This window comes from Microvirga pakistanensis, assembly GCF_004458765.1.
Taxonomy (GTDB): domain Bacteria; phylum Pseudomonadota; class Alphaproteobacteria; order Rhizobiales; family Beijerinckiaceae; genus Microvirga; species Microvirga pakistanensis.
On sequence record NZ_SPJX01000185.1, the window covers coordinates 55,111 to 168,202 of the forward strand.

Annotated in this window: 104 protein-coding genes and 2 tRNA genes (2 of these 106 running past the window's edge); 64 read left to right on the plus strand and 42 right to left on the minus strand. The window is 65.3% G+C overall.

The features are described 5' to 3' along the window. The 4 genes in view from E4K09_RS10285 to E4K09_RS10300 are tightly spaced (at most 33 nt apart) and all read left to right on the plus strand, a layout consistent with a single transcriptional unit that may run on beyond the window. Window positions 1-1,030 carry the 3' portion of a TRAP transporter large permease gene (locus E4K09_RS10285; RefSeq protein ID WP_134496661.1) on the plus strand. Its footprint begins 251 nt before the window's first position, so 1,030 of the gene's 1,281 nt are visible here — the last part of the coding sequence; the start codon falls outside the window, past its left edge; the stop codon is at window positions 1,028-1,030. 33 nt (window positions 1,031-1,063) lie between these two features. After that, window positions 1,064-1,900 (plus strand): 5-dehydro-4-deoxy-D-glucuronate isomerase, encoded by an 837-nt coding sequence (gene kduI / locus E4K09_RS10290; protein WP_134496662.1) that lies wholly within the window; start codon window positions 1,064-1,066, stop codon window positions 1,898-1,900. A gap of 9 nt (window positions 1,901-1,909) precedes the next feature. Further along, on the plus strand, window positions 1,910-2,668 hold the full coding sequence (kduD, locus tag E4K09_RS10295; protein ID WP_134496663.1) for a 2-dehydro-3-deoxy-D-gluconate 5-dehydrogenase KduD: 759 nt from the start codon (window positions 1,910-1,912) through the stop codon (window positions 2,666-2,668). Window positions 2,669-2,684: 16 nt separating this feature from the next. Then, window positions 2,685-3,029, plus strand: coding sequence for a cupin domain-containing protein (locus E4K09_RS10300; protein WP_134496664.1), 345 nt, complete (start codon window positions 2,685-2,687; stop codon window positions 3,027-3,029). Window positions 3,030-3,065: 36 nt separating this feature from the next. Here E4K09_RS10300 and E4K09_RS10305 read toward each other — a convergent pair whose 3' ends face one another. From E4K09_RS10305 to E4K09_RS10315, 3 genes are all read right to left on the minus strand, one after another. Further along, a complete protein-coding gene (locus tag E4K09_RS10305; protein ID WP_134496665.1) occupies window positions 3,066-3,665 on the minus strand; it encodes a DedA family protein in 600 nt (199 codons plus the stop codon). Between the two features lie 154 nt (window positions 3,666-3,819). Further along, window positions 3,820-5,472 (minus strand): ABC transporter permease, encoded by a 1,653-nt coding sequence (locus E4K09_RS10310; protein WP_134496666.1) that lies wholly within the window; start codon window positions 5,470-5,472, stop codon window positions 3,820-3,822. Beyond that, the gene (locus tag E4K09_RS10315) at window positions 5,469-6,545 is read right to left on the minus strand and encodes an ABC transporter ATP-binding protein (RefSeq protein WP_134496667.1); all 1,077 of its coding nucleotides are present in this window, start codon (window positions 6,543-6,545) and stop codon (window positions 5,469-5,471) included. The genes E4K09_RS10310 and E4K09_RS10315 overlap by 4 nt, the downstream gene beginning before the upstream one ends. A gap of 112 nt (window positions 6,546-6,657) precedes the next feature. On the opposite strand from E4K09_RS10315, the gene E4K09_RS10320 reads away from it, so the two are divergent. From E4K09_RS10320 to E4K09_RS10345, 6 genes are all read left to right on the plus strand, one after another. Next, window positions 6,658-7,629 carry an extracellular solute-binding protein gene (locus E4K09_RS10320; RefSeq protein WP_134496668.1) on the plus strand — a complete coding sequence of 324 codons (972 nt, stop codon included), beginning with the start codon at window positions 6,658-6,660 and terminating at the stop codon, window positions 7,627-7,629. Window positions 7,630-7,659: 30 nt separating this feature from the next. Then, a complete protein-coding gene (locus E4K09_RS10325) occupies window positions 7,660-8,652 on the plus strand; it encodes a hypothetical protein (RefSeq protein ID WP_134496669.1) in 993 nt (330 codons plus the stop codon). A 322-nt stretch (window positions 8,653-8,974) separates the two neighbouring features. Continuing rightward, a complete protein-coding gene (locus E4K09_RS10330) occupies window positions 8,975-10,915 on the plus strand; it encodes an autotransporter assembly complex protein TamA (protein WP_244610439.1) in 1,941 nt (646 codons plus the stop codon). Continuing rightward, window positions 10,915-15,216 (plus strand): translocation/assembly module TamB domain-containing protein, encoded by a 4,302-nt coding sequence (locus E4K09_RS10335; RefSeq protein ID WP_134496670.1) that lies wholly within the window; start codon window positions 10,915-10,917, stop codon window positions 15,214-15,216. The genes E4K09_RS10330 and E4K09_RS10335 overlap by 1 nt, the downstream gene beginning before the upstream one ends. Window positions 15,217-15,373: 157 nt before the next feature. After that, window positions 15,374-15,751, plus strand: coding sequence for a response regulator (locus tag E4K09_RS10340; protein ID WP_342211346.1), 378 nt, complete (start codon window positions 15,374-15,376; stop codon window positions 15,749-15,751). A gap of 59 nt (window positions 15,752-15,810) precedes the next feature. Then, on the plus strand, window positions 15,811-16,059 hold the full coding sequence (locus E4K09_RS10345) for a PGPGW domain-containing protein (RefSeq protein WP_166802259.1): 249 nt from the start codon (window positions 15,811-15,813) through the stop codon (window positions 16,057-16,059). Here E4K09_RS10345 and E4K09_RS10350 read toward each other — a convergent pair. Further along, entirely contained in the window at window positions 16,056-16,517 is a 462-nt protein-coding gene (locus E4K09_RS10350) for a YidB family protein (protein ID WP_134496673.1), read from the minus strand. The genes E4K09_RS10345 and E4K09_RS10350 overlap by 4 nt on opposite strands. A gap of 181 nt (window positions 16,518-16,698) precedes the next feature. On the opposite strand from E4K09_RS10350, the gene E4K09_RS10355 reads away from it, so the two are divergent. Both E4K09_RS10355 and E4K09_RS10360 read left to right on the plus strand, forming a co-directional pair. Further along, a complete protein-coding gene (locus tag E4K09_RS10355) occupies window positions 16,699-17,448 on the plus strand; it encodes a sigma-70 family RNA polymerase sigma factor (protein ID WP_244610440.1) in 750 nt (249 codons plus the stop codon). A gap of 185 nt (window positions 17,449-17,633) precedes the next feature. Next, the gene (locus E4K09_RS10360) at window positions 17,634-18,056 is read left to right on the plus strand and encodes a hypothetical protein (protein WP_134496674.1); all 423 of its coding nucleotides are present in this window, start codon (window positions 17,634-17,636) and stop codon (window positions 18,054-18,056) included. A gap of 21 nt (window positions 18,057-18,077) precedes the next feature. Here the strand turns inward: E4K09_RS10360 and E4K09_RS10365 are convergent, their stop codons facing one another. After that, entirely contained in the window at window positions 18,078-19,241 is a 1,164-nt protein-coding gene (locus tag E4K09_RS10365) for an RtcB family protein (RefSeq protein WP_134496675.1), read from the minus strand. 281 nt (window positions 19,242-19,522) lie between these two features. Between E4K09_RS10365 and E4K09_RS10370 the strand changes: the two genes are divergently transcribed. The 4 genes from E4K09_RS10370 (at window position 19,523) to E4K09_RS10385 (ending at window position 23,867) form a co-directional block, all read left to right on the plus strand. Further along, the gene (locus tag E4K09_RS10370; protein ID WP_134496676.1) at window positions 19,523-20,902 is read left to right on the plus strand and encodes a M10 family metallopeptidase; all 1,380 of its coding nucleotides are present in this window, start codon (window positions 19,523-19,525) and stop codon (window positions 20,900-20,902) included. Window positions 20,903-21,035: 133 nt separating this feature from the next. Beyond that, complete coding sequence (locus E4K09_RS10375; protein ID WP_134496677.1) at window positions 21,036-22,754, plus strand: ArnT family glycosyltransferase; 1,719 nt, start codon at window positions 21,036-21,038, stop codon at window positions 22,752-22,754. A gap of 40 nt (window positions 22,755-22,794) precedes the next feature. Then, the gene (locus tag E4K09_RS10380) at window positions 22,795-23,526 is read left to right on the plus strand and encodes a glycosyltransferase family 2 protein (protein WP_134496678.1); all 732 of its coding nucleotides are present in this window, start codon (window positions 22,795-22,797) and stop codon (window positions 23,524-23,526) included. Next, entirely contained in the window at window positions 23,526-23,867 is a 342-nt protein-coding gene (locus tag E4K09_RS10385; RefSeq protein ID WP_134496679.1) for a lipid-A-disaccharide synthase N-terminal domain-containing protein, read from the plus strand. Before E4K09_RS10380 ends, E4K09_RS10385 begins: the two co-directional genes overlap by 1 nt. Before the next feature lie 105 nt (window positions 23,868-23,972). Here the strand turns inward: E4K09_RS10385 and metC are convergent, their stop codons facing one another. Beyond that, the gene (gene metC / locus E4K09_RS10390) at window positions 23,973-25,157 is read right to left on the minus strand and encodes a cystathionine beta-lyase (RefSeq protein ID WP_134496680.1); all 1,185 of its coding nucleotides are present in this window, start codon (window positions 25,155-25,157) and stop codon (window positions 23,973-23,975) included. A gap of 226 nt (window positions 25,158-25,383) precedes the next feature. On the opposite strand from metC, the gene E4K09_RS10395 reads away from it, so the two are divergent. The 4 genes from E4K09_RS10395 (at window position 25,384) to E4K09_RS10410 (ending at window position 29,865) form a co-directional block, all read left to right on the plus strand. After that, a complete protein-coding gene (locus E4K09_RS10395) occupies window positions 25,384-26,403 on the plus strand; it encodes an amino acid ABC transporter substrate-binding protein (protein WP_134496681.1) in 1,020 nt (339 codons plus the stop codon). Between the two features lie 139 nt (window positions 26,404-26,542). Then, complete coding sequence (locus E4K09_RS10400; protein ID WP_134496682.1) at window positions 26,543-27,745, plus strand: amino acid ABC transporter permease; 1,203 nt, start codon at window positions 26,543-26,545, stop codon at window positions 27,743-27,745. A gap of 8 nt (window positions 27,746-27,753) precedes the next feature. Continuing rightward, window positions 27,754-29,073: an amino acid ABC transporter permease gene (locus tag E4K09_RS10405; RefSeq protein ID WP_134496683.1), complete on the plus strand. Its 1,320-nt coding sequence runs from the start codon at window positions 27,754-27,756 to the stop codon at window positions 29,071-29,073. A 6-nt stretch (window positions 29,074-29,079) separates the two neighbouring features. Beyond that, window positions 29,080-29,865 (plus strand): amino acid ABC transporter ATP-binding protein, encoded by a 786-nt coding sequence (locus tag E4K09_RS10410; RefSeq protein ID WP_166802260.1) that lies wholly within the window; start codon window positions 29,080-29,082, stop codon window positions 29,863-29,865. A gap of 82 nt (window positions 29,866-29,947) precedes the next feature. On the opposite strand, the gene sseA is transcribed toward E4K09_RS10410, so the two are convergent. Continuing rightward, window positions 29,948-30,802, minus strand: coding sequence for a 3-mercaptopyruvate sulfurtransferase (gene sseA / locus E4K09_RS10415; RefSeq protein ID WP_134496684.1), 855 nt, complete (start codon window positions 30,800-30,802; stop codon window positions 29,948-29,950). A gap of 39 nt (window positions 30,803-30,841) precedes the next feature. Next, the gene (locus E4K09_RS10420) at window positions 30,842-31,564 is read right to left on the minus strand and encodes an alanyl-tRNA editing protein (RefSeq protein ID WP_134496685.1); all 723 of its coding nucleotides are present in this window, start codon (window positions 31,562-31,564) and stop codon (window positions 30,842-30,844) included. A gap of 274 nt (window positions 31,565-31,838) precedes the next feature. Here E4K09_RS10420 and E4K09_RS10425 point away from each other — a divergent pair, with 274 nt between their 5' ends. Beyond that, entirely contained in the window at window positions 31,839-35,486 is a 3,648-nt protein-coding gene (locus E4K09_RS10425; RefSeq protein WP_134496686.1) for a PAS domain S-box protein, read from the plus strand. Window positions 35,487-35,641: 155 nt separating this feature from the next. On the opposite strand, the gene E4K09_RS10430 is transcribed toward E4K09_RS10425, so the two are convergent. Continuing rightward, a tRNA-Asn gene (locus E4K09_RS10430) sits at window positions 35,642-35,716 on the minus strand. A 197-nt stretch (window positions 35,717-35,913) separates the two neighbouring features. Between E4K09_RS10430 and E4K09_RS10435 the strand changes: the two genes are divergently transcribed. The 5 genes from E4K09_RS10435 to E4K09_RS10455 all read left to right on the plus strand — a co-directional run bounded on the left by E4K09_RS10435 (window position 35,914) and on the right by E4K09_RS10455 (window position 41,968). Continuing rightward, window positions 35,914-35,987: transfer RNA gene (locus E4K09_RS10435), tRNA-Cys, on the plus strand. A 24-nt stretch (window positions 35,988-36,011) separates the two neighbouring features. Next, window positions 36,012-36,674: a protein-L-isoaspartate O-methyltransferase family protein gene (locus E4K09_RS10440; protein WP_134496816.1), complete on the plus strand. Its 663-nt coding sequence runs from the start codon at window positions 36,012-36,014 to the stop codon at window positions 36,672-36,674. 241 nt (window positions 36,675-36,915) lie between these two features. Next, on the plus strand, window positions 36,916-38,241 hold the full coding sequence (locus E4K09_RS10445; protein WP_134496818.1) for a TolC family outer membrane protein: 1,326 nt from the start codon (window positions 36,916-36,918) through the stop codon (window positions 38,239-38,241). A gap of 156 nt (window positions 38,242-38,397) precedes the next feature. Further along, the gene (locus E4K09_RS10450) at window positions 38,398-38,922 is read left to right on the plus strand and encodes a PopZ family protein (protein WP_166802261.1); all 525 of its coding nucleotides are present in this window, start codon (window positions 38,398-38,400) and stop codon (window positions 38,920-38,922) included. 337 nt (window positions 38,923-39,259) lie between these two features. After that, on the plus strand, window positions 39,260-41,968 hold the full coding sequence (locus tag E4K09_RS10455) for a valine--tRNA ligase (protein WP_134496688.1): 2,709 nt from the start codon (window positions 39,260-39,262) through the stop codon (window positions 41,966-41,968). Between the two features lie 43 nt (window positions 41,969-42,011). Here E4K09_RS10455 and E4K09_RS10460 read toward each other — a convergent pair whose 3' ends face one another. Both E4K09_RS10460 and E4K09_RS10465 read right to left on the minus strand, forming a co-directional pair. Next, window positions 42,012-42,449, minus strand: coding sequence for an acetyltransferase (locus E4K09_RS10460; protein ID WP_134496689.1), 438 nt, complete (start codon window positions 42,447-42,449; stop codon window positions 42,012-42,014). A 62-nt stretch (window positions 42,450-42,511) separates the two neighbouring features. Further along, a complete protein-coding gene (locus E4K09_RS10465; protein ID WP_134496690.1) occupies window positions 42,512-43,858 on the minus strand; it encodes an Nramp family divalent metal transporter in 1,347 nt (448 codons plus the stop codon). 259 nt (window positions 43,859-44,117) lie between these two features. Between E4K09_RS10465 and E4K09_RS10470 the strand changes: the two genes are divergently transcribed. The 5 genes from E4K09_RS10470 to E4K09_RS10490 all read left to right on the plus strand — a co-directional run bounded on the left by E4K09_RS10470 (window position 44,118) and on the right by E4K09_RS10490 (window position 48,156). Then, window positions 44,118-46,097, plus strand: a complete 1,980-nt coding sequence (locus tag E4K09_RS10470) for an acetyl/propionyl/methylcrotonyl-CoA carboxylase subunit alpha (RefSeq protein WP_134496691.1) — start codon at window positions 44,118-44,120, stop codon at window positions 46,095-46,097. A 55-nt stretch (window positions 46,098-46,152) separates the two neighbouring features. After that, window positions 46,153-46,590, plus strand: coding sequence for a DUF1489 family protein (locus E4K09_RS10475; protein ID WP_134496692.1), 438 nt, complete (start codon window positions 46,153-46,155; stop codon window positions 46,588-46,590). Between the two features lie 24 nt (window positions 46,591-46,614). Further along, window positions 46,615-46,866, plus strand: a complete 252-nt coding sequence (locus E4K09_RS10480) for a hypothetical protein (RefSeq protein ID WP_134496693.1) — start codon at window positions 46,615-46,617, stop codon at window positions 46,864-46,866. A gap of 85 nt (window positions 46,867-46,951) precedes the next feature. After that, entirely contained in the window at window positions 46,952-47,308 is a 357-nt protein-coding gene (locus tag E4K09_RS10485) for a hypothetical protein (protein ID WP_134496694.1), read from the plus strand. A gap of 137 nt (window positions 47,309-47,445) precedes the next feature. Next, window positions 47,446-48,156: a J domain-containing protein gene (locus tag E4K09_RS10490; protein ID WP_134496695.1), complete on the plus strand. Its 711-nt coding sequence runs from the start codon at window positions 47,446-47,448 to the stop codon at window positions 48,154-48,156. A gap of 92 nt (window positions 48,157-48,248) precedes the next feature. Here the strand turns inward: E4K09_RS10490 and E4K09_RS10495 are convergent, their stop codons facing one another. Beyond that, window positions 48,249-49,787: an SPOR domain-containing protein gene (locus E4K09_RS10495; protein ID WP_134496696.1), complete on the minus strand. Its 1,539-nt coding sequence runs from the start codon at window positions 49,785-49,787 to the stop codon at window positions 48,249-48,251. Between the two features lie 251 nt (window positions 49,788-50,038). Here E4K09_RS10495 and E4K09_RS10500 point away from each other — a divergent pair, with 251 nt between their 5' ends. The 4 genes from E4K09_RS10500 (at window position 50,039) to E4K09_RS10515 (ending at window position 53,782) form a co-directional block, all read left to right on the plus strand. Further along, window positions 50,039-50,374, plus strand: a complete 336-nt coding sequence (locus tag E4K09_RS10500; protein ID WP_134496697.1) for a phasin family protein — start codon at window positions 50,039-50,041, stop codon at window positions 50,372-50,374. A 275-nt stretch (window positions 50,375-50,649) separates the two neighbouring features. After that, entirely contained in the window at window positions 50,650-51,042 is a 393-nt protein-coding gene (gene clpS, locus E4K09_RS10505; RefSeq protein ID WP_134496698.1) for an ATP-dependent Clp protease adapter ClpS, read from the plus strand. Window positions 51,043-51,071: 29 nt separating this feature from the next. After that, window positions 51,072-53,534 (plus strand): ATP-dependent Clp protease ATP-binding subunit ClpA, encoded by a 2,463-nt coding sequence (gene clpA, locus E4K09_RS10510; RefSeq protein ID WP_134496699.1) that lies wholly within the window; start codon window positions 51,072-51,074, stop codon window positions 53,532-53,534. Further along, window positions 53,531-53,782, plus strand: coding sequence for a hypothetical protein (locus E4K09_RS10515; RefSeq protein ID WP_134496700.1), 252 nt, complete (start codon window positions 53,531-53,533; stop codon window positions 53,780-53,782). The genes clpA and E4K09_RS10515 overlap by 4 nt, the downstream gene beginning before the upstream one ends. Window positions 53,783-53,851: 69 nt before the next feature. On the opposite strand, the gene E4K09_RS10520 is transcribed toward E4K09_RS10515, so the two are convergent. Next, window positions 53,852-55,813, minus strand: a complete 1,962-nt coding sequence (locus tag E4K09_RS10520; protein WP_134496701.1) for an HWE histidine kinase domain-containing protein — start codon at window positions 55,811-55,813, stop codon at window positions 53,852-53,854. Window positions 55,814-56,039: 226 nt separating this feature from the next. Here E4K09_RS10520 and E4K09_RS10525 point away from each other — a divergent pair, with 226 nt between their 5' ends. After that, window positions 56,040-56,600, plus strand: a complete 561-nt coding sequence (locus tag E4K09_RS10525; protein WP_134496702.1) for an NADPH-dependent FMN reductase — start codon at window positions 56,040-56,042, stop codon at window positions 56,598-56,600. Window positions 56,601-56,621: 21 nt separating this feature from the next. On the opposite strand, the gene E4K09_RS10530 is transcribed toward E4K09_RS10525, so the two are convergent. The 3 genes from E4K09_RS10530 to E4K09_RS10540 all read right to left on the minus strand — a co-directional run bounded on the left by E4K09_RS10530 (window position 56,622) and on the right by E4K09_RS10540 (window position 59,115). Continuing rightward, window positions 56,622-57,797 carry a GNAT family N-acetyltransferase gene (locus tag E4K09_RS10530; protein WP_134496703.1) on the minus strand — a complete coding sequence of 392 codons (1,176 nt, stop codon included), beginning with the start codon at window positions 57,795-57,797 and terminating at the stop codon, window positions 56,622-56,624. 98 nt (window positions 57,798-57,895) lie between these two features. Then, a complete protein-coding gene (locus E4K09_RS10535; RefSeq protein WP_134496704.1) occupies window positions 57,896-58,648 on the minus strand; it encodes a glycerophosphodiester phosphodiesterase family protein in 753 nt (250 codons plus the stop codon). Then, window positions 58,645-59,115 carry a RidA family protein gene (locus tag E4K09_RS10540; protein ID WP_134496705.1) on the minus strand — a complete coding sequence of 157 codons (471 nt, stop codon included), beginning with the start codon at window positions 59,113-59,115 and terminating at the stop codon, window positions 58,645-58,647. The genes E4K09_RS10535 and E4K09_RS10540 overlap by 4 nt, the downstream gene beginning before the upstream one ends. A 266-nt stretch (window positions 59,116-59,381) precedes the next feature. On the opposite strand from E4K09_RS10540, the gene E4K09_RS10545 reads away from it, so the two are divergent. Further along, window positions 59,382-60,224 (plus strand): cell envelope integrity EipB family protein, encoded by an 843-nt coding sequence (locus tag E4K09_RS10545; protein WP_134496706.1) that lies wholly within the window; start codon window positions 59,382-59,384, stop codon window positions 60,222-60,224. Here the strand turns inward: E4K09_RS10545 and E4K09_RS10550 are convergent. Both E4K09_RS10550 and E4K09_RS30840 read right to left on the minus strand, forming a co-directional pair. Beyond that, complete coding sequence (locus E4K09_RS10550) at window positions 60,215-61,492, minus strand: DNA polymerase IV (RefSeq protein WP_134496707.1); 1,278 nt, start codon at window positions 61,490-61,492, stop codon at window positions 60,215-60,217. The two genes, E4K09_RS10545 and E4K09_RS10550, sit on opposite strands and share 10 nt — an antisense overlap. Window positions 61,493-61,548: 56 nt before the next feature. After that, a complete protein-coding gene (locus E4K09_RS30840) occupies window positions 61,549-61,983 on the minus strand; it encodes a DUF3572 domain-containing protein (protein WP_342211347.1) in 435 nt (144 codons plus the stop codon). On the opposite strand from E4K09_RS30840, the gene E4K09_RS10560 reads away from it, so the two are divergent. Both E4K09_RS10560 and E4K09_RS10565 read left to right on the plus strand, forming a co-directional pair. After that, window positions 61,940-62,323 (plus strand): response regulator, encoded by a 384-nt coding sequence (locus E4K09_RS10560; RefSeq protein WP_134496709.1) that lies wholly within the window; start codon window positions 61,940-61,942, stop codon window positions 62,321-62,323. The genes E4K09_RS30840 and E4K09_RS10560 overlap by 44 nt on opposite strands. A 712-nt stretch (window positions 62,324-63,035) precedes the next feature. After that, window positions 63,036-64,877, plus strand: coding sequence for an adenine deaminase (locus E4K09_RS10565; protein WP_134496710.1), 1,842 nt, complete (start codon window positions 63,036-63,038; stop codon window positions 64,875-64,877). A 5-nt stretch (window positions 64,878-64,882) separates the two neighbouring features. Here E4K09_RS10565 and E4K09_RS10570 read toward each other — a convergent pair whose 3' ends face one another. From E4K09_RS10570 to E4K09_RS10585, 4 genes are all read right to left on the minus strand, one after another. Beyond that, window positions 64,883-65,725 (minus strand): alpha/beta hydrolase, encoded by an 843-nt coding sequence (locus E4K09_RS10570; RefSeq protein ID WP_134496711.1) that lies wholly within the window; start codon window positions 65,723-65,725, stop codon window positions 64,883-64,885. 1 nt (window position 65,726) lies between these two features. Then, window positions 65,727-66,848, minus strand: coding sequence for an FUSC family protein (locus E4K09_RS10575; protein WP_134496712.1), 1,122 nt, complete (start codon window positions 66,846-66,848; stop codon window positions 65,727-65,729). A gap of 45 nt (window positions 66,849-66,893) precedes the next feature. Further along, on the minus strand, window positions 66,894-67,103 hold the full coding sequence (locus tag E4K09_RS10580) for a hypothetical protein (RefSeq protein ID WP_134496713.1): 210 nt from the start codon (window positions 67,101-67,103) through the stop codon (window positions 66,894-66,896). 70 nt (window positions 67,104-67,173) lie between these two features. Then, the gene (locus tag E4K09_RS10585; protein ID WP_134496714.1) at window positions 67,174-67,548 is read right to left on the minus strand and encodes an SPW repeat domain-containing protein; all 375 of its coding nucleotides are present in this window, start codon (window positions 67,546-67,548) and stop codon (window positions 67,174-67,176) included. Between the two features lie 121 nt (window positions 67,549-67,669). Here E4K09_RS10585 and E4K09_RS10590 point away from each other — a divergent pair, with 121 nt between their 5' ends. Continuing rightward, complete coding sequence (locus E4K09_RS10590) at window positions 67,670-67,921, plus strand: hypothetical protein (protein WP_134496715.1); 252 nt, start codon at window positions 67,670-67,672, stop codon at window positions 67,919-67,921. Between the two features lie 36 nt (window positions 67,922-67,957). Here E4K09_RS10590 and E4K09_RS10595 read toward each other — a convergent pair whose 3' ends face one another. After that, window positions 67,958-68,182, minus strand: a complete 225-nt coding sequence (locus E4K09_RS10595) for a hypothetical protein (RefSeq protein WP_134496716.1) — start codon at window positions 68,180-68,182, stop codon at window positions 67,958-67,960. A gap of 227 nt (window positions 68,183-68,409) precedes the next feature. Here E4K09_RS10595 and E4K09_RS10600 point away from each other — a divergent pair, with 227 nt between their 5' ends. Together E4K09_RS10600 and E4K09_RS10605 are read left to right on the plus strand one after the other, a co-directional pair. Beyond that, window positions 68,410-69,045, plus strand: coding sequence for a GDSL-type esterase/lipase family protein (locus E4K09_RS10600; protein ID WP_134496717.1), 636 nt, complete (start codon window positions 68,410-68,412; stop codon window positions 69,043-69,045). A 226-nt stretch (window positions 69,046-69,271) separates the two neighbouring features. Continuing rightward, complete coding sequence (locus E4K09_RS10605) at window positions 69,272-69,835, plus strand: hypothetical protein (protein WP_134496718.1); 564 nt, start codon at window positions 69,272-69,274, stop codon at window positions 69,833-69,835. An 88-nt stretch (window positions 69,836-69,923) separates the two neighbouring features. On the opposite strand, the gene E4K09_RS10610 is transcribed toward E4K09_RS10605, so the two are convergent. Both E4K09_RS10610 and E4K09_RS10615 read right to left on the minus strand, forming a co-directional pair. Then, the gene (locus E4K09_RS10610; RefSeq protein WP_134496719.1) at window positions 69,924-71,300 is read right to left on the minus strand and encodes an FAD-binding oxidoreductase; all 1,377 of its coding nucleotides are present in this window, start codon (window positions 71,298-71,300) and stop codon (window positions 69,924-69,926) included. 49 nt (window positions 71,301-71,349) lie between these two features. Then, a complete protein-coding gene (locus E4K09_RS10615) occupies window positions 71,350-72,549 on the minus strand; it encodes a mandelate racemase/muconate lactonizing enzyme family protein (protein WP_134496720.1) in 1,200 nt (399 codons plus the stop codon). 310 nt (window positions 72,550-72,859) lie between these two features. On the opposite strand from E4K09_RS10615, the gene E4K09_RS10620 reads away from it, so the two are divergent. The 5 genes from E4K09_RS10620 to E4K09_RS30845 all read left to right on the plus strand — a co-directional run bounded on the left by E4K09_RS10620 (window position 72,860) and on the right by E4K09_RS30845 (window position 77,554). Then, window positions 72,860-73,357: a TRAP transporter small permease gene (locus tag E4K09_RS10620; protein ID WP_166802263.1), complete on the plus strand. Its 498-nt coding sequence runs from the start codon at window positions 72,860-72,862 to the stop codon at window positions 73,355-73,357. Further along, a complete protein-coding gene (locus tag E4K09_RS10625; protein WP_134496722.1) occupies window positions 73,354-74,637 on the plus strand; it encodes a TRAP transporter large permease subunit in 1,284 nt (427 codons plus the stop codon). The genes E4K09_RS10620 and E4K09_RS10625 overlap by 4 nt, the downstream gene beginning before the upstream one ends. 38 nt (window positions 74,638-74,675) lie before the next feature. Further along, window positions 74,676-75,686: a TRAP transporter substrate-binding protein gene (locus tag E4K09_RS10630; RefSeq protein WP_134496723.1), complete on the plus strand. Its 1,011-nt coding sequence runs from the start codon at window positions 74,676-74,678 to the stop codon at window positions 75,684-75,686. Window positions 75,687-75,784: 98 nt separating this feature from the next. Further along, the gene (gene denD / locus E4K09_RS10635; protein WP_134496724.1) at window positions 75,785-76,765 is read left to right on the plus strand and encodes a D-erythronate dehydrogenase; all 981 of its coding nucleotides are present in this window, start codon (window positions 75,785-75,787) and stop codon (window positions 76,763-76,765) included. Between the two features lie 282 nt (window positions 76,766-77,047). Beyond that, window positions 77,048-77,554 (plus strand): HU family DNA-binding protein, encoded by a 507-nt coding sequence (locus E4K09_RS30845; RefSeq protein ID WP_134496726.1) that lies wholly within the window; start codon window positions 77,048-77,050, stop codon window positions 77,552-77,554. Window positions 77,555-77,948: 394 nt separating this feature from the next. On the opposite strand, the gene rpmG is transcribed toward E4K09_RS30845, so the two are convergent. The 6 genes from rpmG to parE all read right to left on the minus strand — a co-directional run bounded on the left by rpmG (window position 77,949) and on the right by parE (window position 85,408). Continuing rightward, window positions 77,949-78,116, minus strand: a complete 168-nt coding sequence (rpmG, locus tag E4K09_RS10645) for a 50S ribosomal protein L33 (protein ID WP_047187095.1) — start codon at window positions 78,114-78,116, stop codon at window positions 77,949-77,951. Between the two features lie 201 nt (window positions 78,117-78,317). Further along, window positions 78,318-79,043, minus strand: coding sequence for an NUDIX hydrolase (locus tag E4K09_RS10650; RefSeq protein ID WP_244610448.1), 726 nt, complete (start codon window positions 79,041-79,043; stop codon window positions 78,318-78,320). Then, on the minus strand, window positions 79,015-79,500 hold the full coding sequence (locus tag E4K09_RS10655; RefSeq protein WP_134496730.1) for a DUF983 domain-containing protein: 486 nt from the start codon (window positions 79,498-79,500) through the stop codon (window positions 79,015-79,017). The genes E4K09_RS10650 and E4K09_RS10655 overlap by 29 nt, the downstream gene beginning before the upstream one ends. Before the next feature lie 12 nt (window positions 79,501-79,512). Then, window positions 79,513-81,831: a ribonuclease R gene (gene rnr, locus E4K09_RS10660; protein ID WP_244610443.1), complete on the minus strand. Its 2,319-nt coding sequence runs from the start codon at window positions 81,829-81,831 to the stop codon at window positions 79,513-79,515. A gap of 680 nt (window positions 81,832-82,511) precedes the next feature. Beyond that, window positions 82,512-83,267 carry a hypothetical protein gene (locus E4K09_RS10665; protein WP_134496734.1) on the minus strand — a complete coding sequence of 252 codons (756 nt, stop codon included), beginning with the start codon at window positions 83,265-83,267 and terminating at the stop codon, window positions 82,512-82,514. Window positions 83,268-83,344: 77 nt separating this feature from the next. Beyond that, window positions 83,345-85,408 carry a DNA topoisomerase IV subunit B gene (parE, locus tag E4K09_RS10670; protein ID WP_134496736.1) on the minus strand — a complete coding sequence of 688 codons (2,064 nt, stop codon included), beginning with the start codon at window positions 85,406-85,408 and terminating at the stop codon, window positions 83,345-83,347. Window positions 85,409-85,664: 256 nt separating this feature from the next. Between parE and E4K09_RS10675 the strand changes: the two genes are divergently transcribed. Next, window positions 85,665-85,859, plus strand: a complete 195-nt coding sequence (locus tag E4K09_RS10675; RefSeq protein ID WP_134496738.1) for a hypothetical protein — start codon at window positions 85,665-85,667, stop codon at window positions 85,857-85,859. On the opposite strand, the gene E4K09_RS10680 is transcribed toward E4K09_RS10675, so the two are convergent. From E4K09_RS10680 to E4K09_RS10690, 3 genes are all read right to left on the minus strand, one after another. Beyond that, a complete protein-coding gene (locus E4K09_RS10680; RefSeq protein ID WP_134496740.1) occupies window positions 85,856-86,356 on the minus strand; it encodes an MgtC/SapB family protein in 501 nt (166 codons plus the stop codon). The genes E4K09_RS10675 and E4K09_RS10680 overlap by 4 nt on opposite strands. 1 nt (window position 86,357) lies before the next feature. Continuing rightward, complete coding sequence (topA, locus tag E4K09_RS10685; RefSeq protein WP_134496742.1) at window positions 86,358-89,024, minus strand: type I DNA topoisomerase; 2,667 nt, start codon at window positions 89,022-89,024, stop codon at window positions 86,358-86,360. A 138-nt stretch (window positions 89,025-89,162) separates the two neighbouring features. Continuing rightward, on the minus strand, window positions 89,163-90,797 hold the full coding sequence (locus tag E4K09_RS10690) for an isovaleryl-CoA dehydrogenase (RefSeq protein ID WP_134496744.1): 1,635 nt from the start codon (window positions 90,795-90,797) through the stop codon (window positions 89,163-89,165). Between the two features lie 118 nt (window positions 90,798-90,915). On the opposite strand from E4K09_RS10690, the gene E4K09_RS10695 reads away from it, so the two are divergent. The 6 genes from E4K09_RS10695 to dprA all read left to right on the plus strand — a co-directional run bounded on the left by E4K09_RS10695 (window position 90,916) and on the right by dprA (window position 96,155). After that, entirely contained in the window at window positions 90,916-91,176 is a 261-nt protein-coding gene (locus E4K09_RS10695; protein ID WP_134496746.1) for a DUF6894 family protein, read from the plus strand. Window positions 91,177-91,230: 54 nt separating this feature from the next. Continuing rightward, window positions 91,231-91,956 (plus strand): Crp/Fnr family transcriptional regulator, encoded by a 726-nt coding sequence (locus E4K09_RS10700; RefSeq protein WP_134496748.1) that lies wholly within the window; start codon window positions 91,231-91,233, stop codon window positions 91,954-91,956. A gap of 145 nt (window positions 91,957-92,101) precedes the next feature. Further along, the gene (locus tag E4K09_RS10705) at window positions 92,102-93,049 is read left to right on the plus strand and encodes an aspartate carbamoyltransferase catalytic subunit (protein WP_134496750.1); all 948 of its coding nucleotides are present in this window, start codon (window positions 92,102-92,104) and stop codon (window positions 93,047-93,049) included. An 8-nt stretch (window positions 93,050-93,057) separates the two neighbouring features. Further along, the gene (locus tag E4K09_RS10710; RefSeq protein ID WP_425293835.1) at window positions 93,058-94,368 is read left to right on the plus strand and encodes a dihydroorotase; all 1,311 of its coding nucleotides are present in this window, start codon (window positions 93,058-93,060) and stop codon (window positions 94,366-94,368) included. Further along, entirely contained in the window at window positions 94,361-94,963 is a 603-nt protein-coding gene (plsY, locus tag E4K09_RS10715) for a glycerol-3-phosphate 1-O-acyltransferase PlsY (protein ID WP_134496752.1), read from the plus strand. The genes E4K09_RS10710 and plsY overlap by 8 nt, the downstream gene beginning before the upstream one ends. A 4-nt stretch (window positions 94,964-94,967) precedes the next feature. Then, window positions 94,968-96,155, plus strand: a complete 1,188-nt coding sequence (dprA, locus tag E4K09_RS10720; protein ID WP_134496754.1) for a DNA-processing protein DprA — start codon at window positions 94,968-94,970, stop codon at window positions 96,153-96,155. A gap of 110 nt (window positions 96,156-96,265) precedes the next feature. Here the strand turns inward: dprA and E4K09_RS10725 are convergent, their stop codons facing one another. Further along, entirely contained in the window at window positions 96,266-96,511 is a 246-nt protein-coding gene (locus E4K09_RS10725) for a hypothetical protein (protein ID WP_134496756.1), read from the minus strand. A gap of 108 nt (window positions 96,512-96,619) precedes the next feature. Beyond that, window positions 96,620-97,546, minus strand: coding sequence for an AEC family transporter (locus E4K09_RS10730; RefSeq protein WP_134496758.1), 927 nt, complete (start codon window positions 97,544-97,546; stop codon window positions 96,620-96,622). Window positions 97,547-97,701: 155 nt separating this feature from the next. On the opposite strand from E4K09_RS10730, the gene arfB reads away from it, so the two are divergent. After that, window positions 97,702-98,124, plus strand: a complete 423-nt coding sequence (gene arfB / locus E4K09_RS10735) for an alternative ribosome rescue aminoacyl-tRNA hydrolase ArfB (RefSeq protein WP_134496761.1) — start codon at window positions 97,702-97,704, stop codon at window positions 98,122-98,124. A 66-nt stretch (window positions 98,125-98,190) separates the two neighbouring features. Here the strand turns inward: arfB and E4K09_RS10740 are convergent, their stop codons facing one another. From E4K09_RS10740 to epmA, 3 genes are all read right to left on the minus strand, one after another. Further along, the gene (locus E4K09_RS10740; protein ID WP_134496762.1) at window positions 98,191-98,568 is read right to left on the minus strand and encodes an SPW repeat protein; all 378 of its coding nucleotides are present in this window, start codon (window positions 98,566-98,568) and stop codon (window positions 98,191-98,193) included. Window positions 98,569-98,701: 133 nt separating this feature from the next. Next, on the minus strand, window positions 98,702-99,742 hold the full coding sequence (locus E4K09_RS10745) for a lysine-2,3-aminomutase-like protein (protein WP_134496764.1): 1,041 nt from the start codon (window positions 99,740-99,742) through the stop codon (window positions 98,702-98,704). Then, a complete protein-coding gene (gene epmA, locus E4K09_RS10750) occupies window positions 99,739-100,803 on the minus strand; it encodes an EF-P lysine aminoacylase EpmA (protein ID WP_134496766.1) in 1,065 nt (354 codons plus the stop codon). Before epmA ends, E4K09_RS10745 begins: the two co-directional genes overlap by 4 nt. Before the next feature lie 142 nt (window positions 100,804-100,945). Between epmA and efp the strand changes: the two genes are divergently transcribed. The 5 genes from efp to E4K09_RS10775 all read left to right on the plus strand — a co-directional run bounded on the left by efp (window position 100,946) and on the right by E4K09_RS10775 (window position 105,756). Beyond that, on the plus strand, window positions 100,946-101,512 hold the full coding sequence (gene efp / locus E4K09_RS10755; protein WP_134496822.1) for an elongation factor P: 567 nt from the start codon (window positions 100,946-100,948) through the stop codon (window positions 101,510-101,512). A 138-nt stretch (window positions 101,513-101,650) separates the two neighbouring features. After that, a complete protein-coding gene (locus E4K09_RS10760) occupies window positions 101,651-102,835 on the plus strand; it encodes an aminotransferase (protein WP_134496768.1) in 1,185 nt (394 codons plus the stop codon). Between the two features lie 119 nt (window positions 102,836-102,954). Beyond that, window positions 102,955-104,082, plus strand: coding sequence for a Ppx/GppA phosphatase family protein (locus tag E4K09_RS10765; RefSeq protein WP_425293836.1), 1,128 nt, complete (start codon window positions 102,955-102,957; stop codon window positions 104,080-104,082). Further along, a complete protein-coding gene (locus E4K09_RS10770; RefSeq protein WP_134496772.1) occupies window positions 104,079-104,771 on the plus strand; it encodes an RlmE family RNA methyltransferase in 693 nt (230 codons plus the stop codon). The genes E4K09_RS10765 and E4K09_RS10770 overlap by 4 nt, the downstream gene beginning before the upstream one ends. 49 nt (window positions 104,772-104,820) lie before the next feature. Beyond that, window positions 104,821-105,756 carry a Gfo/Idh/MocA family protein gene (locus tag E4K09_RS10775; RefSeq protein WP_134496774.1) on the plus strand — a complete coding sequence of 312 codons (936 nt, stop codon included), beginning with the start codon at window positions 104,821-104,823 and terminating at the stop codon, window positions 105,754-105,756. 256 nt (window positions 105,757-106,012) lie between these two features. Here E4K09_RS10775 and E4K09_RS10780 read toward each other — a convergent pair whose 3' ends face one another. Beyond that, the gene (locus tag E4K09_RS10780; RefSeq protein WP_134496776.1) at window positions 106,013-106,870 is read right to left on the minus strand and encodes a dienelactone hydrolase family protein; all 858 of its coding nucleotides are present in this window, start codon (window positions 106,868-106,870) and stop codon (window positions 106,013-106,015) included. Window positions 106,871-106,909: 39 nt separating this feature from the next. Continuing rightward, on the minus strand, window positions 106,910-108,367 hold the full coding sequence (locus E4K09_RS10785; RefSeq protein ID WP_134496778.1) for a DHA2 family efflux MFS transporter permease subunit: 1,458 nt from the start codon (window positions 108,365-108,367) through the stop codon (window positions 106,910-106,912). 175 nt (window positions 108,368-108,542) lie between these two features. Between E4K09_RS10785 and guaB the strand changes: the two genes are divergently transcribed. After that, window positions 108,543-110,036 carry an IMP dehydrogenase gene (guaB, locus tag E4K09_RS10790; RefSeq protein WP_134496780.1) on the plus strand — a complete coding sequence of 498 codons (1,494 nt, stop codon included), beginning with the start codon at window positions 108,543-108,545 and terminating at the stop codon, window positions 110,034-110,036. Between the two features lie 22 nt (window positions 110,037-110,058). Beyond that, window positions 110,059-110,490 carry an MAPEG family protein gene (locus E4K09_RS10795; RefSeq protein ID WP_134496782.1) on the plus strand — a complete coding sequence of 144 codons (432 nt, stop codon included), beginning with the start codon at window positions 110,059-110,061 and terminating at the stop codon, window positions 110,488-110,490. A 150-nt stretch (window positions 110,491-110,640) separates the two neighbouring features. On the opposite strand, the gene E4K09_RS29000 is transcribed toward E4K09_RS10795, so the two are convergent. Beyond that, window positions 110,641-110,784, minus strand: a complete 144-nt coding sequence (locus E4K09_RS29000; protein ID WP_166802264.1) for a hypothetical protein — start codon at window positions 110,782-110,784, stop codon at window positions 110,641-110,643. Between the two features lie 124 nt (window positions 110,785-110,908). Between E4K09_RS29000 and E4K09_RS10800 the strand changes: the two genes are divergently transcribed. Together E4K09_RS10800 and guaA are read left to right on the plus strand one after the other, a co-directional pair. Further along, window positions 110,909-112,204 (plus strand): RsmB/NOP family class I SAM-dependent RNA methyltransferase, encoded by a 1,296-nt coding sequence (locus tag E4K09_RS10800; protein WP_134496784.1) that lies wholly within the window; start codon window positions 110,909-110,911, stop codon window positions 112,202-112,204. 220 nt (window positions 112,205-112,424) lie between these two features. After that, a protein-coding gene (gene guaA, locus E4K09_RS10805; RefSeq protein ID WP_134496786.1) for a glutamine-hydrolyzing GMP synthase crosses the window boundary here: on the plus strand, window positions 112,425-113,092 show its start. It continues 889 nt past the right edge of the window; only the first 668 of its 1,557 coding nucleotides appear in the window; the start codon lies at window positions 112,425-112,427; the stop codon falls past the right edge of the window.

Below are 113,092 nucleotides of genomic sequence, written 5' to 3' on the forward strand. Positions count from 1 at the left end.
CGTCGGTCACCTGCGCGGGGGGCTTGGGCAGGTGAATGTGGTCGCCTCGACGCTGTTCGGCGGTATCTCAGGCTCGGCCATCGCGGACGCTTCGGCCATCGGCGGCATCATGATCCCGCAGATGGAGAAGCGCGGCTACGCCAAGGATTATGCCGTCAACGTCACGGTGAACGCCGCAATCATCGCCCTGATGATTCCGCCGTCCCATAACATGATCATCTACTCCATTGCTGCCGGCGGCACGATATCGGTGGCGGATCTGTTCACGGCAGGGGTTCTGCCCGGTCTTCTCCTGGCTGCAGCCCTGATGATCACCGCCTATGTGGTTGCCGTACGTCGCGGCTATCCCGCCGATCCGTTCCCGGGCCTCCGGCTGCTCGCCTACTTCTTCGTTTCCGCCGTCCCTGGCATCCTGCTCATCTTCATCATCTTCGGCGGCGTCCGCTCTGGCGTCTTCACGGCAACCGAGAGCTCCTGCATCGCGGTCGTGTATGCGCTCCTCGTCACGCTCTTCGTTTACCGCGAGATGAACTGGGACGGTTTCGTGGAGGCGACGCTCGGGGCAGTGCGCACCACGGCCATGGTGCTCCTCGTGATCGGCACGGCCACCGCCTTCGGCTGGCTCATGGCCTTCCTCCAGGTGCCGCAGGCGACGATCGAGCTGATGAGGACGGTGTCGGACAATCCCATCATCGTGCTTCTGCTGATCAACGTCATCCTGCTGGTGCTCGGCACCTTCATGGACATGGCGCCGATGATCATCATCTGCACGCCGATCTTCCTGCCCGTCATCAAGGCTTTCGGCATCGATCCGGTCCATTTCGGCGTGATCCTGATCCTCAATGCCGGAATCGGCCTCAACACGCCGCCGGTCGGCTCGGTGCTGTTCGTCGGCTGCGCCGTGGGCAAGATCTCCATCGGCGAAGCCATGAAGACCATCTGGCCGTTCCTGGGTGCCAGCGTCCTCGTGCTGTTGCTCGTGACGTACATTCCTGGCCTGTCGCTCTGGCTGCCGTCTCTGTTCCGCTGATCAAACTCCGCCATTTCGTTCAATGAGGTATCCATGACCATCGAAGTCCGGCAGGTCTGCCACCCCGAAGCCGTTCGCCATTTCAGCACCACCGAGCTGCGCCGCCACTTCCTGATCGAGACGTTGTTCGTTCCCGGCGAGACGAGGCTCACCTACAGCCATATCGACCGGCTTGTGGTGGGCGGCGTCACCCCGACCGCCAAGCCCATCGCTCTGGAATCCCATAAGCAGATCGGCTCTCCCAATTTCCTCGACCGCCGGGAGCTCGGCGTCGTCAATCTCGGCGGCGCAGGTCGGGTCCACACCGACGGGGAGGTGCATGAGATCGGGCCGCGCGATGCCCTCTATGTGGCCATGGGCACCAAGGACGTGCGCTTCGAATCGGCCGATGTCGCTTCGCCAGCCAAGTTCTACCTCGTGAGCACCCCGGCGCATGCCCGCTTCGAGACGGTGAAGATCGGCCTCGACCGGGCACGCCGCGTCGATCTGGGCGAGGCGGCGAACGGCAACGTGCGCACGATCTACCAGATGATCCATCCGGATGTCTGCCGCTCGGCGCAGCTCGTCCTGGGCATGACGCAGCTGAAGCCCGGCAGCATGTGGAACACCATGCCGGCCCACGTTCATGACCGCCGGTCGGAGGTCTACGTCTATTTCGACATGCAGCCGGATACCCGCGTGTTCCACTTCATGGGTGAGCCGGACGAGACGAAGCACCTCGTGGTCGCCAACGAGCAGGCGATCCTCTCGCCCGGATGGTCGATCCATTCCGGCGTCGGCACCAGCAACTACACCTTCGTCTGGGCCATGGGCGGCGACAACCAGGACTTCACCGATATGGACATGGTGCCCATGGACGCCTTGCGCTGAGGGACGACGATGACGATCACATTCGATCTGACCGGGAAAACCGCGATCGTGACCGGGGCCAATACGGGGCTGGGTCAGGGGATAGCAACCGCGCTTGCTCAAGCGGGCGCGTCGATTGTCGCCGTGGGCCGTTCGCCGATGGAGGAGACGGAACGCCGCTGCCGGGCTTTCGGCGTCGATTTCCACAGCGTCCAGGCAGACCTGTCGACGCTCGAACCGATCGAGCGGATCGTGTCGGAGGCTGCGGAGTTCGGCGGGCGCGTCGACATCCTGGTCAACAACGCCGGCATCATCCGTCGCGCCGACGCCATCGCGTTCACGGAGAGAGACTGGGACGACGTGATGAACGTCAACCTCAAGTCGACCTTCTTTCTGTCGCAGGCCGTCGCCCGCACGATGCTGGCGGATGAAGCCGGCGGCAAGATCATCAACATCGCGTCGCTGCTGTCCTTCCAGGGCGGCATCCGCATTCCGTCATATACGGCCAGCAAGAGCGGCCTTGCGGGCCTGACGCGCCTGCTCGCCTGCGAGTGGGCCGCCAAGGGCATCAACGTGAATGCCATCGCGCCGGGTTACTTCGTGACGAACAACACGGAGGCTCTGCGCAACGACCCGAAGCGGAGCAGCGAGATCCTGGGCCGCATTCCGGCCGGCCGCTGGGGTGAGCCCGACGATCTCGGCGGCGCTGCCGTGTTTCTGGCGTCACCCGCGGCGAACTACATTCACGGCATCGTTCTGCCCGTGGATGGCGGCTGGCTGGCGCGCTGAAGACCTTGGAGGAATCATGAGTCACAGGAGCGAAAACTTCGCTTTCGACAGCGAGACGGACTGGGAGCCGGCCGGAGAGGGGATCCGGCGCAAGGTCCTCACCTACGATTCGCAAGTGATGATGGTGCGTGTCGCCTTCGAAGCCGGCGCCGTGGGTTCTCTTCACTCGCACCCGCATATTCAATGCAGCCTGGTGGAGGAGGGAATCTTCGACATCACCATCGCCGGACGAACGGAGCGTCTGAGGCGCGGCGACAGCTTCCTCGTCCCCTCGAACGCGATTCATGGAGCGGTGGCGGTCGAGGCAGGCATCCTTCTGGATGTGTTCACGCCGATGCGTGAGGACTTCGTCGGTTCGTGAGGACGACGTGAAGAAGGGGACGCCGACGAGCCGGCGTTACTTGAGCCGCCGGAACGTGGCGACACGGTAGAAATAGATCGCGAGAGCGACCAGCAGAACCGTGTTCGTGACCGGATTCATCCACTGCGCGACCATCTGATATTGCGCCTCGAGCATGTATCCTGCGCCCGCAAGAAGGGTGTTCCACAAGATCGTGCCGAGGGTCGAGTAGAGCAGGAACTTGGGCAAGCCCATCCTGACGATTCCGGCAGGAACCGACACGACCGTTCTGATCGCAGGAGCGAGACGGCCAAGCAGCACGGCCTTGCCGCAGTGCCGGAGGAAGAAGGCTTGTGCCCGCTCGAGCTCCTCCGGCGAGAGCGTCAGCCAACGTCCATGCCTGGCAGCGAAGACCTTCAGGCGCTCGAGTGTGACGAGGCGTCCGGCCACGTACCAGAGCAGGGTGCCGGCAACCGAGCCCAGGGTTCCGGCCAGGATCACGAGTGCGAAGTTGAGATCGCCCCGCGCCGCCGTGAAGCCCGCCAGCGGCATGATGAGTTCCGAGGGAATCGGAGGGAATACGTTCTCGGCGAACATCAGGAGTGCGATGCCGAGATATCCGGAGGTCTCGATGAGGCCCGTGATCCAATCGAACATGATGCTCCCTGTTGAGTGGTCATGGGAGGACGGCTGCCATGCCAACCGGGATACGTGGTGGAGGTTCCGGTTGACCGGACTTCCGCGGCTGTCGGGACAGGCACGATGGCGGGACTGAGGAGGTTGCCCTGCAACCGCGACAGGTCCGAAAGCCTTACAGGAGCGCGCTTTCCTTTCTGCCGGACAGATGAAAAGCCGCATACACGGCGATCACCGTCATCGTGAGGAGGATGGTCGAGAGGGCGGACGCCGTGCCGTACTCGCCGTCCATGACCGAGAGATAGATGCGCACCGGCATCGTGATGGTGCTGCCCACATAGAGCACGAGGGAGGAGGAAAGCTCATTCATGGCCGTGACGAAGCTCATGAGCGCGCCGGCCATGATGCCGGGCAGAATCAGCGGCACCGTGACTTTCAGGAAGGCCTTGCCCGGCGAATAGCCGAGACTCACGGCGGCATCCTCCAGATTGGGGCCGACCTGCTTCAGCGCCGCTGCGACGGAACGCGCCGAGTAGGGAAGGCGCCGGACGAAAACCGCCATGATGATGATGAGGCCCGTGCCGGTCAGCGCGAGCGGCGGCTCGTTGAAGCGGGTGATGAAGGCGATGCCCATGACGATGCCCGGCACGACGTAGGGAACCATCAGAAGCGCGTCGAGCGTTCCCGTTGCGATGCCCGGCCGCCGCGAGATCAGGTAGCCGATCAGGGTCCCGGTGATCACGATTGCCGCCACCGCGACGGAGGAGAAGATCAGCGTGTTCCAGATCGGCTCCGAGACGGTCGAGACGACGCGCTCGTAGCTCCGCAGGCTGATGCCGGGCTGGAATACGGGACCGCTCGTGCGCCGGAAGGAGAACAGCACCACGATGATGGCAGGCAGCGCGCCGACGATGACGATCGCGTAGGCGAGAGCGTGAAGCCCTACGGCCTTGAAGCCACGGGCATGCTGGCGTTCCGGCTTCTTGATCAGGTTGCTGTGGTAAACGTTCTTGCGCAGGATCCAGCGCTGCCCGAACACGATGATCATCGACAGGACGATCAGCACGATGCTGAGCGCCGAGGCCATGCCCGGGTTGCCGCCGACCTCGCTGCCGTAGAGGTTGAACGCTTCCGTGGCCAGCACGTTGAAGTCGCGGCCGATGATCCGTGGCGTGCCGAAATCCGCGATGGACAGGACGAAGGTGAGGAGTGCGCTCGCCGATATGGCCGGCAGGATCAGCGGAAACGTGATCGTGAAGAGGCGCTTCATCGGAGATACGCCAAGACTTTCCGCCGCCTCTTCGACGGAGCGGTTGATCGAGGCGAGCGCTCCCGACGTGATCAGAAAGACATGAGGGAAGAACTTGAACGCGAAGACGAGGATCACCCCGACGGCGCCATAAAGCGGCGGAATGGAAATGCCGACGGAGGAGAGCCCCTTGCGCACGACGCCGCTCGCGCCGAACAGCACGATCCATGCATAGGCGCCGATGAAGGGCGGGGACACCAGGGCCACCACGGCGAGCGTTTGGATCAGCGCGCGGCCATAGATGTGGAACCGAGTGGTCACGAAGGCGAGGGTGACGCCGAGGAGGAGGGCGCCCGTCATGCCGCCGAACCCGGCCAGGAGAGTGTTGCCGACCGCCCGCTGATAGGCCTTGATCGTGGCGATCTGAACGTAATGAACGAGAGAGAACGCTCCCGTGTCGTTGTCGATCAGACTGGCGCGCAGCACCGACGAAAGGGGCCAGATCAGCAGGGCGATGAGGATGACCCAGGCTGCGATGAGCACAAAGGTCCAGATATCGAAGCGAAGTCGCCGTCTCATCGGGCCCGCTCCGCATCGAGCACGTCGCCGCTGGGGCGGAAGAGAACGATCTTCTGGAGCGGAAGGCGCACCTCGACCGGGCGTCCCTCCATTTCGATGAAGTCCTGGGCCGGGTCCGCCACCTGAGCCACGATCTCGCCGGCTTCGGTCTTGAGGGTGTAATGCGCTTCGCGACCGAGGAAGGTCACTTTGAGCACTTCGCCCTTCAGTGAGATCACCCCTCCCCGTGACGAGGCGGCGGCGAGTTCGACGTTCTCCGGACGGATGGCAACCTCGACGGGGCCCGACGCCTGGGCCGGATAATCGATGACTTGGCTGCCGACGAGAAGGCGTCCACCTTCGAGCTGTCCCGGCAGGAAGTTCATGGTTCCGACGAATGACGCCGCGAACCGCCGCATCGGCTTGCGGTAAATCTCGTAGGGCGTTCCGATCTGCTCGACATTGCCCTTGTTCATCACGCAGATCCGGTCGGAGACCGCGAGAGCCTCCTCCTGATCGTGCGTCACGTAGATGGTCGTGATGCCGAGCCGCCGCTGGATGTCGCGGATATCCTCCCGCAATTCGATGCGCAGCTTCGCGTCCAGGTTCGAGAGCGGCTCGTCCATGAGCAGAAGGGTGGGCCTGATCGCCATGGCGCGCGCAAGGCCGATGCGCTGCTGCTGCCCGCCCGACATCTCGGCCGGGAGGCGGTCCTGGTAGCCGTCGAGGCGGACCATCTTGAGACTCTCGGCCACCCGCTCCGCGATCTCGGCCTTTGGCAGAGCGCGCGCCTTGAGCCCGAAAGCCACGTTGTCGGCGACCGACAGGTGCGGGAAGACGGCATAATCCTGGAACACCATGCCGATGTCACGCTTGTGCGCGGGCTTGTGGTCGATGCGCTCGCCAGCCACGATGATCTCGCCGCGATCCTGGTGCTGGAAGCCCGCGATCGTGCGCAGAAGCGTGGTTTTTCCACAGCCGCTGGGGCCCAACAGGGTGAAGAATTCACCCGACGCGATATGGAGATCGATGCTCTCCAGGACCCGTACATCCTTGTAGCTCTTGGCCAGCCCCTGGATCTTCAAATCGGCCACACTCGGCTCCCCTTATCGCCTATCCACGCCTCGAAGCGGCCCCGACTTTACAAAAGTTATAGCCTTCAGCAACATGAAGTTACCTGGCTAACTAAATCCCCGGGAGGATTCCATGTTGAAAATCGGAATGACGGCGGGCGTGCTGCTCGCCTCCCTGACCGTCGCCGCGATGGCCCAAGACAAGACCGTGACGGTCTACACGGCCCATAAGGCATCCATCGTCGATGCTCTCGTGCCGAAGTTCGAGAAGGAGACCGGCATCAAGGTCGACGTCGTGAAGGCCGGCTCAGGCGATATCATCAAGCGCGTCAAGGCGGAATCGGCCTCGGCGAAGGCCGATGTGATCTGGAGCATCGGCGGTGAGCAGCTCGAGGACAACAAGGACCTGCTGGCCGTCTACAAACCGAAGGAGGACGACGCCCTCCTGCCGAACTACAAGGTAAGCCCGGAATGGATCCCCTATACGGGCATCCTGCTGGTCATGGCGGTCAACAACAAGGAGCTGAAACCCGCCGATTACCCCAAGACCTGGGCCGAGCTCGGCGACCCCAAGTGGAAGGGCAAGGTCTCGTCCGCGCGGGCCGACACCTCCGGCTCCAGCTTCCAGCAGCTTGCGACCGTGCTGATCGGCCATGGCGACAAGGGGTGGGACGTCTACAACAAGATTCTCGCCAACATCAACCTCTCGGATTCCTCGGGCGCCGTTCCGCGTTACGTCAACGACGGTGAGGCTCTCGTGGGCCTGACCCTCGAGGACAATGCCCTCGACTACGTCAAGGGCGGCGGGAACGTCGCCATCGTTTATCCCGAGGACGGGTCGTCCACCGTTGCCGACGGCGTTGCCCTGGTGAAGGGCGCACCCCATGCGGAGAACGGCAAGATCTTCATCGACTGGCTTCTCTCGAAGCCCGTGCAGGAGCAGCTCGTCTCCGAGATCGGACGCCGCTCGGTCCGCAAGGACGTGACCGGCGCGGGACTGAAGCCCATCAGCGAGATCAAGCTCGTTGACTACGACATTAAGAAGGTGGCACAGAACCGCAACGAATGGGTCGCCAAGTGGAAGACGGCTCTGCAGAACCGTTGAGCCGCAACCATTTGAGGTCATCTGTCTGACATGCTGATCGAAGCATTCTCCGAGGCGAAGGACCCATCCGCGCCTCATGCGAACGAGGACCAGATCGTGATCCTGCCGGGCCGCGCCTACGCGGTCATCGACGGGGTCACGGACCGCCTCGGAACGCGCTACGACGGAATGCTCTCCGGGCAGTATGCGGCCGTGACCGTCAAGCGCGCGCTCGAGCATATGTTGAGCGCGCCCGATGCGTGCATGGACGGTCCTGCGATCGTCCGTGCGCTGACGACCGAGATCGCCGCGGCCTACGAGGCGCATGGCATGGCCGAGAAGGTTCGGAAGGACTGGAATCTGCGCCTCTCGGCGGCGCTCGCGCTGGTTCTCGTTCGGGCGGAAACCCTGGATGTGATTCTCGTCGGCGACAGCGGCGTGCGCATCAACGGCGAGATCGTTGTTCGCATGGAGAAGGACCTCGACCTGATCACGGCCGTTCTGCGTCGCCAGGCTTGGCCCGTGATCGGTCGCAAGACGAGCGATCCCGACAAGCAGGAGCAGGTTTCCCGCCGGGTCACATGGCACGGCACGCGCCAGCCGCTCGACGCGGTGGCCGATACGCTGGATGCCCACGACATGGCCCTCATCGAAAGCCGCGCCATCGCGGCCAATCTCGAGGCATTGCCGCACGTGGCACGGGCGGACATCGAGAATCTCGTGCGGGGCGGCATCGTCCATGCACAGGGCGGCTATCAGAACAACGCTTCCCTGCAGCTCGGCTATCCCTGCCTCGACGGTTTCGAGGTGCCGCAGCACATGATCGCGATCAGGAGCTTCCCGCGTTCCGAGGTCGAGACGATCGAGATCTACTCGGACGGCTACTTCAAGCCCGGCGACGGATTCGGCGTGGCCGCGTGGGAGAAGGCTTTCGCCGAGGCCGAGCGAGAGGACCCCGCGAAAGTCACGCTTTATCCTTCTCCGAAAGGATCCACCGCCTCTCACTGGGCGGATGATCGGACCTATCTCGCCGTCAGGTTCTGAACCACGGACCTGGGTTTCCCATCACGGCAGGGCTGGGCGGGTTGAGCGGCGTATTGCCTGGCTCCTCCGACCTCGTTCAGGCGAGGAGAGCGGGCTTCCGACAACGTCTGGTTTGAAACGTTACTTCTCGTCCTCGCTCACCGTGATCGTGGATGGACCGCCGTTTTCCCGCGAAGTGTGGCAAATCCGGGTTGGTCCGTCCTAGAATTCGCCCTAATTGAACGCAAAGTCTTGGGACGCGGCAAAGGTTCATTGTTAATTTGTAGTTAGGGTGCTCGTGGCTCAATCGGGATGGTCGGGAACCAGGAAATATTCCTCTCTGGTGCTCCTCGCAGGACTTCTGTCCGGTGGGCTGTCGATCCCGCCTGCGATCGCATTCGACTTCTTCGGCCTCTTCGGCGGAGGCGACGAGACTCCGCCGCCGCCGAATGCGGAAACGCTGCCGTATAGTCTCGATTTCACCGTCGTCGGTGCGGACAAGACCCTCGTCCAGAACCTCAAGGACGCCTCGACCCTGCAGAGGCTTACGAGCGATCCTCCTCCCGATGCGGAGTCGCTCGTTCGCCGTGCCGAGGCGGACCTGCCCCGCCTGAACGATGCGCTCTGGGGGGCGGGTTACTACAATGCGCGGATCGCGATCACGGTGGCGGGCATGCCCCTGTCGCTCCCGGCTTCCCGTCCCGAGGCAGCCATTCGTGCGGCGACGGCCTATCGCGCACGGGCGCTGGTGCCCGTTCAGGTCATTGTCGATCCCGGCCCGCAATTCGTCCTTCGGAATGTCGCCGTTCTGGATGCCAGGACCGGCCGCCCGTTCATGCCGGACGAGCTGCCGCCCCGCATCGTCAAGATCGAGCCTGGCGATCCGGCTCGCGCGGCCGACATCGTGGCGGCCCAGGCGCGGATCGTCGATCACTTCCGCGCCCAGTCGCGGCCATTCGCCAAGGTGACGGGACAGAATCCCGTCGTCACCCATCCGGCGCAGGTCATGGACATCAGCCTCACGCTCGATCCGGGCCCCCGCGCGGGGATCGGAGACATCGCGGTCCGAGGCGCGGAGAACGTCGATCCGGCGGTGGTGCGCTCGTTCATCTACACCGAGCCGGGCGATCCCTACTCGCCGGCAGCCCTCGCGTCGATGCGAAAGTCCATCCTCAGCATCGAGGCGTTGTCGTCCGTGCGCATCCGCGAGGGAGAGACGCTCGACGCCTACGGCAATCTTCCTCTCTTCGTCGACATCACGGAGCGGCAGCCACGCGTCATCGGGGCATCCGTCCAGTACTCGACCACCGACGGTCCCGCCGTTCGGGCCTATTGGGCACACCGCAATCTGTTCGGAGGCGCGGAGCGGCTGCGGCTCGAGGGCAGCCTCTTCTATCTCACCGAAGACGGCGGCCGCCCCGAAGAGGACGACGATGATTTCGACTGGGACGATCTGGGAGGGCGCTTCCGGGCGAGCTTCCTGAAGCCCGCCCTCTGGGGAACGCGCAACGATTTCCTCGCTGACGCGCTCGTCGAGCGGGATCGCACGGAAGGGTACACGAGCCGCCTGGTCAACGGGACGGCGGGCATCCGCCACCGCTTCAGCGAGACGTTCTCCATCCAGGGCGGCATCGAATACGAAAAGGGACAGGCCTCGGACATCCTCGGGCAGGTGGACTACACCCTCGTGGGCCTGCCGCTGTCCGTCACCTACGATTCCACCGACAACACGCTCGACCCGACGCGGGGCATGAAGCTGCTCGCCTCGGTGACGCCCTATCCGGATTTCCTCGGCTCGTCGGTTCCCATGACCATCGCGCGGGGAACCGCGTCGGCGTACTGGTCCATCGACGAGGAGTCCCGCTACGTGCTCGCCGGCCGCCTCGGCCTCGGGTCGATCATCGGACCGGACCTCGAGGAGATTCCCGCGAACCGCCGATTCTTCGCCGGGGGAGGCGGGTCGGTGCGAGGCTTCGGCTATCGCTCCCTCAGCCCCACCTTCCTGGGGGAGCCCATCGGCGGACGCAGCCTCTTGGAGGCGTCGGTGGAGGCGCGGATCAAGGTCACCGACACCATCGGCATCGTGCCCTTCGTCGATGCGGGAACGGCCTTCGAGTCGAGCTATCCGGATTTCGACGAATCCATCCGGGTCTCGGCAGGTCTGGGCCTGCGCTATTACACGGCGATCGGGCCGATCCGCCTGGACGTCGCGACCCCCATTCGCCGCGAACAGGGGGATGACCGCTCTTTCGCGATTTACGTCGGAATCGGACAGGCGTTCTGATGATCATGCTGCGCCGCCTTCTCACCCTCATCGCCGTCGCTGTCCTGGCTTTCGGCGGTTTCTGGTTCATGGCCGGTTCGCGGAGCCAGGCCCAGACGGACCAAAGCGTTCTGGCGAACCTGATCTCGCGGGCCTTGTCGACTCCGACGACGCGGGTGAGCATCGGCCGCGTCGAGGGAGCGCTCTCGTCGAACGCGGTGATCCGGGACGTGCGGATCGCGGATCGCGACGGCGTCTGGCTGTCGCTCGATCGGGCGCGTCTGGTCTGGACCCGGACGGCTCTCCTGCGCGGGCGTCTTGAGGTTAACGAACTCGAAATCGACCGCTTGCAGATCCTGCGCAGGCCGGAGACGTCCGAGGAGGACGCGGCGTCCGTCTCCGATGAGCCGATCCTGCCCGAACTGCCCGTGAAGGTGATCGTGGAAGGATTCACCTTGCAGGAGCTCGCGCTCGGGGAGCCCGTGCTCGGAACGGCCGCGCGGCTCTCGGCGCAAGGCTCGGCCAATCTCGGTGATCCCAACGAGGGGCTCGAGTTCGATTTCGCGGCGCAGCGCCTCGATGCGCCCGGACGCCTTTCGATCAACCTCGATTACGTGCCCCAGACGAACCGGCTCGCCCTGGACCTGACCCATCAGGAGCCGGAGGGCGGGATCGCGGCCCGGCTGCTCGCTCTGCCGGGTCTTCCGCCATTCGATCTCAAGCTCGCCGGCGAGGGGCCCTTGAGCAACTTCGCGGCCCGGCTCGATTTCTCCGCGGGACCGACCATCGGCGCGGCGGGCGCGACGGTCGTCAGGCGGGTGGGCGCCGCCTATCAGGTGGACGCCGATCTCTCCGCGCAGGTCGAGGGACTTCTGCCCGCGCCGGTCGCTCCTGTCTTCGCGGGAACGACGCGGTTGGTCGGCAACGTGACGATCGGGGATGACGGCGGCATTCGGCTCCAGCCGGTTCGCATCACGTCGAACGTCGCCAGCTTCGACATGGCGGGCACCGTCAGCTCCGGTCAGGCCCTCGACCTGACCTTGCAGGCTCGCGCCCTGCCCAACGACGGCTCCGCCACCCGGGCGGGCGACGCGGAAATCCGGCGCCTTGCTTTCGACGGCCGCGTGCAGGGCACCATGACGGCTCCGCGCATCAACGGTTCCCTGGAGGCCGCGGGAGTGCGGCTGCCCGAGGGGGCGCTCGACACCCTGACGGCCCGCATCGCCATGGATCCGGTGAGCGACGTGGCGATCCCCGACCGCTTCACCTTCACCATCGACGCGAAGGCCGGAGGAATCGAGCCGGCCGACAGGGCGCTCGCACGGGCGCTCGGTCGGACTCTCTCGCTCACCGCCAACGGCATTCTGGGCCGTGACGGCATCGCCAATGTCGATACGGCGCGGCTCGAAACATCGACGGCCCAGGCAGGGTTCAGGGGCCGCGTCGGCTCGACCGTGCTGGATGGAACCCTCGATGCCGAGATCCCGGCGCTCGCCGTCTTTTCCGGTGTCGCCGGCCGGACGCTGCGCGGCTCGGCGGCCCTGACGGCACGGCTCGCGGGCAATCCGCGGCGGTCCGACATCGCTGCGACCGTCGATGCCAACCTGCGGGACCTTTCGACGGGAACGCCGCCGCTTGACGGCCTCCTCGGCCGTTCGGTCGCGGCGAACGGCATCCTGCGCCGTGTTCCCGGCGGGTTCGCGTTCGAGAACTTCCGGATCGGCGGAGCGCATCTCGATGCCCGCGCGGATGGGCGGGCGACGCAGAGCGCAGCCAATTTGGGCCTCGTGATCACCGTCGACGAACTCCGGCGTGTGGACCCTCGCATCACCGGGGGGCGAGCGGATGTGACGGCGCGGCTGACGGGCTCGCTGGAGCGGCCGGACGTGACGGCGACCGCGACCCTGTCCGACATGCGCGCCCTCGACCGGTCGATCCCGCGCCTTGTGCTGCAGCTCGACGGGAAGGACGTGACCGGTGCTCTCGATGCGGCGCTCACGCTCGACGGGCAGGTCGGCGCCAAACCGGCCACCGGTACGGTTCATCTTGCCCGGCCGGCGGAGGGGGGATGGCTGCTGGACCGGCTCGATGTCGCGGTCGGCTCGGTCTCGATGACCGGCAACCTGCGCATCGGCTCCGACCAGCTCGCCCAGGGGCGGGTGTCCCTCTCGGGCAGCAATCTCGACGATCTCTCTCCACTGCTGCTGACAAGGCTCGATGGTTCGGTCAATGCCGAAATCGTGCTCGGGGCACAGAATGGCCGCCAGGACGCATCGGTCGTTGCCAACGGTTCCCGTGTGGCGGTTGCCGGCGTTACCGTGCGGGATTTCGACGTGCGAGTTGCCGTCACGGATCTCTACAGGCGCCCCGTGATCGACGGGACCGCCCGGGCTGACACGCTGAGTGCGGCCGGGCAAACGTTCAGAACGGTCAATCTCACGGCCCAGGGCACACCCGATGCTTCGACCGTCACGGCCTCCGCCGTGGGGCAGGGCTTCGACCTGAATGCACAGGCCCGCGTGGTGCCGGGCGACGCGACGCGGATCGAGCTGGCGAGCTTCACGGCGCGGCGCGGCAACAGGCGCCTCGCATTGGCGCAGCCCGCGGCCATTTCGCTTCGGAGCGGGACTGCCACCATCACCGGCCTTGTGATCGCCGCCGATCAGGGTCGCGTCGGCGTGTCCGGCACCGTGGGCGAGCGGCTCGACCTGTCGGTCGACATTCGCAACCTCCCGCTCCAGATTGCCGACATCGTCGTTCCCAATCTCGGGCTGGTCGGCACCGTGAACGGAAGCGCCACCGTGCGAGGCGAGGCGAGCGATCCGAATGGAAGCTACGATCTGCGGGCGACGGGACTGGCGACGCCCGAAACGCGTCAGGCCGGATTGCCGCCGCTCACGGTCGCGGCGCAGGGCCGGATCGCGGAGCAGCGGGCAACCATCGACGCCGACGTCGCGGCCGGGCGCTTCGGAACCGTGCGGCTCGCGGGCAGCGTTCCGCTCGACGCCGCGGACGACCTGGCTCTGAGGGTTTCCGGCAGAACCGATCTTGCGGTCGCCAACAGCTTCCTGTCGGCAAGGGGGCAGCGCCTGACGGGCGGCGCCACCCTCGACCTGACGATCGCGGGCACGATGGCGGACCCGCAGATCCGGGGCGCCGTCACGCTCGCGGGCGGCAGCTTCGTCGATTCCCTGCAGGGCATCCAGCTGAACGACCTCGGCGGGCGCCTCACTGCGGCAGGTCAGACACTCACCATCGAGAGCCTGAGCGCACGCACCCGCAATGGCGGATCCCTGACGGCGAGGGGACGGGTCACCATCGATCCGGCGGCCGGACTGCCCGCAGACATCCGCATCGCGGGGAGCCGCGCCCAGCTCGTCTCGAATGAAACCGTGGATGCCACGGCCGACCTGGATCTCGCGATTTCCGGGCCTCTGATGAGCCGGCCGCGCGTCGCGGGCCGCGTCAACATCGTCACGATGAACGTGTCGGTGCCCGACCGCCTGCCGACGACCCTGAGGCCGTTGCCGGGCACCAGGCATGTCCAGCCGACGCCCACCGCCGCTGCCCGGCTCGCATTGGCTCGCAAGCAGCAGGGCGCGGGCTCCCGAGGAGCCCCCTTCAGCGCGGACCTCGATCTCGTCCTCACCGCGCAGAATCGCATCTTCGTTCGCGGACGAGGGATCAATGCCGAACTCGGCGGCGATCTGCGCCTCCAGGGCACGTCGCGGGATCCCGTTGCCATCGGGGCGTTCGAGCTGCGGCGCGGACGCCTCGACCTCATCGGACGGCGCATCGACTTCGTGCGGGGACGCCTGGATTTCACAGGGGATCTCACGCCCTCCCTCGACTTCCTGGCCGAGACGCAGGCAGGCGATGTGACGGCCCGCATCGCCGTGACAGGGCCCGCGTCGCAGCCCGAATTCGCCTTCAGCTCGAGCCCCGATCTGCCGCAGGACGAGGTGCTGTCCCGCGTTCTGTTCCAGCGTCCGTCCGGCGGCCTCTCGGCCGGACAGGCGTTGCAGCTTGCGCAGACGGTGGCGCAACTGTCCGGCGGAGCCGGAACGGACGCTTTCGAGAGCCTGCGCCGTTCGCTCGGCGTCGACAGCCTCGACATCACCGTCGATGCCAGCGGCGGCCCGGCAGTGGGCGTCTCGCGCTATATCAGCGACAATGTCCGTGTCGGCGTGAGGGCCGGGGCGCGGCCCGAGGAAAGCGGCGTCACCGTCGATGTCGACCTGACGCGGCGGCTCAAAGCGCAGGGTGCGGTCGATGCCGAAGGGGGAACCTCCGTCGGCCTCGGCTTCGAGCTGGAGTACTGAACCCGCGGCGCCGCAAAGCCATCCTTTTGCCCGCCGACCCGGCTCAGCCGGGTCGGCCGCGGTGGCAGGCGGGCATGCACACTCAGACGTGAAACGAGGGCGGGAACCAGGGATTGGATCGCCCGTTTCCCGCTGTATGAAACCTCGACGCGAGATATTGAACCTGCCCGTCGTTCTCCTGGTGGAGGACGAGCTGCTCGTGCGCCTGACTCAGGTGGAAATCCTGAGGGAGGCCGATTTCTGGGTCGTCGAGGCGCAGGATGCCGACGAGGCTTTCGAGATTCTGAAGAAGCGCACCGACATCAATGTGGTGCTCACGGATGTGAACATGCCGGGCTCGATCGACGGGTTCGAGTTCGCCCGCCTCGTCCGTCAGGGATGGCCGGACGTGGGCGTTCTCGTGATCTCCGGCAAGGTTGCGCCAGGACCCGGCGATCTTCCGGAGGGCACGCATTTCCTGCAGAAGCCGATCCGCTCCGAGGCTCTCGTGAATGCCCTGAAACAAGCCGTGGTCCCCCGGACGGCGGAAGCATGAGAACCGGGCCTGATCGGAGGGCTCCGCCTTTCTCCCACCATGAACAAGGACAGCGAGGCGTGAGAAGACCGCGGGCCTCCTTCGGTGGGCGCCATGTTCCGTTGCCGCACTCCAAAGCCCTCAGGATCAGCCTCGGCGTCGCGTTGGTGATAGGCGGGCTCGTGGGCTTCCTGCCCGTGCTCGGCTTCTGGATGGTGCCGCTCGGAATCATCGTATTGTCCACCGATATTCCCGCGGCCCGCAGGCTGCGCCGCCGCGTGGCCGTATGGTGGGAACGGCGGCGGCGAGCCTGGAGCGAAAGTTCTTAGCCCGGCAGCCGTCCTTCCGGGGTATACTGATCGACGGCCTGCGGCAGATCCCGCGACAGCCGGGCAAGAATGTCCTCTCGCGAAAGCCCGGTCTGCTGCGTCAGCGTATCCAGCACATCCGGTCCGATAGCCTGTTCGAGATTCTGCGGTGCGATCTGTTTGTTCGGGCCGGTGCCGACCCAGGATTCGGCCACCTCGCCCTGACCGTTCTGGCGGAAGCGGTCGACGAGTTCACCCAGGCCGCCCTTCAGAAAACCGCCCGCATCGCCCCCGCCAAGACCGCCGAGCAGGCCGCCAAGGCCGCCGAGGCTGCCGCCTTGCTGCCCCGGAAACTGACCTGGCGCTCCGGGTTGCTGCCCACCGCGCAGCATTTCGGCGATTTTGTCCCGGTTCTGGTAACCGGCGATGGCAAGAAGCCCCAAAAGGGCTGTCATGGAAGGAAAGCCACGGCTGCTCATGTCATTGCTCCTGCTGGTCGGATCGACAGGAACCGATGAGCGGGAGGAAGGGTTCCGGCAGGCTCGCTTTAAGCGCTGCTAAGCCTGACATGGGCCTCGCCCCTGGAGCCTGGCGCTTGCGCATCAACTTAGCCTTTTGTCGCAGGAAATCCCGCAATCGAAATGCCACGAGGATATTTAAATGCGCAACGGCTGCCCCAAATATCCGGGCATGCCAGACAAGACCAAAACACTCCCTCAGAATTCTCCTTCGCCGGTCTCGGGCGCGGCCCTGAGCGCGGCTGTCCGTTCGCATCTCGGCAAGCAGCTCCGCGCGCTCTACGGCGACCCTGCGGAAGACAAGCTGCCGCGCGATCTGGCCAAGCTCGCGGAGCGTGTCGCACAGGTTATCCGTGCCCATACCGAGCCTGTCGACCAAGCCTTCATCGACGGCGTCATGGATGCGCTGCCGAACCTGCGAGCGTTTGCGCTGTCGCTCACCGGAAAGCTCGACCAGGCGGAGGATCTGGTGCAGGACACCGTCCTCAAGGCGCTGACGAAGCAGGAGACCTTCGAGGCGGGCACGAACCTGCAGGCGTGGCTCTTCACCATCCTCCGCAACGGCTTCTACTCGACGCACCGAAAGACCAGCCGTGAGGTGGAGGACGGCGACGGCGCGCATGCCGCGAGCATGATCGCCATCCCCGACCAGGAGGACAAACTCGCCTTGCAGGATCTGACGACCGCGCTGGAAAAGCTCCCCCAGGAGCAGCGGGAGGCGATCATCCTCATCGGCGCCGAGGGAATGTCCTATGAGGATGCCGCGGAAGCCCTGGGCGTCAAGGTCGGCACCATCAAGAGCCGCGTGAACCGGGCGCGCAATCGCCTGGCGGAACTGATGGGCGTGGCCGCCGACCGGCTGCATCACCACAATCACGCCGCCGACGCCTGACCCTCACCGAAGGCAGCGGCGGACAAATGCGTTCCGGGCGCATGGAGAGAGCCGCTCCATGCGCCCGGAGCTTTTTCGGGGGTGCCTAAAATATCAGCGGGCGCGTTCCCGAACTTTTCCTTGGGCTTCATGGTTGAGCTCTCAGCTGGGGTGCTCTCGAACGCTTCTCTGCCAAGGAGGGGAGCATGGAACACAGACCTCTGTCTGAACTCGGTCAGGTGGCCGATCTGAAGCCCTCGCAAGTTCCTGTCCTGTCGAAACGAGAACGCCTGGATCGCTGGGCCGAGCTGCTGGAGCGGGAGCCCGACCGCCTTCTGCGGACCCTCGACGAAATCGAGTGGAAACCGAAGGCGGTGCGCCACGCGATCCGCGCGGACGATTCCGCCCTGACGGTGGCCTTCAACGATCCGGTGCTGCGGACCGCGGGTCTCGTGAGCGACAGGTTCGGGGATGCGGTGGCCTTCTTTCAGATCTCCGAGCATGACGCGCATATCGTGCTGTGCTCGTGCCATGGCGGCGAGTTCATGCGGTCCGAAGAGGCGGCCAGGAGGGTGCGCGGCATCCGGTCCCCCAGCCTCTGGTCGCTCTATTTCGGCTGGCTGCGATAGACCCTAGGCTCCGGCGCGATGTCAGTCCTTGTAGGGGTCGAACTCGCCGGGGCCCGCCATCGCCACCGCGAAGGGTCGTAACGTGTGCTCGATGGCGATCGTGTCGCCATGATAGGCGAGCACGTCGTCGAGCCGGCGGTACACCATGGGGCTCTCATCCACGTCTCCGCCTCTGAGCAGCACGCCTTTCTCGCGCAGCCAGGCATCCATTTCCTCGCGGGTGAAGCGGGGAGGGCGCACCCATTCGCCTCGCTTGTTCTTCTTGCCCTTCGCCTCCATCCGCCCGAAGAGGCGACCCGCGCCATGGACCGTCGAGTAGAGGCTGTCGGCGCTCTGCGGGCTCTCCACGCCGTGCAGGATCACCGCGTTGTCGCCCATGGAGCCACCCACGAACCCGCGCTGCTCGGGGAAGGCCGGTGTCGCGCCTTTCCTGACCACCCAGTAATCGCGCCCGCCATGATTTTCGCGCCAGACGAAGTTGTGGTGATTGTGGACCGAGTCCGTGACGGCGCCGCCGATGATCTGGCGGACGCGCTCGACGACCCATTCTCGTCCGGCATAGGCATAGAGCCCTCCGAGGGCGACACCTGCGAGATAGCTGCGTCCGACATCACTGTCCTGGTGAACGAGGGCGGGTTCGACCTCCATGCCGTCCTTCGCGTCGACGAGCGCCAGATGCTTCGTCGTGATCCTGTGCCCCAACCCCCGCGAGCCGAAATGGACACCAATCCAGACGAAGCCTTCCTCATCCTCGAAAAGATCCACGTAATGGTTGCCTGAGCCCACGGTGCCCAGTTGCTGGGAGGCCATCTTCCTCAGGTCCCGCACGCCGGCTTCGTCCCATAGCGGCGAATCGAACAGCTCATGGTCCACCGTGACGGCGTTCTTCTGGCCGATCCCGAAGCTTATCGTCCTGCCGATGTCGCTCAGGATCGTGCCGGCCCGTCGGGCGATGTCCTCGTACCGGGTATCGAGACGCACGGCCATGTTGCCACAGGCGATGTCGAATCCGACACCGCTGATGGAAATATGCTCCTCATAGGCCACCACCCCGCCGATCGGATGGGCATAACCGAGATGTCCGTCGGCGCAGAGAACGCCCTTGGCGGCGCTGCCCGCCTCCATGCAGCGCTCCAGCTGCCTGATCGTCTTCTCGTCGTGCTCGCCGTAGATGCGTGTCTTCATGCGGGCTCTCGGATCCTCTCCAGTGTCAAACAGCAGAGTGGAAGACGCGTTCCGGCAGGACCGCACCGACCCGCAATTCCAGCATGCTTACGTATTAACTTGGCCGTATCGGGAAGTTGGACAGAAATTTTCTGAGGTTGAGCCACAAAGCGATCAAAGCGCACAAATTTGCCCATCATGAAGAATATAGATCTAGAAAATGTTCAAGTCTAATTCTTAAGGGTTATGAAATTTGAGCTATGACCGTGCTCTAAAGCCGTCCGGATTACATGAGGACAAGCATGGCGGCGACGGTATCCGTTCTCCGAACGGGCAATCAGAACATCGATGGCGTTCTATCAGGTTCGGCCTGGAGCGGCCTGAATCTCACATATAGCTTTCCAACGAAGGCAGCCTATTACGGCAGTGACTACGGATCGGGCGAGCCGGCGGACACCTTCGGGGCGTTGAACGAAAGCCAGACCCGGGCAGCGCGCGAAGTCTTTGCGATGATTGCCTCAGTGAGCAATCTGAGCTTCACGGAGATGTCCGAGACGTCCACGGATCACGCGACCCTGCGGCTCGCCAATTCGGACACACCGTCGTCGGCATGGTCGTACTTCCCGCACACCGCCGATGAAGGCGGCGACGTCTGGTTCGGCCGCACGGATGGATGGTTCGGAAAGCCTGTGCTGGGAGGCTACGGCTATTACGGCTTCATCCACGAGATCCTGCATGCCGTCGGGCTGAAACATGGCAACGAGGCGAATGGCTTCGGGGCCATGACGCCCGCCCGGGACGCCATGGAATTCTCGGCCATGACCTACAGGTCGTACGTCGGCGCGGCGGGGCAGCATGTGGAGAACGAGACCTGGGGCTATGCGCAGTCGCTGATGATGTACGACATCGCCGCCCTGCAGCATATGTACGGCGCCGACTACACGACCAATGCGGGGAATACGGTCTATCGCTGGAGCCCGACGACCGGCCAGGCCTTCGTCAACGGCATCGGCCAGAACGTCCCGGGCGGCAACCGTATCTTCATGACGGTCTGGGACGGTGGCGGGATCGACACTTACGACTTCTCCAACTACGCCACGAACCTCAGCGTGGACCTGCGTCCCGGCCAGTGGTCCCGTCTCTCCACCGCGCAGATCGCCGAGCTCGGGGACGGGCACGACGCGCGCGGGAACGTGGCCAACGCCCTGACCTATCGCGGCAACACCCGCTCCCTGATCGAGAATGCCATCGGAGGAACCGGTGGGGACGCGATCGTCGGCAACAACGCCGCGAACAATCTCAAGGGCGGGCCGGGCAACGACCGCCTCCAAGGGCGCGAAGGCAACGACGTGCTCTCCGGGGGGATGGACCAGGACGTCTTCGTTTTCAACACCAAGCCGAGCCGCACCGCGAATCTCGACCGTATCGTCGATTTCTCCGTACGGGACGACACGATGTCCCTCGACAACGCGGTGTTCACGACGCTGAAAGCGGGCAAGCTGCCCTCGGCGGCCTTCTGGACCGGGACCAAGGCCCACGATGCCACGGATCGCGTCGTTTACGATTCCGCAAAGGGCGCCCTTTATTATGACGCGGATGGGATCGGAAAGAGCGCATCGGTGCAGGTTGCCCAGCTCTCGAAAGGGCTGAAGTTGACGGCCGGAGACTTCAACATCGTCTAGATCCGGGGCCGGGACAGGGCTTTTGTCCCGGCGCTACCTTCCGTCAATTTGACTTCCCGACGGGTTTGGAGGACATCAGCGCCTTTGCGGGGGCAATCCCGCCCGAACTCTTTTCGGCCAAAGGCAGTCACCGATGGACGGTTCCGTCGCCCAGCAGAATCTATCCCTGCGCCGCTTCTCGGCGGCGCACCTGGCAGGTTTCGTGGAGCGCAGCCATATCCGGCTCTGCGCCATCCTGGTTCTGCTGTCGCTCGCCTGCTTCCTCCCGGGCTTCACGTCTCTCCAGCCCATGGACCGGGACGAGCCTCGCTATGCCCAGGCCTCCAAGCAGATGCTGGAGACGGGCGATTTCGTCGATGTCCGCTTCCAGGACGAGGCGCGGTACAAGAAGCCGGTGGGCATCTACTGGATGCAGAGCGCCAGCGTCGCCATCGGCAATGCATTCGGGGTCCCTGAGGCTCGCACCACGATCGCGCTGTACCGTGTGCCCTCCCTGATGGGCGCCATCGCGACCGTTCTTCTGACCTACTGGGCCGCTCTGGCCTTCTTTGGCCGGCGAGGGGCGTTCCTGACCGCCGCCCTGATGGCAACCTGCGTCATCCTCATGGTCGAGGCGCGGCTCGCCAAGACGGATGCCATGCTGGCGGCCTGCTCCGTGGCGGTCATGGGCGGCCTGGCGCGTGCCTACCTGAGCCGGGGGGCCGGGGTTCTGCCCCGGCGGGCCCTGTTGATCTTCTGGACGGGGTTTGCCCTCGGCATTCTCATCAAAGGGCCCCTGGTCCTGATGTTCGTCGGTCTCACGGCGGCCGTGCTCTCATACCGGGAGCGCTCCACCCGCTGGCTCCTCACCTTGAGGCCCTGGCTGGGCTTGGCGTTCACGCTGGCCGTGGTCCTGCCCTGGTTCGTCGCCATCGCGATCAAGAGCGGCGGCGCCTTCTATTCGCAGGCGGTCGGCCACGACATGCTCGGCAAGGTGGGCACGGCCCAGAAATACCACTGGGCCCCGCCCGGCTTCTATCTGCTGGCCTTCTTCGCCACCTTCTGGCCGGGCGCGATCCTGGCCGCAATCGCGGTGCCGTTCGCCTGGATTCACCGGCGCGAGGAGCCGGTCGCCTTCGCGTTGGCCTGGATCGTTCCCTCCTGGCTGGTCTTCGAGGCCGTCCCGACCAAGCTTCCGCATTATACCCTGCCGCTGCTTCCGGCGGTGGCCATCGTCACCGTCATGGCCATCGGCCGTCATTTCGTCGGGCCGCACCGGCCGTTGGCGAAACTCTCCACCGTTCTCATTCCCTTCATTCCCGTAGGCCTGACCATCGGCCTGTCGGCGGCGAACTGGTCCTTTGACGGCACGCTGCCCTATCGGGCGCTTCCCGCCCTGGTGGCCGCCTCCGCCATCGCGCTCTTCGCCTGGTGGGCTTTCATCAGGAACCGCATGCTGAGCTGCCTCTGGGCCGGGTTCCTCTCGTCCGTGTGCCTGGCCGTCGGCGTGTTCGGTTTCGCCCAGCAGGACCTGCGCTCCCTCAAGATCTCGGACAGGCTTGCCGAGGCGGTGCGAGCCTTCCGGTCTCCCGAGGTGAGCGTCGGCACCCTCGGCTACCGCGAGCCGAGCCTCGTTTTCCTGGTCGGCACCCATCTCGACATGCTCGACAGCGCACCCGAGGCGTCCGCTTTCCTGAAGAGCAGCGGCTGCGCGATGGTCTTCGTGGACAGGCGTTTCGAGACCGACTTCCGGGCCGCGAACGAGCGGGCCGGCCTCACGCCTTCCCTCTCGACCCGGGTCTCCGGTTTCAATATCAACAGCGGGAAGCGTGTGGATATCGCCGTCTATTCGGTCGATGCCGGCTGTCCGTGACTTCTTCTCTCAAGAGGGGGCTCGCAAGGGCCCTTGTTCGATGAACGACTTCAACCAGGCCCCGCGCCTCAGCGTCGTGGTGCCCGTCAAGAACGAGGCCTTGAACATCCGCCCCCTCGTGGAGGAGATCGAGCGCGCCTGCGCGCCGCTCGCACCCTTCGAGGTGATCTACGTGGATGACGGCTCGACGGACGGCACGGCCGATCAGGTGCTGGCCGCCCGCGCCACCCGGCCCTGGCTGCGTCTCGTGCGTCACGAGACGAGCTGCGGCCAGAGCGCCGCCGTGCGCACAGGCGTTCATGCGGCGCGGGCGCCCGTCATCGCCACCCTCGACGGTGACGGCCAGAACGATCCGGCCTTCATCCCGGCGATGATGGCCGCGCTGGACGATCCGATGGTCGGCCTCGTCGCAGGCCAGCGTCTCGGGCGCAAGGGGGCCGCCAAGCGCTGGCAGTCCCGGGTCGCGAACGGCGTGCGCGGTCGGATTCTCAAGGACGGGACGAGGGACACCGGCTGCGGCCTCAAGGTCTTCCGCCGCGATGTCTACCTGCGCCTTCCGTATTTCGATGCCCTGCATCGGTTCATGCCGGCCCTGGTCAAGCGCGAGGGCTTTTCCGTCGCCCATGCGGACGTGGTCGACCGTCCCCGTCACGCCGGTCAATCCAATTATGGCCTCTTCGACCGCCTGTGGGTCGGCATTCTCGATCTTGCGGGCGTGTGGTGGCTGATCCGCCGCCGCCGCCGTGTGCCCGTTTCTCAGGAAGTCCTCTGATGCTGATGCGCCTGTCCCACGATATCGGGCTGTACTTCTACGACATCGTCGTTGCCCGTTTCGACCTGTGGGCCGCGTTCGGCGTGCTGGCCCAGTTCGTCTTCGGCGCTCGCTTCATCGTGCAGTGGATCGCCAGCGAGAAGGCGGAGAAGAGCGTCATCCCGATGGGGTTCTGGTTCCTGTCCATCGCGGGCGGAATGATGACGCTCATCTATGGCTTCGCCCGGCGGGACATCGTCATCATCTCCGGCCAGGCCCTCTCGGTCTTCATCTATGTGCGCAACCTGATGCTGATCGCGAAGGAAAAGCGGCGGAAGGCCGAAACGGAACTTCCGACCTAAAGCATCGGGCCCAAAAGTGGACCTGCACTTTTGGGCCCGATGCTTTCTTGGATTTAAGAGCATCGTTGGGAGCGGAAAACCGAATCCGCCTTTCCGCACGATGCTCTAATCGGCTTCCCGCAGACGGGCGAAACCCGCATCGAGATCGCGCTTGAGGTCGTCCAGATCCTCGAAGCCGATGTGGAACCGCAGGGCGTGGCCGCCCGGTTCCCACTTCGTCGCCGTGCGATAGGTCGCACAATTGAACGGGATGACGAGGCTCTCGAACCCGCCCCAGGAATAGCCCATTCCGAACAGCGCCAGCCCGTCGAGCATGGCCGCGAGGGCCTTGTCGGAGCAGGGCTTCAGGATGACGGAAAACAGGCCGGACGATCCCTTGAAGTCCCGCTTCCAGATATCGTGCCCCTTGTAGGACTCGAGGGCCGGGTGGAGCACCCGCTCGACCTCGGGGCGCGCGGCGAGCCAGCGGGCCATCTCCAGGGCCTGCTTCTCGTGCTCGCGCAGGCGCAGGGCCATGGTGCGAAGTCCGCGGAGCCCCAGAAAGACGTCCTCCGGACCGGGGCACATGGCGAAGGTCTCGTAGGCCGTGCGCAGATCCTTGAAGCAGCGCTCGTTCGCCGAAACCAAGCCGAGCAGAAGATCCGACCCGCCGCTGAGGTACTTGGTGCCCGCCTCGATGGCGATGTCGACGCCCCGTTCATGAGGTGGGAAGAGCAGGGGGGTCGCCCAGGTGTTGTCCATGAGGACCACGGCCCCGTGGCGGTGCGCCACCTCCGCGATGGCCGGAATGTCCTGCATCTCGAGGGATTGCGAACCGGGCGCTTCCGTTAAGACAGCGGCTGTGTTCGGCCGCATGAAGGACTCGATGCCGGCTCCGATCGACGGATCGTAATAGGTTGTTTCCACACCAAATTTCTTGAGCATTCCGTTGCAGAACTGCCGTGTGGGAAGATACACCGAATCCGTGACCAGCAGGTGGTCTCCGGCCTTGAGGCAGGACATGAGAGCCACCGTGACGGCAGCAAGCCCGGAGGGAGCCAGCACCGTTCCGGCCGCGCCCGCGAGTTCCGTCCAGGCCTTTTCGAGGGCTTCCGTGGTCGGCGTTCCCTTGGTCCCGTAGGAGTAGCGCCCCCGGCGATGCAAAAGATCGTCGGTCGTCGGATAAAGCACCGTGGAGCCGCGATAGATCGGCGTATTCACGAATCCGTGCTGCTCGAAGGGGTCCCGGCCCGCATGAACGAGGAGGGTGCGCTCGGCGAGGTTGGCAGGCTTGGAAGGAAGTTTGGACATCGGCTCAAGGACTTGCTGAAGGGGACCCGATCTGAAGCCGAGGCGCGTCCGGCGTCAACCCTTCCGCGAAAAAGCATTCCATCAAGACTTGACCGGTGATCAATCATGGAATGTGATGGATCCGATGCCGCCATCGACCGATGCGGCGCGGAACGGTCTGACCGTGGCTCGGCTGGGGGAACAAGAACAGACGAGCCGAATGGAACTATTGGGAGAATAAACCAACATGAAAAAGGCTCTCGTATCGATTGCCTTCGGCCTGACGGCAAGCCTGCTCGCAACGGGCGCTTCGGCTCAGGCGACCCTGAACAGCGTCAAGCAGAAGGGCTTTCTGACCTGCGGGTCCAACACCGGCCTGGCCGGCTTCGGCCTGCCGGACGCCCAGGGCAACTGGACGGGCCTCGACGTCGATCTCTGCCGCGCCATTGCTGCGGCGATCTTCGACGATCCGACCAAGGTGCGCTATATCCCGCTCGCCGCCAAGGACCGCTTCACGGCGCTCCAGTCGGGCGAAGTGGACGTTCTGTCCCGCAACTCGACCATGACCATGTCGCGCGACACGCAGCTCGGTCTCGACTTCCCGGCGATCAACTACTTCGACGGCCAGGGCTTCATGGTCCGCAAGAAGCTCGGCGTCTCCTCCGCGAAGGAGCTGAACGGCGCCTCGATCTGCACCCAGCAGGGCACCACCACCGAGCTCAACCTCGCCGACTACTTCCGCGCCAACAACATGAAGTACGAAGTCGTGGCCTTCGCGACCTCGGACGAGACCTTCAAGGCCTATGACGCGGGACGTTGCGACGCGTTCACGACGGACGCTTCCGGTCTGTACTCCGAGCGTCTGCGCGCGTCGGCTCCGGACGATCACGTCGTTCTTCCGGAGATCATCTCGAAGGAGCCGCTCGGCCCGGCCGTCCGCCACGGCGACAGCCAGTGGGGCGACATCGTCCGCTGGACGCACATGGCCATGCTCAACGCCGAGGAACTCGGCGTGACGAAGGCCAATGTCGACCAGATGAAGACCTCCGACAACCCGGAGATCAAGCGCCTGCTCGGCACCGAGGGCAAGTTCGGCGAGGCCATCGGCCTGACCAACGACTGGGCCGTGCGCATCATCAAGCACGTGGGCAACTACGGCGAGGTCTTCGAGAAGAACGTCGGCGAAGGCTCCAAGCTGAAGATCAAGCGCGGCCAGAACGCGCTCTGGACCAAGGGCGGCCTGCAATACGGCATCCCGGTTCGCTAATCGGACTATCCAAGATCGGAGCGCCCGGACATCCGGGCGCTTCTTTATAAGAATAACTGCCACTCGTTCATGGCAGCGACAATTGCATGAACATGGGGAGGACGGCCTCACAAAGCCAGCCGTCAGAGGATTAAGTTCAGTGCAGACCGTTGTCAGCCAGACATCGCCACCCAAGAAATCGTTTCTCTACGATCCGAAGGTTCGTGGGATTTTTTATCAGGTCCTGCTGATCGCAATCGTCGGCTACCTGTTCTACATGGCGGCCACCAACGCGGCCGAAAACCTGCAGCGGGCCAAGATCGCTTCGGGCTTCGGATTCCTCAACAACACCGCCGGATTCGACATCAGCCAGGCGTTGATCCCGTTCAGCGCGGCGGGCTCCACCTATGGCGACGCCTTCGTCGTCGGCCTGCTCAACACGCTGATCGTCTCCGCCATCGGCATCTTCTTCACCACGATCCTCGGCTTCATCATCGGCATTGCGCGCCTGTCCAAGAACTGGATGGTGGCGAAGGTCGCCATGATCTATGTCGAGACGCTCCGCAACATCCCGCTCCTGGTTCAGCTGCTGTTCTGGTACATCGCGGTCCTGGGGCCGCTGCCGCAGCCGCGCAACTCCCTCGAGATGGGCGCCGGCTTCTTCCTGAACTCGCGCGGCCTCTTCATGGCCCGTCCGATCTTTGCCCCCGATGCGTGGATGCTTCCGGCGGTGCTGCTGATCGGCCTCGTGGGCGCTTTCCTTTACCGGCGCTGGGCAAAAACGCAGCAGGAGCGCACCGGCCGGCAATCTCCCGTCGGCCTCGTCACCCTCGGGCTGGTGCTCGGCCTCCCGATTCTGACCTGGATCGTCCTCGCCCTCGTCGGCGCCAATCCGATCAGCTTCGAGGTTCCCCGGAAGGGCACCTTCAACCTGACCGGCGGCATGCAGATCCTGCCGGAATTCGTGGCGCTGCTGCTCGGTCTCACCACCTATACCGCCGCCTTCATCGCCGAAGTGGTGCGCGCCGGCATCCTGGCCGTCTCGAAGGGACAGACCGAGGCGGCGGGCTCGCTCGGCCTCAAGCCCGGGCAGACCCTGCGGCTGGTGGTGATCCCCCAGGCCATGCGCGTGATCATCCCTCCGCTGACGAGCCAGTATCTGAATCTGACGAAGAACTCGTCCCTGGCCGTCGCCATCGGCTATCCCGATCTCGTGCAGGTGTTCATGGGCACCGTGCTCAACCAGACGGGTCAGGCCATCGAGGTGGTCGTCATCACCATGGGCGTGTACCTCACGATCAGCCTCGTGACCTCCGCCCTGATGAACATCTACAACCGCCGTGTGGCGATCGTCGAACGATAGGATTTCCGATGAGCACCGCCGTCGATATGCCTCGTTTCGTCCGCGCCCAGCAGGTGGAGGCGCTGCCTCCGCCGAACCTAGCGCGCGGCCCCGTCGCCTGGGTCAGGGAAAACCTGTTCTCGGGCCCGTTCAATACCCTGCTGACGCTGGTGGTGTTCTACCTGCTCTACATCAGCGTTCCGCCCCTCGCGAAGTTTCTCGTCATCGACGCGGTGTGGAGCGGCTCCGACCGGGCCGCCTGCCGCGCCGACATGGGCGGCAGCGAAACCGGGGCCTGCTGGGCCTTCATCTGGGAGAAGCTCAATTACTTCACCTATGGCTCCTACACGGTTTCGGAGCGGTGGCGGGTCGATATCTTCTTCGCTCTCCTGGCCGTCGGCGTGGGCTGGCTGCTGTGGCTGAAGGCGCCCCGCCGCGATCTGGGAGCCGTCTACTTCTTCTGGCTCTTCCCGGTAGCCTCCTACATCCTCCTGACCGGCGGAAACGCCGATTTCAGCGGCGGCTTCTGGCTCGGATTCCTGATCTTCGGCGCTCTGCTGATCGCGGTTTTCGCCCTCATGGCCGCCATCCTGAAGACGTCACTGCGCCCGGCTCTGATCGTCGGGGGCGGCATCGTCGGCTTCATCGGCATCACGCTCGCGCTGATGGATATGGATTTCGGATTGCAGCATGTGCCGACCTCGCTTTGGGGCGGCGTTCTCGTCACGCTGCTGGTGGCGACGGTCGGCATCGTGTTCTCGCTGCCGTTCGGCATCCTGCTGGCGCTCGGGCGCCGGTCGAAGCTGCCGATCGTGCGGATGGCCTCCGTGATCTTCATCGAGTTCGTGCGCGGCGTGCCGCTCATCACCGTGCTCATCATGGCCAACACGATGCTGCCGCTCTTCCTGCCGGGCGACATCACCGTCGACCGATTGCTGCGGCCGCTCATCGGCACGGCGCTCTTCTCCTCGGCCTATATGGCGGAGGTGGTGCGCGGCGGCCTCCAGGCCATGCCGAAGGGCCAGTACGAGGGTGCGATGTCGCTGGGCCTCAACTACCCGCAGATGATGATCCTCATCATCCTGCCGCAGGCCCTGCGGATCGTGATTCCCGGGATCGTGAACACCTTTATCGGCCTGTTCAAGGATACGTCCCTCGTGGCAATCGTCGGCATCTTCGACGTGGTCAAGACGATCGAGGCCTCGCGGATCGATCCCAACTGGGCCGCGCCCACCATCGGCCTGACCGGCTATGCCTTCGCGGCACTCTTCTACTTCATCTTCTGCTTCGGCATGTCGCGTTACTCGCTCGGAGTCGAGCGGCGCCTTGCAGCAGGCCAGAAACGGTAAATATCCATGGCAACAATGACATCCCAGACAATTCAGGCCGCCGCCGTCGATCCCAAGGCCGAGTCCGCCGTGCAGATGATCGACGTGCACAAGTGGTACGGCGAGTTCCACGTGTTGCGCGACATCAATCTCAACGTGCGCCGGGGCGAGCGTATCGTCATCTGCGGTCCGTCCGGTTCCGGCAAGTCCACGATGATCCGGTGCATCAACCGCCTCGAGGAACACCAGAAGGGGCGCATCATCGTCGACGGCATCGAGTTGACGAACGACCTCAAGCGCATCGACGAGGTGCGCCGCGACGTCGGCATGGTGTTCCAGCACTTCAACCTCTTCCCGCATCTCACGATTCTCGAGAACTGCACGCTCGCGCCGATCTGGGTGAAGAAGATGCCCAAGAAGGAAGCGGAAGAGGTCGCCATGCACTACCTGAAGCGGGTGAAGATCCCCGAGCAGGCGAACAAGTATCCGGGCCAGTTGTCCGGCGGTCAGCAGCAGCGCGTGGCGATCGCCCGTTCCCTCTGCATGAGCCCGAAGATCATGCTGTTCGACGAGCCCACCTCCGCGCTCGACCCTGAAATGGTCAAGGAGGTGCTCGACACCATGGTGGGCCTCGCCGAAGAGGGCATGACCATGCTCTGCGTCACCCACGAGATGGGCTTCGCCCGCCAGGTTGCAGACCGCGTGATCTTCATGGATTATGGGCAGATCGTGGAGATGAACACGCCGGACGAGTTCTTCAAGAACCCGCAGCACGAGCGCACCAAGCTCTTCCTGTCCCAGATCCTGCATTGACAGGACGTCAACGCGAAAAAGGCCCCGGATCTTTCCGGGGCCTTTTTGTTTGAGCCTGTTTTCGGATGGGAAGAGCCGGGGGTTAGACCTTCTTCGCAGGTCCTGTCCCCAGCGGCAGATCCTCTCGCGCGCCCCATTCCGCCCAGGCGCCGTCATAGATCGCCTTCATCGGGTGGCCCGCGACTTCGAGAGCGACGCCCAGAAGGGCGGCCGATACACCGGAGCCGCAGGTGGTGATCACCGGCTTTTCGGGGTCGATGCCCGCTTCCGTCAACGCCTGCTGGAGCCTCGCTTTGTCCTTCAATTTGCCGTCCTCGACGATCTCGCTGAAGGGCAGGCTGAGGCTGCCGGGGATATGGCCTGAGCGGAGCCCGGGACGCGGTTCGGGCGCTTCGCCGCGGAAGCGTTCCGCCGGGCGCGCATCCACCACCTGAGCGCCTCGCGTGCGAAGAGCCTCCTGAACGGCGGAGATGTCCGCCACGGCGGCGGCGTTGAAGGATGGCTTGAAGATCCTGGGCTCGCGCTTTCGCTCGGGTCCGGTCTCAATGGGGCGACCTTCCGCCTTCCAGGCCGGAAAGCCGCCTTCGAGGATCGAGACGTTGCGCGCGCCGAAAACCTGGAACGTCCAGCGGACCCGTGGAGCCGAGAACAGGCCGGCGCCGTCATACACGACGATGACCGTGTTCTCGTCGATGCCCATCGCGCCGACCGTTCTCGCGAAATCCTCCGGCGAGGGCAGCATGTGGGGCAGGGGCGATGCGGTGTCCTTCACCGTATCGATGTCGAAGCGCAGCGCGCCCGGAATGTGGCCTGCCAAGAACTCGGCCTGCGGGTTGCGGTTCTGCGTGGGCAGGTACCAGGAGCCGTCCAGGATCACGATACCCGGATCGTCCAGATGCTCCTGCAACCGTGCGGGCGAAACGAAGAGCTGGGACATGCGCCTTCTCCTGATGGTCGCTTTTGTAAAGTTAGGCCGTCAGTCGGTAAGGGACAGGCGGACCCGGCGGTTCTGCTTGCCCTTCTTTTCAATGTCGGTGATGGCCGCCCGGCCGATTTCGCCCGTGCGGCGCACATGGGTGCCGCCGCAGGGCTGCAGGTCGATTCCCTCGATCTCCACCAGGCGCACCCGGCCGGAGCCGCGCGGCGGCTTCACCGACATGGTCTTGACGAGGCCCGGATTGGCGTCGAGTTCCTCGTCCGTGATCCAGCGGTCGGTGACGGGGGCGTCCCGCGCGATCAATTCGTTCAGCTTGGCCGTGAGATCGGCCTTGTCGAGTCCCGCATCGGGAATGTCGAAGTCGAGCCGCCCGTCGCCGTCGCCGATGGCGCCGCCGGTGACCGGGTAGGGCAGGACGACGCTGAGCAGATGGAGCGCCGTGTGGACGCGCATGCGCTTGAACCGGCGCTCCCAGTCGAGTTGCGCTTCGACCTCTTCGCCCCGGGTGAAGCGCTGCGCCGCGTCCGGGCCGACGAGGTGGAGAATCTGAAGGCGGTCGGGGCCGTAAACCGTGTTCGTGACCTCGACCGGCTCCCCGTCCGGGCGCAGGAGCACGCCGACGTCGCCCGGCTGACCGCCGCCTTGAGCGTAGAACACCGTCCGGTCGAGAACGATTCCGCCCTCCGGCGTCACATCGAGAACCGTTGCCGTGCAGGAGCGGGCATAGGCATCTTCGCGAAACAGATAGGCGGTGGCTGTCATGGTGATTCCGAAAAGACGAGGGGGCAGGAGAATTCCTGCTCGAGGAACCTGATGCTGACGGCAATCCGGGCGGCGGGTCAAGCGGCCCTGTCGGAACCGCCGGGCCGAATCCCGCGGGAATGAACGGGCGTGCCTCGGTTCGGATCCGATGAGCTTCGCAGCCGCGTGTCATTCCCGGCCCGTAGCGGTGCCCTCCGGCGTTGCGCGTTGATCCGCGGGACCTGGCGCGGCCTCGCGCGTTACACCCATTCGTGACGGAAGCGGAACAACAACCATGAACCACGAGCAACCGAAGGTCTCCACATATCGCTCCTGCGAGCAGGGAGGGACCTCGGCCGAGGAACTGGCCTACCGGCTCCGCCAGCAGGACGTGCTGGTGAGGTTCGGACGCACCGCACTCGAAATCCGGGATTTCCCGATCCTGCTCCAGGAGGCGACCCGGCTCTGCGCCGAGGGACTGCAAACCCGGTTCTCCAAGGCCATGGAATACCTGTCTGACGAGAACCGGTTCATCGTCCGGGCCGCGGTCGGGTTCGGGCCAGCCGTGCTCGGTTCGAGGACCGGTGCGGACCTGGACAGCCCGACCGGCTATGCCTTCCAGACGGGCGAATCCGTCATCTCCAATCATCTGGATGGCGAGGATCGCTTCCGCACGCCGCGGATCCTGGTGGATTACGGCATCCGGCGGGCCATCAACGTCCCCATTTCGACTGCGTCGCAGCGCTACGGCGTCCTGGAGGCCGACAGCCCGATCGGGAGCCAGTTCACCGAGGCCGATATCGCCTTCCTGCAGGGCTTCGCCAACATCATCGGGGGCGCCCTGGAGCGGGGACGGGGCGAGGCGGCGATCCGCGCGACGGAGGAGCGGTATCGTCTCGCGGCGAGGGCCACCAACGATGTGATCTGGGACTGGGATCTCGTCGCCGACCGGATTCGCTGGAACGAGGCCCTCACGACCCTGTTCGGCCACACCGAGGTCGAGACGGAAGGCTCCTGGTGGAAGGACCACATCCATCCGGACGATCGCGACAGCGTGGTGTCGAGCACCGAGGCCCTTGTCGCGTCCGAGCGGGAGAACTGGACTGCCGAGTACCGCTTCCTCAAGGCCGATGGGTCCGAAGCCTTCGTGTTCGACCGCGGCTTCGTGATCCGCGACGAGCAGGGGCGCGCGATCCGCATGATCGGCTCCATGTTCGACCTCACCGGGCGCAGGCGCGCCGAGGAGGCCCTGCGCCGCAGCGAGGAGCGTCTGCGGGGTGCCTTCGCCATCAGGACCGTCGGCGTGCTGTTCTGGGGCGAAGGCTTCGGGCTGACGGAGGTGAATGATGCCTTCCTGGGCATGACCGGCTTCAGTCGGGCGGAAGCCATCGGCAAGACGTGGCAGGAACTCACGCCCGAGGAGTTCCACCCCGAGTCCTGGCGTGCGGTCGAGCAGGTGACCACGCTGGGAGAGGCCTCCCCCTACGAGAAGCAATACTTCCGCAAGGACGGCTCCCGCTGGTGGGGATTGTTCGCGCCCCGGAAGGTCGGGAACGAGGTGGTCGAATTCGTCCTCGACGTCACCGACCGCAAGGAGGCCGAGGAACGGCGCAACGCGAGCGAGGCGCGATTGGCCGCGATCTTCGCGCAGGCCTCGGTGGGTCTGTCCGAGGTCGATCCGGGCGGGCGCTTTCTCCAGGTGAACGACGAGCTCTGCCGCATCCTGGGACGCCCCCGCGAGGACGTCCTGGGCCGCAGCGTCACGGACGTCACCCACCCGGACGACATCCTGCCGAGCCTGACGGCTGTGGCGCGGGCGTTGGAGACGGGCGAACCCGCCTCGCTCGACAAGCGCTATCTGCGCCAGGACGGCTCCGTGGTGTGGGCCAACAGCAGCATCACTCGCCTGAGTGGCACCAATGGCGGCTCCAGCAATCTGCTGACCGTGACGATCGATCTCACATCGCGGCGGCAGGCGGAAGAGGCGCTGCGCGAAAGCGAGGCGCGCTTCCAGGCCATCACCAACTCCATCGATCAGATGGTCTGGTCGACGCGCCCGGACGGGTACCACGATTTCTTCAACCAGCGCTGGTACGACTATACGGGCGTGCCGGAAGGCTCAACGGACGGCGAAGGCTGGAACGGGATCTTCCATCCTGACGATCGGGAGCGGGCCTGGTCCCTATGGCTCCATTGCCTGGCGACGGGAGAGCCGTATCACATCGAGTACCGGCTGCGGCATTGGTCGGGTCATTATCGCTGGGTGCTGGGCCGCGCCCAACCCGTGCGCAACGAGCAGGGGCGGATCATCCGCTGGTTCGGCACCTGCACCGACATTCAGGAGATCGTCGAGGCCCGTGAGGTGCTGGCCCGCTCGCGCGAGGAACTGGAACGGGAGATCGCCGCGCGCACGGCCGAGCGCGACCGGATCTGGCAGAACTCGTCCGAGCTCATGGGCGTGTTCGGCTTCGACGGCCGGTGGCGGGCGATCAACCCCTCGTGGACCCGGGTGCTGGGCTACGACGAGCAGACGCTGCTCAGCATGTCCATCGTCGAACTCACCCACCCGGATGATCGTGCACGCCTGGCCGACACCATTGAGAGGCTGGCCAACGGCGAGCGCCTCGCGGAGTTCGAGGATCGCCTGCGCCATGCCGACGGGACCTATCGGACCATCTCGTGGACCGGCGTTCCCGGCGACGGCGAGTTCTACGGCATCGGCCGCGACGTGACCGAATACCGCCGCGCCGAGGAAGCCCTGCGGCAGGCGCAGAAAATGGAAGCCGTGGGTCAGCTCACCGGCGGTGTGGCGCACGACTTCAACAACCTGCTCACCATCGTGCGCTCCTCCATCGACTTTCTGCGCAGGCCGAACCTGCCCGAGGAGCGGAGGGTCCGGTACATCGACGCGATCTCGGATACGGTCGACCGCGCCTCGAAGCTGACGGGCCAGCTGCTCGCCTTCGCCCGCAGGCAGGCCCTCAAGCCCGAGGTGTTCGACGTTCCCGAGCGGATCCGCGCGGTGACGGAGATGCTGCGCACCATCGTGGGCGCCCGCATCCGGATCGTGACCGAGATCACCTGCGAGCGTTGCTTCGTCGAGACCGACGTCACCCAGTTCGAAACGGCCCTCGTCAACATGGTGGTCAATGCCCGTGACGCCATGGACGGAGAGGGCACTCTCAAGGTTCGTGTGGGAGCGCTGTCGAAGATGCCCCCCATCCGGGGGCATGCGGGAGGACCCGGCAAGTTCGTGGCGGTGTCGATCAGCGACACCGGATCGGGCATCCCGGCCGACAGGATCGGCCAGATCTTCGAGCCCTTCTTCACCACCAAGGAGGTCGGCAGGGGCACCGGCCTGGGCCTGAGCCAGGTCTATGGCTTCGCCAAGCAGTCCGGCGGCGACGTGGCCGTCGAGAGCAGGGTCGGCGAGGGCACGACGTTCACGCTCTACCTGCCGCGCACGGAGCGCGGCCTCGCGTCGGACGCTCCAGACGGCGGGCGGGAAACGGCTTCCGGGGAGGAGGGGCGCGGGTGTCGGGTGCTGGTGGTCGAGGACAATCTCGAGGTCGGCCGGTTCTCGACCCAGCTTCTCCGGGATCTCGGCTACGAGACCACCTGGGCCGCGAACGCGGGTGAGGCTCTCACGCTGCTCAAGGAGGACCAGGGGCGCTTCGACGTGGTCTTTTCGGACGTGGTGATGCCCGGCATGAGCGGGATCGACCTGGGACGGGAGATCCGCCAGAGCTTTCCTGCCCTGCCCGTGGTGCTGACCTCCGGTTACAGCAATGTCCTGGCCGAGGAGGGACGGCACGGCTTCGAGCTGTTGCAGAAGCCTTATGCGGTGGACGAGGTCTCGCGGGTGCTCCGCCGCGTCATGCGCGGGCGCGATGCGGATCAAACCCGTGCGGCCGGAGGCAGCACGCCGCCGGAGCCTGCCTGATTCCACGCGCTCCAGCGGGCGTGATCGCTCCGGTGCTTCGAAGGTTCGAAGGACCTGTTCACGCCGCCGTATGAATACAGGGCATTCCCGCTTGGACGAGGCCCGTTTCGATGGCTGTTCAATGATCGAGGAGAGGGATCGAAAAAAGGGAAGATTGGCTCCGGCGGTAGGATTCGAACCTACGACCAACGGATTAACAGTCCGCTGCGCTACCGCTGCGCCACGCCGGAATAAGCCATACCTTCAGAGGCTGTGCCTCTCTTCGCCAGGGCTGCCGGAGCAGGTCCCGTCGGCGACGGTGCGTGGCATATAACACGGGTTTTGCGCGTTGCAAGCCCCTTTCGTTGGCGATCTCGCAAAACGGGCTGTTGCTCTTTGGAGGAGCCCTTGCTATGAGGCTCCCGCCGCGTTCGCGGTACGCCCGGATGGCCTCGTGGCGGAGTGGTTACGCAGAGGACTGCAAATCCTTGCACCCCGGTTCGATTCCGGGCGAGGCCTCCAAATCGAATGTCTGAGGCAATCTTCATGGTCGATTTCTCGCAAGCGCGCCGGATGATGGTTGACAGCCAGCTGCGCACTTTCGATGTGAACGACATTCCGCTGCTCGATGTCATGGGCAGCGTTCCGCGTGAGAAGTTCGTTCTCCCGGGTCGTGAGGAGCTTGCCTATATCGACCAGGATATCCTGGTCGGCGACGGCGCCAGCCGCCGCTACATGCTCTCCCCGATGAATCTTGGCCGCATGATCCAGGCTCTCGGCGTCGATGCCGGCGAGAAGGCGCTGGATGTGGCCTCCGGCCGTGGCTATGCCGCTGCCGTGCTGGCCGAGCTCGGTGCCCAGGTCACCGCTCTGGAATCGGACGAGGCTCTCGCGGCCGAGGCCGAGAAGAGCCTGGCGGCCGCCGGTGCTGGACAGGTCCAGGTCGTGACGGGCCCCCTCGACAAGGGGTGGGCCACGAACGCTCCTTATGACGTTATCCTCATCAATGGCGGCGTCGATCTGCGTCCGGATGCGCTTCTGCAGCAATTGGCCGAGGGCGGCCGCCTGGTTTGCGTGAAGGGCCGGGGACGCGCGGCGCGGGCGACGCTCTATGTGCGCTCGGGCGATGCCTTCGGCGAGCGGGTCCTGTTCGATGCGGCTGCCCCCGTGCTGGCGCCCTTCGTGCAAGAGCCCGGATTCACGTTCTAAGTCCCTCCTTAATAGATCCTTTCTCATCCGCCAGAGGTGTCGCTTTTTTGCGCCACCCCTCCGCTAAAATGCCGTGACGGCAAGCGCCTTGTTGCCGACTCGTCCATGATGGTTATTGTTGCGCTTTGAATGATGTTGATCTTGTGAATCGGTTGCGGTCACGAGTTTTTGGTGTTTGGGGTCGTTAAGGCAGGTGAGCGTGAAACAATACAGCCATCAGTATCGCATCCTCCTTGGGGCTATGACCTCCGTCTTCGTTCTCGCGGGGGTCGGGGGTGCTTCGGCCGAGACGCTGGAGAGCGCCCTGGCCAAGGCCTATGGCAACAATCCCAGCCTGAACGCCCAGCGCGCCGGTGTTCGCGCGACCGACGAAAACGTGGCGCAGGCCAAGTCCGGCTACCGCCCGACGATTACGGGCACTGCCGATATCGGTCGCGCCTATTCTGAGGGGACCGGGTATTCCACGCCCCGCGGCTTCGGTGTGGAGATCAATCAGACGATCTTCGATGGCTTCCGGACGGACAATTCGGTGCGCCGCGCCGAGTCCGGCGTCTTCGCGGCCCGCGAGGATCTCAACACCACCGAGCAGGACATCCTGGTCAATGCGGCCACCGCCTACATGAACGTGCTGCGGGACACGGCCATTCTCGATCTGCAGCGCAACAACGTCGAGGTGATCGACGAGCAGCTGCGCCAGACCCGCGACCGCTTCAATGTCGGTGAAGTGACGCGCACGGACGTGGCCCAGGCCGAATCCCGTTTGGCGGCGGCCCGCTCCCAGGCGAGCCAGGCCGAGGCCAGCCTCCGGGCGAGCATCGCGCAATACCGGCAATTCGTTGGCGTGGAGCCCAGGCAACTGGCCCCCGGCCGGCCCCTCGACCGGCTGACCCCCGGTTCGGTGGATGCGGCTCTCAAGATCGCCTTCGGCGAGCACCCGGCCATCAAGGCCGCTCTGCATCAGTTGGACGCGGCCGAATTGCAGGTGAGAATCGCGCAGGGGGCATTGGCTCCGCAAGTTGGTGTGCGAGGCTCCGTCGCGCAGCGGTGGGACAGCAGCCCACTGAACCAGGGCGGAGCCCTCCAGGCTTCTGCCGTCGCAACCCTCACCGTGCCGATCTACGAGGGCGGCCAAGCTTATTCCGCCACCCGTCAGGCCAAGGAGCAGGCTGGCCAGGCCCGGCTCCAGGCCGACTGGGTTCGCGACCAGGTGCGCGCCGCCGTGGTCACGAACTGGGGCGCGCTCGAGGCCGCCCGGGCGCAGATCCAGGCCGCTCAGGCGCAGATCGATGCGGCCGAGACCGCGCTCAGCGGCGTGCGCGAGGAGGCGCGCGTCGGTCAGCGCACCACCCTCGACGTCCTGAACGCCCAGCAGGAGCTTCTCACCGCCCGCGTGAACCTGATCCAGGCGCAGCGCGACCGCGTGGTTGCGTCCTACCAGCTGGTCAGCGCCATGGGACGCCTCACCTCCCGCGCCCTGGGCCTTGCGGTGAATCACTACAGCCCGAAGATTCATTACGATCAGGTCAAAGATCTGTGGATCGGCACAACGACGCCGGACGGTCGTTAATAAGATCCGGGGCCAGAACAAATCAGTTCTGGCCCCACTTGTTTTCTCTGGGTTTGCGTAAAATACTAAGACTAATCATAAGAATCAGATTCCAATAACGCGATTATATTGGGTGGGGCTATGGGTTCGACGAACCTGAAGGTCAATGAACCATCGATGGAAGATATTTTGGCTTCCATCCGTCGTATCATCTCAGAGGAGCCCGAGGCCGGTTTCCACGAGCCTGAGCCGTCGCCGCTCAGGACCGTCCTCGACATCGCCGAACGCCACATCTCGTCCAGCTTCTATCCCGAGGCCTCGGCGGTGACTCCCGACGAGCCCAGGGCTGCTCTGGAGGATCGCTTCCAGGAGGACAGCCTGGCCGTCGACCTGCGGGAGAACCACGACACGTCTCAGCCGGTCCGCTCCCCTGCGCCCGCAAAGCCGCAGCCCGTCCAAGCCTTCGCGCAGCCCTGCGAGCGGAACCCGGGGGAGGCTCTGATGTCCCGGGTGACGGAAGCCTCCGTCTCCGAGTCCTTCGACCGCCTGAGCGCGGTGAGCGCCGCGAGCCGGTCGCAGACCGTGGACGAGCTGATGAGGGAGATGCTGCGCCCCATGCTCAAGGCATGGCTCGACGACCACCTGCCCGCCCTCGTGGAGCGCCTCGTCCAGGCCGAAATCACGCGCGTGACCCGAGGCTGAGTCCGAAAGTTCGGCCGCAGTGACCCAGTTCCAGGATGGTGTCATCTTCAGGCTAGGTGCAGCGCCTTTGTCATCCCCGGCGGCTGCTTGAGCAGCCGGGAAGGGGATCCATTCTTCAGCGTCCAGTGTCCGTGGGATTCCCTTCCCCTCCGCCACGATCCGGCCGGGAATGACAGTCTGCGAGAGTGACAGGCCGGGAACAGCATGCCTCTGCCAAGCTCAAGGGAGCCAAATAGAATCACCATCGTTTCGGCGCATCGGTTGACTTCCCTCGATCCGTCCGGTTTGTAGCCGTCTTGCTTGCGCGTTTGGCGCGCCAACTGGCCGGTATCGCATCATGATGGACAAGACGTTCGACCCCGCTTCCGTCGAAGCACGCATCGCCACCCGCTGGGATGAGGCTGAGGCCTTCAAGGCCGGGCGGCCGGACCGCAAGGGCGCGGACCCGTACACCATCGTCATCCCGCCGCCGAACGTGACCGGCTCGCTCCACATGGGGCACGCCCTGAACAACACGATCCAGGACATCCTCTGCCGTTTCGAGCGGATGCGCGGACGCGACGTGCTCTGGCAGCCGGGAACCGACCATGCGGGCATCGCCACCCAGATGGTGGTCGAGCGCAGGCTCATGGAAAAGCAGATTCACCGGCGCGAGCTCGGCCGCGACGAGTTCGTCAAGCGCGTGTGGGAGTGGAAGGAGGAGTCCGGCGGCACCATCGTGCGCCAGCTCAAGCGTCTGGGCGCCTCCTGCGACTGGTCGCGCGAGCGTTTCACCATGGACGAGGGCCTGTCGAAGGCCGTCCTGAAGGTGTTCGTGGATCTCTACAACCAGGGCCTCATCTACAAGGACAAGCGCCTCGTGAACTGGGACCCCAAGTTCCAGACCGCGATCTCGGACCTCGAGGTGATGCAGGTCGAGGTGAAGGGCCATCTCTGGCACATCCGCTATGCGGTCGAGGGCGAGGCCGGTCGCTCCATCACCGTCGCCACCACGCGTCCCGAAACGATGCTGGGCGACGTGGCGGTCGCCGTCCATCCGGACGACGAGCGCTACAAGGATCTCATCGGTAAGTTCGCCGTCCTGCCGCTCGTGGGCCGGCGCATCCCGATCGTGGCCGACGAGTACTCGGACCCGGAGAAGGGCACCGGCGCGGTGAAGATCACGCCCGCGCACGACTTCAACGATTTCGAGGTCGGCAAGCGCCACAAGCTGCCCCTGATCAACATCTTCGGCACGGAGGCGCAACTGGCGCTGTCCGGCAACGAGGCCTTCCTCGAAGGGCTTCAGCAGACGGACGACCTGAAGGCGGTGCTCGCTCTCGACGGTCTCGACCGCTTCGAGGCGCGCAAGCGCATCGTCGCGATGCTGGAGGAGCGCGAGGTTCTCGTCCAGATCGAGCCGAACACGCACGTGGTGCCCCACGGCGACCGCTCGAACGCGGTGATCGAGCCCTATCTCACGGACCAATGGTACGTGAACGTGAAGCCGCTGGCGGACCGCGCGCTCGATGCGGTGCGCAAGGGCAAGACCAAGTTCGTGCCGGAAAACTGGGAGAAGACCTATTTCCAGTGGCTCGAGAACATCGAACCGTGGTGCATCTCGCGCCAGCTCTGGTGGGGCCATCAGATCCCGGCTTGGTACGACGATCAGGGCAATGTGTTCGTGGCGCATTCCGAGGAGGACGCGAAGGCTCAGGCGCGCGTTAAGCACGGCGGGGATGTGGCCCTGAAGCGCGACGAGGACGTGCTCGACACCTGGTTCTCCTCGGCGCTCTGGCCGTTCTCCACGCTCGGCTGGCCGAACGAGACGCCGGAGCTCGGGCGGTATTACCCGACCAACACGCTGGTGACGGGCTTCGACATCATCTTCTTCTGGGTCGCCCGCATGATGATGATGGGCCTGCACTTCATGGACGAGGTGCCGTTCGATACCGTCTACATCCACGCTCTCGTGCGCGACGAGAAGGGTGCGAAGATGTCGAAGTCGAAGGGCAACGTCATCGACCCGCTTGACGTGATCGAGCAATACGGCGCCGATGCTCTGCGCATGACGCTCTCCGCCATGGCGGCGCAGGGACGCGACATCAAGCTCTCCGTGCAGCGGGTGGAAGGCTACCGCAACTTCGCGACGAAGATCTGGAACGCGGCGCGCTTCGCCGAGATGAACGAGTGCAGGCGCGCGGAGGGCTTCGATCCGGCCGCCGTGACGGAGACGCTCAACAAATGGGCGCTCAGCGAATGCGCCAAGGCCATCAACGAGGTGGCCGCCGGCATCCAGGCCTACCGCTTCAACGAGGCGGCGCTCGCGGCCTATCGGTTCGTGTGGAACGTCTTCTGCGACTGGACGCTGGAACTCGCCAAGCCCGTGCTGCAGGGCGCGGATTCCCCGGCCAAGACCGAGACGCGCGCGACCATCGCGTTCATTCTCGATGAGATCTGCAAGCTGCTCCATCCCTTCATGCCCTTCCTCACGGAAGAGCTCTGGGCGGTGAAGGGGCAGGAGGGACCGAAGCGCGACACCATCCTGGCGCTGGCCTCCTGGTCGAATCTCGACCACCTGATCGATCCGCAGGCCGAGGCGGAGATCGGCTGGGTGGTGGACCTCGTCAACGAGATCCGCTCGGCCCGGTCCGAGACGAACGTGCCCGCGGGCGCGCAGATCCCGCTCGTGCTCGTGGCGTCCTCCCCGGACGTGAAGGCCCGCGCGGATCGCTGGGGCGACATCGCCAAGCGCCTCGCGCGTCTCTCGGACATCTCGTTCGCGGATGCCGCGCCCAAGAGCTCGATCCAGCTTCTCATCCGTGGCGAGGCGGCGGCGCTGCCGCTCGAGGGCGTGATCGATCTCGACGCGGAGCGGGCCCGTCTTGCCAAGGAAATCCAGAAGCTCGACGTCGACATCGGGAAGATCGACGCGAAGCTCGGGAATGCGGACTTCATCAAGCGTGCGCCCGAAGAGGTCGTCGAGGAGCAGCGCGAACGCCGCGAGGACGCTGTCGCGCGCAAGGCCAAGATGGAAGAGGCCCTGGGCCGCCTGAAGGATGCATGAGACGTCGAGGGCCGCTCTTCAGCGGCCCTTTTCGTGTCGCCCGTTATGGGCGAGCGAGGTGCAGAAGCGGAAATGGCTGTCCGGAATCATCGAACTCCGAGCGCCCGATCTGCCGGAATCCGATTTTCTTGTAGAAGATGCAGGCGCCTTCGTTCTGCTCGTTCACGTCGACGGTCAGAGCGCCCGCGAGTGCGGCTGCATGATCGATCAAGGCCCGACCGATACCCTGGCCGTGATGAGCGGGGTGAATGAAGAGAGCGTCGACCTTGGAGCCCGTCATCCCGAGGAAACCCTGGGGCTCATCATCGTCTCCGACTGCAACCCAGAAGGAACCGGACGGCAGGTAACTGTCCCGCACCTGCTGTGCGAAGAACGCGATATCCGCCTCGCCCAGGAACGAGTGCGTCGCCCGAACGGCGTCGTGCCAGATGGTGAAGAGAGCGGGAACGTCGGACGATCTTGAGGGTCGGATCTTGGTCATGCTTCGAGGGTCTCGGGGAGAATCGACGTAGAATTCTATCCTCCCCTTGTATCAGAGACGTCTCATCCCATCACGAAATCCACCAGCAGCTTCACGTTCAGCACCACGATCACAGCGGCGATCACGGCGGCGATGGCGGTGAGCCAGCGGGGCGTGACGAGTTCGCCCATCTTCCGCTTCGAGGCGGTCATCGTGACAAGCGGAATGATCGCGAAGGGCAACTGAAGGCTTAAGATCACCTGGCTGAGGATCAGCAGTTTCGCGGTGCCGCTCTCGCCATACGCGATCGTGACGGCGGCGGCCGGCACGATGGCGATGCCGCGAGTGACGAGGCGGCGCATCCAGGGGGCGATCCTGAAGTTGATGAAGCCCTCCATGACGATCTGACCGGCCATGGTGGCCGTGACCGTGGAGTTGAGGCCGCAGCAGAGCAGCGACAGGCCGAACAGCATGGGGGCGATGGCGGTGCCGAGAATCCCATGGAGGAGGGTATGCGCTTCGCCGATCTCCGCGATCTCGGTGCGGCCCGTATGGTGGAAGGCCGCCGCCGCGAGGATCAGGAGGGATGCGTTGATGGTGAGGGCGAACATCAGCGCGAAGGTGGAGTCGAGGGTCGCGAAACGCAGGGCCTCGCGCTTCTCGGGCAGCGTCTCGCCGTAGGCGCGCGTCTGCACGATGCCCGAATGCAGGTAGAGATTGTGCGGCATCACCGTCGCGCCGAGAATGCCGAGCGCGAGATAGAGCATGTCCGGGTTGGTGACGATCTCGGTCGTGGGGGCGAAGCCCGCGATCACGGCGCCCCAGTTGGGATCGGCCATAACGATCTGAAGGGCGAAGCAGACGGCGATCACGCCGAGCAGGGTGATGATGAAGGCCTCCACCCAACGGAAGCCGAGATTCTGGAGATACAGGATCAGGAACACGTCCAGCGCCGTGATGACGACGCCGATCTCCAGGGGAATGCCGAACAGGAGGTTCAGGCCGATCGCGGTGCCGATGACCTCCGCGAGATCGGTGGCGCAAATGGCGAGTTCGGCCAAAACCCACAAGCCCCAGGCGACGGGTTTCGAATAGGCGTCGCGGCACGCCTGGGCGAGATCGCGGCCCGTGGCGACCGCGAGGCGGGCGCAGAGCGACTGCAGGATGATCGCCATGATGTTCGAGATCAGCGCCACGGAGAGCAGCGCATAGCCGTATTTCGATCCGCCCGCGATCGAGGTGGCCCAGTTGCCCGGATCCATGTAGCCGACCGCCACGAGATAGCCTGGCCCCAGGAACGCCGCCGCGCGCCGCCATTTTGAGCCGGGACGCACCCTGATCGAGCGGTTCACCTCTGGAAGGGAGGGCAGGGTGACGTCCTGGCGCCAGGCTGCCTTGCGGACGAGGGAAACGGGTGCCGACTGATCCATGGCCTACTTTCTGCAGTTGCAAATCATTTGCAAGTAAAACGTAGCGTGAGTTCCTCGATGAGGCAAGAGGGGTGAGGGCGCGCGCCATGCTGAGCGGATTCCAAGGGGTGCCGGGGCTGGAACAAGGCGAGGGCGGCGTTCTCCGGATGGTTCACCTGTCGGCAAGGGCGGGCCGGAACTGTTCGGGCGTGACAAGCGGCCTAGGTTTTGCTCTAGCTCTGACAAAACCGAACCCCACGTCGGACCTGAAGGGATGGCCATGCTCGAGAGTGTCCTCATCGCCAACCGCGGCGAGATTGCCTGCCGGATCATCCGCACCGCGAAACGGCTGGGAATGCGTACCATCGCGGTCTATTCGGAGGCCGACGCGGACGCGCTCTTCGTGCGGATGGCGGACGAGGCCTATCCGATCGGCCCGGCGCCCGCCCGCGAGAGCTATCTCCGGATCGACAGGATCATCGAGGTCGCCAAGCACGCCAAGGCGGCGTCGATCCATCCCGGCTACGGCTTCCTGTCCGAGCGCGCCGAATTCGCCGAGGCCTGCACCGCCAACGGCATCGTGTTCGTCGGGCCGCCCGCCGCCGCCATCAAGGCCATGGGCCTGAAGGATGCCGCGAAGGCGCTCGTGCAGCAGGCGAACGTGCCGGTCGTGCCCGGTTATCACGGCTCCAGGCAGGAACCCGATTTCCTGCGCCAGAAGGCCTACGAGATCGGCTATCCCGTCCTCATCAAGGCTGTCGCGGGCGGCGGCGGCAAGGGCATGCGGCGGGTCGAGAGGGCGGCCGATTTCGATGCGGCCCTGGAGAGTGCCCAGCGCGAGGCCCAGAATGCGTTCGGCGATCCGCGCGTGCTGGTGGAAAAGTACATCCTTGCCCCGCGTCACATCGAGATCCAGGTCTTCGCCGATGCGCACGGCAACGTGGTGCATCTCTTCGAGCGCGACTGCTCGCTTCAGCGCCGCCACCAGAAGGTCATCGAGGAAGCGCCGGCGCCGGGCATGACGCCGGAGATGCGCCAGGCCATGGGCCAGGCGGCCGTCGAAGCAGCGCGCGCCGTCGGCTATGTGGGCGCAGGCACGGTGGAGTTCATCGCAGACGGTCGCGAGGGCCTTCGTCCCGATCGCTTCTATTTCATGGAAATGAACACGCGCCTGCAGGTGGAGCATCCGGTGACGGAGGCGATCACCGGGCTCGATCTCGTGGAGCTGCAGTTCCGCGCGGCCTCCGGCGAGACACTGCCGTTCACTCAAGGCGATCTCGCCATCAATGGACACGCGGTTGAGGCGCGCCTTTACGCGGAGGATCCCGAGAAGGAGTTCCTGCCGTCGACCGGCACGCTTTGGGCTCTCGAATTTCCGGAAGGTGAAGGCATTCGCATCGATACCGGCGTCGAGGCCGGCGCCGAGGTGACGCCCTACTACGATCCGATGATCGCGAAAGTGATCGCCCACGGCACGACGCGCGAAGAAGCTCTGTCGATGCTCGCGGACGCGCTGGGCGAGACGATCGTGGCCGGACCGAAGACGAACACGGCCTTCCTCAAGAAGCTGTGCGAAGCGGATGAGTTCAGGGCAGGGCGGTTCGACACGGGTTTCATCGACCGCAACCTCGAGACGCTCGGCGTCGGTCCTCAGCCGCTCGACGAGATTGCCGCATCGTTCGGTGCCGCAGCGCTGATCTCGCGCGAGATCGACCGGTTGCGGCTCGCCGAAGCCTTGAGGAGCGACGAGCCCTCATCGCCCTGGTCGCAGCCGGACGGCTTTCAGCTTCTCGCGACGCGCAGCGTCGGCATGCGGTTGCGCGTGGACGGCGAGCGTGTGGAAGCGCGTGAGGTGTTCAGTTCCGAACACCGGGGTGTCAGCACGGTTGCGGTGGGGACGAGCGACCCCTGGGCAGAGGAGCAGATCGAACGCGAGATCGATGCGCCTCACGGCGTCTACGTCTTCCGCAACGGTCGTCAGACCCTCGTGCAGCCTTACGACCCCTTCGACGTCGATCTCGAACACATGGACGAAGGCGGGTCGGTGAAAGCGCCGATGCACGGCAAGCTCGTGGCCGTGTTCGTGCAGCCGGGCGACAGGGTCGAGAAGGGGCAGCGGCTCGCCGTCGTCGAGGCGATGAAAATGGAGCACGTGCTGGTCGCGCCCTCCGACGGCGAGGTGGCGGAGATCGCCGCCGAGCCCGGCGCGCAGGTGGCGGAAGGCGCCCGTCTCATTGTGCTGAAGGCGGAAGCGGAATAGAGGTGCGGCGGAACGCCGGATGTGCGGTCCGTCCCGGGCATGGTTCAACGCTGACATGGCTCTTCATCTGATCAAACTCTGCGTGGGCTGCGAGTCCATCACCGATCTCGAGGAATGGATCGAGGAGAACCGTGCGCACCATCAGCGGCTCGGGCGCGACTACGAGCAGACGCACACCACCCGTATGGTGCCCAAGCGCGTCGAGGAGCTTCTGGACGGCGGTTCGCTCTATTGGGTGATCAAGGGGCAGGTCGCCGCGCGCCAGTGCCTTCTGGATGTGCGTCCCTTCACGGACGCGGACGGCATCGGCCGCTGCCGTCTGGTGCTGGAGCCGAAGGTGATCGCCGTTGAGCCGCGCCCCTACAGGCCCTTCCAGGGCTGGCGCTACCTCGCGCTCAAGGACGCTCCGCGGGACATCGACGGCAAAGCGGGCGATCTTGCCAAAATGCCCGAGGACATGCGACGTGAATTGGCTGACCTCGGCCTGCTGTAACATATGTGAATCCCGGAGGGGACCATGAAACGTCTCGCGCTCGTTGCATCGTCTCTCATCGTGCTGGCCGGACCTGCCCTGGCGGAAGATTGCCGCATCCCCGATCCGAAGCCCGGTCAGCCGCTTCAGGTGCCGTCGGCATGCAGGGATGCGGTGCGCTCCAAGCAGCAGAATGTGGAGACGCGCAAAGGCGAACCGGGGACGGTCGATTTGGGGAACGGCACGACGGTCCGGATCGGCGGGCGCGTGCGTGTCGAAACGGGCTGGCGCCGTTAGACTTTTTTGCCGGGGATCATCTTGGAACCCCGCTGCCTCGATTCGCATTGGCCTTGCAGTTCAGTTGAGTGGAGTGGAGGTTCCGATGCTCCTGTCTGCATCCGAAGGCCGGCACTGGCGCTATGAAGTCTGTGAGCACGAGGACGGTTATCTCGTCCAGATGCGGGATCTGACGACGGGGGAGCTGGACGATGATTTCTCCACGATCTTCCGCACCCTTCCGGTGGCGTTCGCCTATGCCGAGATGTCGGCCGCTTATGAACGCTACGCCGCCTGCGAGCTCGAACAGGTCGAGGACGAGCAGATCGAGTTCGATGTGGAGGCCACTGAACGTCATTTCATCGATTTGAGCGACCGACTGCACGATTCCGGGATCAACGGCGTGGTGATCCAGGCCTGGGAGCGGGAAAGCCAAAAGGGCTCGGCGCGTCTGCTCCACTGATCCAGTTCCGCCGCACAGGATTTCGACACAATTGGAAAGCCGGCCCCTTGGACGAGGGGCCGGCTTTCGCGTGAATACGACATTGACGATTTACAAGCGCCTCGTCCCATCCCACATCTTGGTGCGGGAATGGTCACATGATGCTGCTTTATGGAATTGCCGCCGTCGCCCTGGTGTGGTGGCTGCTCAAAGTTTTCGCCCGGTCGGACGCGGCGGCCGTCGCCAAAGCCGTGAAGATCGTCGCAGGAATCACCGCTCTCGGCGCGGCCGTCGCGCTCGGCGCGAAAGGGCAGATTGTCACAGCCCTTCTCGTCGGCGGCCTCGGCGCCTCGATGCTGGGTTGGGGCGGATTGTCGCTTCCCGGGCCGCTCGGCCGGTTCCAGAAGGCGTCCGGACGCTATTCGCGGATCCGGTCGGCCATGATCGAGATGGAAATCGATCACGCGACCGGCGGGGTGGAAGGCAGCGTGCTCGCGGGCGAATTCGCCGGCCGGCGCCTGTCGAGCCTGGGGCCCGATCATCTGCGCCGTCTCTACGATGCGTGCAATGCCCTCGATCACGAAGGCGTGCCTCTCCTAGAGGCTTATCTTGATCGCCGGTTTTCCGGCTGGCGTGAAGACGCTCAGGGAGATCGAGACACGCGGACGCGCACTCATGCGCAGTCGGGCGTAATGACGAAAGATGAAGCCTATCAGATCCTGGGGCTTCAACCTGGAGCGAGCCTCGACGAGATCAGACATGCGCATCGCACGCTGATCAAGAAGCTCCACCCCGACCAGGGAGGGACAGCGTATCTCGCTGCTCGCGTGAATCAGGCGAGAGAGGTCCTGATGAGCCGACATCGCTGATACTCCACACGCGATCCGGTTTCGATGAATTGCGACGGAGCAAACACAACGCACCGTCGCCATGATTAGACTGGACAGAGATTAAAACTTCGTCAGCCGCGGGAGGCGAAGCAGCTCAGGCCGCCCTTTTTCAGCGCCTTGCAGGCCTTCTCCGCATCGCCGGATTCCTTGAAGCCGGAGAAGCGGGCGCGATAGAGGGTGCCGCCGCTCGCGGCAACCTTCTCCGTATAGGCGGAGGCTGCGCCGAGCACCTTGCCGAAGCGGCTGCGGGCGGAGTCCAGAATGTCCTTCGCCCTGCCTTCGTCGTCGGTTGCGCCGAGCTGAATCACCCACCCGCTGACCGTCTTCTTGGCCACGGGGGCATCGGCGCTCAGGGACGCGACCTTCGTCGGCTCCGCCTTAGCCTCCGCCTGGGCGGGAGCCGGTGCCTTGGCTTCGATCTTCGCCTGGAGGGCGGCCTTCTGCGATTCCGAGATCTTCGGAGGCTGCGCCGGAAGCGCGGCATAGGCCTGGGCGTTCAGCGGCAGGGGCTCGGAGCCCTTCTGCCAGCGAATGGACGTGGTGGACGACGGGGTGGTGGTGCCCGCGCCGGCCGCGGAGGCCACCACCGGACGCAGGGTGTTCAGGTCGAGCGGCTTGCGCTCGGGGACGGGGACCGGCGCAGGGACGGGAGCCGGGGCCGCCTGCACCACGGGAGCCTCCGGCATCGCCGACGCGACCTGGGTGGTCTGGGCGCCGCGCTCGACCACGGGAGGGGCGATGCGAGCGCCGGCATAGGCGCGCGGCAGATAGCTCTCGATGAGGCCCGCCATCTTCTTGTCGCGGGAGGAGGCGGAGCGACCGCCGAGCACCACGGCCACGAGGCTGCGGTCCCCCGTATTGACCGATGTCAGGAGGTTGAAGCCGGACAGGCGGGTATAGCCGGTCTTGATGCCGTCAACGCCGTTGTACTTGCCCAGGAGCCGGTTGTGACCGCGGATGGTGCGCTTGCCGAACTGGAACGACCGCGTATCGAAATAGGCGAAATATCTCGGGAAGCGGTCCTGGATCGCGCGGCCCAGGATCGAGAGATCGCGCGCCGTCGTGATGTTCGGCGGAGAATGCGGCAGCCCGTGCGGGTTGTAGAATTCCGAGGAGGTCATGCCGAGCTCCTTGGCCTTGCGCGTCATCATGGTCGCGAAGGCGTCCTCGGAGCCGGCGATGTTTTCGGCCACCACGACCGAGACGTCGTTGGCCGAGAGCGTCACCATGGCCTTGATCGCGTCTTCCACCTCGATGGTCGAGCCGGGGCGCAGGCCCAGCTTCGTGGGCGGCTGGCTCGCCGCATATTCCGACACGGTGAGGGGAGTGCTCAGGCTCATGCGCCCGCGTTCGAGCTGCTCAAAGAGCAGGTAGAGGCTCATCACCTTGGTGATCGAGGCCGGGATGCGAGGCGAATCGACATTCTCTCCCTGCAGAATCTTGCCGGTTTTCGCATCCACGACGATGGACGCGGCAGGAGGATTGTAGCCCCCGCCCGAGGCGACCCTCCGCCGCGCCGCGTCGGCGGGAGCGGAGAAGGCGATGACGGCAGCAGTGACAATACCAATAAACGTCCAAGCAGTTCGGCGTCCTACCCAAACCGAAGTCATGCTGAAAAATCCCTGTTGAATTGGGTTCTTGGCCTCCGCGACCGGTCCTCCAAACGGAGAATGTTGCCGGCGCAACACATCCTCCGACCGTACGAGGGTGCGGTTACGAGGGCGTTAACAGGAATGGTTTCAGAGGCGTTGATTGTGCAATGCACAATAAATATTGACAAATTTGTGCAGTGCACATATAAGGTTCCGTCACCGCTTAACGGCACTTGCTGCCATCACACGCCTAACTGTCGAGGTTAACAATGCTTCAGCCGTTTGCAAACCTGCAAAAGCTTGGCCAGGAAAATATGGAAGCTGCCCTCAAGGCGGCGAGCGCTTTCTCCAGCAATGCCCAGGCGATTGCCCAGGAAACCGCCGATTTCGCCCGCAAGTCCTTCGAGCACGGCTCCGACACCGTCGAGAAGCTGATCGGGGCTCAAAGCCTCGAGAAGGCGATCGAGGTGCAGACCGCCTATGTGAAGGGCGCCTACGAGAGCCTCGTCGGCCAGTCCGGCAAGATGGGCGCGCTCTATACCGCGCTCGCGACGGATACCTTCAAGCCTTTCGAGGGCGTCGTGTCCAAGGCGATCAAGGCCTAAGCCAGGACTTACCGGCTTGTCGATTTTGAAGGGAACGCCCGGTCGCAGGACCGGGCGTTTCGCGTTCGGGGGGCTCAGGGGCGCGGGAAAGCTCGACCTTGGTCGCTTCACGATAGAGTGAGAAGATGTCGCGCTTTCCAACGTTGGTTTGAGCACCCATCTGGTTGATCTAGCGAACCGAATGGAGCGACTATACATTTGACTCAGGCGCTGCGGCCGGGCGGAAAGGCAAGCTGCGGGGCAGGGGCCAATAACAAGGGGTCGGTCGAAATATCATGCTGCGGTTAGCTCAGGACTCTCTGATCCGGACGAGGCGGTTCCAACATTCCGCCGCCGGCGGGTCACAGCCCCCTGGCGGTGACGATGATGGCCGCTCGAATACCGCCATCGTCACAAAACCCAAGCCGCGCACGAAACGGCCGAACCTTTACCGCGTTCTTCTTCTGAACGATGATTACACCCCGATGGAGTTCGTGGTGCACGTGCTGGAGCGTTTCTTCAATAAGAACCGAGAGGATGCGACCCGGATCATGCTTCACGTTCACCAGAACGGCGTCGGGGAGTGTGGAGTTTTTACCTACGAGGTTGCGGAGACCAAGGTGACCCAGGTGATGGATTTCGCCCGCAAGCACCAGCACCCTCTGCAATGCGTGATGGAAAAGAATTAGCCGAGACCCGTCTCATAAAGGACAAGCCGTTGCCGAGCTTTTCTCGCAGTCTGGAACAAGCCCTTCACCGAGCCCTCGCTCTCGCGGGTGAGCGCCGACACGAATATGCAACCCTCGAACACCTTCTCCTTGCACTGATCGACGACCAGGATGCGGCCGCCGTCATGCGGGCCTGCAATGTCGATCTCGAAGTTCTGCGCCGGAACCTGGTCGATTACGTTGACAGCGAGCTCGCCAACCTTGTGGCCGATGGACGCCAGGATTCCAAGCCGACGGCCGGTTTCCAGCGCGTGATCCAGCGGGCGGTGATCCATGTCCAGTCCTCGGGCCGGGACGAGGTGACCGGCGCGAACGTGCTCGTGGCGATCTTCGCCGAGCGCGAGAGCCATGCCGCCTATTTCCTGCAAGAGCAGGACATGACCCGCTACGACGCCGTGAACTACATCAGCCACGGCATCGCCAAGCGCCCCGGTCTCGCCGAAAACCGCTCGCCTCGCGGCGCGGAGGAGGAAGCCTCCAACGAGCGCCCGACCCAGGACGAGTCCGACGCGCGCGGGAAGAAGAAAGGCGATGCCCTCGAATCCTACTGCGTCAACCTGAACAAGAAGGCGAAGGACGGAAAGATCGATCCGCTGATCGGCCGCGAGGCCGAGGTGCAGCGCACGATCCAGGTCCTCTGCCGCCGCCAGAAGAACAACCCGCTCCTCGTCGGCGATCCCGGCGTCGGCAAGACCGCCATCGCGGAGGGCCTCGCCCGCAAGATCGTGCAGGGCGAGGTGCCGGAGGTTCTCAAGGGGGCGACGGTCTTTGCCCTCGACATGGGCACGCTGCTCGCTGGCACCCGCTATCGCGGTGACTTCGAGGAGCGCCTGAAGCAGGTGATGAAGGAGATTGAGTCGCATCCGAACGCGATCATGTTCATCGACGAGATCCACACCGTGATCGGTGCGGGCGCCACGTCGGGCGGCGCGATGGACGCCTCGAACCTGCTCAAGCCCGCTCTCGCTCAGGGCACCCTGCGCTGCATCGGATCCACGACCTACAAGGAGTACCGCCAGTACTTCGAGAAGGACCGGGCCCTCGTCCGCCGCTTCCAGAAGATCGACGTGAACGAGCCGTCGCTGCCGGATGCCATCGAGATCGTGAAGGGCCTCAAGCCCTATTTCGAGGACTTCCACAAGCTCAAGTACACCAACGACGCCATCAAGGCGGCGGTGGAGCTTTCGGCCCGCTACATCAACGACCGCAAGCTGCCGGACAAGGCGATCGACGTGATCGACGAGACCGGCGCCTCCCAGATGCTCCTGCCCGAAGGCCGTCGCAAGAAGACCATCGGCATCAAGGAGATCGAGGCCACCATCGCCACCATGGCCCGCATCCCGCCCAAGACCGTGTCGAAGGACGATGCGGAGGTGCTGGAACACCTTCAGGAGACCCTGAAGCGCGTGGTCTACGGCCAGGACAAGGCCATCGAGGCCCTGTCGTCGGCCATCAAGCTCGCCCGTGCGGGCCTGCGCGATCCGGAGAAGCCCATCGGATCCTACCTGTTCGCCGGCCCGACCGGCGTCGGCAAGACCGAGGTCGCCAAGCAGCTGGCCGCCTCGCTGGGCGTCGAGCTCCTGCGCTTCGACATGTCGGAGTACATGGAGCGCCACACGGTCAGCCGCCTGATCGGCGCGCCTCCCGGCTATGTGGGCTTCGACCAGGGCGGTCTTCTGACCGACGGGGTCGATCAGCATCCGCATTGCGTGCTCCTCCTCGACGAGATCGAGAAGGCACACCCGGATCTGTTCAACATCCTGCTCCAGGTCATGGACCACGGGAAGCTGACGGACCACAACGGCAAGCAGGTCGACTTCCGCAACGTGATCATCATCATGACCACGAATGCGGGCGCCGCCGACATGGCCCGCCCGGCCTACGGCTTCACCCGCACCAAGCGTGAGGGCGAGGATACGGAGGCGATCAACAAGCTGTTCACGCCGGAATTCCGCAACCGTCTCGACGCGGTCATTTCCTTCGGTCACCTGCCGAAGGAGGTGGTGCAGAAGGTGGTCGACAAGTTCGTCATGCAGCTCGACGCGCAGCTCGCGGACCGCAACGTGTCCATCGAGCTGACCGACGAGGCTCGCGACTGGCTGGTCGAGCACGGCTACGACGAAGCCATGGGCGCCCGCCCGATGGGCCGTCTGATCCAGTCCACCATCAAAACCCCCCTGGCGGACGAGGTGCTGTTCGGGCGCCTGAAGAACGGCGGCGCGGTTAAGGTCGTGGTCAAGACGGACGAAATCGGCTTGCAGAGCCTCGGCTTCGAGTATGTCGAGGGCCCGGTCAAGCCGAAACCCGAGAAGGACGTGACGAACGCGGGCAAGAAGAAGCCCCGGGCGAAATCGCCTTCAAGGTCGAAAAAGTCCGTGAAGCCAAAGGGATCAGGTGGTAATGGAGGCGGAGGTATCCGCACCGTTCCCAAGGTTCCGTTGGTTAGAGCATGACGTCTGAACTGCACGAGGCCCCGATCGAGGCCACCCGGATCGTCGAGCCGCAGCCGAAGCTGTCCTGGCGCGAACAGCGCCAGCGCCGTCGGCGCCGGCGGGTCTGGTTCGAGGAGATCCTCGGCTGGATCCTGGTGCCGGCCATTCTCGTCGGCTGCTATTGGCTGCTGAATGTGGGCCTCGCCGCCATGGGCACGTCTCCTGAAGCCCTCATGGAGGGCTTCAGGACCATCACGGACAACCTCTGAGATCGGTAGAATCGGCTGTACGGGGCGCGGACCTGTCGAAGGTTCGCGCTCTTTTTGTTTGGGCCGTCCTTAAGCCAGGGGGGCGTCCACGACGCATGTCACGCCTTTGGGCTCGAATCGGATTTCGGCCCTTCCATCGAGATCGTGAGCAAGGCTGCGCTCGATCAGCCGGCTGCCGAAACCGCGCCGTCTCGGAGCCTCCACCGGCGGGCCGCCGGTTTCCTGCCAGGTGAGGTGCAGGCGTTTTTCCGCACCCTGGCGAACGGCCCAGCCAATCCGGACTTCACCCTCCGCGTTGGAGAGAGCGCCGTACTTCACCGCGTTGGTGGCGAGCTCCTGAAGCGCCATGGCGATGGCGAGCGCCATGCGCGGCGAGAGGCGCACCTCCCAACCGTCGATATGGATGCGCTTCTCGCGTTCGTGGCGGAAGGGCGCCATGGCCTGTCGGACAATCTCCAGCAGGCCGGCGCCCTCCCAGTTCTCCCGGGTGAGCACGTCGTGCGCGCGGGAGAGGGCGAGCAGGCGCGCCTCCATGGCCGATTGGGCCGCCTCCATCGTGTCGGCATTGCGCAACGTCTGCGAGGCGATGGACTGCACGGTGGCAAGCGTATTCTTCACCCGATGGTTCAGCTCGTTGATCAGGAGCTCGCGGTGCTCCTCGGCCCGCTTTCTCTCGGTGATGTCCACGGCGATGCCGGGGAAACGGACCGGCTGTCCCGCGGCGTGATAGCAGCGTCCCTGAGCGAACACCCAGTGAACCTGACCGCTCTTGCCGATCGTGCGGTATTCCAAGGCGAGAGTTCCCGCGGTTTCCAGCGTCTTTCGAATTTGCTGCAGGACCCTGTCGCGATCGTCCGGATGGATGCCTTGCGTAAAATGATCGATGGGGATTCCCGCGGCGGCCGCGGCGGGATCGACGCCGTACAGGACGGCGAAGCGCTCGTCCGCATAGATGAGATCCGACTGCATGTCCCAATCCCAGGTGCCGACGACGCTGGAGGCTTCGAGGGCGAGCTGGAGCCGCTCCTCGCTCTTGCGCAGGGCCGCTTCCGAACGGGCCCGCTCGACCGCTTCCCAGGTTCGTTCCGCCACATCCTCGACGAGCTTGACCTCGCTGTCGCTCCAGAGGCGCGGCGTCCGGTTGTGAACGTAAAGGGCCGCCACCATGCGCCCTCGCTTGACCAGACTGACCGTGATGACCGAGGCGAATTCCAGATGGGTGAACGCGGCGAGGTGATCGGGCGAATCGGTGCGCGGGTCGGCGAATGCGTCATGAACGACCAGGGTTTCGCCGCGCTTGAGGGCATCATGAATGTCCGGGCCGAAGGCCGTCAGGTCGTGGATGCCGGTCTGGTGAGCGACCGTGCCGTCGGTCCAGTTGCGCTCCGTCGTGAAATAACGGCCGCTCTCCTCGACTTCGCCGTAGCCGACACGGCTGGTCTTGAGGTGCTCCCCCAGCATTTCCTGCGCGGCGGCGATCACGTTCCTCGGCTCGGTGAGGCTGCGCAGCCGGTCGCTCAAGCGGACCAGGAATGCGAGCCTCTGCTCGCCCTGCACCTTGGCGGTCGTTTCCTGAACGATGCAGAGGACGCCCGCGACAGCACCCGACTCGTCGTGGATCGGGCTGTAGGAGAAAGTCCACCAGGTCTGCTCGGGGTAACCGTTGCGCTCGAAGGTGATGGGCAGATCCTCGAAGTAGCTGGCCTGGCCGCGCAGAGCCCTTTCGGCGATCGGCCCCATCACATCCCAGGCTTCCGCCCAGACGTCGCGGAAGGATCGACCCAGCGCCTCACGCTTCGATCCCAGCATCGGAGCATAGGCGTCGTTGTAAAAGCTCGTGAGCTCCTGGCCCCAGGCCATGAAGGTGGGGAACCGGGAATGGAGCATCATGCCCACCGCCGTGCGTAGGGAAACCGGCCATGTCTCGATCGGACCGACCGGGCTCGCGGACCAGTCGTGATGACGAATGCGTTCGCCCATGGAACCGCTGGCGGCCAGGAAATCGGGCAGGCTTTCGAAACGCTGGGTCATCCCGCGGTCTCGCGCGAGAGGCTGAAGGGAGAGATGCTCATGAATGTCGGGAAACTCGACAAGGGGGGCGCAGGTCCATAGCCCACATATGAACCGCTGTCGCGCGTTTTCCAGTGCAGAATGAGCGTTCAAAGGACGCGGACCGGCCCATGATGCCACCCGGATCGGCGCCTTGACTTATGCTTTCGCCGAACCTTAGCTCAACGATGTCGTATTCGAGGCACAGATGACGAAGCTGATTGGTTTATCGGGAAGCTTGCGCCAGGCTTCTTACAACTCCGCATTGCTGCGCAACGCCGCGGGCCTGATGCCGGACGGTGTGGAACTCGTCGTCGAGACCATCCGCGGCATCCCCCTCTATGATGGGGACGTCGAGGCGAACGAAGGGATTCCGGAGCGCGTCAGCGCCCTGAAGGATGCCATCGCGGCCGCGGACGGATTGGTGCTCGTGACGCCGGAGTACAACAACTCGATTCCCGGCGTGTTCAAGAACGCCATCGACTGGCTCACCCGTCCGCCGGACGACATCAAGCGGGTGTTCGGCGGCAAGCCGGTCGCCCTGATGGGAGCCTCGCCGGGAGGCTTCGGCACCGTTCTGTCCCAGAATGCGTGGCTCCCGGTGCTGCGCACCGTGGGAGCCGAACTCTGGTCGGGCGGGCGCATGGCGGTGCCGCGCGCGCGGGCGGTCTTCAACCAGGACGGCACGATCGCGGACCAGAAGATCGAGGAACAGCTCCGAGGCTATCTCGAAGGCTTCGTGGCTTTCGTGCGCGCGCGGCGAGGGTGAGCGCAGGCGGCCGGATCTCACTCAGGATTCTTCCCTGTGCTTGAACGGCGTCGCCTCAGCCAGTTCATCGACCGCCTCGGACATGTAGCGGCGCTCCTGATCGAGATAGGCCTGCACCGCTCGCCGCAGCGAGGGATCGGCGATGTCGTGGGCCGATGAGGTGATCACGGGCCTGTAGCCGCGCGCCAGCTTGTGCTCGCCCTGCGCTCCCGCTTCCACGCGCTCGAGCCCGCGCGCGATGGCGAAAGCGATGGCCTGGTAATAGCAGACCTCGAAATGCAGGAAGGGATGATCCTCGATGCAGCCCCAGTTGCGCCCGTACAATCGCTTGTCGCCGATGAGATTGATGGCTCCAGCGATGTACCGGCCCGCGCGCTTGGCCATGACCAGCAGGATCCTGTCGGCCATGCGCTCCCCGATCAGCGAGAAGAAGGGGCGGTTGAGATAGGGCCGCCCCCATTTGCGCGATCCGGTATCCATGTAGAAGGCGAAGAACGCATCCCAATGCGCCTCCGTGATCTCGGAGCCGGTCAGCCATTCGATGGAAATGCCGTTCCCCAGGGCATCCCGTCGCTCGCGCTTGATGACCTTGCGCTTGCGGGAGGCGAGCGCCGCCAGAAAATCGTCGAAGGTGCCATAACCCTCGTTGAACCAGTGGAACTGCTGATCGTCCCGGCGCAGGAAGGCCTGCCCTGTCAGGGCCGTGAGATCGGTCTGCTGGAGGAAGGTCGCGTGGATCGAAGAGGCGCCGATCTGGTCCCGCAAGGCGCGCAGGCCCGCGATCAGGTGCGCCCGCACGTTGTCCGCCTGCGGGCCTGCCGGCACGAGAAGGCGAGGGCCGGTCACCGGCGTGAAGGGCACGGCGACCTGGAGCTTGGGATAGTAGCGGCCTCCGGCGCGCTCGTAGGCGTCCGCCCAGGAATGGTCGAACACGTATTCGCCCATGGAATGGGACTTCACGTAACACGGGGCCGCGCCGGCCAGCTTGCCGCCCTCGTCCTCGGCCAGGATGTGCACCGGCGCCCAACCGGCCTTGCGGCCGACGCAACCGGAATCCTCGAGAGCCGACAGGAAGGCGTGAGAAACGAAGGGATTGAACGGGTCGTCCTCGTCGGAACCAGCCTGAAGCGCGCAGGCGTCCCACGCGGCCGCATCAACCGCCTTCAGCCCTTGAGCGATTTTGATTTGGAAGACCACTGAATGGAAGGATCCCGCCGCACGATGCGGTAGAGCTAATCACTCGGCGGGATCCTTGCAATATCGCGTCCTGCGACAGTCTCGGCTCGCGGATGTTCCTAAGGCAGGAACCCCTCGAACACCATCTGGTCGGCATGTTTCTCGGCTCGGGCGCGGTCTTCCGGGTTGCGCACGGTCCAGGTCATGACGGGAAGCTGGCCCAGAAGCCTGCTCAGATAGGTCGAGGCGCAGGGCAGGTCCTTCACGCGCCAGGACAGGAACTGCGGCTGCGACTCGGAAAAATGCAGCAGGTTGGCCATCCGGTGCTTCTGCTCGGGAGTGAGAAAGCTGTCGGACGGAGATGCATATTCCAGCTCGCCGATGAAGCCGCGCGTGATGGCCGGCGCATGCTGGCGCAGATGGGCGACGATGTCCGGGTCGAAGGACTTCACCACGAAGGGGCCGCTGTAATCGGCCAGCACCTCGATGACGCGCTTCGTCAGGCGCATGTCGCCGTTGAACTTGCTCTTGATCTCGATGACCAGCGGCGTCCGGCCGGCGATCCTGGCCAGGTAGTCCTTGAGGGAGGGGATCTTGTCTCCGCCCATGGCTCCGGTGATGCCGATGCCGGTGAGGGCGGACAGGTTGCGCTCGATCACGGGGCCTGTTTCCCCGGTGACCCGGTCGAGGTCGAAGTCGTGGAAGACGATGGCCTCGTTGTCGGCGGTCAGCTGCACGTCGAGCTCGATGGGGAACCCGCGCGCGATGGCGGCTTCCGCGGCCGAGATCGTGTTCTCGATGATGCCGTTCGCCTTGTCATGGAGGCCGCGATGGGCGATGGGCTTCGCGACAAGCCAGCTGGGGGTGCTCATCTGACTTCGAACATCCCTTCGACTTCGACGCAGGCGTCGAGCGGCAGCTCGGCGACGCCGATGGTGGAGCGGGCGTGACGCCCCGCATCGCCGAGCACCTCGACCATGAGGTCGGACGCCCCGTTCATCACGGGCGCGAGGGCGGCGAAGGTCGGAACGGCGTTGATGAAGCCGCCGAGGCGGACGCAGCGCGCCACGTTGTCGAGATCGCCGACGGCGGCCTTGAGCTGGGCGAGCAGATTGATGGCGCATAGGCGCGCGGCCTGCTGGCCGATCTCGGGAGACACCTCCGCGCCGAGCTTGCCCTTGTGCTCGTCGGCGATCTTGCCGTCCTGGCCGAGGCAAAGCTGTCCGGAGATGATCACCAGGTTGCCCGTGCGCACGAACGGAACGTAGTTCGCCACCGGGGCGGCTGGGTTCGGCAGAGTGATGCCGAGTTCTTGGAGTTTCTTGTCGACTGCGCTCATGGAGCCCTCTGCTTGCAACAATGTGAGGGATTAGTGGCGGATGATGCTTTAGGACGCAAGCCGGAACGTTGCCCTGTCCTCAACGTGTCCCTATCTTCGCGGGAGCGGATCGTGCGGAGACGTGGGCCCGGCGCTCGCTGACGGGCTCTTCTGGGCGCACCCGAGGATGCTCCGCTCGAAGGGCGGGCAGCGGAAGGGTTCGCGAAGCGGAAACCATTCCCACGTCCGATGCACCGGGCGAATTCTGGGCGAATTCTGGAGAAGACATGCGTTCCCTCATCCTGGCCACCGGCCTTTTCCTTTCGTACGCCGTGCTTACCCCCGCCTGGGCGCAGGACGCGAAAGCCCCTGTCCGTCTCGTGCCGCACCGGGCGGTGTATGACCTCTCGCTCCTGCGCTCCGAGGGGTCCAAGGGGGTCGAGTCGGCGACGGGCCGCATCGCCATGGAGTTCGGCGGCGACGCCTGCGACGGCTATACCCTGAAATACCGCCAGGTCACGGTGCTCGACAGCAGCGAGGCGGGCCGGCGCACTCTGGACGTCCAGACGGCGACCTACGAAACGGGCGATGGCCTGTCCATGCGCTTCAAGAGCACCTCCACGACGCAGGGCCTCGTCCGCGACGGCATCGACGGCGAGGCGCAGCTGCGGCCCGACGGTTCCCTCGACGTGCGCTTCAAGCAGCCCCGCGACGATACCTTCGCGGCCACGGGCCAGCCGGTCTTTCCGACGGAGCACATGAAGCGCCTGATCGGCATGGCCCGCAAGGGAGAGCACACCTATTCCGCGCGGGTCTACGACGGCTCGGACGACGGCAAGAAGGTCTACGAGACCTTGAGCCTCATCGGCAACCGCATCGAGCCGGGAACTGGCGGGCAGATGGAGGAGCCGGCGCGGCAGGAGGCGCTGGCGCAGACCCCGCGCTGGCCGGTGACCATCAGCTATTTCGAGGAAGGCAACGCCGACAGGGCGCCGGCCTACACGATTTCGTTCGAGCTCTACGAGAACGGGATCGCCCGGGCACTGAAGATCAATTACGGCGAGTTCGCCCTCAAGGGCGATCTCAAGAGCCTGGAGGTCCCGTCCGTCGCGAGCGCCTGTCAGCGCTGAGGCTTGTTGCGCAGGGCGATGCCTTTCTGCAGGGCGGCGGCGCCGAACTTGTCGCGGATCCTGTCGATGGCGGATTCCATCTGCACCTGCTTCGCCACGCTCTGATCGGCGAGATCGCCGCGATCCGCCTCGGCGGCGTCGCAGAGATCCGCCGCCCCGATGCCGATGAGGCGATAGGCCGTGCCGTCGCAGGCCGCTTTCAGGAGCTGCCGTGCGGGCTCGAAGAGCCGCGCCGCGAGCTGCGTCGGGGCGAGGCCCGAGCGGGTGCGGGTGAGGAGCCGGAACTCCCGGTCCTTCAATTTCAGGGTGACGCTGCGCCCGGCGAGCCCTGCCGCCTTCAGGCGTCGCGACACCTTCTCGGACAGGCGCCAGAGGATCGGCTCCAGGTCGTCGAAGGATCTGAGGTCGGTCTCGAAGGTCGTTTCCGCCGAAATGCTCTTGGTCTCCCGTTCGGGAGTCACGCGCCGCGTGTCCTCGCCCCAGGCGAGGCGGGAGAGGCGCTGCGCATCGCGCCCGAGCGCCTCGAACAGGGTTTTCAGGGGAACCTCGCGCAGGTGCACGATCTGCGTGACGCCCACTTTCGCCAGCCGCGCCTGACCGGCGGCCCCGATGCCGGGAATGATGCCGACCGGCTTGTCGGCGAGAAAATCCGGGGCCTCCTTACGCCCGATGATCGAGAAGCCGCGCGGTTTCTGGAAGTCGGATGCGATCTTGGCGAGGAACTTGTTGTAGGACAGCCCCACCGAGATCGTGATCCCGATCTCCTTCTCCACCTTGTGGGCGAAGCGGGCCAGCGTCTGGGCCGGGCTGCCGTGGTGGAGGCGCTCCGTTCCCGTCAGATCGAGAAAGGCCTCGTCGATGGAAACCGGCTCGACCAGGGGGGTCAGCTCGAGCATCAGTTCACGCACCTCGTGCCCGGCCTTGCGGTACTTCTCGCCATTGGGCGGGATCACCACCGCATGCGGACAGAGTTTCAAGGCCTGGAACATGGGCATGGCGGAGCGCACCCCGTAGGTGCGCGCGACATAGCAGGCGGTGGAGACCACGCCCCGTTTGCCGCCGCCGATGATCACCGGCTTGTCGGCTAGGGCGGGATCGTCCCGCTTTTCCACGGCGGCGAAGAAGGCGTCGCAATCCACATGCGCGATGGCGAGCAGGTCGCGTTCCTCGTGGCGCAGCAGGCGGGGCGACCCGCAGGCATCGCACCGCCCCGCCATGGGCGAGGCGGCGAAGTTGAGGCAATCGCGGCAGAACGGGGCGTTGCTCATAGGTTGCTCATGGCGGCTGGCACTTGGCGGATCGTGAGCCGCAGGGGCAGGGACGGTTACTCGAACTCCGAGGGAGAGAGGGCCCAATGGGCCGCCATGATGTGCTCCGGCTTGGTGTCCAGCTCCTTCGCCAGGGCCATCAGCAGCGGCTCGTCGGACGCAACGTAGTCCAGAATTCCCGCGAAAAAGCCGGGTTCTGAGGCCGCGGAACGGATGGTGTCGGGTCTCAGCCCCGAAACCGCCAGAAAGCGGCCCATACGTTCCTCGTCGCTCGTGATGAACGCAAAGGCGCTCACTGCGACATTTTCGGCCTCGTCTCTATTCATCCTTTTTAAGGGAGTGTTCATGCTGTCGGTTTGCACTTCATCAATAGGTTGTGCCCTAACTATACCATTGTCAGAAGAGATAGGCGGGTGAAATGCTGCGTCAGGCCCAGGGACGGTGCCAATGAAGAAGACCGTGCTCATCGTTGAGGATAACGAACTCAACATGAAGCTCTTCAACGATCTCCTCGAGGCCCATGGTTATGCCACGCTGAAGACCAGCCACGGCATCGAGGCCATGGAGCTGGCGCGCGCCCATAAGCCGGACCTGATTCTCATGGATATCCAGCTGCCGGAGGTCTCCGGCCTGGAGGTGACGCGCTGGCTCAAGGCGGACGAAGAGCTGAAAACCATTCCGGTGATCGCGATCACGGCGTTCGCCATGAAGGGCGACGAGGAGCGGATCCGGGAAGGGGGCTGCGAAGCCTACATGTCCAAGCCGATCTCGGTGGCCAAGTTCATCGCGACTGTGAAAACATACCTCGAGGCCGACGGAGCTTCGGCCTAACTGTCAAGCCGGGCCGGGCGCGCCTTGCAACAAAAACGGCTTTCCCGTGAATTTTTCTGGGAAAATGCAGCTTTTCAGGCACATAGGCGCTTGCATCGGACGATGTTTCCAATATGTTCAAGCCAACATTCCGCCGAGGCGGAAGAAATGCCCTACGGATGCTCAGGTCCGCCGCATCTCCTGGGACTTCGTGGGCTCGGCCAGGCTGGAGGCGGATCGTTGCCTCCTCAACACCGCTTCCAGCCGGCCACCTCTTCAAGCTCCAGCCTTCTCGAAAGACCGAGCAGCGCCGCAAGGCGCTTTTTTATTGCCGGCGGGAGCTGCTCCACCCTGTCCCGGCTCTCAGCAGGCTCCCCTTCCTCAAATGGCGCATCGTCTGCTGCGGACCCGAAGGGCCGCGTCGGCGAAAACCGGGTCCACTTTTCCGCACGATGCGCTAGCTTTCCTCCTGCATGATCCGCAGTCCGGCCAGGCTGGAATGCGAATCGGGAACGTTCACAGGTCTTTAGCTTGCACGTGAAGCTTGCCCGAGACTATTGGGACGAATAGCCGATGCTGCTGGGTAAGACTCGGGTGAGCATCGCTCGGGCGCACCGGCCGTAAGACCGAACCGGTTTTCGGATCCGGCCATGCGCGGCGCAACAAGGAAGCATCGGTTGGGCCTTGAGCGGCGTTCGCTTTCGAGGCCGATGCTCCAGAAGAGGGGATCGACATGGACCAGCGCACGCCTTCACTCCCGCCGACATCGGCCCTGACACGGTTTTCCGTCGCGCCCTTGTCCACCATGACCCGGCGGCTGGCCGACGTCGCCTCCGGTCGGGCTCCTGCGGATCTGGTCATCACCGGCGCGCGGGTTCTCTCGACCTACAGCGAGCGCATCGCGCAGGAACGGGAGGTGTGGATCGCGGGCGGCCGCATCGCAGCGGTGAAGCCGGCCGGCGCCCACAGAAGTGTGAACGGCACGCCGGGGCGCGTCTACGACGCGCGGGGAGGCATCATTGCCCCGGGTCTCGTCGATCCGCACATCCATATCGAGAGCAGCATGGTGACGGCCTGCGCCTATGCGGAGGCGGCGCTGCTCAACGGCACCACCACGATCTTCTGCGACAGCCACGAGATCGGCAACGTGATGGATTCCGCCGGGATCGAGATGATGCTGGAGGATGCGCGGCACGCGCCGCTCTCCATCTTCCTCACCGTGCCGAGCACGGTTCCTGCCACGTCGCCGGATCTCGAGACCGCGGGCGGCGACCTGACGCCCGAAAAGATCGCCGCCCTCTTCGACCGCTGGCCCGAAGCCGCGGCGCTCGGGGAGAAGATGGATTTCGTGCCCGTCACCATGGGTGACGAACGAAGCCATGCGATCCTGGCCGCCGCGCTCGAACGCGGCAAGCCCGTCTCCGGCCACATCTACGGACGCGAGTTCGTGGCGGCTTATGCGGCGAGCGGCGTCACCGACACGCACGAGGCTATCGACCGCGACATCGCCGACGACCTGCTCGACGCGGGCATCTGGATCTTCCTGCGCGGCGGGCCTCCGACGACGCCGTGGCACTCTCTACCGGAAGCCATCAAGACCATCACGGAGCTCGGGGCCTCGCACAAGCGCATCTGCGTCTGCACGGACGACCGCGACGCGGACGATCTCATGATGTTCGGCATGGATTGGGTGACGCGGGAGGCGCGTCGCTCAGGGCTCGGCCGCGAGCAGGCCTGGAGCATGGGCTCGCTCCATCCCGCCACGCGTTTCGGCATGGAAGGGGAGATCGGCGGTCTCGGCGGCGGACGCCGCGCCGATATGGTGCTGCTCGATGACGAGCTGCAGGTTCAGAACACCTGGTACGGTGGCGAGCTCGTCGTCGAGAACCGGAGGATCACGCCCATTCTCGATCAGGCGCTCTCCAACCGCTACCGCTATCCGGAGGCCGCCTACCGCACGGTGCATGTTCCGAGCGTTCCGAAACTCGTTCCGGAGCTTCCGACGCAAGCCTGCACCGCGAACGTGATCCGCGTGGCGCTGCCGGGCATCGTGCTCTTCCACGACAAGGTGAGACTGGAGCGGGAGGAGAGCTGGGACGCTCTGCTCGCCAAGAACGATCTCACCTTCGTCACCGTCATAGAGCGCCATGGGCGCACCGGCGGCAAGGGCGTAGCGCACGGGTTTCTCAAGGATTTCGGCCTGAAGAGCGGCGCCGTCGCGAGCAGCGTGGGGCATGATTCCCACAACATCATCGTCGCCGGAACCAACGAGGCCGACATGCGCGTGGCTCTCGATGCGCTCATCGGGGCGCAGGGCGGCGTCTGCATCGTGGATCGGGGCGAGATCGTCGCCATGGTGCCGCTGCCGATCGCGGGTCTTCTGTCCGACAAGCGCGTGACGGAGGTCGCCGATGAAACACGCGCGCTGAAGGAGGCATGGGGCAGGGCGGGCTGCAGGATTCCCTATATGGGCTTCAACCTGATCCCGCTCTCGGTGATCCCGGAGATCCGGATCACCGATAAGGGCCTCGTGCTCGTGCCCGAGATGGAGCTCGTGTCGCTCTACGAAGAATGAGAGCGCTATCGAGGCGCTGGAGCCTCGAAGCGTTCCATAGCTTCTCGCATGGCGGCCGCGAACGCCGGGTGATCGTAAAGATCGTTGTGCCCGGTTTCCGCAATGGTTCGGTCGAGAACGAGATTGGGGATCGCGGTTCTCAGGGGCTCGCTGCGCCGGGCCGGAACAATCGTATCCCGTCCTGCTGCGATCAGGGCGCTGGGTGTCGGCCGATCGCGGACAAGGTCGATGGTGGGCATATGATGGCGCAGGAGCAAACTTGTCGGAGCCCATGCGAAGTGCTCCCGGGCCAGAGCTTTCAATGAATCAAAAGGCGTGACCAGGATCAATCCGGCGAGGGAACGATGATGGGCGAGGTAAGCCGCCACGCCACTGCCGATGCTGAACCCGACCGCGACCACCATGCGGGGCCGGACCTGCTGCTCGTGATCGAAGATGGTCAGAGAGTCGGCGAGCAAGGTCTGGGCGCTCGGCTCGCCGGTGCTCGGCGGGTAGCCGCGATAGTGGAAGGCAATCACTTCGTGATCGGGAAAAAGGCTATGGACATAAAGCGCCATGGCGTCCGCGTTCCACGCATTGCCGCCGAAACCTAAGAGGAGAGGCTTGGCATCGGATGTACGGCCGAGCCGCACGCCAACCAATCTTTCGCCGTCGGGCGTGGTCACTTCTAGCCGCTCTGCAGAGCGGGGCAGGGCAGGGCTGCTGGCTGCCGCTAATTGGGCTGGAAACAGCATTTTCGTCTGCGACAGCGCCGCAACTGATACCAAGCCGGCATAAAGAAGCGCGACGCCAAGGATAAGGTAAAGCAACCACATTCGGTGTGACCTAGGATGACCAGGAACGCTCATATCAACTCGCGTCCGTCTCGATGGAGCGACGCGCGGCCAGTTCCTCGGCGCGTTCCAACAGGTCCTCCACGTTTTTCCGGAACTGCTCGAAGGCGAAGCCGAGGGCGAAGACCTGCCCGAAGCTGCCATAGGGGAGATCCTGGGAGAGCGCATGGGAGCGCAGGGATTCCGTCTCGGACACGAAGGCATGGACCGCCGCGTCGAAGTTTGCGGTGTCGGGCGGCGGCGTGCGGGTGCGCAGGGATTTCGCGATGCCCAGGAGCAGGGCGCAGGTTTCGTCCCGGAGCGTTTTCAGCGAAGGGCCGAGCCTGTCGAGGAGACCCGCCGGCAAGGGATTGGCGGAGGCACGGCCGATCATCACGAGGTCGTGGCGCACCCGATAGAGCGTGCGGATCAGCGGCTCCGGGTCGGCCGCTTCGGTGAGATGGCTCTTGCGTTCCCGCGCCGCCTCTTCGGCGGCGGCTTCCGCCTTCTTGAGGGCGGCGCGGATCTGCGGGTGAATGGTCTGCAGGGCGCCTCGGCCCTTCGGTTCCGCGACGAGCTCGCCAACATGCAGCTCGACCAGATCGGCGTTGAGGGAGACGACCCGGGCTGCCGCTTCCGTCATCAGCGTATGCGCCCGCGCCGGCAGAACGAACAGGGACACGACGATGCCGACGATGTTGCCGAGGGTGATCTCCGCCACCCGGTCGATGGCGGCGGCCACCGGACCGATGGCCTGGCCTGCCGGCGGCAGGAGCATGATCAGCCCCGTCACGGGCGCCACGCGGAAGCTCGGCTTGACGGCGGCGAGAAGCGCCAGCGGAAACAGGCTGACGATGATGGCAAGGCCCGTGCCGAGCGGCGAGCCGTGAGGGATGAGCGCGGCGACCGCGCCGCCATAGGCGGCTCCCGCGAAGGTTCCCAGGAACCGTTCCAGGGCGGCTTTGAGGGAACCGCCGACGCTGGCCTGCGTGATCACCACGGCGGTGATGGCCGCCCAATAGCCCTGGGGGAGATTGAAGAACTTCGTAATGGCGAAGGCAAGGGTGCCCGCGATGGTCACGCGCAGGGCGAGCTTCATCTCCGCCTGCCGCGCACCGATCCGTCCCGCCGCCCTGTCGATCCACCCTGTCAATGCCATGCGATTCTCCGAACGCAGAGCATAGGGGGTGGTTCGCCGATCGGGCTATGCGCCGTGAACTTGAGAGATCTGCGCGTCGGTTTCCAGCACCTGAAGGCTGGAGCCGCAATCGGCGCAAAGGCCGAGCTCCGGCGAGGCGATCATCTGCATGGTGCGGCATTCCGGGCAGCCTTTCATGGCCATCCGGAGAACCCCCTGAATCTGGCTTGCGCCTTGTCTATGCGCTTCGCTGACCTGAACGGCATGGTCGAACATCGTCGCCTCCCTGGAAGGATGCGATGTTACTCCCTAACGATTCTCCCGGCAAGTGGAGGAGAGGAGGTAGTCAGACGGGCTCGCGATGCCCGGTGGCAAGGGTGACCTCCATGCGGGTGACGAGGCTTGCCACGACCGAGAAGAGCCCGAAAAGGACATGGGGCAGGTAAACCCGGTCTGAGAAGCCGAGCAGGAAGGGCGAAGCTGCCAGGAGCGCGCCTGCGGCGCCGTCCAGCATCAGGTGCAGCGACATGGGCAGGAGGCGCACGACCCCGAGCTCGTAGGCTGTGAGCATGGAATAAAGGATCGCTCCCGCGCCGAACACGACGGCGGTCCATGTCGCTGCGGTCACATCCGCGAAGCCGAACAGCCAGGGAGCCGCAAGAAGCGCTACACCCCAGAGATAGTCGATCGCGCCGTGAACGCTGGTGGGAAGAAAACGCATCGTTCGGTCCTTGCTCCTCGCCAACGTCATGGGGCAGGGCCTGTTCCCGCGCGAGCGACCCGAAGGGCCGCGTCAGCGAGAACCGGGTCCACTTTTTCGCACGATGCGCTAGATCGCCTTGATGAGCAGAATTCGATGGCAGCAGGACGAGGTGGCCGGCGTGCCACTCAAGCGTCACATGGGCTTCGTAGGGGCGGTCGAGGTCGGCAGCGTCGCCTATGACGGCAGCAACCGGTTCTGGATCTGGTCGACGCCCCTGCAGGAGGACGTCTGGGGCTATGGATCCACGGAGGATGCTGCGAAGGCCGCCCTCGAACATTGGCTTGTGGCGTGGCTCGAAAACTTCAGGCCATTCTTTCAGGCCGGCGCATGAGCGCCAGCTTCAAGGAATACGGATCGTCTGCGGCGCTCAGATCCGTGTGGTGCGGCGACCGCGTCCCAGGAAGTAGTAGAGCAGCGCGGCGATCACGACCACCGCCAGAACGACCCACAGCCAGGTGCTCGTCTCACCGTCCCCGGCGGCTCCCGCATCGCCCGGTGCGGCCGTTCCGCCGGTTGGGGCCTGCGCCATGGCAAGGGCGCTCCAGGCCGTCAGCATCATCGTCAGCAACGATACCTTGATGGTCTCGATCATGAGTCATCCTCCCAGGCGTGATCGCCTCTGCAGATCAACGTCGCCTGCCCCATGCTGTTCCTCAGGCCACCGGGCCCGGAAGGCTGAGGAACACGGGTCCTTCCGACTTGGTTGCCTTGCTGGGCATCGCTCAACCGAAAGTTCGATCGTCGTGGATGTTCTGTTGTCAAGGCCGCTCCTTTGGGCCATGTTATTTAGTATTGCGTGGAGCAGATGAGGACGGATCCATGAACCACGTGGTTCTGCTCGGCGACAGCGTGTTCGACAATGGTGCCTATGTGAAACCTGGGGAGCCCGATGTCCTGGCTCAGGTTCAGGCGAGGCTTCCGGAATCCTGGCGCGCCACCAGCAACGCTGTCGACGGAGCAATCACGGCGGGCGTGGAGCGCCAGCTTGCCCATGTGCCGAGCGATGCCAGTCACCTGATCCTGAGCATCGGTGGCAACGATGCGCTCGGCGCGAGTGGAATTCTGAGGGAAAGCGCCCGTTCGGTGGCGGAGGTGATGAGCCGTATTGCGGATGTCCGGGATTCCTTTGCGCGCAGCTACCGCAAGATGCTGGATCAGGTCATGAGCCGCCGTCTCCCGACCGCGCTCTGCACGATCTATGACGGACGCTTTCCCGACCAGGAGGAACAGCGCCAGGCGGCGACGGCTCTGTCGGTCTTCAACGATGTCATCACGCGCGAAACCTTCGGCAGAAGGCTCGCCTTGATCGACCTGCGGCTGATCTGCAATCAGCACGAGGATTATGCGAACCCGATCGAACCCTCGGCGATCGGCGGCGCCAAGATCGCGAATGCGATCGTGCAGGCGGTAGCGGGGAACACCATCTTTCCTCGGTCGCAGGTCTATGCCGAGTAAGCGGCAGCGTAGCCCGGCCCGGAGCATCTGAAGATCAGGGAAAAAGACGCGATTACTTGCTCTCGGAGCTGCTTGGCAGCATCCAAGTTATTGTAGTGCAGTATGAACGCCATATGAATGGTAATCGCGACACTTTTGCTTAGTAATCGTTGGGCGTGAAACCTTTTTCAACTTACAAGCTTGATTAGGCACGAATGGTGCTCACCATTTTGGTATGAGGTTTGTCATGAAGAAGGTGATCCTGCTCTCGAGCGCCGCCTTGCTGACCGTCGCAAGCATCGGCTCGGCTCAAGCTCAGAGGGTCTATCGCGACGGCTGGCGTGGCGGTTACCACCACCATCATCATCGCGGCTGGGGCAATGGCGGTGCGCTCGCCGCCGGCCTCATCGGTGGCGCTGTCCTCGGCGGCCTGATCAGCGCCGCTGCGACCCCGGCCTATGGTTATCCCGCTTACGGCTATGGCTATCCAGCTTACGGCTACCGCTATGGCTACAGCGCTCCGGCCTACAGCTATGGCTACGGCTACGACTATCCATACAACTACGGCTATTACGCCGCCCCGGTCGCGACCCGCGTGGTCTATGCTCCACCGGTTTATCGCACCCGGGTCGTTTATCGGCAGCCGGCCTATCGCACCCGGGTCGTCTACCGTCAGCCGCAATATCGGACGCGGGTCGTCTACCGTCGCGACGGCAGGCCCGCCCGCGTCGTCCGCGCGGTCCGTCGCGACGTGGTGACCACCGGCTCCATCCGCGAGCGCCGGCCTGTTCGGGTGAATTATCGCTACTGATCGATCGCGACGACCGGTCATCGACGCGAGGCCGCCTCCGAGAGGCGGCCTTTTCATTTCGTGGGGCTTGAGCGACGATTCCCCGCGGTCAAAGAACCCGTCCCGGATTGAGGATGCCCTGCGGGTCGAGGGTGCGTTTCATCCGGGCCATGAGCGCCAGCTCGGCGTCGGAGCGACTCAGGGAGAGATAGGGACGTTTGATGCGTCCGATTCCGTGCTCGGCGGAGATGGATCCCCCGAGCCGCGACACGAGATCGTAGACGAGGCCCTGAACGCCTGTCTTGGTCTCGCTCGTCATGTCGCGGATGGCCACGTTGATGTGGATGTTGCTGTCCGCCACATGACCGAACACCACATAGACCGCGTCCGGATATTGCTTGGGCATCTCCTGGCGCAGGTGCTCCACGGCCTCCGTCATGCGGTCGAGAGGCACGCTGACGTCGAAGCGGATTTCCTCCGGCAGGAAGCGGCCGTACTCGTAGGGCGTCTCCCGGTAGGCCCAGAAGCGGTTCCGGTCGGCCCGCGATTGGGCGACGACCGCATCCGTGATGAGGCCCTGTTCGTAGAACTCGGCGAGAAGCGTCGAGAAGGCCTCCGTGCCTGCGGGTTCTTCGCCCATGTCGGCCTCGATCAGCAGGGTCAGATCGTGCTCCTCATCGAAGGCGGCCGGAAGGCCGCAGATCCGGGTCGCGACCGTCATGAACTCCCGCCACATGGCCTCGAAGACGAGGAGGCGTCCCGGGTGGGCCTGCTGGAATTGGCGCAGCACCGCGAGGGCATCCTCGAAGCTGCCCACGGCGCAGAGGGCCGTCTGCACGGCTTGCGGTTTGGGATGGAGACCGATCACGACGCGCGTGATGATGCCGAGCGTTCCCTCGCTGCCGATGAAGAGCTGCGTCCAGTCGTATCCCGCATTGTTCTTCAGCATCTTGTTGAGCGAGCGCACGACCGTGCCGTCGGCCAGCACCGCCTCCAGCCCCAGGATGTTGCGCCTGGTCATGCCGTAGCGCAGCACCTGGTTGCCGCCGGCATTGGTGGCAGCGTTGCCGCCGATGGTGCAGGTGCCGCGGGCACCGAGATCGATTCCGCAGAGGAAGCCCGCGTTCTCGGCGGCCTGCTGAACGACGGCGAGAGGGGTGCCCGCAAGAGCCGTGAGGGTCGCGCTGGCCGCGTCGACTTCCTCGATCCCGTTCATGCGTTCGAGGGAGAGCGCGATCTCTCCCGCCTGCGGATGGGCGCCGCCCGCGAGCCCCGTCAGGCCGCCCTGGGTAACGACGGGTTGGTTGTGCTCATGGCAGATCCGCAGGGCCGTCGCGACGTCTTCGGTGGTCTGGGGAAGGATCAGGGCCTGGGGCACGGTCGGCTCCAGGCCGCTGGCATCGGCGTGGTTGCGGGCAGGGATGTCGGCGCCGAGGCGAATCTGGGGGCCCAGGGCGGCGACGAGGGCTTCAACGACTGTGCTCATCGGGTTGCGTCTTCCAAAAAAGTCTTTGTCCGGTCGGAAACGCTGGTGCTCAGACCGCATCGGTCACGCGCACGATGGCGTCCGGGCGCTTCCAGATCTCCGGCAGCAATTCAAGCCCGAGACCCGGTTTCATGTTCACGGTGACCTCTCCCTTCGCGACGGTCGGGAGCTCGGTCACGAGTTCCGTATACCATCCGGTATAGAAGGCCCGGACGCTTTCCTGGATGAGCGCATTGCGCGCGTGCAGGGAGAAATGGCAGGACGCGGCGTAAACCACCGGTCCGGTGCAGTCGTGCGGCGCGACGGGAACATGCCAGGCTTCCGCCAAGGCCGCGATCTTGCGCGCTTCCGTCAAACCACCGCACCAGGACAGGTCAAGCATGGCCACGCCCGCCACGCCGGTTTCGAGATATTCCCGGAAGGCGTGGGTGTAGGACAGGGTCTCCGAGGCGCAGACCCATGCCTTCGAATGCCGCGCGTATTCCTTCAGGTCGCCGATATTGTCGAGGCGGAACGGATCCTCGTGCCAATAGGTGTCGAACTCCGCGAGCGCGTCTGCGAGCTTCTTGGCCATGGGCAGGCTCCACAGGGAGTGGAACTCCACCATGATGTCCATCCTGTCGCCCACGGCCTTGCGGATCTTCGCGAAGGGTTCGAGGGCGGTTCGCAGCTCCCCCGGCGTGATGTCGTAGCCGTTGCTGCGCTCGGCCGCGACGTCGAAGGGCCAGATCTTCATGCCGGTGATGCCCTGCTCCAGAAGCGAGTGGGCGAGATCGTCGGCGCAGTTCAGGAAGGCTTCGAGATCCTCGTAGTCGCCTTCGGCCTCTCCGACGCCCCAGTTCGCCACCTTTTGCGCGCGGCCGTCACGGATGTACCGGTAGCCGGCGCAGGTGTTGTACACGCGGATCCGGTCGCGCGAGCGGCCGCCCAGCATGTCGCAGACGGGCTTGCCATGGGCCTTGCCGAAGATGTCCCACAGGGCGATGTCGACGGCCGAGTTGCCACGGGTCTCCACGCCCGCGGAGCGCCACCCGAGATAGGTCTGCAGATCGCGGTTGATTCCTTCGATCTGAAGAGGATCGCGCCCGATCAGCTTCGCCGCCACGGTCTCATGGATGTAGGCCTCGACGGCGGCCGCCCCCATGAAGGTCTCGCCCAGGCCCACGATGCCCTCGTCCGTGTGAAGGCGCACCCAGACGATGTTCGCGAACTCCCGAAGCCGGATGGTCTCGACACGGGTGATCTTCATGGGACTCTCCTGGAGTTGCGCCTCCGGAGCGGGCCGGGGGACGGGAGCAACGGGTCACGGTGCGCCTGAAAGGATATGCACGCGGGCGCCCTGAGATCCACTGCCGGCCGCTTCGAGGCCGAATATCATCAAGTCCGACGCGCAACAATGATGCGGTGCAGGCGTCTCATACCATTAGCTGATCCGGCTTCGACCCCACTCGGCTTGAATAATCCTCCCCGACGAACAGAATAGTACCAAACCGATAAGACAGGGTGGAGGAGCCGTGAACAGGGTAGGGGCCTTCTTTTTCAAAGGCTTGGAAGGAATCATGGTCCTTCTGCTGGCCGGCATGGTCGTCATGGTGTTCGGCAATGTCGTGCTGCGCTACCTCTTCGACACGGGCATCGACGTGTCGGAGGAGCTGTCCCGCTTCTTCTTCGTCTGGCTGACCTTCATCGGCGCCGTGGTGGTCGGCCGGGAGAACGCCCATCTGGGGGTCGAAACCCTCGTGTCCAAACTCGGGGACGCCGGCCGCAAGGTCTGCATGATCCTGTCGGACGTCTTCGTGATCGTCTGCTGCGTGGTGTTCTTCTGGGGAACCTGGCTGCAGGCGGAGATCAACGCCACGAACTATGCCCCGATCACCGAGATCTCCATGCTCTGGATCTATGGCGTCGGGTACTTCACAAGCCTCGGCCTGGGCCTGATGGCTGCTTTCCGAATTCTGCGGGTGCTCACGGGTCGGATCACCGAGCACGAACTCCGGGCTTTCGCCGGGGACTACAGCGACGATGAGGCCCATGCGCTGAGGGAGCGGCTCGAGTGACGATCCTCGTTTTCCTTTTCTCCCTGCTCGGCGCCATGGCGCTGGGCATGCCGATCGCCTTCGCGCTCATCGTCTGCGCGCTCGCGCTCATGCTTTGGCTCGGCAATTTCGACAGCCAGATCGTGGCGCAGAACATGATCATCGGCGCGGACAACTTCCAGCTGCTGGCGGTCCCGTTCTTCCTTCTGGCCGGCGAGCTGATGAACGTGGGCGGCCTGTCGAAGCGGATCGTCAACTTCGCCCTCGCGTGCCTGGGGCACATCCATGGCGGGCTGGGCTACGTGGCCATCGTCGCGGCGCTGATTCTCGCCGCCCTGTCAGGCTCGGCGGCGGCCGACACGGCGGCGCTTGCGGCCATCCTGATCCCGATGATGCGGGACGCGGGCTACAATATCCCTCGGTCGGCCGGCCTCATCGCGGCGGGCGGCATCATTGCGCCCGTGATCCCGCCGTCCATCGGCTTCATCATCTTCGGCGTGGCGGCCAACGTGTCGATCTCGCAGCTGTTCCTCGCGGGCGTCGCCCCGGGTCTGATGATGGGGCTGTCGCTCGTCGTCGCCTGGTGGTTCGTCAGCCGGAAGGACAAGCTGCAGACAACTCCGCGGACGACTATGCGGGAGCGCGGGAAAGCCTTCGTCGACGGCTTCTTCGCCCTGCTGATGCCGGTGATGATCCTGGGGGGCATCAAATGGGGCATCGTCACGCCGACGGAAGCGGCCGTGCTGGCGGCGGTCTATGCGCTCGTGATCGGCATGTTCGTCTATCGCGAGCTGAAGCCCTCCATGCTCTACGGCGTCTTCCTGACGGCGGCGAAGACAACTGCCGTGGTGATGTTCCTCGTGGCCGCCGCGCTGGTCTCCGCCTGGCTCATCACCCAGGCGAACATCCCTGCGGAGATCAGCACATTCATCGAGCCGCTCATGGGCAACAAGACCCTGCTCATGTTCGCCCTGATGTTCCTGGTGGTGATCGTGGGCACGGCCCTGGACTTTTCACCGACGGTGCTGATCCTGACGCCGGTCCTCATGCCCATCGTGAAGCAGGCGGGGATCGACCCCGTCTATTTCGGCGTCCTGTTCATCATCAACAATGCAATCGGGCTGATCACGCCGCCGGTGGGCATCGTGCTCAACGTGGTGAGCGGCGTCGCTCGCGTCCCGATGGGAGCCGTGATCAAGGGCGTCAATCCCTTCCTGATCGCGCAGCTCATCGTGCTCGTCCTGCTCATCGTTTTCCCCGACCTCGTGATGGTGCCTCTGTCATGGCTGCGGGGACGGTGACCAGACGGAAAGAAGAACCGTAAAGAGAGGAAACTACCATGAAGACATTGAAATATGCGCTCGCCGCGGGCGTCGCGGTCACGCTCCTGTCGACGCTTCCGGCCGCCGCCCAGTTCACGGAGCGGAACATCCGCCTGTCCAACGGCGTGAACGAGGATCATCCGAACGGGAAGGGCGTCGACAAATTCAAGGCCTGCCTGGCCGACAAGTCGGGCGGCAAGCTGAAGGTTCAGGGCTTCTGGGGCGGCGCCCTGGGCGGCGACCTTCAGGCAACCCAGGCCCTGCGCTCGGGCACGCAGGAGATGGTCGTCACGTCGAGTTCGCCGCTCATAGGCATTCTGCCGGATCTCGGCGTCTTCGACCTGCCGTTCCTCTTCGCCAACGAAAAGGAAGCCGACACCATCCTCGACGGCGCCTTCGGCAAGCACATCGACGCGAAGCTCGAAAGCGTGGGCCTCGTCAACCTGGCCTATTGGGAGAACGGCTTCCGCAACCTCACGAATTCCCGCCGCCCGGTGGAGAAGTGGGAAGACTTCAAGGGCCTGAAGGTCCGCGTCATGCAGAACAACGTGTTCCTCGACACGTTCAAGAACATGGGCGCGAACGCGGTCCCGATGGCCTTCGGCGAAGTGTTCACGGCGCTCGAGACCAAGGCGATCGACGGACAGGAAAACCCGTTCGTGACCATTGACACCTCCAAGTTCTACGAGGTGCAGAAGTACCTGTCGGTCACCCGCCACGCCTACACGCCGTTCCTGGTGCTCTACTCCAAGAGGCTGTGGGACGGGTTGTCGAAGGACGAGCAGGCGGCCTTGCGCGAATGCGCCGCCGTCGGCCGCGACGAGCAGCGCAAGGTGTCCCGCGAGCTGGGCCAGGCCTCCCTCCAGAAGATCAGGGGAGCGGGCGTCATCGTGAACGAGCTGAACGAGCAGGAGGCCAACCGCATGCGCGAGCAGGCGAAGGCCGTGTGGGAAAAGCACGCCTCCACCATCGGCCCGGAGACGGTGAAGATGATGCAGGACGAACTCGACAAGATGCGCAAGAAGTAACGCATCCCGGCCCTGTTGGAATCACGCCGCCCGGAGCCTCAGCGCTCCGCGCGGCGTGAGCCGTCGTTGGACGCCCCATTTTCAAAAGATATTCATCGATGCAGATTCTCATTCTCGGGGCCGCCGGAATGGTCGGCCGGAAGCTCACCGAACGGCTCGTCGAAGAGGGGCACCTGAACGGACGGGCGATCACCCGCATGATCCTGCACGACGTGGTCGAGCCCGCCGTTCCGCAGGCCCCGTTCGAAACAACGGCTCTCACGTCCGACTTCTCGCAGGCCGGCCAGGCCGAGAGGCTCGTGGCGAGCCGCCCGGACATCATCTTCCATCTCGCGGCCATCGTGTCCGGCGAGGCCGAAGCCGATCTGGAGAAGGGCTACCGGATCAATCTCGACGGAACCCGCTCCCTGTTCGACGCCATCCGCCAAGTGGGCGACGGCTATTGCCCGCGGGTGGTCTTCACGTCTTCCATCGCGGTGTTCGGCGCGCCGTTCCCGGAGGCCATCGGCGACGAGTTCTTTCTCACGCCGCTCACCAGCTACGGCACGCAGAAGGCCATCGGCGAGCTGCTGCTCGCCGATTACACGCGACGCGGCTTCTTCGACGGCATCGGCATCCGCCTCCCGACGATCTGCGTGCGTCCTGGCAAGCCCAACAAGGCGGCGTCCGGCTTCTTCTCGAGCATCATTCGCGAGCCATTGAGCGGGCAGGAGGCGGTGCTGCCGGTGCCGGAGGATGTGCGTCATGCCCATGCTTCGCCTCGCTCCGCCGTGGGTTTCCTCATGCATGCGGCGACCATGGACACCGCGGCGATCGGACCACGCCGCAATCTCACCATGCCGAGCGTTTCCGTCACCGTTGCGGAGCAGATCGATGCCCTGCGGCGCATCGCCGGAGACAAGGTCGCTTCCCGGATCCGCCGCGAGCCCGATCCCGCCATCATGCGCATGGTGGCCGGATGGCCGCGCCGGTTCGACGCCAGTCGCGCCGAGAGCCTCGGCTTCAAAGCGGAAAAGAGCTTCGACGAGATCATCCGCCTGCACGTCGAGGATGAACTCGGAGGCAAGATCGCGGGTTGATCGCCATGGTCGCCGCGCCCCGACGCTCTTTTCTTTCGTGTCGGTGGAGCGTGGTCGGCGACGAGCGCCGTTTCCACTTGCGCGGAATCAGCTCGCTCCTTTGGGGCGCCGGAGCGGATCCACTTCACGGCAAAATGCTCTGACCGGCGGATTTCAACGCGATTTGCGTCTTCTTATGGAATTTGCCTTGTGGAAACGGCACCCTGACAACTTGGAACTTTGTTCCCAATCACTATGCAGATAGTGCTAAATACGCGTATGGCCTCGTGAAAGGAGTTTCCAGTGGCAAAGACTGCAACCAAGAAAGCCCCGGCCCGCAAGGCCGCAGCGAGCAAGGCAACCAAGGCTCCGGCCAAGAAGGCGGCCGCCAAGACGGCAGCCGCCAAGACGGTCGCCGCGAAGACGACCAAGACGGCTGCGAAGTCCGCCGCCAAGACGCCCGCCAAGGCCGCCGCTTCGAAGGCCCCTGCAAAGGCCGTGAAGAAGTCGGTGAAGGGCCCGACCGCGTCGAACGGGATTCTGACGCTTCGTCACATCGCCGAGGCGCTCTCGGAGATGCACGAGTTGCCGAAGCGCCAGGCGAACGAGATGATGACCCAGGTCGTCGACTTCATCGCGAAGAGCCTGAAGAAGGGCGAGAAGATCCGCCTGACCGGCCTCGGCATCCTGCAGGTGCGCAAACGCGCCGCCCGCATGGGCCGCAACCCGCAGACCGGCGAGCCCGTGAAGATCAAGGCTTCGAAGAAGATCGCCTTCCGCGCCGCCAAGGACCTGAAGGAATCGATCTGAGATCTGCACGGCGGTGCGGCGTCACCACAAGCCGCACCGCTGTCGCTCGACCATAGCGAGCGACGACGCTCGTCTTCCCCCTCGTGAGCTCCGCGTGACCGAACGTCGTCGTGCTCGCTGCTGAGGGCCAATACGGATTGCCGTGAGCATGCTCCGGGACCGCGCCAACCGTCAAAGACAAGAATTGCGCCGGATCGAGCGGAGGCGGAGCTCTGTCTTTCAGCACCGCCCCCGCCAACCGCGCCGGCCTCGCTGACATCGCTCGCGGTTCGAGAAACCCTCCGTTCCTCCGCAATTCCGCAGCTCCGCTTTTGTGAGCCGGAGACCCCCTAGAAACGAAAAGCCGCCCCGACGAGGGACGGCTTTTCGTTTCTGCGCTTGTTTTGCAGGAAGCTTACTTAATCTTGGCTTCCTTGAACTCCACGTGCTTCTTCGCGACGGGATCGTACTTCTTGAGCGACAGCTTGTCGGTCATCGTACGGGAGTTCTTCTTGGTGACGTAGAAATAGCCCGTGTCGGCGGTGGAGACGAGCTTCACTTTGATCGTTGCGGCTTTGGCCATGGGTTGGACCTCTTGTTCGGTTTCAACGCGCTCGGTTGGCCCCGCGGCGTGGCCGAAACGCAAAGGCCGGGCGAACCCGGCCGGAAAATCGTGAGGTTCCCATGCCCGATTATGGCGCTTCCGTCAAGGGTTGGGCGGGAAGGATGACATCTTTCCACCATGGCCGGGCCTGCCCGGGCCCTGGGGAGACCGACAGGGAACCTACAGCAGCTCCCGCACGAAATGGCCGCGCTTCTGGTAGAAGAACGGCACCGGGAGCTGGGGGCTGAAGCCGGCCGCGATTCGGGCTTCCAGCTCACCGAGCAGCACGCCCGTGATCGGGGGAAGATCGAGCCTTCTCGCCTCGGCCATGGTCACCCAGGCCAGCTCGACGAGTTCGGAATCGGGCCCCACGGCGCCTTCCACCTCCCGGGCGATGGCGGTCCGGTCGACGGCGAAGAAACGGGTGTCGAAGCGCTTGACCCGCTTCGGCGGCGTGATGGCCCGGCCGATGAAATGCAGCGCTTCCAGGTCCGGGAACACCCCATGCTCGCGGAAGGCTTCCCAAGGCGTGCCGGCGGGCACGGATTCGGGGCTGCCGTAATCCCGGGTGCCGAGCAGCAGGCCGGTTTCCTCGAAGGTCTCGCGGATGGCGGCGAGCGCCAGCGCCCGGCTGCGCTGGACGGACGGGCGCGTGACCCGTGCCATGAGGGCCTGCTCCGCGCGCGGATGCAGGGCCCCGGCCACCGTCATGGAACGGTCGCCGGCCTCGATGCGGCCGCCCGGAAACACGAATTTGCCGGGCATGAACCTGTGGCCGTCGTGGCGACGGCCCATGAGGATCTTGAGGGGCTTGGCCCTCCGGTCCATAATGATGAGGGTCGAGGCGTCGACGGGACGAAGCGTGGGAAGGCTCGCGTTACGCTCGCGAGCGACCAGCGTGTCCATCCCGGTCAATGTCCGCGCGTCCGTCACCCGCATTCTCCGTCTGTTCATTCTTCATCTGGCGGGCCACGCCGAAGCCGTGCATTCCTAGCGCGTATTGAAGCCCCACGACAGCCCCTTTGACGGGCTGGAGCAGCAGCAGCGACAGGACGACGGTCAGGAGCGGCCAGATCGCCAGATGCGCCCACAGGGGCATCTCCAGCTTGGTCTCCGTCATGAAGATCCCGTAGCCGACGAGGTGGCCGACGACGAAGATCACCAGATAAGGCGGCAGGTCGTCGGCTCGGTGATGGTGGAATTCCGTGCCGCAGGCCTCGCAGCGATCCGCCACCTTCAGGAACCGGCCGAAGAGGCGGCCCCGGTCGCAGGCGGGGCAACGGCCGCGAAAGCCGCGCTTCATGGCGGGCAGGGTGGCCACGTCCTCCGCCGCAGGAGGGCTCGTTCGCATGGTCAGGGGCATGGTCGTTTCCTGTCAGGCGCGGCCGCGCCGTTTCACCTTCACACGGGTGGGAGCGCGGCCCGCAGGCGCCTTCGTGGCCTTCTTGGCTCCGCGCGAGGGACGTTTCGCACCCTTCCGGCTGCCCGTCTTGCCCGTGAAGCGGCCCTTCGTGAGCAGTTCGAACCGCAGCGCGCCGGCAACGGGTGCTGCTTCCACCAGCTTCACCTCCACCTTGTCGCCGAGGCGGTAGGTCTCGCCCGTGTGCTCGCCGCGCATCGAATGGGTCTTCTCGTCGAAGCGATAATAGTCGTCCCCGATGGTCGCCGCCGGTACGAAGCCGTCCGCGCCGGTTTCGGAGAGCTTGATGAAGAGGCCCGCCTTCGTGACTCCCGAGATCTGTCCATCGAATGTGGCCCCGATCCGGTCGGCAAGGAAGTGCGCGATCAGGCGGTCGATTGTCTCACGTTCCGCCGCCATGGCGCGCCGCTCCGCCGCCGAGATCTTGGCGCTGATCTCGATCAGCTCCGCGCGGGTGGTGTCCGGCGGCAGCCCGTCCTTGCCGAGCTTCAGCCCGGTGATCAGGGCCCGGTGCACGATGAGATCGGCGTAGCGGCGGATGGGGGAGGTGAAATGCGCATAGCGCTTCAGGTTGAGGCCGAAATGCCCGTAATTCTCCGCCGAATACTCGGCCTGGGACTGCGAGCGCAGCACCACCTCGTTGATGAAGAGCTGGTGCTCGGTGCCGTCGACGCTGCGAAGGATCCGGTTGAACAGCTCCGGCTTGAGCGCTCCTTGCGTGGGCAGCTTCAGGCCGATGGAGGCGAGCACTTCGCTCAAGGAGCGCATCTTCTCGAGCGACGGCTCGTCGTGAACCCGGTAGATCAAGTCGGACGGCACCTTCTCAAGGGACTCCGCGGCCGCCACGTTGGCGAGGATCATGAATTCCTCGATGAGCTTGTGGGCTTCGAGCCGCTCGGGCACGAACACGCGGTCCACCGTACCGTCGTCCTTCAGCACGATCTTGCGTTCGGGCAGGTCGAGATAGAGCGGCTCGCGGATGTCGCGCGCCTTCTTCACCAGCGCGTAGCCTGCCCACAGGGGCTTGAGGATCGTGTCGAGGATGGGCTTCGCCACCTCGTCCGGCCTGCCGTCGATGGCGGCCTGCGCTTGGCTGTAGGAGAGCTTTTCCGCCGAGCGCATCATGATGCGGTGGAACGAATGGCGAAGTTTTCGGCCGTCGGGGCCGATCACCATGCGGACCGCGAGGGCAGGGCGATCCTCGCGCGGGCGCAGCGAGCAGAGGTTGTTGGAGATCCGCTCCGGCAGCATGGGCACGACCCGGTCGGGGAAATAGACCGAGTTGCCGCGCTCCTGCGCCTCCCGGTCCATGGCGGAGCCGGGCCTGACATAGGCCGCAACATCGGCGATGGCGACGGTGAGGATGTAGCCGCCCGCGTTGTTCGGATCGGGATCCGGAGCCGCGTGAACCGCGTCGTCGTGGTCCTTGGCATCCGCCGGGTCGATGGTGATGAGCGGCAGCTCGCGCCAATCCTCGCGTCCTTCGAGGGCGGCGGGCCTGGCGGCCTCCGCCTCGTCGATGACGGCCTTCGGGAACTCGTTCGGGATGTTGTGGGCGAAGATCGCGATGAGGCTCACGGCCTTCTCGGATTTCACGGAGCCGAGCCGCTCCTTGACCTTCGCGTGGGGGAGCCCGAAGCGGCCGTGCTTGACGATGGATGCGGCGATGAGATCGCCGTCCTGCGCGCCGTTCTCGTCGCCGGGGTTGATCTGGAGCTCGTCGCCGCGGGACTTCTTGTCGACGGGAACGAGGCGCCCGCCGCCCTCCGGCAGGGCGCGGAAGATGCCGAGCACCTGCGCCTGCTTCTTGGCGATGATCTTGGTGACGCGGCCCGCGTAGCGGTGGATGTCGCCCGCCTTCAGCGGATCGACCCGCAGCAGCGCCCGGTCGCCCACACCGGCCACCGGCGCGCCGGGCTTCGGCTTGCGCGCGGGCAGGATGATGATGGTGGGGACGGAGCCGTGCTCCTCCTCGTCCCACTCGGTCGGAACGGCGATCAGCTCGCCGTCACGGTCCCGTTTGACGATGTCGGCCAGGACCATCGGTGGCAGCTGGCCCGCCTTGTGGACACGCTTGCCGCGGCGGCTGACCGCGCCTTCGTCCTCCAGCTCTTTGAGCATCTGCTTGAGCCAGATCCGGTCGCCGCCCTTGATGTTGAAGGCCTGCGCGATCTCGCGCTTGCCGACCTTGCCGGGGGTTTCCGCAATGAAGGCGACGAGATCCTCCCGAGTGGGGAGAGCGGAGGATGAATGAGCTTTGGAACGTTTGGGCAAGGGAAAACTCGTTGCGTTCGTCAGGTCTTGTCGCATGCAAGCTCGGCCGCGGCTAGTCCGGGAGGCCCGCCTGTGGAATGACGCGCGAGACGCCGCATGGATCCATCACGGCAATAGCGGCCGTTCGCGGCAAAAAAAAAGGCTCCTCGCGGAGCCTTGTGAGGGACCGGCCCGTGGGGGCAGATTGGGCCGGTGATGCCTATCAACGGCTGGGTTCGAGGTTGGTTCCAACTTTTTTGAAGAAATGTTCAAAAAAGTTTCATGACGGATGTAAGTGATTGATAAACCTATGGATCGTTCTGAAGAACCATCCATACGGGAAGGCCGTTTACGATTGGCGGCAGCCTGAAGATCGAGGTTTGGGGCATCCATGGTGCAACGGGCCTGTGGAGCGCCATCCGCGGGTCCCGGATGGAGTGAGTCCTCAGGGTCTATGACGGGGCTGATCCGAGCTACCCCGTGCAAGAGATGTGCCGTCGGCTCATCATATCGAGGTTACCGGCACAACGCCGGCGACGCGCATCGGCGATCCTGCGGAACATTCGACGTGGTCCTCCAACATGCGCGGCGAAGTCCTCCGTCGCGTATCATGCTCGCGGGATGGTTCTAAAGGCTGCGCTTGTTCCGGGCATCTGGATGTGGCCCATGAAGCGTTCCACCCCGATGAACCGGCGCATGCGCTACAGGAAATAGCGCATCCACAGGTTGGGCTCCACATAGAGGCCCCTGCCCGTGTCCAGGTCGATCTCGATAGGCGCGAGGGCGCCCGAAACCCAGTAACGGCCTGTTGCCGGAAAGGTCATGCCTGTCCAGCTTTCCCAAGCCTCGACCGGAGCCTCGATCACCATGGAGCGCGGTGCGATCTTGACGATATGCGCGCCCAGGCGCTGGTGGGTCCGGATCCAGGGGTCGAAGGGAAGGCCGTCCGGGCGCCTCCAGGAGCAGTATTCCTCGAAGGGCTGCAACGGATAATGCGCCTTCCGCGTCGGTCGTACCGGAGCCACCATGGCGTTCAGGCCGGCCGCAGCGGCAGAGGCCTTCATCGCCTCGATCTGACGCTCGGCCAGACCTGATCCCCGCTTGTCCGGACGAACCGTGATGGAAAGGGCCGACAGGGTGTTGGCCCGTCCTCCCTTGAGCAGGCATTCCATGCCATTGCGAAGAACGGCATCCCAACCTTCATCGGGCAGGGACGTCTCTAGGCCGTCCCATGCGAAGGGTATCGCATTCGCAAAGCCGACCACGTGCTCGACCGTGTCGATCGTCTCGACAGCCACCGTCTGGAAAGCGGCAACAGGCATCGAGTAAAGCTGGTGCCAATAGCGTCCTGCCACCTGATCCTTGAGGACGAAGATCGGCCAGACGGAAGCGACCAGCGCGTCGGCCGGTCCGGCCAGATCGGGGCGCTTCTGTAAGTCGATAAGGTGGACCGGCACGCGGACTTCTTTCCAGGATCCGCTCGCGACAGACGACCTTCATCGTCTTTCGCGCTCGGACACGGGTGCTTCGATGCTCAGATATCCAGGTCCGCCTCGTCCGTGAAGGCGGCGCGTTCCTGGATGAAGGCGAAGCGGGCTTCCGGCTTGTTGCCCATCAGGCGCTCGACGGCGTCGTTGGCATCCGGCCGGTCGTCGGCTTCCACCACCACCTTCAGAAGCAGGCGCTTCTTCGGGTCCATGGTGGTCTCCTTCAGCTGGCCCGGCAGCATTTCGCCCAGGCCTTTGAAGCGGCTGATCTCGACCTTGCCGGAGCCCTTGAACACCGTCTTCAGGAGCCGGTCGCGATCGGCCTCGTCGCGGGCATAGGCCGACTTCGCGCCTTGGCTGAGGCGGTAGAGCGGCGGCACCGCGAGATAAAGGTGACCGCCGTCGATGAGCTTGGGCATCTGCCGGTAGAAGAACGTGATGAGCAGCGTCGCGATATGCGCCCCGTCCACGTCCGCGTCGGTCATGATGATGACCTTCTCGTAGCGAAGGTCGGTTTCGCGGTACTGCGAGCCCGTCCCGCAACCGAGCGCCTGGACGAGATCCGAGATCTGCTGGTTCTGGTGCAGCTTGTCGCGGCCGGCCGAGGCCACGTTCAGGATCTTTCCGCGCAGCGGAAGCACGGCCTGGGTGGCGCGGTCGCGCGCCTGCTTGGCGGAGCCGCCGGCCGAGTCGCCCTCGACGAGGAAGAGCTCGGAGCCCTTGGCGCCCGCGTTGGAGCAATCCGCCAGCTTGCCGGGCAGGCGCAGCTTGCGGGTGGCGGTCTTGCGGGCGACCTCCTTCTCCTGGCGGCGGCGCAGACGCTCCTCGGCTCGGTCGATCACCCAGTCCAGGAGCTTGTTGGCCTGCTGCGGCGAGGCGGCGAGCCAATGGTCGAAAGTGTCGCGGATGCCGTTCTCGACGATGCGGCCCGCCTCCACGGTGGCGAGCTTGTCCTTGGTCTGACCCTGGAATTCCGGCTCACGGATGAACACGGACAGCATGGACGCGCAGGTCGCCATCACGTCGTCGGTGGTGACCGCCGCCATGCGCTTCTGCTGACCGACGCGCTCCGCGTGATCGCGCAGGCCGCGCAGGAGCGCGATGCGCAGGCCGTTCTCGTGCGTGCCGCCTTCGGGGGTGGGCACGGTGTTGCAGTAAGAGGTGGAGAACCCGTCCTCGTTCGACATCCAGGCGACCGCCCATTCCAGGGAGCCGTGGCTGCCGGGCTTGGTGATCTTGCCGGCGAAGATCTGGTCCGTGACCAGGTCCTTCCCGTCGATGTCGTGGAGCAGGTAGTCCCTGAGGCCGTTCGGGAACCGGAAGACCGCCTCCGCCGGAACGTTCTCGATGCCCTCGATCAGGGACCGGGCGCATTTCCAGCGGATCTCGACGCCGCCGAAGAGATAGGCCTTCGAGCGCGCCATCTTGAACAGGCGGCGGGGCTGGAAATGGGCGTCCTTGCCGAAGATCTGCCAGTCGGGCTTGAACCGCACCTTGGTGCCGCGCCGGTTGAGCACACGGCCCACGGTCTCGAGCTTGCCCTGGGGAAGGCCGCGGGCGAAGACCTGCCGGTAAAGCTGCTGGCCACGCGCGACCTCGACCTCGAGGGTTTCCGAGAGCGCGTTGACCACCGACACGCCGACGCCGTGCAGGCCGCCGGAGGTCTCGTAGACCTTCGAGTCGAACTTGCCGCCCGCGTGCAGCGTGGTCATGATGACCTCGAGCGCCGATTTCTTCGGGAATTTCGGATGCGGGTCGACCGGGATGCCGCGCCCGTTGTCCGTAACGGACAGCCAGCCGCCTTCCTCCAGCTCCACCTCGATGAAGGTGGCGTGGCCCGCCACCGCCTCGTCCATGGAGTTGTCGATCACCTCGGCGAAGAGGTGGTGCAGGGCCTTCTCGTCTGTGCCGCCGATATACATGCCCGGGCGGCGGCGGACGGGCTCCAGCCCCTCCAGCACCTCGATGGCGGACGCGTCATAGCCTGCCTCGCCCGGCGTGCCCTGCTGGGGCGCGGGCGCGGCGCGGGAGGCTTTCACGGCAGCGGTTCTGGCCGCTGCAGGCGCGGCGCGCTTGGCGGCGGCGCCCCCGAAGAGATCGTCGTTATCCATTGGGACCTTGGTCCGTTTCGATGATTCGCGTTTGTTTACACTATTTCTCATTCCGTTTTTATACGAGAACAAAACGGAAACAGGAAGGCGGCTTGGGGTCACAAGCCACAAAAACTGCGCCTTGGGAACCCCCGTTCGGTCAGTATCCCGCCTGCCTCTAAAGGATGTCTTTCACCTGTCACAAGGAACTGTTTAGTTACCATTCACGTTGGCTGTTTAAGCATAGCTTAACGGCTTGATTGAGAACGAGGCGACGATGCGTACGACGATAGGACCGGCTCAGAAGCTTCACCTGGACCGTGCGGCGCGCACCGCCGGAGAGGCGTTCGCCTTCGACGAGCCCGACGCGGCTCCGTCCGCCAGGAGCGGGACCCTCGGCTCGAGCCTGCTGTGGCTCTCCATCGCCGCGGTTGCCGCGCTCGGCCTCGGCTTCGCGTTTCCGTTCAACTAGTCCTCGTCCTGGACGGTCTTGGTACGGCCGGTAAAGAGCGTGGTGAGCCAGTTTTCCAATGGCTTGCCGAAGGTCAAGACAAACAGCGTCATCACGGTTCCGGCAATCGTGATGAACCAAGCCCCGAGGCCCGCCGTCACACCCAGAGCCGCCGCGATCCACACCGTCGACGCGGTGGTCAGGCCTTGGACCTCCGTGCCGTCCCGTGCCTTGATGATCGCGCCCGCTCCGAGGAAGCCGAGGCCCGTCAGGATGCCCTGAACCACGCGGCTGACCGCATCCTGCCCGAAATGCAGCCCCTCATAGACCGATCCCGACAGGATCACCGTGGCGGAGCCCAACGCCACGAGGCCCAGGGTTCGCATGCCGATGGGCTTGTTGTGGATATCCCGGTTCAGCCCGACCGCCATGCCGGCAATCGCCGCCACGCAGAGGCGGAGCAGAATCTCGATCTCGTCGGCGCGGTCCACCAGGACCCAGGACAGCCACTCTCCCATCTTATTCAGCCGCTTTCGCGGCCTTTTTAGCCACGGTCTTCTTTGCTGGAGCCTTCTTGGCCGGAGCCTTCTTGGCCGGAGCTTTCTTGGCCGCCGTTTTCTTGGCCGGCGCCTTGCGGCCACGCCCGGGCTTCTTCGCCGGTCCGGCGGCCCGGCGGGCCTTCAGAAGCTCGATCGCCTCGTCGAGAGTGACCGCCTCCGCAGCCATGGCCCGTGGCAGGGTGGCGTTGGTCTCACCGTCGGTGACGTAGGGGCCGAAGCGTCCCGCCTTCACCACGATGGGCTTGCCCGATTCCGGGTCGTCGCCCAGAGGCCGGCCCGGATCGGCGGCCCGGCGGGCGTTGCCGCCGCCGCTTTCCTTCGTGACGATCAGATCGATGGCGCGGTTCGCGCCGATCTCCAGCACGTCGTCGCCCGGTCCAAGATTGGCGTAGGTCTTGCCGTGCTGCACGTACGGCCCGTAGCGCCCGATGCTCGCCAGGATCGGCTCGCCGGTTTCCGGGTGCGTCGCGACCTGGCGCGGCAGCGACAGGAGCTTGAGCGCCTTGTCCAGATCCACCTGCGACGGGGCCAGGCCCTTGGGCAGGGAGGAGCGCTTGGGCTTCTCGCCCTCGCCGAGCTGCACGAAGGGGCCGAAGCGGCCGTCGCGCAGGGTGACCTGCTGGCCCGTCTCTGGATCGTCGCCCAGAACCCTCACGCCGGGCGTGCCGCCGTTCTCGGACGAGCCTTCGCCATCGCCCTCGACGCCGGACGCGGCGAGCTGGCGGGTGTATTTGCACTCGGGGTAGTTCGAGCAGCCGATGAACGAGCCGAACTTGCCGAGCTTGAGCGAGAGCTGGCCCGTGCCGCAATTCGGGCAGGTGCGCGGGTTCGAGCCGTCACCCTTGTCCGGGAAGATGTGCGGTCCGAGCAGCTCGTTGAGCGCGTCGAGCACCTCCGTGGTGCGCAGCTCCTTGGTCTCGCCGATGGCGGCCGAGAAGTCGCGCCAGAACTCGCGCATCACCTGCTTCCAGTCGATCTCGTTGTTCGAGACCCGGTCGAGCTGTTCCTCCAGGTCCGCCGTGAAGTCGTACTCCACGTAGCGCCGGAAGAAGCTCTCCAGGAAGGCCGTGACGATCCGGCCCTTGTCCTCGGGAACGAGGCGCTTCTTCTCGATCTTCACGTATTCGCGGTCGCGCAGGGTCTGCAGCACGGCGGCATAAGTCGAGGGACGGCCGATGCCGAGCTCCTCCATGCGCTTCACGAGGGAGGCCTCCGAATAACGCGGCGGCGGCTCCGTGAAGTGCTGGCTCGCGTTGATGCGGCGCCTCTCCAGGGGATCGCCCGCCTTCATGGGGGGCAGGCGGCCTTCGTCCTCGTCCGCCTCGTCGTCCTTGCTCTCGTTGTAGAGCGTGAGGAACCCGTCGAACTTGACTACCTGACCGGTGGCGCGAAGGTCGAGCTTGCGGGGCCCCACCTGGGCCAGGATGTCGGCGGTGGTGCGCTCGAGCTCCGCCGATTCCATCTGGCTCGCCAGGGTGCGGGTCCAGATGAGGTCGTAGAGGCGGGCCTGCTCCGGCTCCAGGTACTTCGCGACCATCTTGGGCAGCCGGCCCATGTCCGTCGGGCGGATGGCTTCGTGCGCTTCCTGGGCGTTCTTGGCCTTGGTCGAGTACTTGCGCGGCGCTGCGGGCACGTAGCGGTCGCCGTATTCCTTGCCGATCACCCGGCGGGCGGCCTGCACGGCTTCCGGCGCCATGTCGACGCCGTCGGTTCGCATATAGGTGATGAGGCCTACCGTCTCGCCGCCGATGTCGACGCCCTCGTAGAGGCGCTGCGCGATCCGCATGGTCTGCGCCGGCGCAAGGCCCAGCTTGCGCGAGGCCTCCTGCTGCAGGGTCGAGGTGGTGAAGGGCGGGTAGGGGTGGCGCTTGGCGGGCTTGGCCTCGATGTTCGCCACCGAGAAGGTCGCCAGCTCCAGGTCTTTCTTGAAGGCCTCCGCGTCCTTGCCGTTGCCGATGTCGAGGCGCTGGATCTTCTTGCCGTCGGCGCCCACGAGGCGCGCGTCGAACACGCCGCCGTCCTTGGTGGCGAGCGTGGCGATCAGCGACCAGTATTCGCGCGGCTTGAAGGTCTCGATCTCCAGCTCGCGGTCGCAGACGAGGCGAAGCGCCACCGATTGCACGCGGCCGGCCGAGCGGGCTCCGGGCAGCTTGCGCCAGAGAACGGGCGAGAGGGTGAAGCCCACCAGATAATCGAGGGCGCGGCGGGCCATGTAGGCGTCGACGAGCGCCTGATCGATCTCGCGCGGTTGACGGAGCGCCGTCTGCACCGCGTCCTTGGTGATGGCGTTGAAGGTCACGCGCTCGATCGGCAGGTCCTTGAGGGCGCGCTTTTCGCGCAGCGCCTCGACCACGTGCCAGGAAATCGCCTCGCCCTCGCGATCCGGGTCGGTGGCCAGGATGAGCTTTTCGGCTCCCTTGATCGCCTTGGCGATCTCGGAGACCCGCTTCGAGCCCTTGTCCTCGAGCGTCCAGATCATGCGGAAATCGGCATCCGGGTCGACCGAGCCGTCCTTGGCGGGCAGATCGCGGATATGCCCGAAGGAGGCCAGGACCTCGTAGTCCTTGCCGAGGTATTTGTTGATCGTCTTGGCCTTTGCAGGCGACTCGACGACGACGACTTTCATGGACGACTTCCCGTAGATGGCCGCGAGCGGATGCTCAAAGTTTGGATGATCGGAGGCGACGGTCGGATCCGGCCGTCAGAGGCGCGATAAGTGGTTGATCCTTGAAGACAAGTCAAATCGGCCGTCGCGCCTTACCTGTTACATGGTGGCGAAGGCCCGCTCCAGCAAGGGGTTCACGGCCTCCGCGAGGTCGTTGGCTCCCGTGATGCGGGCGGGCTGCGTGAGTCGCGTCAGGGCATAGCTCTCGGTGATCGGGGCGGGGGCCGAACGGGCCAGGGCCGCCGCCGCCGCCAGGGTGAAGAGCCGCTCAGCGATGAACCGGGCCCTGGCCTCGGCGTCCGGCGACTGAAGGGCGAGGACGACGTCCCGGGCCGCGTCCGACGCTCCCGGCAGGGCTCCGGCATCCGCCATGAGGCGGTCGAGGACGGAGGCCGCGAGCTCCGGCTCCCGGCTCTCCGCCCGCAGCAGGTCGAGGGCGATCACATTCCCGGACCCTTCCCAGATCGCGTTCACCGGAGCCTCCCGATAGAGGCGGGGCAGGGGGCTCTCCTCCACATAGCCGTTGCCGCCAAGGCTCTCCATGGCCTCGTAGAGGAGCCGGGGCGCCGCCTTGCAGATGCCGAACTTGGCCGCAGGCGTGATGAGGCGGGCAAAGGCCGCCTCCTGCGGATCCTGCGGCGCGAGATCGAAGCTGCGGGCGGTGCGGAGCGCGAGCGCCGTCATGGCCTCGCTCTCCAGGGCAAGGTCCGCCAGCACCGCCCGCATGGCCGGCTGATCGATGAGCTTCTTCTGGAAGACGCTTCGGTGGTGTGCGTGGTGCAGGGCGAGCGTCAGGCCCATGCGCACGAGCCCGGCCGAGGCGACCGCGCAGTCGAGGCGCGTGAGCTGGACCATGGGGATGATGGTGCGCACGCCCGCGCCTTCCTCGCCGATACGCCAGCCGAAAGCGTCAGCGAACTCGACCTCGGAGGAGGCGTTGGAGCGGTTCCCCAGCTTGTCCTTCAGGCGCTGCAGGCGCAGGCCGTTGAGAGAGCCGTCCGGACGGAAGCGTGGCACGAGGAAGCAGGTGAGGCCGCCGGGAGCCTGGGCGAGAACCAGGAAGGCGTCGCACATGGGAGCGGACATGAACCATTTGTGGCCCGTGAGCGCATATTCGTCTCCGGCCGCCGGGACGGCCCGGGTGCTGTTGGCGCGCACGTCCGTTCCACCCTGCTTCTCCGTCATGCCCATGCCGAGGGTGACCGCATTCTTCTCCCAGAATGGGATGAAGCGCGAATCGTAGTTCCGCGAGCGGATCCTCGGCAGCCACTCCCCCAGCCGATTCGGCGCGGCCGCGAGCGCCGCCGCCGAGGCGTGGGTCATGGTGACGGGACAGACATGGCCGCATTCGACGCCCGCCACGGCGTGGATCCGGGCGGCGCGGGCCACGTGCTCGTGTCCGCTCCCGGGTTCGTCCCAGGTCGAGCAATGGAGCCCGTCCGCCATGCTGGCCCGCATGAGCGCGTGATAGGCCGGGTGGAATTCCACCGCGTCGATCCGGTAGCCCCTCGCGTCGTGCGTGCGCAGCTTCGGCGGGTTCTCGTTGGCGAGCCGCCCGAGATCGAGCCGTTCCGCGCTGCCCCAGGCCGCCCCGAAGGCGATCAGCCCCTCGGCCTCGGGATCCAGGCCGCTGCTCCTGAGAGCGTCGAGGAGCGGCTTGTCCCCGGCGATCAGGTTCGCATCGCCGAAGGGCGGGGTCTGGTTGAAAACGTCATGTGTTCCCGACGATGGCATGGCTGCCGCTCCCGATAGAGCTGCTCGGCTCGATATTAGCGCCGAAACAGGGGCGGCGTCGCTCCAGGAATGGGCGTGGCCGCAAAGGAACAATCAAAAGGCTTTCCGGTTGGGCTGCATGCCTCGGTACTTCATGCATATCAGGCAAGGCGGCCAGCTTATTGAGGATACGGAAGGTGTTGAACTTCCCGATCTCGGTGCCGCACGGGCGTGGGCCCTTCACGGCATCCGGGACCTCGTCGGGGAAGCGATCAGGTACGGCAGAGATGACTGGCTCGACGACGCCCTCGTCATCACGGATGCGACGGGACGGGAATTGATGAGGGTTCCCTTCATCGAAGCGCTGCCCCCGCGTCTCTACCAAGCGTTGCATTGCTAGGATTCGACCGATGGTCTAGCATTGGAAGGCTCCCCATCCCGAGAAGGGCAGGCCATGTCGAATCCCCTGATCGGTAGACTTGAACGGCATGGTCCTCTCACGGACGAGGAAAAGGAGGTTCTCCAACGGATCACCTCCCGGACGACGATCTTCGGTCCGCATGAGACCATCGTGCCCGAGGGCAGCACCCCTTCGCACAGCAGTCTCATCCTCGATGGCTTCGCGAGCCGCCACAACCATTCGCTCGATGGACGGCGGCAGATCACGGCCTTTCACGTGCCTGGCGACTTCGCGGATCTGCACAGCTTCGTGCTCAAGAAGATGGACGATGGAGTTGCGGCGGTCGCGACGTGCAGGGTCGCCGAGGTCGCTCATAGGGACCTGAAGGAGATCACGAAGCACTTTCCGCACCTTACGCGTGTGCTCTGGCATACCACGCTGGTGGATGGAGCCGTCCATCGGACCTGGCTGACCACGCTCGGACGGATGGATGCCCGCGCGCGCCTGGCACACTTTTTCTGCGAGCTGAACGACCGCCTCGGCGCAGTGGGTCTGGCGAACGACGACAGCTACGAACTGCCAGCGACGCAGGAGGAGCTCGGTGATGCGTTCGGCATGAGTACCGTTCACGTCAACAGGGTTCTGCAGGACCTCCGGGGGGATGGGCTGATCACCTCCCGTGGGAAGCTCCTGATCATCAACGATCTGGCCCGCCTCCGCGAAGAGGGGCAGTACAGTCCCGACTACCTCCATATGGATCAGAAGCTCGAGCGGGATTGACACGCTCACCTTGTGCTTTGTTCCTGTCACCGCCGTCCCACGCCCTGGCTGAGCTGGTCCGGTTCGATTCCTGGGAGCTGCGCCGGCCGTGGACAGATCGGCGCTTGCTGCTTCCCTTCGCTGCGCCTATAGCGATGGCTTTAAGATGACAGACACCCCCCGATCCGTATTTCCCCACCGGCATCTCCTCGGAATCGAGGGGCTGTCCCCTTTGGATATTCAGGCCCTGCTCGACCTCGCCGACAGCCAGGTCGAGGTGAGCCGCCAGGTCGAGAAGCGCAAGACGACCCTCCGGGGGCGCACGCAGATCAACCTCTTCTTCGAGCCCTCGACCCGCACGCAATCCTCCTTCGAGATCGCCGGCAAGCGCCTGGGCGCCGACGTGATGAACATGGCGGTGGCGTCCTCCTCCGTGAAAAAGGGCGAGACGCTCATCGACACGGCCGCGACGCTCAACGCCATGCGGCCCGACATCATCGTGGTGCGCCACTATGCTGCGGGCGCGGTGCACCTGCTCGCGCAGAAGGTCGATTGCGCGGTGGTGAATGCGGGCGACGGCGCCCATGAGCATCCGACCCAGGCGCTTCTCGATGCGCTCACGATCCGCCGCAACAAGGGGCGGATCGACGGTCTCATCGTGGCGATCTGCGGCGACATCCTGCATTCGCGCGTGGCGCGCTCCAACATGATCCTGCTCGCCGCCATGGGCGCGCAGGTGCGCCTCGTCGCGCCCACGAACCTGCTGCCCCCCGGCATCGCGCGGCTCGGCTTTCCGACCTTCACCGACATGCGCAAGGGGCTGGAAGGGGCCGACATCGTCATGATGCTGCGCCTCCAGCGCGAGCGCATGAACGGCTCCTTCGTGCCCTCCGTGAAGGAGTATTTCCGGTTCTACGGTCTCGATCAGGAGAAGCTCTCCTACGCCAAGCCCGACGCGCTGGTGATGCATCCCGGACCGATGAACCGGGGCGTGGAGATTTCCTCCGACGTGGCCGACGGCGCGCAATCGCTGATCCGCGAGCAGGTCGAGATGGGCGTGGCCGTCCGGATGGCGGTGATCGAGGCTCTCGCGAGCCATCTGCCGAACGGGTGAGACGCGCGATGGGCATGAAACCTCTTCTCTTCAAGAACGCTCGCCTCGTCGATCCCGATACGGGTCGGGAGAGCAAGGGCGGGCTTCTCGTCCGCGACGGCGTGATCCAGGATCTCGGGCCGCAGTTGACCGACGTATCCGATGCCGACGTGATCGAGTGCGGCGGCCAGGTGCTGAGCCCCGGTCTCATCGATATGCGCGCCTTCATCGGCGAGCCGGGCGGGCCCTACCGCGAGACGCTCAAAAGCGCCGGGGAGGCGGCGGCCGCCGGCGGCGTGACCACCGTGGTATCCATGCCGGACACGAGCCCGGTTCTGGACGATCCGGCGGTGATCGACTTCATCGTGCGCCGGGCGCGCGACACCTCCGTGGTGAATATCCTGCCTGCCGCGGCTCTCACCAAGGGCCTCAAGGGCGAGGAGATGGCGGAGATCGGGCGCCTGAAGGAGGCCGGCGCGATCGCGTTCACGGATGGCGCGCGTTCCGTCACAAACGCGCAGGTGATGCGCCGGGCGCTCACCTATGCCCGCGATTTCGATGCGCTCATCGTCCACCATGTGGAAGATCCGAATCTCGTGGGGCAGGGCGTGATGAACGAGGGCGAGTTCTCCGCGCGCCTCGGGCTTCCGGGCATTCCGCGCGAGGCCGAGACGATCATGCTGGAGCGCGACATGCGCCTCGTGCGCCTCACCGGCGCGCGCTACCACGCGGCCATGATCTCCACCGCCGATTCGGCCGAAATCGTCGAGGCCGCGAAGGCGAGGGGCTTGCCGGTGACCTGCGGTGTCTCCATCAACCACCTGTCGCTCAACGAGAACGACATCGGCGATTACCGCACCTTCCTGAAGCTCTCGCCGCCCCTGAGGCACGAGGACGACCGCCAGGCGGTGATCGAGGCCCTCGCCAGCGGCACCGTCGACGTGATCGTCTCGGACCACAATCCACAGGATGTGGAGAACAAGCGCCTGCCCTTCGCCGAGGCCGCGGACGGGGCGGTGGGGCTCGAGACGCTGCTTTCGGCGGCGCTCCGGCTCGTGCATTCGGACCGCTTATCCCTCCCGAAGCTCCTGCGGGCGATGTCCACCAAACCCGCGGAAATCCTAGGGTTGCCGTCCGGCAGGCTGAAGATCGGCGCCCCCGCCGACCTCATCCTGTTCGATCCCGATGCGCCTTACGTGCTCGACAAGCGGGACCTGAAGTCCCTGTCCAAGAACTCACCTTTCGACGAAGCCCGCCTGGAAGGGCAGGTGACGATCACGATGGTTGCGGGCAGGATCGTGTTCGACCGACGCGCGATGGGGCCGGAAGCGAATGCCTGAAGAAGTGAACATGCTGTACCTGCTCGCGGCCCTGGCCTTCGGCTACCTGCTGGGCTCGATCCCGTTCGGCGTGATCTTCACCCGCATGGCGGGCGTGGGGGACATCCGTAAGGTCGGTTCCGGGAATATCGGCGCGACCAACGTTCTGCGCACCGGCCGCAAGGGACTGGCGGCCGCGACCCTGGTGGGCGACGCCCTCAAGGGCACGGTCGCCGTGCTGGTCATGGCCCGCTGGGGCGAGCAATTCGCGACGCTCGCCGCCCTCGGAGCTTTCCTGGGCCATCTTTATCCCGTGTGGCTGAAGTTCAAGGGCGGCAAGGGCGTGGCCACCTTCATCGGCGTGCTGATCGGCCTGAACTGGATCGCCGCGCTGATCTTCGCGGCGATCTGGCTGGGTGTCGCCTTCGCATCGCGCTATTCGTCCCTCTCGGCGCTCGTCGCCACCGCCGCGACGCCGGTGGTCCTGTGGCTTCTCGACGCGCCCGCCGTGGCGGCCATGACGGTGATTCTCGTGGCCCTGCTCTGGTGGAAGCACAGCGACAACATCAGCCGCCTGCTTGACGGAACCGAAGGCAAGATCGGTCAGAAGGGTTGAAGCCGTGAACCTGACGGATGAGCAGCGCCTCGACTGGCTCCGCCTGATCCGGTCGGACAGCGTCGGGCCGCGCACGTTCCGCACCCTCATCAACCGGTTCGGCGGCGCGTCCGCGGCCCTCGAGGCCCTGCCGGATCTCGCACGGCGCGGCGGACGCCCCGCGCTGAAGGTCATGAGCCGCGCGGAGGCCGAAAAGGAGATGGCCGCCGCGATTCGTCTCGGGGTGCGCTTCATCGCCATGGGCGAGCCGGACTATCCCAAGACGCTCCAGGCCGTGGATACCGCTCCGCCGCTGATCGGCGTGCGCGGCTCCACGGATGTGCTCGCACGGCCCTGTGTGGGCATGGTGGGCTCCCGCAATGCTTCGGCCTCGGGGCTCGCCTTCGCCGAACGCCTGTCGCGGCAGCTGGGCGACGCGGGTTACGTGGTCGTGTCGGGGCTGGCGCGGGGCATCGACACCCGGGCGCACAGGGCCACCCTGGACACCGGCACCGTCGCGGTGCTCGCAGGCGGCCTGGACAAGGTCTATCCGTCGGAGAACGAACCGCTCCTGCGGGCCATCGTGGAGCGCGGCGGGGCCGTGGTATCGGAGATGCCGATGGGCTGGGAACCGCGCGGGCGCGATTTCCCGCGCCGCAACCGCATCATCTCCGGCCTGTCCTATGGTGTCGTGATCGTCGAGGCGGCACGCCAATCCGGTTCTCTCATCACCGCCCGCTTCGCCCTGGAACAGGGGCGGGAGGTCTTCGCGGTTCCGGGATCGCCCCTCGACCCGCGCGCCGAGGGCACGAACGACCTCATCCGCCAGGGAGCCACCCTGTGCGCGGGCGTCGAGCACGTCACGAGCGTTCTCGAGCCGCTGATCGCATCGGGTCCGCAGAACGAGACGGGGGCCGAGGAGCCTCGCCATCTCCTGGATGTCGAGGAATTGTGGGACGAGCTGGATCTGCCGGAAATCCCCCGGGCTCCCACCGGCTCCGTTTCGCCCGCCGCGGGAATCGACGAGGAGCGCGCGGATTCGGCCGCGGGGCTCATCGCCCTTCTCGGACCTTCGCCGGTTGCCGTCGACGATCTCGTCCGCCAGTCCGGATTGCCGATCCGTACCGTTCAGACCGCATTGCTCGAACTCGAGATCGCAGGTCGTCTGGAACGCCATGGGGGCAACGCCGTATCGCTGATCGCAAGCCGCTAATTCGAGAGCGTCATGCGGCCCTCTGGGTTCGCCCGAACGATGCTCTCAATTCAAGATGAATGCATCGGATCGATCCCAAAAGGTGCAGGTCCACTTTTCTCGTCCGATGCTTATTGCTTCCGCTTGCCGGCCTGGACGACCCGCGCGGCCTCGAGCCTGGCCATGTCCAGGATATAGGCCAACAGATCCAGCCTCGTCTGCCGTGCAAGATAGGACAGCTCCGCCGTGAACTCGGCGATGTACTGCGCCGTCTCGAGCGCGCTCATGCCGTCCTCGCGAACGCCACCAGCCGGGGCGTCGGCCTCCTGGTCATGGGGCGAGGGAGCGGCATGGACTCGGCGCGGGGGTTTGGACATGGAGATGAGGCTGTGTCTCTGGTTCAGTCGATCCCCCATTATCCTTACAACTGAAAATGTTACAAGAGTATAAGTTTTAACTTACAGTTGTACTGCCCAGCCAAAGGATCAACCAAGAAGGGAGATCATGAGCGGCATCGACGCCAGCGCCAGCAGGGTTTGCAGGGTCAGGATCTCCGCCATCAAGGGAGCGTTCCCGCCCATCTGCCGCGCCAGCACGTAGCCTGCGGCCGCGGACGGGACGGAGGCGGCGATGATCGTGACGGCCAGATCGTCGCCGCCCACGCCCGCCTGATGGGCGAAGGTCGCGGCGAGAACCGGCATGAGGGCCAGTTTGCAGGCCGTCGAGAGGGCATGAGGCAGCCCGGGCCTGGCGAGCCGCCGAATGTCGAGGCCCGCTCCTACGATCAGAAGTCCTGCCGCCAGCGAGGCGCGCCCCATCAGGTCGATGTAGGAGGCGACGGGCTTCGGCAGCGGCGGCACGAGCAGGTTGAGCGCAAGGCCCACGGCGCAGGACCAGATGAACGGATTCGTCGCGAAGGAGCGCAGGATCTCCCAGGGACTTTGCCGGGGCCTGCCCGCGAAGCGGATGAACACATAGACGGCCAGAAGGTTCAGGAGCGGCACCATGGCGGCGATGGCCACCGCGATGAGCGCGATGCCGCGCTGGCCGAATAGGCTTCCGGCGACGGCCAGGGCCACGAAGGTGTTCCAGCGCGTGGCGCCCTGAAAGATCGAGGTGAAGCTCGGGCCGTCGACAGCGGCGTAGCGCGCCAGGACGGGGCGCAGCAGGAGCATGAGGCCCGCCATGAGCAGGATGGACCCGACGAGCGCTCCGCCGACGCCGAGGACGGGAACGGATCCGAGATCCGCCCGGGCGAGCGTGTCGATGATTAGCGCCGGGAAGAAGATCACGTAGGTGGCCCGTTCGAGCCCGGCCCATTGCTGGTCGTTCACGAAATTCGTGGTGCGGCACAGCCAGCCCGTCGCAATGATCAGGAACGTCGGAATGAGGCTGGCGAGAACGGCGGACATGGGAGCGCTTGTGTGACCGGGCGATGCCCGGCAAAAGGAGGAGCAAAAGCCGCTTAAAGCCTAAACCCGAGGTCGACAAGCGCCGGTCGAGCGCTCATTGGACAGGACGCGCTCGCGCTCCACTTCCTTTTCGTCCTGTCCCGCTCGAGGTCCGTATGATCCAGGTGACGAACACCATCGCGCTCGATGAGGCCGAGCTTCAGGAGAGCTTCATCCGCGCCTCGGGGCCCGGCGGGCAGAACGTCAACAAGGTGGAATCCGCCGTCCAGCTGCGCTTCGACGTGCGCAACTCTCCGTCCTTGCCGGACGATGTCAGGACGCGCCTGGAGCGGATCGCCGGAAAGAGGCTGACGAATGACGGCGTGCTGGTGATCACGGCCCAGCGGTTCCGCACGCAGGAGCGCAACCGGGAGGACGCGGTGGCCCGCCTCGTGGAGCTGATCCGTCAGGCGACCGAGCGCCCGAAGCCGCGGCGTCCGACGAGACCGACCCTCGCTTCCAAGAAGCGCAGGCTGGAGGCGAAGGGGCGCCGTTCGGAGATCAAGAAGGGCAGGACGTCCAAGCCGGCCTTCGACTAGCGCGTCGGACGAGAACAGTGGATTGGCACTTTCGGTGTCGATCCGATGCTTTACGAGGGCATCGGGTCAGCTGTACCGGCCCAGACTGACCTCCGCCCTATCCGGTACGGTGCGCGTTGTGAGGGCAAGGCCGACCTCCAGGATGCCGACGATGACGTGGGGCCACATGACCCGGTCGGCGAAGCCGAAGAGCCAGGGCGAGGCCAGGAGCAGAAGGCCGCCCGCGACGTCGATGCCCAGATGCACCGGCATGGGAATCAGCCGGACCACCGAGAGTTCGAAATCCGTCATGAGCGCCATGCCCAGAATGGCGACGCCGAGGATGATCGGGATCCATTGCGCGGCGCTGCCGTCGGCAAAGCCCAGCAGATACGGGACCACGGTCAGCAACAGGCCGACCAGGTAATCCATGACGCCGTGGATGCGGGTGGAGACGAAACGCATGAGACTACTCCTTCCGGGTGTTGCATCGTTCGCCATGCAAAAGGAAAAGAGACACGCCGCCCGGCTTGTTCCGCCGTTTCATATCCGACTGCGAGAAATCGACAGGATCTACAACCAAAACCTGCAATCGCTGCTAATGCTCGGGCGGATAGGCGTGTTCACCGCCCCGGAAATCCGACACCGTCCAGCAGCCGTCCTGCTGTTTGACCGTATCGGGAGCGATCACGGCCTTGCCATAGCCGCCCGGGATGTCGAGCACGTAGGTCGGCTGGCAGAGCCCCGAGATGCGCCCGCGCAAACCCGCCACCAGGGCGCGGCCTTCCTCCAGGGACAGGCGGAAATGGCCCGTGCCGGGAGCGAGGTCCGGGTGGTGCAGGTAATAGGGCCTGATGCGCGTTTCCACGAAGGCGCGCATGAGGGCGGCCAGGGTGTCCGGATCGTCGTTGATGCCCCTGAGCAGCACCGACTGGCTGAGCATGACGATGCCGGAATCCACGAGCCGGGCGCAGGCGGCGCGGGCCTCGGGCGTGAGCTCGCGCGGATGGTTGGCGTGCAGCGCCACGTAGACAATTTTGCCGCTCGCCTTGAGGGCCGCGATGAGGCTCTCGTCGATCCGGTGCGGCTCGACCGCCGGGACGCGGGTGTGGAAACGGACGACCTTCACGTGATCGATGACGGAGAGCCGCCGCATCAGCTCGGACAGGCGCCGGGCCGAGAGTACCAGCGGGTCGCCTCCGGTGAGGATCACCTCCCAGATTTCAGGATGGTCGGCGATATAGGCGAAAGCCTTCTCGAGCGCCTCGGGCGTGAGGGTGCCGAGACCCTGAGGCCCCACCATCTCGCGGCGGAAGCAGAACCGGCAATAGACCGGGCACACATGCACGGCCTTCAGCAGCACCCTGTCGGGATAGCGGTGCACGATGCCCTCGACTGGGGAATGGGCGAGATCGCCGATGGGGTCCTGGCGCTCCTCGGGCGTGGTCGCGAGTTCTGCGGCGTCGGGCACGAACTGGCGGGCGATCGGATCGCTCGGGTCGGCCCGGTCGATGAGGTCGGCCATGGCGGGGCTGATCGCGACGGCGTAGCGCCCGGCCACGCGTTCGATCTCGGCCAGCCGCTCGGGCGCGATCAGCCCGGCTTCGGCCAGCTCGGCCGGGGTGCGAAGGGTGCTCAATGGCCTGTCTCCGGCACCGGGGCCCAGATCACCTGATCGACGCGCGACGCCCCGGTGGCCAGCATCGCGAGCCGGTCGAAGCCGAGCGCGATGCCGCTCGCTTCGGGCATATGGCCCAGGGCGGCCAGGAAATCCTCGTCCACAGGATAGCTTTCTCCGTAAACCCGCATCTTCTCGCGCATCTCCGCCTCGAACCGCCGACGCTGCTCGTCGGGATCGGTGAGCTCGCCGAAGGCGTTCGCCAGCTCCACGCCGCAGGCATAGAGCTCGAACCGTTCGGCCACGCGCGGGTCCCGGACGGAGCGCCGGGCGAGGGCCGCCTCCGCCACCGGGTATTCGTCGAGAATCGTGGCGCGGCCGAGGCCGAGCCGCGGCTCGACCCGCTCCACGATGACGCGGCTGAACAGGTCGGACCAGGTGTCGTCATCCGCGACCCGCATCCCGGCGCTTCGGAGGCTTGCCGCCAGATGGTCGCGGTCCGTCGCGCCGCTTTCGTCGATGGAGGCCAGCAGGTCGATCCCGGCATGGCGCCGGAAGGCTTCCGCCACGCTCAGGCGCTCGGGCTCCTGGAACGGATCGACCCGCCGGCCCCGATAGCTGAAGGTGCGGGTGCCCGCCGTCTCCGCCGCCAGGGCTAGGAGGGCGGCGCAATCCCGCATCAGGGTCTCGTAGCCTTCGCCGGCCCGGTACCATTCGAGCATGGTGAATTCCGGGTGGTGCAGGGGGCCGCGCTCCCGGTTGCGGTAGACATGGGCGAAGCATGAGATCCGGGTCTCGCCCGCCGCGAGCAGCTTCTTGCAGGCGAATTCGGGCGAGGTGTGGAGGTAAAGCGGCGTCTTCGACCCGCCGGGGCCGATGGCCTCGGTTGCGAAGGCGTGCAGATGCGCCTCGTTGCCGGGCGAGATCTGGAGCGTCGCCGTGTCGACCTCCACGAAATCACGATCCGTGAAGAAGCCCCGGAACGCCGCCTGGATCCGGTTCCGTCCCAGGAGGAAAGGGCGGCGATCCGCATGGACATGCGGGGTCCACCAGGGGGAAGGGGCGGGCGTGGCGTTTTCCATCGTGGAGAACTTCCTAACACGTCAGGCTGGCGATTTGCGCCGAGATAGGCTAGTTGCGGCAGCGAAACCGAATTTCGGCGCCGCCGGGGCTGGGCTGCCCGGCCCTGCGGCGCGCCTCTATCTGTCACAAGGAACGCTTCCCGTGAAGGTCATCGCCTCTACGCTCCGCAAAGGCAATGTCGTCGACATCGACGGCAAGCTCTATGTCGTGCTCACCGCACAGAACATCCACCCCGGCAAGGGCACGCCGGTCACCCAGCTCGACATGCGCCGCATCTCCGACGGCGTGAAGGTCTCCGAGCGCTACCGCACCACCGAGCAGGTCGAGCGCGCTTTCGTGGAGGACCGCGAGCACACCTATCTCTACGAGGACGGCGAGGGCTTCCACTTCATGAACCCGGAGACCTACGAGCAGGTCGCGGTTCCCCAGGACATCGTCGGGGACCTGAAGCCCTACCTCCAGGAAGGCATGGCCGTGATGCTCTCGACCCATAACGGCGTGCCGATCGCCCTCGAGCTGCCCGCCCGCGTCACCCTCGAGATCGTCGAGACCGAGCCGGTCGTGAAGGGCCAGACGGCGTCCTCCTCGTACAAGCCCGCCATGCTGTCCAACGGGGTGCGCACCATGGTGCCGCCGCACATTCAGGCCGGCACCCGCGTCGTGATCATGACGGAAGACGGCTCCTACGTGGAGCGCGCGAAGGACTAAGGTCCTTTTCCGCACGTCATTGCCGACCTCGTGCCGGCCGTGACAGCAAAGCGCCACGAACCACCCTTGAAGGGCAGGGAATTTCGGTGGAGGTTCGCCGGGTTTCCTGCCTTTTCCTTGTCCGGAGCTCGATCCCTCATGGCCAGCGGTCCCCTTGCATCCATCAACCCCCTGGTCGCCGATGTCGGCAGCCCTCCGATCCCGGAGGCGCAGAGCTGGACCCGGCGCTATGACGGGTCCTACGGGCCGCTGATCAACCTCTCGCAGGCCGTCCCCGGCAACGCCCCCGATGGGGGTTTCCTGGAGCGCCTCGCGACCGCCGCCGGCGAGGCCGGAACCTCCCAGTACGGGCCCATCAACGGCGATGCGGGCCTGAGGCAGGCCTATGCGGCCGAGATGTCTCGCCTCTACGAGGGCCGGATCGAATCCGCCGACACGGCGATCACGGCCGGCTGCAACATGGCCTTCTTCGTCGCCATGATGCTGCTGGCCCATCGCGGCCAGGCGGTGCTGCTGCCGACGCCCTGGTACTTCAATCACCAGATGAGCCTGGACATGCTCGGCATCGAACCCCGTCCGCTGCCGTGCCGGCCGGACAACGGCTTCGTGCCGCGCGTGGAGGATGCCGAGGCGCTGATCGACGAGACGGTCCGCGCGATCGTGCTCGTGACGCCGAACAACCCGACCGGCGCCGTCTACCCGGCCCACGTCATCGAAGCCTTCGCGGAGCTGTGCCGCAGGCGCGGCCTTTATCTCGTGATCGACGAGACTTACCGCGATTTCCTGCCGCAGGGGATGAACCGGGCTCACGGGCTCTTCGCCGCAGATACGTGGCGGGACAACGTGATCCAGCTCTATTCCTTCTCGAAATCCTATGCGATTCCGGGTCACCGCATGGGAGCCGTCACGGCGGATGCTCCGCTCATCGAGCAGATCGCCAAGATCCTCGACTGCGTTCAGATCTGCCCGCCGCGCGCGGCTCAGGCGGTTCTGCCCTGGGCCATCGAAGCCCTGCGCGGGTGGCGGGAGGAGAATCGGGCCGAGATCAATCGCCGTGCACAGGTATTTCGAGACGCGCTCGCGCCGCTTCCGGAATGGCGGATCGAGTCGGTCGGCGCCTATTTCGCCTATCTGCGGCATCCTTTCGCGGGGGCGAAGGCGCAGGCGGTTGCGGAGAAGCTGGCGACCGAACGGGGCGTTCTGTGCCTTCCCGGAAGCTATTTCGGCCCGGGTCAGGAAGGGCATCTGCGCGTCGCGGTGGCCAATGTCGGGGCCGATGTCCTGGCCACGCTCACGGACCGGCTCAAGGGGCTGACGCTCTGACGCTTCTGGAGGAGGCGGCCACAATCTGCGTTGCAACCCTTGGCAGATGCGGGCGGCGATGGTTACTCTAAACGGAACACCGGCATTCCGCTGGAATGCCCAGGGATTCAAGTTTGACCGTGAAAGTCGATGCGACGACCGATGTAAAAGATCGACGCGCGGACCCATCTCCTGGGGCCGAAAACGACGCGTCGTGGTCGTCCGGGCAATCCCCCGCACAATCGGCCCCGTCCGGCAGGCGAGAGGCGCGGCGGCGTTCGACCCGAAGCTATGCCGCCCTCGATCTCGGAACCAACAACTGCCGGCTCCTCATCGCGGAGCCTGCGCATTTCGGGTTCCGTGTCACGGACGCGTTCTCCCGGATCGTGCGCCTGGGCGAGGGGCTCGGGCTCGGCAATTCCCTGAGCGAGGACGCGATCGAGCGCACCATCGACGCGCTTCGGGTCTGCCGTGACAAGATGATCGCGAAGGAAGTGATCCGCGCCCGCCTCGTGGCGACGGAGGCGTGCCGCCTCGCGGAGAACGGCGCTTCCTTCATCGAGCGCGTGCGCAGCGATCTCGACCTCGACCTCGAGATCGTGGACCGCAAGACGGAGGCCTATCTGGCGGTGACGGGCTGCGCGGCCCTGGCCGATCCGAAGGCCCAATCGGTGATCATCTTCGACATCGGCGGCGGGTCGACGGAGATCGCGTGGCTCGACGGCCCGGCGCCGCATGCCTTCGCGGACCCGTGCAAGCGCATCCGCGCCTGGGATTCGCTGCCCGTCGGAGTCGTGACCCTGGCGGAGCGGCACGGCGGGGTGGACGTGACTCCGGAGAGTTTCGAGGGCATGGTCGAGGAGGTCTCCGAGCTCCTCATCGATTTCGCCCTCGTGGCGGCGCAGGCCGGGAGGGCCAGGAACTTCCATCTCCTCGGCACCTCGGGAACCGTCACCACCGTGGGCGGCATCCACCTGGGGCTCGCCCGGTACGACCGGCGCCGGGTCGATGGCATGTGGATGCGCAACGGAGAGATCTCGACAGTGATGGACCGTCTGCTGCATTCCAATTTCCAGCAGCGGGCCGAGAACCCATGCATCGGCCGGGAACGGGCCGACCTCGTCCTGGCGGGCTGCGCCATTCTCGAAGCGATCCGCCGGGCTTTTCCAGCGGATCGCCTGCGCATCGCCGACCGGGGCTTACGTGAAGGAATTCTGATGAATATGATGAGAGAGGACAGCGTGTGGCGGGGGGGAAGCCAACGGTGACCACCAAGACCGGCTCCGGCGTCCGCAACCTCAAGCAGCGCGTGAAGACTGCGAACAAGCGGTCCCTATCCTCGCAGAAATGGCTCGAGCGCCAGCTCAACGATCCTTACGTCGCCCGCGCCAAGCGGGAGGGCTACCGGTCGCGCGCGGCCTTCAAGCTGCTCGAGATCGACGAGAAGTATCACATCCTCAAGCCCGGGCAGCGCATCGTCGACCTGGGCGCCGCACCCGGCGGGTGGTCGCAGATCGCCGCCAAGAAGGTGGGGGAGAAGGGCAAGGTCGTCGGCATCGACCTGCTCCCCATCGATCCCATGGCGGGCGTGGAGTTCATCCAGCTCGACTTCTTGGACGAGAGCGCCCCGGGCAAGCTCATCGAGATGTTGGGCGGGCCCGCGGACGTGGTGATGTCCGACATGGCCGCCAACACCACCGGCCACAAGAAGACCGACCATTTGCGCATCATCGGGCTGGCGGAGGCGGCGATCTACTTCGCCCGCGAGATCCTGGCGCCGGGCGGCGCCTTTCTGGCGAAGGTGTTCCAGGGCGGAACCGAGAACCAGCTTCTCAACGACCTCAAGCGCGACTTCGCCGTGGTGCGCCACGTGAAGCCTGCGGCGAGCCGGGCCGATTCGGCGGAACTCTACGTGCTGGCGACCGGTTTTCGGGGTGCGGCAGACCGGACGCCTTAAGCCCCAACGGGGCCCCTGCGTGGTCGCCACGGAAGGAAGGACCACGCACATGACACCTCATAGGATCGGCATCATCGGCCTCGGCAAGATCGCGCAGGACCAGCACCTGCCGGTGATCAAGGCCAACCCGAACTTCCAGCTCCTGGCGGTTTCGAGCACGCGCGGACTGACGCACGAGGACGCGCAATACACCTTTCAGGACTACCGGGACCTGCTGAAGCTCAAGGATGTCGAGGCGGTGGCCATTTGCACGCCGCCGCAGGTGCGCCACGCCATCGCCCGCGAGGCGCTGCTCGCCGGAAAGAGCGTGCTGCTGGAGAAGCCTCCCGCCGCCACCTTGAGCGAGCTGGAGGACCTGCGGCTTCTGGGCGAGAAGCTGGGCAAGACTGTCTTCACCACCTGGCATGCCCAGTACAACAAGGCCGTCGACGAGGCCAAGAAGGCGCTCGCCGGCTGGTCGATCAAGCGCCTCCAGGTGACCTGGAAGGAGGACGTGCGGCACTGGCATCCGGGCCAGCAATGGATCTGGCAGGCCGGGGGCTTCGGCGTGTTCGACCCCGGGATCAATGCGCTCTCCATCGTCACCCGCATCATGCCGGAGCCGGTCTTCATCAAGACGGCCGACCTGGAATTCCCGGCCAACCGGGACGCCCCGATCGCCGCCGCCCTGCAGTTCCAGACCGGCCACACGGACGGCAATCTCCAGGCGGTGTTCGACTGGCGCCAGACCGGTCCGCAGACCTGGGACATCGAGGTGGAGACGGAAGCGGGCTTCGCCCTCAAGCTCAGGCACGGCGGCAGCTGCCTCGAAATCGACGGGCGCCTCGTGGTCCAGGAGGAGCCCGCCGAGTACCAGGGCATCTACCGCCGCTTCGATGCCCTCCTCACCATCGGGCGCTCGGAGGTCGACGACGCTCCGTTCCGCCTCGTGGCGGATGCCTTCATGATCGGCAAGCGGGTCCAGGTGGATGCGTTCGAGGATTGAGCCATAAACTCGTGTCATGCCGGACGGCGGGCCTATCCGGGATCGCATTCAGGATAAAGCTCTGTGTCATCCCCGCGCAGGCGGGGATCCATAACCATAACAGAATACGAAAAGCTCCTCGGCTATCGTGCAGCCTATCCTGCCTTGTGAGCGAATATGGATTCCCGCCTTCGCGGGAATGACGGTGGAGCTTCAGGCGCTTTGTTCTGCAAACGACCCCGGGTTCCGCGGCGCGGCCTCGGGACGATGGTTTTTGTCAACTCAAATTCTTCTTCAGGAACCCCACCGTGCGGCTCCAGGCCAGGGCGGCGGCGTCCTTGTCGTAGCGGGCGGCGTTGGTGTCGTTGTTGAAGGCGTGGTTCGCGCCCTCGTAGACATGGATCTCGTAGGTCTTGCCCGCCTGTTTCAGGGCCGCCTCGTAGGCCGCGATCCCCGCGTTGATGCGCTCGTCGAGGCCGCCGTAATGCAGCATGAGGGCGGCCTGGATCTTCGGCACGTCCTCGGCCTTCGGCTGGCCGCCGTAATAGGCCACCCCCGCGCCGAGGTCCGGCTCGTTCACGGCGAGGTTGTTGACCGCGCCGCCGCCCCAGCAGAAGCCGATGGCCCCGACCTTGCCGTTGCCGTCGGGGCGTCCCTTCAGATAGGCCACCGCCGCCTTGCCGTAGGCGATCACGTCGGCCTGCCTCAGCTGGCCGATCATCTCCCGGCCCCTGTCCTCGTCGGCGGGCGTGCCGCCCATGGGCGAGAGATAGTCGAGGCCCAGCGCGACGAAGCCCTCCGTCGCCATGCGGCGGGTCACGTCCTTGATATGCGGATTGAGGCCCCGGTTCTCATGGATGACGATGACCGTCGGCAGCTTGCCGGCCGCATCCTTCGGCTTCACCAGATAGCCTTTCAGGCCCTGCGCGCCGGGAATGTCGACGGTTTCCGCCGTGATGCGCGGGTCGTTCTCCTGCACAATCTGGGCCATGGCGTAATTGTTCTGCAGAATCGGCAGGAGGGCCGAGGCCGCCGCCGTGCTGCCGGCCAGCGCCGCGAGCTTGTCGAGGAAGGAGCGGCGGCTCATGCCGCCATGGGTGAAGTCGTCGTAGAGGTCGATGATGCGTTGATCCATGAAGGCCTCCTGGTCTCCCACCGGGATGGTAACGCAACCCTAACGGCGTTCCACCTCCTCACCGAGATTTGTAGTTCCGTCGCCGAGGCCGGTCGCCGGGGGCTTGCGCTCCATGGCCCGGTGGCCGGACATCTCCGCGCCCGCCGTCGGTTCGAGGCGCGCGAAGACCAGTCCGGCGAGAGCCGACACCACTGCGACGGCCCAGAAGGCGGGGCCGAAATCCTCTGCCGCGATGGCGGTTCTGCCGTGCATGTGGGCGACCGCCTCGACCACGAAGGCCCCGAAGGCGACCCCCATGCTGAGCGCCACCTGCTGGGCGGCGCTCGACAGACTCGTCGCGTAGCTCATGTCGCGCTTCGACACCTCCGCGAACGCGATGGCGTTGAGGCTCGTGAACTGGAGCGATCGGAAGCAGCCGCCGATCAGGAGGATGATCATGATCAGCCAGTGGGGCGTGGAGGAGGTGAAGAGCCCGTTGAAGGCCACGAAGGCGGCGCCGATGAAGGCGTTGATCACCAGAACCCTGCGGAAGCCGAACCGCTCCAGGATGCGCTTTGCCATGGTCTTCATGAACAGGGCCCCCACCGCCGCGATGAAGGTGAGCGATCCCGAGGCGAGCGGACTCAGGCCGAAGCCGATCTGGAGCATGAGCGGCAGCAGGAACGGGATCGCCCCGATGCCGACCCGGAACAGGGAGCCGCCGACCACGCTGATGCGAAAGGTCGGCATCTTGAGAAGGTCGAGCTTGAGCACCGGATGCGGCGTGCGTTTGGCGTGCCAGACATAGGCCGCCACGCTGATCGCGCCGACGATCACGCAGCCCAGCGAAACCGATTCCGGGATCAGATGGCGCCCGCCGGAGGCGAGCCCCAGCATCAGGAGGGCGAGGCCGATGCCCGAGAGCAGGAAGCCCGCGAGATCGAGGGGCGGGGTGTCCTCCTCGCGGACGTTGGGAACGTACTTCGTGGCGAGGACGATGCCGAGAATGCCGATCGGGATGTTGATGAAGAAGATCCAGCGCCAGTGGAAATAGGTGGTGATGAAGCCGCCCAGCGGCGGGCCGACCACCGGGCCCACGAGGGCGGGAATGGTCAGCATGGCCATGGCCTGCACCACCTCGTTGCGGGGCACGCTGCGCAGGATGACGAGGCGCCCGACCGGCACCATCATGGCGCCGCCCATGCCCTGCACGAAGCGGGCGATGACGAAACCCTCCAGGGAATTCGCGCCCGCGCTGGCGAGGGAGCCCGCCATGAACACGCCAATGGCGGCGGTGAAGATGGTCCGGGCCCCGTACTTGTCGGCCATCCAGCCCGAGATCGGGATGAAGATCGCCAGGCTCACCAGATAGGAGGTCAGCGCCAGCTTGAGCGCGATGGGATCCGTGCCCAGATCCAGCGCGATCATCGGCAGCGACGTGGAAATGACCGTCGAGTCCATGTTTTCCATGAACAGGGCGGTGGCGATGATGAACGGGAGAAGGCGGACCTGGCGCATGACCGATGGGACTTAGCGTCCTCAGGGGAGGTTGCAAAGCCGGCTCACGCACGTCTGATCTTCGGTGGATGCGGCACTCGCCCCTTTGCGAATGCGAAACACCGTGCTACGGACCCGCGTCAACTCGCCAAAGCGTTATCGCTTCACCTGCCGCGCACCATTCAAGGAGTTGACCATGGCCTCAATCGTCACGGATAGGATCATCGAAGGACTGACCTTCGACGACGTGCTGCTTCGGCCCGGCCGCTCCGAGGTGCTTCCCGGCGACGTGAACGTCGCGACCCGGCTGACCCGCAGCATCCATCTCAACATGCCGATCATCGCCTCCGCCATGGACACGGTGACGGAAGCCCGCATGGCCATCGCCATGGCCCAGAACGGCGGGCTCGGCGTGATCCACCGGAATCTCGAGCCCGAGGCCCAAGCCGAGCAGGTGCGCCTCGTGAAGCGCTACGAATCCGGCATGGTGATGAACCCCATCACGATCCACCCGGACGAGACGCTCGCCGATGCGCTCGCCATGATGAAGCACCACGGCATTTCAGGCATTCCCGTGGTGGAGCGTGGCCCCAACGGCACCAAGGGCAAGCTCGTCGGCATCCTCACCAACCGCGACGTGCGCTTCGCCAACAATCCCGGCCAGCCGGTCTCCGAGCTCATGACCAAGGACCGGCTCATCACCGTGCGTGAAGGCGTGAGCCAGGACGAGGCGCGCCGCCTCCTGCACCAGTTCCGCATCGAGAAGCTCCTGGTCGTGGACGACCATTACCGCTGCATCGGCCTCATCACCGTGAAGGACATCGAGAAGCAGGTGGCTTACCCGAGCGCCGCCAAGGACGCTCAGGGGCGCCTTCTCGTCGCCGCCGCCACGACGACCGGCGAGCAGGGCTTCGAACGCGCCGAGCGCCTCATCGACGCGGGCTGCGACGTGGTGGTGGTCGACACCGCTCACGGCCATTCCGTGAAGGTTCTGGAGAGCGTCACCCGGGTGAAGAAGCTCTCGAACGCCGTCCAGGTCGTGGCCGGCAACGTGGCGACCCGCGAGGGCGCCCAGGCGCTCATCGACGCGGGCGCGGATGCGATCAAGGTCGGCATCGGGCCGGGCTCCATCTGCACCACCCGCATCGTGGCGGGCGTCGGCGTGCCCCAGCTCACGGCCATCATGGAGGCCGTCGAGGCCGCTCACGCGGCGGACGTGCCGGTGATCGCCGATGGCGGCATCAAGTTCTCGGGCGACCTCGCCAAGGCGCTGGCCGCCGGCGCCTCCTGCGCCATGGTGGGCTCGCTGCTCGCGGGCACCGACGAGACCCCCGGCGAGGTGTTCCTCTACCAGGGCCGCTCCTACAAAGCCTATCGCGGCATGGGGTCCGTGGGGGCGATGGCGCGGGGCTCGGCGGACCGTTACTTCCAGGCGGAGGTGCGCGACACCCTCAAGCTCGTGCCGGAGGGCATCGAGGGCCAGGTGGCCTACAAGGGCCCGGTCTCGGGCGTTCTCCACCAGCTCACCGGGGGCCTGCGCGCCTCCATGGGCTATGTGGGCGCCGCGACCCTGCCGGAGTTCCGCGAGAAGGCGCAGTTCATCCGCATCACCAGCGCGGGCCTGCGCGAAAGCCACGTCCATGACGTGACGATCACCCGGGAGAGCCCCAACTACCCGACCCGCAGCTGAAGTTCACACGCGTTCCAGGCCCATGAGCATCTCCGCCGTTCTCCTGCCCGCTTACGTGCAAGTCGGGCTGACCTTCCTGCTGCTTTTCTGGCTGGGGCGCTCGCGCGTCCTGGCCCTGCGCGCGGGAGATGTGAGGATGGCCGATGTGGCCCTGGGCGAGCGCAACTGGCCCAAGCGGATCCTGCAGATCCAGAACTCGTATCACAGCCAGTTCGAGCTGCCGGTGCTGTTCTATGTGCTGACGGCCCTGGCGCTGATCACCCGCAAGGCCGACATGCTTTTCGTGGTGATGGCGTGGATGTTCGTGGTAAGCCGCCTGGTCCATGCCTTCATCCATACGACGTCCAACAAGATGATCCGGCGTTTCCAGGCGTTCGTGGTCGGCGTGATAATCCTCATGATCATGTGGATCGTCTTCGCCCTGCGCGTCCTCTTCGCGGAGGCCGGGGTATAGGCGGGGAAGCTCTAAAACGCCTTCGAGAAGCCCTCATCCTGAGGAGGACCAAAGATCCGTCTCGAAGGAGGAGGGCTTCTCCGGAAGGGACTGGATCATCCTTCGGGACGCCGCTCGCAGCGGCTCCTCAGGACGAGGCCGCGAGTGCTGTCAGTACCTCTTGCCGCTTTCGAGCTGGGTCTTGGCGTCGGTCATCTTGCGCGGGGGCGGGGTCAGGTCGGCGGCCGGCGCGGTGGCGCAGGCGGCGATCGCCAGGGCGAGGCCGAGGGCGACGAGGCGGGAGAGAATCGACATTGTTCTTGAAGCTCCAAAAGAGAATCGTGCGGAATGCACGCGGTTCTTGAATCCACGTCCGAACGCGTCGGAAAATAGGAAACAATGTGTCGCTATTGCGGCCAAGCTTGAGTGTGGTTATTCGATGACACCTGCAGCCCGCCTGTCCGCCGCCATCGAGGTTCTCGGCGATCTCGAAGCCCGCCGCCGTCCGGCCGCGGACGCCCTCAAGGATTGGGGGCTCTCGCATCGGTTCGCCGGGTCGAAGGACCGCGCCGCGATCGCGAGCCTCGTCTACGACGCCCTGCGCCGCAAAGCCTCCGCCGCCTGGATCATGGGGGAGGGCGCGCCGCGGGCCCTGGCGCTCGGCATGCTGCGCCTCCAGCGCGGCATGGATCCCGACGCCATCGCCGCCCTTTGTTCGGGCGAACGCTTCGCCCCCGAGCCTTTGTCGGCCGCGGAACGGGACCGGCTGGCGACGGCGAGCCTCGACGGGGCTCCCGCCCCGGTGGCGGGGGATTTCCCCGACTGGATCGAGCCCTCGCTCCGCCGCCTGTTCGGCGACGAAGTGGTGCCGGAAATGCAGGCGCTCACCGCCCGCGCGCCGCTGGACCTGCGCGTGAACACGCTCAAGGTGTCCTCCCGGGAGGAGGCGCATGACGCCCTGCCGCATCTCGGCGCTATCGAGACGCCCCTGTCGCCGCTGGGCCTGCGGATCGCGCCGTCGGAGGATGGGCGCGGGCCCGCCGTGCAGTCGGAGCCCGAGTTCCTCAAGGGCTGGATCGAGATCCAGGACGAGGGCTCGCAGCTCGCGGCCCTGCTGTCGGCCGCGAAGCCCGGCGAGCAGGTGGTCGATCTCTGCGCGGGCGGGGGCGGCAAGACGCTGGCGTTGGCGGCCATGATGGAGAACCACGGCCAGATCTACGCCACGGACGGCGACGCCCGCCGCCTGGCTCCCATCCATGACCGTCTGACCCGCGCGGGCGTGCGCAACGTCCAGGTTCGGACCCCGAGGGCCAAGGCGGATGCGGTCACCGACCTCAATGGCAAGATCGACTGCGTGCTGGTGGATGCGCCCTGCACAGGCGTCGGCACCTGGCGGCGCAACCCGGACGCCAAGTGGCGCCTGCGTCCCGGCAGCCTGGACGTGAGGCAGAAAGAGCAGGCGGCCGTTCTCGACCGCGCCGCTTCGCTCGTGAAGCCGGGGGGACGGATCGTCTATATCACCTGCTCGATCCTGCCGGAGGAGAACGACGACGCTCTCGCCGCCTTCATGGAACGGCATGCGGGCCTGAGGCCCGTGAAGGTCTCGGAGGTCCTGGGTTCCGCAGGGCTCGAGAGACTGGAGACGGTGATCAGGCCGACGCTCCATGGACTTCAGATGACGCCGCGCAAGACGGGCACGGACGGGTTTTATGCGGCCGTGCTCGCGAGGGACTAGGCCTAAAGCCCGCGTGCCGCATCCACGGCCTCGATCCGGTCGGGATCCGGCTCCTCCTGGGCCCATGCATGGAAAGGGCCGAGGAGCGGAATGAGGCATAAAGACGTTAAAATCGCGGAGCGCCGCATTTCCGGGGACTCAAAAGGCATGGCAGGCCGACAAATATGAGGGTAAAGCACGGGGGCTCCCGTTCTTCCGCTCAGGGCTCGCACGATACATTATGACACAAGCACACGACAAGATTCTCATCGTCGATTTCGGCTCCCAGGTCACCCAGCTCATCGCCCGTCGCGTGCGCGAGGATGGCGTCTATTCCGAGGTCGTGCCGTTCCAGAAGGCGGCCGAGGCCATCCGCACGATGAAGCCCAAGGGCGTGATCCTGTCCGGAGGCCCTGAATCGGTGACGACCGATGCCTCACCCCGGGCGCCCAAGGAGCTGTTCGAGACGGGCCTCCCGGTCTTCGGCATCTGCTACGGCCAGCAGACGATGGCGGCGCAGCTCGGCGGCGAGGTCGAGGGCGGGCACCATTCGGAATTCGGCCGCGCCGAGATCGAGGTCCTGACGGAGAGCCCGCTCTTCCAGGGCGTGTGGCAGGTCGGCAAGAAATATCCGGTCTGGATGAGCCACGGCGACCGCGTCACCAAGCTCCCCGAGGGCTTCGAGGTGCTGGCGGCGTCAGAGAACGCCCCCTTCGCGGTCGTGGCCGACGAGGGGCAAAAGTTCTACGGCGTGCAGTTCCACCCGGAGGTCGTGCACACCCCCCAGGGCGCTCAGCTCATCCGCAACTTCGTGCGCGACATCGCGGGCTGCAAGGGCGACTGGACCATGAAGGCCTTCCGCGAGGAAGCCATCGAGCGGATCCGCGCCCAGGTCGGCTCGGGCCGCGT

Excerpts from the sequence above, each read along its gene's own strand:
- E4K09_RS10795 (WP_134496782.1), top strand. The coding sequence starts at position 110,059 with ATGAGCATCTCCGCCGTTCTCCTGCCCGCTTACGTGCAAGTCGGGCTG.
- E4K09_RS10585 (WP_134496714.1), bottom strand. The coding sequence starts at position 67,548 with ATGCGTTTTCTTCCCACCAGCGTTCACGGCGCGATCGACTATCTCTGG.
- E4K09_RS10525 (WP_134496702.1), top strand. The coding sequence starts at position 56,040 with ATGACGAAGCTGATTGGTTTATCGGGAAGCTTGCGCCAGGCTTCTTAC.
- E4K09_RS10515 (WP_134496700.1), top strand. The coding sequence starts at position 53,531 with ATGACGTCTGAACTGCACGAGGCCCCGATCGAGGCCACCCGGATCGTC.
- E4K09_RS10605 (WP_134496718.1), top strand. The coding sequence starts at position 69,272 with ATGAAGAAGGTGATCCTGCTCTCGAGCGCCGCCTTGCTGACCGTCGCA.
- E4K09_RS10570 (WP_134496711.1), bottom strand. The coding sequence starts at position 65,725 with ATGAGCGTTCCTGGTCATCCTAGGTCACACCGAATGTGGTTGCTTTAC.
- E4K09_RS10425 (WP_134496686.1), top strand. The coding sequence starts at position 31,839 with ATGAACCACGAGCAACCGAAGGTCTCCACATATCGCTCCTGCGAGCAG.
- E4K09_RS10490 (WP_134496695.1), top strand. The coding sequence starts at position 47,446 with ATGATGCTGCTTTATGGAATTGCCGCCGTCGCCCTGGTGTGGTGGCTG.
- clpS (WP_134496698.1), top strand. The coding sequence starts at position 50,650 with ATGCTGCGGTTAGCTCAGGACTCTCTGATCCGGACGAGGCGGTTCCAA.
- E4K09_RS10320 (WP_134496668.1), top strand. The coding sequence starts at position 6,658 with ATGTTGAAAATCGGAATGACGGCGGGCGTGCTGCTCGCCTCCCTGACC.
- sseA (WP_134496684.1), bottom strand. The coding sequence starts at position 30,802 with ATGTCCCAGCTCTTCGTTTCGCCCGCACGGTTGCAGGAGCATCTGGAC.
- E4K09_RS10440 (WP_134496816.1), top strand. The coding sequence starts at position 36,012 with ATGGTCGATTTCTCGCAAGCGCGCCGGATGATGGTTGACAGCCAGCTG.
- E4K09_RS10600 (WP_134496717.1), top strand. The coding sequence starts at position 68,410 with ATGAACCACGTGGTTCTGCTCGGCGACAGCGTGTTCGACAATGGTGCC.
- E4K09_RS10395 (WP_134496681.1), top strand. The coding sequence starts at position 25,384 with ATGAAAAAGGCTCTCGTATCGATTGCCTTCGGCCTGACGGCAAGCCTG.
- plsY (WP_134496752.1), top strand. The coding sequence starts at position 94,361 with ATGCCTGAAGAAGTGAACATGCTGTACCTGCTCGCGGCCCTGGCCTTC.
- E4K09_RS10730 (WP_134496758.1), bottom strand. The coding sequence starts at position 97,546 with ATGTCCGCCGTTCTCGCCAGCCTCATTCCGACGTTCCTGATCATTGCG.
- E4K09_RS10785 (WP_134496778.1), bottom strand. The coding sequence starts at position 108,367 with ATGCGCCAGGTCCGCCTTCTCCCGTTCATCATCGCCACCGCCCTGTTC.
- E4K09_RS10740 (WP_134496762.1), bottom strand. The coding sequence starts at position 98,568 with ATGCGTTTCGTCTCCACCCGCATCCACGGCGTCATGGATTACCTGGTC.
- E4K09_RS10455 (WP_134496688.1), top strand. The coding sequence starts at position 39,260 with ATGATGGACAAGACGTTCGACCCCGCTTCCGTCGAAGCACGCATCGCC.
- E4K09_RS10545 (WP_134496706.1), top strand. The coding sequence starts at position 59,382 with ATGCGTTCCCTCATCCTGGCCACCGGCCTTTTCCTTTCGTACGCCGTG.
- E4K09_RS10300 (WP_134496664.1), top strand. The coding sequence starts at position 2,685 with ATGAGTCACAGGAGCGAAAACTTCGCTTTCGACAGCGAGACGGACTGG.
- E4K09_RS10650 (WP_244610448.1), bottom strand. The coding sequence starts at position 79,043 with ATGGACACGCTGGTCGCTCGCGAGCGTAACGCGAGCCTTCCCACGCTT.
- E4K09_RS10470 (WP_134496691.1), top strand. The coding sequence starts at position 44,118 with ATGCTCGAGAGTGTCCTCATCGCCAACCGCGGCGAGATTGCCTGCCGG.
- E4K09_RS10335 (WP_134496670.1), top strand. The coding sequence starts at position 10,915 with ATGATCATGCTGCGCCGCCTTCTCACCCTCATCGCCGTCGCTGTCCTG.
- E4K09_RS10565 (WP_134496710.1), top strand. The coding sequence starts at position 63,036 with ATGGACCAGCGCACGCCTTCACTCCCGCCGACATCGGCCCTGACACGG.
- E4K09_RS10520 (WP_134496701.1), bottom strand. The coding sequence starts at position 55,813 with ATGACCCAGCGTTTCGAAAGCCTGCCCGATTTCCTGGCCGCCAGCGGT.
- E4K09_RS10405 (WP_134496683.1), top strand. The coding sequence starts at position 27,754 with ATGAGCACCGCCGTCGATATGCCTCGTTTCGTCCGCGCCCAGCAGGTG.
- E4K09_RS10590 (WP_134496715.1), top strand. The coding sequence starts at position 67,670 with ATGAGCAGAATTCGATGGCAGCAGGACGAGGTGGCCGGCGTGCCACTC.
- kduI (WP_134496662.1), top strand. The coding sequence starts at position 1,064 with ATGACCATCGAAGTCCGGCAGGTCTGCCACCCCGAAGCCGTTCGCCAT.
- E4K09_RS10410 (WP_166802260.1), top strand. The coding sequence starts at position 29,080 with ATGGCAACAATGACATCCCAGACAATTCAGGCCGCCGCCGTCGATCCC.
- E4K09_RS10385 (WP_134496679.1), top strand. The coding sequence starts at position 23,526 with ATGCTGATGCGCCTGTCCCACGATATCGGGCTGTACTTCTACGACATC.
- topA (WP_134496742.1), bottom strand. The coding sequence starts at position 89,024 with ATGAAAGTCGTCGTCGTCGAGTCGCCTGCAAAGGCCAAGACGATCAAC.
- E4K09_RS10560 (WP_134496709.1), top strand. The coding sequence starts at position 61,940 with ATGAAGAAGACCGTGCTCATCGTTGAGGATAACGAACTCAACATGAAG.
- E4K09_RS10780 (WP_134496776.1), bottom strand. The coding sequence starts at position 106,870 with ATGGATCAACGCATCATCGACCTCTACGACGACTTCACCCATGGCGGC.
- E4K09_RS10350 (WP_134496673.1), bottom strand. The coding sequence starts at position 16,517 with ATGAGCAGCCGTGGCTTTCCTTCCATGACAGCCCTTTTGGGGCTTCTT.
- E4K09_RS10420 (WP_134496685.1), bottom strand. The coding sequence starts at position 31,564 with ATGACAGCCACCGCCTATCTGTTTCGCGAAGATGCCTATGCCCGCTCC.
- epmA (WP_134496766.1), bottom strand. The coding sequence starts at position 100,803 with ATGGAAAACGCCACGCCCGCCCCTTCCCCCTGGTGGACCCCGCATGTC.
- E4K09_RS10775 (WP_134496774.1), top strand. The coding sequence starts at position 104,821 with ATGACACCTCATAGGATCGGCATCATCGGCCTCGGCAAGATCGCGCAG.
- E4K09_RS10630 (WP_134496723.1), top strand. The coding sequence starts at position 74,676 with ATGAAGACATTGAAATATGCGCTCGCCGCGGGCGTCGCGGTCACGCTC.
- E4K09_RS10725 (WP_134496756.1), bottom strand. The coding sequence starts at position 96,511 with ATGTCCAAACCCCCGCGCCGAGTCCATGCCGCTCCCTCGCCCCATGAC.
- rpmG (WP_047187095.1), bottom strand. The coding sequence starts at position 78,116 with ATGGCCAAAGCCGCAACGATCAAAGTGAAGCTCGTCTCCACCGCCGAC.
- E4K09_RS10370 (WP_134496676.1), top strand. The coding sequence starts at position 19,523 with ATGGCGGCGACGGTATCCGTTCTCCGAACGGGCAATCAGAACATCGAT.
- E4K09_RS10450 (WP_166802261.1), top strand. The coding sequence starts at position 38,398 with ATGGAAGATATTTTGGCTTCCATCCGTCGTATCATCTCAGAGGAGCCC.
- E4K09_RS10610 (WP_134496719.1), bottom strand. The coding sequence starts at position 71,300 with ATGAGCACAGTCGTTGAAGCCCTCGTCGCCGCCCTGGGCCCCCAGATT.
- E4K09_RS10800 (WP_134496784.1), top strand. The coding sequence starts at position 110,909 with ATGACACCTGCAGCCCGCCTGTCCGCCGCCATCGAGGTTCTCGGCGAT.
- E4K09_RS10500 (WP_134496697.1), top strand. The coding sequence starts at position 50,039 with ATGCTTCAGCCGTTTGCAAACCTGCAAAAGCTTGGCCAGGAAAATATG.
- E4K09_RS10495 (WP_134496696.1), bottom strand. The coding sequence starts at position 49,787 with ATGACTTCGGTTTGGGTAGGACGCCGAACTGCTTGGACGTTTATTGGT.
- E4K09_RS10485 (WP_134496694.1), top strand. The coding sequence starts at position 46,952 with ATGCTCCTGTCTGCATCCGAAGGCCGGCACTGGCGCTATGAAGTCTGT.
- kduD (WP_134496663.1), top strand. The coding sequence starts at position 1,910 with ATGACGATCACATTCGATCTGACCGGGAAAACCGCGATCGTGACCGGG.
- E4K09_RS10325 (WP_134496669.1), top strand. The coding sequence starts at position 7,660 with ATGCTGATCGAAGCATTCTCCGAGGCGAAGGACCCATCCGCGCCTCAT.
- E4K09_RS10615 (WP_134496720.1), bottom strand. The coding sequence starts at position 72,549 with ATGAAGATCACCCGTGTCGAGACCATCCGGCTTCGGGAGTTCGCGAAC.
- E4K09_RS10360 (WP_134496674.1), top strand. The coding sequence starts at position 17,634 with ATGGAACACAGACCTCTGTCTGAACTCGGTCAGGTGGCCGATCTGAAG.
- E4K09_RS10595 (WP_134496716.1), bottom strand. The coding sequence starts at position 68,182 with ATGATCGAGACCATCAAGGTATCGTTGCTGACGATGATGCTGACGGCC.
- metC (WP_134496680.1), bottom strand. The coding sequence starts at position 25,157 with ATGTCCAAACTTCCTTCCAAGCCTGCCAACCTCGCCGAGCGCACCCTC.
- E4K09_RS10375 (WP_134496677.1), top strand. The coding sequence starts at position 21,036 with ATGGACGGTTCCGTCGCCCAGCAGAATCTATCCCTGCGCCGCTTCTCG.
- E4K09_RS10690 (WP_134496744.1), bottom strand. The coding sequence starts at position 90,797 with ATGCCATCGTCGGGAACACATGACGTTTTCAACCAGACCCCGCCCTTC.
- E4K09_RS10460 (WP_134496689.1), bottom strand. The coding sequence starts at position 42,449 with ATGACCAAGATCCGACCCTCAAGATCGTCCGACGTTCCCGCTCTCTTC.
- E4K09_RS10465 (WP_134496690.1), bottom strand. The coding sequence starts at position 43,858 with ATGGATCAGTCGGCACCCGTTTCCCTCGTCCGCAAGGCAGCCTGGCGC.
- E4K09_RS29000 (WP_166802264.1), bottom strand. The coding sequence starts at position 110,784 with ATGTCGATTCTCTCCCGCCTCGTCGCCCTCGGCCTCGCCCTGGCGATC.
- E4K09_RS10710 (WP_425293835.1), top strand. The coding sequence starts at position 93,058 with ATGGGCATGAAACCTCTTCTCTTCAAGAACGCTCGCCTCGTCGATCCC.
- E4K09_RS10675 (WP_134496738.1), top strand. The coding sequence starts at position 85,665 with ATGCGTACGACGATAGGACCGGCTCAGAAGCTTCACCTGGACCGTGCG.
- E4K09_RS10620 (WP_166802263.1), top strand. The coding sequence starts at position 72,860 with ATGGTCCTTCTGCTGGCCGGCATGGTCGTCATGGTGTTCGGCAATGTC.
- E4K09_RS10575 (WP_134496712.1), bottom strand. The coding sequence starts at position 66,848 with ATGGCATTGACAGGGTGGATCGACAGGGCGGCGGGACGGATCGGTGCG.
- E4K09_RS10540 (WP_134496705.1), bottom strand. The coding sequence starts at position 59,115 with ATGAGCGCAGTCGACAAGAAACTCCAAGAACTCGGCATCACTCTGCCG.
- arfB (WP_134496761.1), top strand. The coding sequence starts at position 97,702 with ATGATCCAGGTGACGAACACCATCGCGCTCGATGAGGCCGAGCTTCAG.
- E4K09_RS10700 (WP_134496748.1), top strand. The coding sequence starts at position 91,231 with ATGTCGAATCCCCTGATCGGTAGACTTGAACGGCATGGTCCTCTCACG.
- E4K09_RS10760 (WP_134496768.1), top strand. The coding sequence starts at position 101,651 with ATGGCCAGCGGTCCCCTTGCATCCATCAACCCCCTGGTCGCCGATGTC.
- E4K09_RS10705 (WP_134496750.1), top strand. The coding sequence starts at position 92,102 with ATGACAGACACCCCCCGATCCGTATTTCCCCACCGGCATCTCCTCGGA.
- E4K09_RS30840 (WP_342211347.1), bottom strand. The coding sequence starts at position 61,983 with ATGTTGAGTTCGTTATCCTCAACGATGAGCACGGTCTTCTTCATTGGC.
- E4K09_RS10695 (WP_134496746.1), top strand. The coding sequence starts at position 90,916 with ATGCCTCGGTACTTCATGCATATCAGGCAAGGCGGCCAGCTTATTGAG.
- E4K09_RS10355 (WP_244610440.1), top strand. The coding sequence starts at position 16,699 with ATGCGCAACGGCTGCCCCAAATATCCGGGCATGCCAGACAAGACCAAA.
- E4K09_RS10655 (WP_134496730.1), bottom strand. The coding sequence starts at position 79,500 with ATGCCCCTGACCATGCGAACGAGCCCTCCTGCGGCGGAGGACGTGGCC.
- E4K09_RS10365 (WP_134496675.1), bottom strand. The coding sequence starts at position 19,241 with ATGAAGACACGCATCTACGGCGAGCACGACGAGAAGACGATCAGGCAG.
- E4K09_RS10535 (WP_134496704.1), bottom strand. The coding sequence starts at position 58,648 with ATGAGCACCCCCAGCTGGCTTGTCGCGAAGCCCATCGCCCATCGCGGC.
- E4K09_RS10305 (WP_134496665.1), bottom strand. The coding sequence starts at position 3,665 with ATGTTCGATTGGATCACGGGCCTCATCGAGACCTCCGGATATCTCGGC.
- E4K09_RS10380 (WP_134496678.1), top strand. The coding sequence starts at position 22,795 with ATGAACGACTTCAACCAGGCCCCGCGCCTCAGCGTCGTGGTGCCCGTC.
- E4K09_RS10445 (WP_134496818.1), top strand. The coding sequence starts at position 36,916 with ATGACCTCCGTCTTCGTTCTCGCGGGGGTCGGGGGTGCTTCGGCCGAG.
- guaB (WP_134496780.1), top strand. The coding sequence starts at position 108,543 with ATGGCCTCAATCGTCACGGATAGGATCATCGAAGGACTGACCTTCGAC.
- denD (WP_134496724.1), top strand. The coding sequence starts at position 75,785 with ATGCAGATTCTCATTCTCGGGGCCGCCGGAATGGTCGGCCGGAAGCTC.
- parE (WP_134496736.1), bottom strand. The coding sequence starts at position 85,408 with ATGGATAACGACGATCTCTTCGGGGGCGCCGCCGCCAAGCGCGCCGCG.
- E4K09_RS10580 (WP_134496713.1), bottom strand. The coding sequence starts at position 67,103 with ATGTTCGACCATGCCGTTCAGGTCAGCGAAGCGCATAGACAAGGCGCA.
- E4K09_RS10550 (WP_134496707.1), bottom strand. The coding sequence starts at position 61,492 with ATGAGCAACGCCCCGTTCTGCCGCGATTGCCTCAACTTCGCCGCCTCG.
- E4K09_RS10310 (WP_134496666.1), bottom strand. The coding sequence starts at position 5,472 with ATGAGACGGCGACTTCGCTTCGATATCTGGACCTTTGTGCTCATCGCA.
- E4K09_RS10680 (WP_134496740.1), bottom strand. The coding sequence starts at position 86,356 with ATGGGAGAGTGGCTGTCCTGGGTCCTGGTGGACCGCGCCGACGAGATC.
- E4K09_RS10480 (WP_134496693.1), top strand. The coding sequence starts at position 46,615 with ATGAAACGTCTCGCGCTCGTTGCATCGTCTCTCATCGTGCTGGCCGGA.
- E4K09_RS10475 (WP_134496692.1), top strand. The coding sequence starts at position 46,153 with ATGGCTCTTCATCTGATCAAACTCTGCGTGGGCTGCGAGTCCATCACC.